Source organism: Bacillus sp. AFS023182 (assembly GCF_002560575.1).
GTDB classification, from domain to species: Bacteria; Bacillota; Bacilli; order Bacillales; family Bacillaceae_G; genus Bacillus_A; species Bacillus_A arachidis.
Window position 1 is genome coordinate 1 of record NZ_NTRO01000019.1, and the last position, 86,415, is coordinate 86,415.

Annotated in this window: 77 protein-coding genes and 3 pseudogenes; all 80 read right to left on the reverse strand. The window is 35.4% G+C overall.

All coding sequences use genetic code 11. The annotated features are described in order from the left end of the window. A pseudogene (locus CN288_RS08610) lies at positions 1-116 on the reverse strand (macrolide ABC transporter ATP-binding protein); the annotation flags it as partial. Further along, entirely contained in the window at positions 113-1,303 is a 1,191-nt protein-coding gene (locus tag CN288_RS08615) for an efflux RND transporter periplasmic adaptor subunit (RefSeq protein WP_098302124.1), read from the reverse strand. The pseudogene CN288_RS08610 and the gene CN288_RS08615, both read right to left, overlap by 4 nt. Before the next feature lie 282 nt (positions 1,304-1,585). Then, a complete protein-coding gene (locus CN288_RS08620; protein ID WP_026591939.1) occupies positions 1,586-2,032 on the reverse strand; it encodes a hypothetical protein in 447 nt (148 codons plus the stop codon). A gap of 203 nt (positions 2,033-2,235) precedes the next feature. After that, positions 2,236-3,576, reverse strand: a complete 1,341-nt coding sequence (locus CN288_RS08625; protein ID WP_026591938.1) for an MFS transporter — start codon at positions 3,574-3,576, stop codon at positions 2,236-2,238. A gap of 19 nt (positions 3,577-3,595) precedes the next feature. After that, the gene (locus CN288_RS08630) at positions 3,596-4,630 is read right to left on the reverse strand and encodes an ABC transporter substrate-binding protein (RefSeq protein WP_026591937.1); all 1,035 of its coding nucleotides are present in this window, start codon (positions 4,628-4,630) and stop codon (positions 3,596-3,598) included. After that, the gene (locus CN288_RS08635) at positions 4,627-5,409 is read right to left on the reverse strand and encodes a DUF3919 family protein (protein ID WP_098302125.1); all 783 of its coding nucleotides are present in this window, start codon (positions 5,407-5,409) and stop codon (positions 4,627-4,629) included. Before CN288_RS08635 ends, CN288_RS08630 begins: the two co-directional genes overlap by 4 nt. 66 nt (positions 5,410-5,475) lie before the next feature. Then, positions 5,476-6,906 (reverse strand): HAMP domain-containing sensor histidine kinase, encoded by a 1,431-nt coding sequence (locus CN288_RS08640; RefSeq protein ID WP_098302126.1) that lies wholly within the window; start codon positions 6,904-6,906, stop codon positions 5,476-5,478. Positions 6,907-6,917: 11 nt separating this feature from the next. Continuing rightward, the gene (locus CN288_RS08645; protein ID WP_026591934.1) at positions 6,918-7,589 is read right to left on the reverse strand and encodes a response regulator transcription factor; all 672 of its coding nucleotides are present in this window, start codon (positions 7,587-7,589) and stop codon (positions 6,918-6,920) included. A gap of 106 nt (positions 7,590-7,695) precedes the next feature. Further along, complete coding sequence (galE, locus tag CN288_RS08650) at positions 7,696-8,688, reverse strand: UDP-glucose 4-epimerase GalE (protein ID WP_098302127.1); 993 nt, start codon at positions 8,686-8,688, stop codon at positions 7,696-7,698. Between the two features lie 99 nt (positions 8,689-8,787). Continuing rightward, positions 8,788-9,483 carry a CTP--phosphocholine cytidylyltransferase gene (locus CN288_RS08655; RefSeq protein ID WP_026591932.1) on the reverse strand — a complete coding sequence of 232 codons (696 nt, stop codon included), beginning with the start codon at positions 9,481-9,483 and terminating at the stop codon, positions 8,788-8,790. Continuing rightward, entirely contained in the window at positions 9,480-10,454 is a 975-nt protein-coding gene (locus CN288_RS08660; protein ID WP_026591931.1) for a DMT family transporter, read from the reverse strand. Before CN288_RS08660 ends, CN288_RS08655 begins: the two co-directional genes overlap by 4 nt. A 2-nt stretch (positions 10,455-10,456) precedes the next feature. After that, positions 10,457-12,331, reverse strand: a complete 1,875-nt coding sequence (locus CN288_RS08665) for a phosphocholine cytidylyltransferase/choline kinase family protein (protein ID WP_098302128.1) — start codon at positions 12,329-12,331, stop codon at positions 10,457-10,459. 175 nt (positions 12,332-12,506) lie between these two features. Further along, the gene (tagU, locus tag CN288_RS08670) at positions 12,507-13,415 is read right to left on the reverse strand and encodes a polyisoprenyl-teichoic acid--peptidoglycan teichoic acid transferase TagU (protein WP_026591929.1); all 909 of its coding nucleotides are present in this window, start codon (positions 13,413-13,415) and stop codon (positions 12,507-12,509) included. A 343-nt stretch (positions 13,416-13,758) separates the two neighbouring features. After that, positions 13,759-14,793 (reverse strand): UDP-glucose 4-epimerase GalE, encoded by a 1,035-nt coding sequence (gene galE, locus CN288_RS08675; protein WP_090694393.1) that lies wholly within the window; start codon positions 14,791-14,793, stop codon positions 13,759-13,761. A 157-nt stretch (positions 14,794-14,950) separates the two neighbouring features. Next, positions 14,951-15,278: pseudogene (locus tag CN288_RS08680) on the reverse strand (sortase domain-containing protein). A gap of 562 nt (positions 15,279-15,840) precedes the next feature. Next, positions 15,841-15,975 carry a hypothetical protein gene (locus tag CN288_RS29480; protein WP_255259958.1) on the reverse strand — a complete coding sequence of 45 codons (135 nt, stop codon included), beginning with the start codon at positions 15,973-15,975 and terminating at the stop codon, positions 15,841-15,843. 106 nt (positions 15,976-16,081) lie between these two features. Further along, complete coding sequence (locus CN288_RS08690) at positions 16,082-16,252, reverse strand: hypothetical protein (RefSeq protein ID WP_231503935.1); 171 nt, start codon at positions 16,250-16,252, stop codon at positions 16,082-16,084. 538 nt (positions 16,253-16,790) lie between these two features. After that, positions 16,791-17,225 carry a 3-hydroxyacyl-ACP dehydratase FabZ gene (gene fabZ / locus CN288_RS08695; RefSeq protein ID WP_026591926.1) on the reverse strand — a complete coding sequence of 145 codons (435 nt, stop codon included), beginning with the start codon at positions 17,223-17,225 and terminating at the stop codon, positions 16,791-16,793. Between the two features lie 661 nt (positions 17,226-17,886). Next, positions 17,887-18,009, reverse strand: coding sequence for a hypothetical protein (locus CN288_RS29485; RefSeq protein ID WP_255259959.1), 123 nt, complete (start codon positions 18,007-18,009; stop codon positions 17,887-17,889). 33 nt (positions 18,010-18,042) lie between these two features. Beyond that, a complete protein-coding gene (locus CN288_RS08700) occupies positions 18,043-18,255 on the reverse strand; it encodes a hypothetical protein (RefSeq protein ID WP_098302129.1) in 213 nt (70 codons plus the stop codon). Between the two features lie 406 nt (positions 18,256-18,661). Next, a complete protein-coding gene (locus CN288_RS08705) occupies positions 18,662-20,464 on the reverse strand; it encodes an ABC transporter ATP-binding protein (RefSeq protein WP_098302130.1) in 1,803 nt (600 codons plus the stop codon). Between the two features lie 2 nt (positions 20,465-20,466). Further along, positions 20,467-21,654, reverse strand: a complete 1,188-nt coding sequence (locus CN288_RS08710) for a nucleotidyltransferase domain-containing protein (protein WP_098302131.1) — start codon at positions 21,652-21,654, stop codon at positions 20,467-20,469. A 22-nt stretch (positions 21,655-21,676) separates the two neighbouring features. Beyond that, the gene (locus CN288_RS08715; protein WP_026591922.1) at positions 21,677-22,129 is read right to left on the reverse strand and encodes a lasso peptide biosynthesis B2 protein; all 453 of its coding nucleotides are present in this window, start codon (positions 22,127-22,129) and stop codon (positions 21,677-21,679) included. 45 nt (positions 22,130-22,174) lie between these two features. Then, positions 22,175-22,474, reverse strand: a complete 300-nt coding sequence (locus tag CN288_RS08720) for a lasso peptide biosynthesis PqqD family chaperone (RefSeq protein WP_090694384.1) — start codon at positions 22,472-22,474, stop codon at positions 22,175-22,177. Then, positions 22,474-23,403, reverse strand: coding sequence for an aldolase (locus CN288_RS08725; protein ID WP_098302132.1), 930 nt, complete (start codon positions 23,401-23,403; stop codon positions 22,474-22,476). The genes CN288_RS08720 and CN288_RS08725 overlap by 1 nt, the downstream gene beginning before the upstream one ends. A gap of 107 nt (positions 23,404-23,510) precedes the next feature. Then, entirely contained in the window at positions 23,511-23,642 is a 132-nt protein-coding gene (locus CN288_RS28225; protein WP_026591919.1) for a paeninodin family lasso peptide, read from the reverse strand. Positions 23,643-23,656: 14 nt separating this feature from the next. After that, on the reverse strand, positions 23,657-25,594 hold the full coding sequence (locus CN288_RS08730) for a lasso peptide isopeptide bond-forming cyclase (RefSeq protein ID WP_098302133.1): 1,938 nt from the start codon (positions 25,592-25,594) through the stop codon (positions 23,657-23,659). Between the two features lie 893 nt (positions 25,595-26,487). Then, on the reverse strand, positions 26,488-27,657 hold the full coding sequence (locus tag CN288_RS08735) for a DegT/DnrJ/EryC1/StrS family aminotransferase (protein ID WP_098302134.1): 1,170 nt from the start codon (positions 27,655-27,657) through the stop codon (positions 26,488-26,490). A 13-nt stretch (positions 27,658-27,670) separates the two neighbouring features. Next, complete coding sequence (locus CN288_RS08740) at positions 27,671-28,306, reverse strand: acetyltransferase (protein WP_098302135.1); 636 nt, start codon at positions 28,304-28,306, stop codon at positions 27,671-27,673. A 13-nt stretch (positions 28,307-28,319) separates the two neighbouring features. Then, positions 28,320-28,916 (reverse strand): sugar transferase, encoded by a 597-nt coding sequence (locus CN288_RS08745; protein ID WP_026591915.1) that lies wholly within the window; start codon positions 28,914-28,916, stop codon positions 28,320-28,322. A gap of 262 nt (positions 28,917-29,178) precedes the next feature. Further along, entirely contained in the window at positions 29,179-31,599 is a 2,421-nt protein-coding gene (locus CN288_RS08750; RefSeq protein ID WP_098302136.1) for a right-handed parallel beta-helix repeat-containing protein, read from the reverse strand. Positions 31,600-31,761: 162 nt separating this feature from the next. Then, entirely contained in the window at positions 31,762-33,309 is a 1,548-nt protein-coding gene (locus tag CN288_RS08755) for a lipopolysaccharide biosynthesis protein (protein WP_090694358.1), read from the reverse strand. 1 nt (position 33,310) lies between these two features. Further along, on the reverse strand, positions 33,311-34,192 hold the full coding sequence (locus tag CN288_RS08760; protein WP_026591912.1) for a glycosyltransferase family 2 protein: 882 nt from the start codon (positions 34,190-34,192) through the stop codon (positions 33,311-33,313). A 203-nt stretch (positions 34,193-34,395) separates the two neighbouring features. Continuing rightward, positions 34,396-35,577, reverse strand: a complete 1,182-nt coding sequence (locus CN288_RS08765) for a glycoside hydrolase family 88 protein (RefSeq protein WP_098302137.1) — start codon at positions 35,575-35,577, stop codon at positions 34,396-34,398. Positions 35,578-35,763: 186 nt separating this feature from the next. Then, positions 35,764-35,880: pseudogene (locus CN288_RS30205) on the reverse strand (acyltransferase); the annotation flags it as partial. A gap of 62 nt (positions 35,881-35,942) precedes the next feature. Continuing rightward, on the reverse strand, positions 35,943-36,176 hold the full coding sequence (locus CN288_RS29495; RefSeq protein WP_255259961.1) for a hypothetical protein: 234 nt from the start codon (positions 36,174-36,176) through the stop codon (positions 35,943-35,945). Positions 36,177-36,224: 48 nt separating this feature from the next. Beyond that, positions 36,225-37,418 carry a glycosyltransferase gene (locus tag CN288_RS08775; RefSeq protein ID WP_098302138.1) on the reverse strand — a complete coding sequence of 398 codons (1,194 nt, stop codon included), beginning with the start codon at positions 37,416-37,418 and terminating at the stop codon, positions 36,225-36,227. 12 nt (positions 37,419-37,430) lie between these two features. After that, positions 37,431-38,621, reverse strand: coding sequence for a glycosyltransferase (locus CN288_RS08780; protein WP_026591909.1), 1,191 nt, complete (start codon positions 38,619-38,621; stop codon positions 37,431-37,433). A gap of 14 nt (positions 38,622-38,635) precedes the next feature. Continuing rightward, on the reverse strand, positions 38,636-39,796 hold the full coding sequence (locus CN288_RS08785) for a polysaccharide pyruvyl transferase family protein (RefSeq protein ID WP_090694352.1): 1,161 nt from the start codon (positions 39,794-39,796) through the stop codon (positions 38,636-38,638). Between the two features lie 18 nt (positions 39,797-39,814). Then, positions 39,815-40,846 (reverse strand): glycosyltransferase, encoded by a 1,032-nt coding sequence (locus CN288_RS08790; protein ID WP_090694348.1) that lies wholly within the window; start codon positions 40,844-40,846, stop codon positions 39,815-39,817. A gap of 240 nt (positions 40,847-41,086) precedes the next feature. Continuing rightward, positions 41,087-42,289, reverse strand: coding sequence for a glycosyltransferase (locus tag CN288_RS08800; RefSeq protein WP_026591906.1), 1,203 nt, complete (start codon positions 42,287-42,289; stop codon positions 41,087-41,089). 85 nt (positions 42,290-42,374) lie between these two features. Next, on the reverse strand, positions 42,375-42,992 hold the full coding sequence (locus CN288_RS08805; protein ID WP_090694346.1) for an acyltransferase: 618 nt from the start codon (positions 42,990-42,992) through the stop codon (positions 42,375-42,377). Further along, positions 42,985-43,752: a glycosyltransferase family 32 protein gene (locus tag CN288_RS08810; protein WP_026591904.1), complete on the reverse strand. Its 768-nt coding sequence runs from the start codon at positions 43,750-43,752 to the stop codon at positions 42,985-42,987. Before CN288_RS08810 ends, CN288_RS08805 begins: the two co-directional genes overlap by 8 nt. Positions 43,753-43,812: 60 nt before the next feature. After that, positions 43,813-44,880: an EpsG family protein gene (locus tag CN288_RS08815; RefSeq protein WP_026591903.1), complete on the reverse strand. Its 1,068-nt coding sequence runs from the start codon at positions 44,878-44,880 to the stop codon at positions 43,813-43,815. Positions 44,881-45,031: 151 nt separating this feature from the next. Beyond that, entirely contained in the window at positions 45,032-45,934 is a 903-nt protein-coding gene (locus CN288_RS08820) for a glycosyltransferase family 2 protein (protein ID WP_026591902.1), read from the reverse strand. A gap of 27 nt (positions 45,935-45,961) precedes the next feature. Next, positions 45,962-47,074: a glycosyltransferase family 1 protein gene (locus CN288_RS08825; RefSeq protein ID WP_026591901.1), complete on the reverse strand. Its 1,113-nt coding sequence runs from the start codon at positions 47,072-47,074 to the stop codon at positions 45,962-45,964. Between the two features lie 11 nt (positions 47,075-47,085). After that, complete coding sequence (locus CN288_RS08830; protein WP_098302139.1) at positions 47,086-48,153, reverse strand: glycosyltransferase; 1,068 nt, start codon at positions 48,151-48,153, stop codon at positions 47,086-47,088. Next, positions 48,116-49,282, reverse strand: coding sequence for a glycosyltransferase family 4 protein (locus CN288_RS08835; protein ID WP_098302140.1), 1,167 nt, complete (start codon positions 49,280-49,282; stop codon positions 48,116-48,118). Before CN288_RS08835 ends, CN288_RS08830 begins: the two co-directional genes overlap by 38 nt. Positions 49,283-49,386: 104 nt before the next feature. Further along, positions 49,387-51,201, reverse strand: a complete 1,815-nt coding sequence (locus CN288_RS08840) for a polysaccharide biosynthesis protein (RefSeq protein ID WP_026591898.1) — start codon at positions 51,199-51,201, stop codon at positions 49,387-49,389. Between the two features lie 387 nt (positions 51,202-51,588). After that, positions 51,589-52,248, reverse strand: coding sequence for a CpsD/CapB family tyrosine-protein kinase (locus CN288_RS08845; protein ID WP_026591897.1), 660 nt, complete (start codon positions 52,246-52,248; stop codon positions 51,589-51,591). Next, positions 52,238-52,936 carry a YveK family protein gene (locus tag CN288_RS08850; RefSeq protein WP_098302141.1) on the reverse strand — a complete coding sequence of 233 codons (699 nt, stop codon included), beginning with the start codon at positions 52,934-52,936 and terminating at the stop codon, positions 52,238-52,240. Before CN288_RS08850 ends, CN288_RS08845 begins: the two co-directional genes overlap by 11 nt. Positions 52,937-53,628: 692 nt before the next feature. After that, positions 53,629-54,510 (reverse strand): UTP--glucose-1-phosphate uridylyltransferase GalU, encoded by an 882-nt coding sequence (gene galU, locus CN288_RS08855; protein WP_026591895.1) that lies wholly within the window; start codon positions 54,508-54,510, stop codon positions 53,629-53,631. A 98-nt stretch (positions 54,511-54,608) separates the two neighbouring features. Next, a complete protein-coding gene (gene tagH, locus CN288_RS08860) occupies positions 54,609-56,282 on the reverse strand; it encodes a teichoic acids export ABC transporter ATP-binding subunit TagH (protein ID WP_098302142.1) in 1,674 nt (557 codons plus the stop codon). Between the two features lie 14 nt (positions 56,283-56,296). Then, entirely contained in the window at positions 56,297-57,100 is an 804-nt protein-coding gene (locus tag CN288_RS08865) for an ABC transporter permease (RefSeq protein ID WP_098302143.1), read from the reverse strand. A gap of 2 nt (positions 57,101-57,102) precedes the next feature. Then, positions 57,103-58,302: a CDP-glycerol glycerophosphotransferase family protein gene (locus CN288_RS08870; RefSeq protein ID WP_098302144.1), complete on the reverse strand. Its 1,200-nt coding sequence runs from the start codon at positions 58,300-58,302 to the stop codon at positions 57,103-57,105. Positions 58,303-58,348: 46 nt separating this feature from the next. After that, the gene (locus tag CN288_RS08875; protein WP_098302145.1) at positions 58,349-59,356 is read right to left on the reverse strand and encodes an NAD(P)H-dependent glycerol-3-phosphate dehydrogenase; all 1,008 of its coding nucleotides are present in this window, start codon (positions 59,354-59,356) and stop codon (positions 58,349-58,351) included. A 237-nt stretch (positions 59,357-59,593) separates the two neighbouring features. After that, positions 59,594-63,076 (reverse strand): bifunctional glycosyltransferase/CDP-glycerol:glycerophosphate glycerophosphotransferase, encoded by a 3,483-nt coding sequence (locus CN288_RS08880; protein WP_098302146.1) that lies wholly within the window; start codon positions 63,074-63,076, stop codon positions 59,594-59,596. A 97-nt stretch (positions 63,077-63,173) separates the two neighbouring features. Beyond that, positions 63,174-64,343 (reverse strand): CDP-glycerol glycerophosphotransferase family protein, encoded by a 1,170-nt coding sequence (locus CN288_RS08885; protein ID WP_141527941.1) that lies wholly within the window; start codon positions 64,341-64,343, stop codon positions 63,174-63,176. A gap of 6 nt (positions 64,344-64,349) precedes the next feature. Beyond that, positions 64,350-64,745 (reverse strand): glycerol-3-phosphate cytidylyltransferase, encoded by a 396-nt coding sequence (gene tagD / locus CN288_RS08890; protein WP_098302147.1) that lies wholly within the window; start codon positions 64,743-64,745, stop codon positions 64,350-64,352. A 367-nt stretch (positions 64,746-65,112) separates the two neighbouring features. Further along, positions 65,113-66,114, reverse strand: a complete 1,002-nt coding sequence (locus CN288_RS08895) for a rod shape-determining protein (protein ID WP_026591886.1) — start codon at positions 66,112-66,114, stop codon at positions 65,113-65,115. A gap of 162 nt (positions 66,115-66,276) precedes the next feature. Then, positions 66,277-66,549 carry a sporulation transcriptional regulator SpoIIID gene (gene spoIIID, locus CN288_RS08900; protein WP_000544009.1) on the reverse strand — a complete coding sequence of 91 codons (273 nt, stop codon included), beginning with the start codon at positions 66,547-66,549 and terminating at the stop codon, positions 66,277-66,279. 328 nt (positions 66,550-66,877) lie between these two features. Next, the gene (locus CN288_RS08905) at positions 66,878-67,012 is read right to left on the reverse strand and encodes a hypothetical protein (RefSeq protein ID WP_026591884.1); all 135 of its coding nucleotides are present in this window, start codon (positions 67,010-67,012) and stop codon (positions 66,878-66,880) included. A gap of 141 nt (positions 67,013-67,153) precedes the next feature. Beyond that, a complete protein-coding gene (locus tag CN288_RS08910) occupies positions 67,154-68,167 on the reverse strand; it encodes a M23 family metallopeptidase (RefSeq protein ID WP_098302148.1) in 1,014 nt (337 codons plus the stop codon). A gap of 161 nt (positions 68,168-68,328) precedes the next feature. After that, positions 68,329-69,036, reverse strand: a complete 708-nt coding sequence (locus tag CN288_RS08915; RefSeq protein WP_098302149.1) for an ABC transporter permease — start codon at positions 69,034-69,036, stop codon at positions 68,329-68,331. Beyond that, a complete protein-coding gene (locus CN288_RS08920) occupies positions 69,036-69,878 on the reverse strand; it encodes an ABC transporter ATP-binding protein (protein ID WP_098302150.1) in 843 nt (280 codons plus the stop codon). Before CN288_RS08920 ends, CN288_RS08915 begins: the two co-directional genes overlap by 1 nt. 189 nt (positions 69,879-70,067) lie before the next feature. Continuing rightward, the gene (locus CN288_RS08925; RefSeq protein ID WP_098302151.1) at positions 70,068-71,075 is read right to left on the reverse strand and encodes a LytTR family transcriptional regulator DNA-binding domain-containing protein; all 1,008 of its coding nucleotides are present in this window, start codon (positions 71,073-71,075) and stop codon (positions 70,068-70,070) included. Positions 71,076-71,229: 154 nt separating this feature from the next. Then, positions 71,230-72,843, reverse strand: a complete 1,614-nt coding sequence (locus CN288_RS08930; protein ID WP_098302152.1) for a long-chain fatty acid--CoA ligase — start codon at positions 72,841-72,843, stop codon at positions 71,230-71,232. A gap of 711 nt (positions 72,844-73,554) precedes the next feature. Next, the gene (gene spoIID, locus CN288_RS08940) at positions 73,555-74,568 is read right to left on the reverse strand and encodes a stage II sporulation protein D (RefSeq protein WP_098302153.1); all 1,014 of its coding nucleotides are present in this window, start codon (positions 74,566-74,568) and stop codon (positions 73,555-73,557) included. 280 nt (positions 74,569-74,848) lie between these two features. Next, positions 74,849-76,153, reverse strand: coding sequence for a UDP-N-acetylglucosamine 1-carboxyvinyltransferase (murA, locus tag CN288_RS08945; RefSeq protein ID WP_026591877.1), 1,305 nt, complete (start codon positions 76,151-76,153; stop codon positions 74,849-74,851). A 35-nt stretch (positions 76,154-76,188) separates the two neighbouring features. Further along, on the reverse strand, positions 76,189-76,896 hold the full coding sequence (locus tag CN288_RS08950; RefSeq protein ID WP_026591876.1) for a YwmB family TATA-box binding protein: 708 nt from the start codon (positions 76,894-76,896) through the stop codon (positions 76,189-76,191). 52 nt (positions 76,897-76,948) lie between these two features. Beyond that, a complete protein-coding gene (locus CN288_RS08955; protein WP_026591875.1) occupies positions 76,949-77,185 on the reverse strand; it encodes a DUF1146 family protein in 237 nt (78 codons plus the stop codon). A 237-nt stretch (positions 77,186-77,422) separates the two neighbouring features. Then, the gene (gene nuoN / locus CN288_RS08960) at positions 77,423-78,937 is read right to left on the reverse strand and encodes an NADH-quinone oxidoreductase subunit NuoN (protein WP_026591874.1); all 1,515 of its coding nucleotides are present in this window, start codon (positions 78,935-78,937) and stop codon (positions 77,423-77,425) included. A gap of 7 nt (positions 78,938-78,944) precedes the next feature. Next, entirely contained in the window at positions 78,945-80,447 is a 1,503-nt protein-coding gene (locus CN288_RS08965; RefSeq protein ID WP_026591873.1) for an NADH-quinone oxidoreductase subunit M, read from the reverse strand. Then, the gene (gene nuoL / locus CN288_RS08970) at positions 80,444-82,303 is read right to left on the reverse strand and encodes an NADH-quinone oxidoreductase subunit L (protein WP_098302154.1); all 1,860 of its coding nucleotides are present in this window, start codon (positions 82,301-82,303) and stop codon (positions 80,444-80,446) included. The genes CN288_RS08965 and nuoL overlap by 4 nt, the downstream gene beginning before the upstream one ends. A gap of 27 nt (positions 82,304-82,330) precedes the next feature. Continuing rightward, entirely contained in the window at positions 82,331-82,645 is a 315-nt protein-coding gene (gene nuoK / locus CN288_RS08975; protein WP_026591871.1) for an NADH-quinone oxidoreductase subunit NuoK, read from the reverse strand. Further along, positions 82,638-83,162 carry an NADH-quinone oxidoreductase subunit J gene (locus CN288_RS08980; protein ID WP_026591870.1) on the reverse strand — a complete coding sequence of 175 codons (525 nt, stop codon included), beginning with the start codon at positions 83,160-83,162 and terminating at the stop codon, positions 82,638-82,640. Before CN288_RS08980 ends, nuoK begins: the two co-directional genes overlap by 8 nt. Beyond that, positions 83,159-83,578 carry an NADH-quinone oxidoreductase subunit NuoI gene (nuoI, locus tag CN288_RS08985; RefSeq protein ID WP_000677191.1) on the reverse strand — a complete coding sequence of 140 codons (420 nt, stop codon included), beginning with the start codon at positions 83,576-83,578 and terminating at the stop codon, positions 83,159-83,161. The genes CN288_RS08980 and nuoI overlap by 4 nt, the downstream gene beginning before the upstream one ends. A gap of 25 nt (positions 83,579-83,603) precedes the next feature. Next, positions 83,604-84,605, reverse strand: coding sequence for an NADH-quinone oxidoreductase subunit NuoH (gene nuoH / locus CN288_RS08990; RefSeq protein ID WP_098302155.1), 1,002 nt, complete (start codon positions 84,603-84,605; stop codon positions 83,604-83,606). Next, a complete protein-coding gene (nuoD, locus tag CN288_RS08995; RefSeq protein ID WP_026591868.1) occupies positions 84,605-85,705 on the reverse strand; it encodes an NADH-quinone oxidoreductase subunit NuoD in 1,101 nt (366 codons plus the stop codon). The genes nuoH and nuoD overlap by 1 nt, the downstream gene beginning before the upstream one ends. Positions 85,706-85,709: 4 nt before the next feature. Next, positions 85,710-86,415 (reverse strand): NADH-quinone oxidoreductase subunit C (locus tag CN288_RS09000; RefSeq protein WP_141527942.1); only part of this gene is annotated, 706 nt, incomplete at its 5' end.

Genomic DNA, 86,415 nt, shown 5'->3' on the forward strand with positions numbered 1-86,415 from the left:
GGTCCCATAATCGAAACAAACTCACCACTTTGAATCGTTAAACTAATACCATGCAAAATCGGTACTGCAAGTTTCCCTTGATAATATGTTTTATGAATATTGTTTAACGTAATCATTTTTCTTTCACTTCCATTCCGTCATACACATTGTCGGAAGGATTTTTAACCACCTTTTGCCCCACTGTTACGCCTTCAAGAACTTCTGTCCAGTCTCCGTCAGTAGAACCTTTTTTCACATTTTGTTTACGAAGCTTTCCTTTTTCTTCTACATAAACAAATGCATCATCGTCTTTTTCTACAATGCTCTTACTAGGAACCGCAATTATCTTCTTATTTTCTAAGCTTACTTGTAGCGATACATGATAACCTGGAGATAAACCTTCTTGCCCATCTAGACTTGCTTTATATGTATACTGAGACATATTTTGTGTGCCTTCACCGGCGCCAGCTGCTTGCGCCATCTCTGCACTTGTTGGGAATTCACTTACTTCTGTAATTTTCCCTGTCCATTTCTGCTTACTATTTGCTTTTGCAGTTGCAGTAAATGTTTGATCCTTTTGGATTTGTGATTTTTGAAGCTCAGTTAACGTTCCTTGAATTTGGAATGGGTCTTTAGATGCAATTTGTAAAAATGATTTTCCTTGTCCGCCCATCGCTTGCGCTGAGTTTTGTGCTGCATCTTTATCTAGCTTTTGGACAACGCCAGCAAAATTACTATAAATTGTGAGTTCACCTTGCTTTTTCTTTAACTCTTGTGATTGTAATTGTCCTTTTTCTTTCTCTAGATCACTTGTTTTTTGCTGTATTTCTAATTCACTTACTTGCTCTTCTAACTGATCTGTTACTTCTTTCCCCGCGCCACTATCTTTTGCCTTCTTAATATCTTTCTTTAATGAATCTATTTTCTTTTGTGCCTGATCGTAGCGCATAGTAGCCATTTTTTGCTCAAGCTCAGCTTGTTTCAGTTGTAAATTGATTTCTTCATTATCATAAGAGAATAATTTCGTGCCCTTTTCTACTTCCTGTCCTTCTTTTACTGCAATATCTTTTACTTTTCCTTTTGTCGGATCTGCGTAGAAGCTCTCAATATTTCCAGGTTTTACTTGTCCAGAAATCAACTTCGTATTGTTAAGTGAACGTTCTGTTACTTTCTCAAAGCTAACAGCATCTCCCTCAGCCGCGCCCTTTTTCTTTCCTTGCATAACAAAAATATTGACGGCTGCAACGACGACAATTAGTGCAATAACTCCGATGATAATCCATTTCTTCTTTTTATTTGGAGTACGAACGGTATTTGGTAACATATCCTCTCTCCTTTTATATCTTAATATAGTGGTTATTTAATTATGTAAAACTTTCAGAAAAAGATGGCGATATAAATCCAAGTAAAAATAGACAGAGAAAATAAGTGCAGGTCAATACGACTTACATATTGAAATATCAAAATGAATTTATATACTTTTACATTATTACGATTTCTTTACAAAGTTTTACATCAACACTTATATTGTAACAAAAATACAAATGTTTAGAAATATAACGATTTATCTTTTAAGAAAGTTTTAAGGAACCTAAAGAAAACCGCCTTACATCAGGCGGTTTGGACATTTTCTCCAAGAACTCGGTTTCTCTTCATCCAAGTCATACTCAAACGGAAGAGTTGTCACGTCTTTTCTCATCTCACGCGGAATATTCTTTTCTACCGTTTGAAACGCTTCATATTCATCTGTGCGCATCGCTCTTTGCACAATGCCTTCCGGGTTATCACCTTGCATGTCCAACATCCAGCCCGTTTCACTATTTAACTGTTTACGAAATTCATCTTTTTCCTCTTCATCTGGAAACATGCTTCCGTTCACTTCCAAATATGTTTCTACTTTCATCGGAAGCCACTCTACTTCATAATCTTCAACTAAACAAATCGCAATCCCGATCGGTGTACTACGAACGACAAAATCAAATGTACAATCTCGCTGTGTAACAGTTGCTGAACAAAATAAAAATTTCTCTACCTCTGATACAAAAATCCCCACATTTCAGCATCTCCTTTATACATAATAATTTGTCTTGCTAACTTCTAGTAAATTTTAACATTCGTTTTTGAAGATATTGTAAAATGGATGTTAATTTTCTATATATAATATAATTTCACTTTATATAAATCTTCACTGACAAGATGCACATAAAAAGAGCTGCCCAAAAGTAGTGCTTTTGGACAGCTTCCTTACATAAACGATTATGCAATTTTGCTCTCAGGGCCTTTTCTCTCATGACCAAATTGAACGATAAATAAGAATACAGTAGATAAAATACCACCCGCTAATAATAGAATGAAACAGCCGTCCCAACCAGAGCGATCAACGATAACACCGATCGCTGCGTTTGCAACAAGGCTTCCTCCTAAATAGCCGAACAGGCCACACATACCAACTGTTGTACCTACTGCGAATTTTGGTACTAATTCCATTGCACTTAAACCAATTAAAAATTGTGGTACGTAAATTAAACAACCAATAATCGAAACTGCCGCACTCACAACAAGTATATTCGATGCTTGCCAGTATACTAGCGTTCCGATAACAACACCAACCATACTAAATACACATAGTGGCATACGTTTTCCTTTAAATAGCTTATCACTTAACAGACCTACGATTAATGAACTGGGAATTGCCATTGCTTCAAAAATTGAATATGCTGCATGCGCTTCTGTTTTTGTAAATCCTTTAACCGTTGTTAAATAAATCGGTACCCAGTTAATAACACCGAAACGAATTAAATATACAAATGCGTTCGCAATACATAAATACCAAATAAATTTATTTTTCACTACATATTTCATCAAAATTTCTTTTGGTGACATTTTGTTGGCATTGTCTGCCTTCTCAAGACCTTCATAGTCATTACGATATTCTTCAATTGGTGGAAGACCGACAGATTCTGGTGTATCCTTCGCATTCACCCACATAAGAACTGAAATGACCATTGCAATGATCGCAGGGAAGATAAACACGCCGGCTTGCCAATGACTTTCACCGAAAATACCAATACCAATTCCAACAAGTGGTGCTACAAGCATCGCACCAACATTATGCGAAATATTCCAAAGTCCTGTTTTTGTACCGCGCTCTTTCTTCGAGAACCACTTTGTCATTACGGTACTACAAGGCGGTGCCCCCATCCCTTGAAAAATATTATTAAAAACTAATAATGTTAAAATCATTCCAAATGAAGATGCAAAACCAAAACAAATATTTATAATTGCCGATAAGAATAAACCAACCGCAATAAACCGCTGAGCATACGCTTTATCTGATAAATTTCCCATAAAGAACTTACTTAGTCCATACACAATCGCCGTAACGGAACCTAATAAACCATATTCCGTTGCACTAAAACCATATTCTTTCATTAAGTACGTACTAGATAACGTAAAGTTACTACGAACTAAATAATACGCTGCATACCCAACCGAAATTCCCAGTAACACGCGAATCCGTAGTAGTGTGTATACTTTGTCAATCATATTCGCTGGCAAACGCTCTATTGCTGGTGCAGGCTTAAGCCAATTAAACATATCATCTCTTCTCCTTTTCTCACTTTTGAGAGAGACGTTGTCTATTCCATATCTCGATTACTCTACCATCTGATACGTTTTTGCTCGTTCTTCTAACTGGCTGACCTTCTATTTCTTTCTGATTCTTCGCAAGCATCGTTGGTACGCCAAACGAAACCTTTTCTAAAATGTGCCCCGCTTCTTCTGATAAACAATAATCAATAAATAAATCCGCTATAATACCACTCGGTGCATGTCTCAGTTTAGAAATCGCATTGACAGATAACCCTGTTTGCTCAGGCACGTTACTTAAAATCGGAAAGCCTTGTTTTTGAAGCATCCGTTGATCTCCCATAAAATTAATTCCGATCATGTATTCACCACTTGCAACATATTCTACGGGCATGTAACCATTCACCGTTACCTCCGCTACCTGCCTCGCAAGCTCCTTTACATAATGATCAGCCTCTTCTTCACCAAATGTATCAACAAGTGATTGGAACAACGTATATGCTGTTCCTGAAACATTCGGATCAGGCATGATAATCTTTCCAGCATACGCAGGATGTAATAAATCTTTCCACTCTGACGGATAGGAAAGCCCCAGCGGCGCTATTTCCTTATTCCATCGCTCTTTATTAATCGCGATGGCAAGCTGCTCTACTTCATAGCCATGCCAAAAGCCATCCTGATCTTTAACGGCTTTTGAAATGCTACTTGCATGCTGACTTATAACAGGAATAGATAGATTTTTTTGCTTCATCATTTGATGCGCATCCAATGTACCGCCAATGATAATATCGGCTTTTGGATTTCCCGCTTCTTCTTCAACTCTTCTAAGAAGCTCCTCCGTAGAGAGGCGAATAAATTCATACGTACACCCGCGCGGTTTACAAAACGATGATAGAAGTGCTTCACCGACTTCTTCACGCGCTGCTACATACGCAACTAGATGGCGATCTTTTAAATTTGGAAGACCATTTTTACTATATTTGATAGAGGTAGTATCTCGAGAGCAACTAGACATCGCTCCTCCAATTACTAGCAAAAAGAAGAAAAAGGCTATCTTTCTCATGAAACATTCTCCTTTACAAATAGATTTGCTAGGGAGCCTTTCATATACATCACATTCCCATTATTATCGCCAAGGTATTGCACGACAAAGTAAGAAGGATATACAGAAATCGTTAATATATCCTCACGTTCATTCTTTACATGTTTACCATTTTGATAAGCAGTAATATAAGCGATTGGATTCTTCTGCGATTGCAGCAATTTCTGGATCTCTCCATAGTCCGTAATTTGCTTTGCTTGCCGAATCGAATCAAGTATTGGCGTAAGATTCGTAGTACGCACTACATCACCTTCTCGCAAGACAACCTCTTTTGCTGATGCAAAGAAATCGCTAATACGCTCTGGCGTATAATATAGGCCCAGCAAATATGTTTGGAATGCGGAAATCATAGGATCTGTCCCCTTCTTCCCATATACATTTGCCTCGTACTGGAACAAGTCACCTACTGCAAAAGTACGCCTATGTCCATTCAAGTACGTTACTTCTCCAGTAAATACTTGTTCGTGGATCTTCGCTTCGGTTTGCTTCATTCGAATTCGGTCAAAGAATGAAACAATCGCATGTAGACGAACTTCATCTGTTACAACTACTTCTCCCCACTTCTCATGTCTTACCTTCACTTCAGTAGGAAGAGATTCACTTGCTCTTTCTAAAACAGCCTGCTTGTCATCTAGGGTTGTAACGCGGTTATACAATTGCTTTTCTATAACATAAAACAAGATAAGAGCCGCAACCGTACAACAGACAAACAAGAGAATTTGAAATGATAGCCTTTTCATTTCTGCCTACCTCCACAATAAAAAAACGTTGTTTCGAAAATACCGCATAATTGTTTCATAAATGTATCATTTAATCGCTTTCAATTTTTTTATACCTTCCATGTACCTTGGTAATAACAATGTGATAACTACCAGCGTTCCCATTTCCTCACTACTTTCAATTCGCATACTTCCGCCCTGCTTGTTCATAATCTCCTGACAAATGAACAAACCATATCCATTTCCATAACTAGAGGAGAGTACTTTCCCTTTTGGAGAACGATTCCATTCTGCAAGTATCGCTTCATCTATACCAATTCCATCATCATGGATAAGAATTTTCGCTTCATGTTCATTTTTCGCGACATTTATCCTCATTTTCGTAGCATCACTATATTTAATCGCATTATCAAACACATTCAAGAAAATTTGCTTCGTCTTATCAAAATCTGCAACTACATTCACTTCAGATAATTCATTTATAACTTCTATTTCATATTGCTGAAGACGAGGCTTCACAATCGAAATTGCTTCTTCCGCAATTTGTTTTATATCTACAATCGTCGGAGAGACTTCAAACGTACTCGTCCCATACTTTGAAGATTGTAGCAACTCCTCAACGAGTGATAATAGACGCTGACTTTCAATCGAAACATAATGAAGGCTTTCTTCTACATCTCGCGCAGATTGCAATTTTGGAATTAAATCTACATATCCGATAATTGCAGTAAGCGGTGTTTTCAGCTCATGCGTAATTCGGTCTAAGAAATCCTTCTGCTTCTCTTTCTCTTCCTTTAGCTGCGTCATATGAAGTTCAATTGCATCAGCCATCGCATTGAAAGACGCTGATAACTGGGCAATTTCTACATATTCATTTAGCTCAATTTTACTTTTATAATCGCCATTTGCAAGCCGCTTTGCCATTTGTCTTAACTGATCAATTGGCTTATGAAGAGATTTCGCTAAACGAATCGCAAAGAAAATGCCGCCGGCTACTAAACAAATCGATGTAATGAGAAATGTCCAGCTCACATTCGTTAAAACTTCTTTCTCATCTTGTAATTCGTTAATAAAGCGAATTGCCCCAATAACATCGCTTCCATGATAAACGGGACTCGAAAATAAAAGAAGTGGTGCTGGGTCACCATTTTCAAATACATATGCCTTCTTTCCTCGTAACGACTGGTCAATATCTATATTCTTATGAAGCAAAGCTCCTTTCTCTGTATCCGCAACGACGTCTCCATTCTTCCCAATCATCTGCACACGGACATCCATCCGCTTTGCTAAATAAGAAGCAATCAAAAGCGAATTCGGCCCTAGCGTCTCCACTTCTTCTTCCTTCTCTAAATAGTTCATCGTGTAAATTTGCGCTTCTACACTTAATTTCTCTAAAGAACCTGCCGCATTATGATACATATTCTTTTCTAATGCAATGTAAACAACCGTATAAAGAAGAAACAAAATTGGAATCAATAACCCTACTATACCAATTACCATATTTCGTTTTAACGACATCTTATCACCTTTTAACAATCTAACTTATAGCCGACGCCATAAATCGTCTTAATATGTTCTCCGCTTGCTCCAAGCTTCTTCCGAAGGCGCTGCACCATAATATCAACTGCTCTCGTATTTCCGCTATACTCAAAGCCCCACACTTTCTCCAATAGCTCATCACGCATAAACACGCGATGCGGATGTGAAGCAAATAGCTGACATAAATTGAACTCACGATACGTTAAATCAATTTCTTCTCCATTGACATGTACTTTCCGTTCCTTCGGATAAATAACCAATTCACCAGCACGGATCATTTCATATCGTTGCAAAGTTTCTTTCTTCGTCGTGCGCCGTGCCATATTCTTTACCCGAAGAATCAGTTCTGCATAATTGAATGGCTTCGTTACATAATCATCAGCACCAAGCTGCAGTCCGAGCAGCTTATCATTCATCTGGCTCTTCGCCGTTAACATAAGTACTGGAATATCTCGGTCCTTCTCCCTAAAGAGCCGAAGCAGCTCATAACCATCCGTATCTGGAAGCATCACATCTAAAATCAATACATCGGGCTGCTCGTCCCATCTTTGCAAAGCCTCTTTTCCATCAGCTGCAGTTAGTACTTCATATCCTTCCATCTCTAGCTGCATACGAATTAAATTGCGAATGCTCGATTCATCATCGACTACGAGTATTTTCATGATTCTCCTCCTTTCGCAGTACATTTTAGTATAGCAAATATCCTATACAAAAAAAGAGTGCACTATCGAACATATGTTGAACGACAATACACTCTTTTTTATTATTTTACTTTGCATACCCACTCGGCTTACTTTGATGCCAATTCCACGCATGCTCAATAATTGTTTTCATATCTATATATTGCGGATTCCATCCTAATTTTTCCTTTGCTTTTTGAGAAGATGCAACAAGGCGTGCTGGGTCTCCAGCTCTTCTTGGCGCAACTTCCGCTGGAATTTCATGCTTTGTTACTTCGCGAACTGCTTCAACAATTTCTTTTACACTAAATCCGTTACCGTTCCCTAAGTTATAAAAGTCGCTGTCCCCGCCATTTTGTAAATCCTGAAGTCCAAGGAAATGAGCAGCTACTAAATCATCCACATGAATATAATCACGAATACATGTACCATCTGGTGTATTGTAATCATCACCAAACATCATGATTTTCTCACGTTGTCCTAAAGCAACTTGCAATACAAGCGGAATTAAATGCGTTTCAGGACGATGATCCTCACCAATCATACCACTTGGCGTTGCACCAGCTACATTAAAGTATCTAAAGACCTTATATTTCAAATGAGAAGCTTGGCTATACCAATGCAACATTTTTTCAATCGCTAATTTTGTTTCTCCATATGTGTTCGTAGGGTTTGTTGGTGTTTCTTCTGAAATTAACTCAACATCTACATCGCCATATGTTGCGGCAGTTGATGAGAAGATAAACTTATCAATCTTAAATTCTTCCATTACCTCTAGTAAACATAGTGCACCATATACGTTGTTATTATAATATTGTAGCGGCTTTTCCATACTTACACCGACTAAAGAATCCGCTGCAAAATGCATCACTGCGTCAATTGTTTCTTGCTTAAAAACGTCTCTTAAGAAATCTTTATCACGAAGATCACCCTTATAAAACTTCACGCCTTCTGTAATTGCATCTTCATGACCTGTTTGCAAGTTATCAATTACGATTACAGATTGTTCCTCATCAACTAACTTTTTCACCGCGTGAGAACCAATATAACCAGCTCCGCCACAAACTAAAATAGATACCATATTTTCCACCCAACTTTTCATTTTTTTAACTCTATAAATCTAGCTTAGCTACTCTTATTTTATATAGCAAGAAGAAATTCCAACTATTGTATACCACTACTATTTGGCTAAAACAGCGAGCTTTTCTTCTACCTTCTGTAAATCCTCTACAGAATCAATTTCAAAACTATCATTGCTATCGATTTCGTACAAATGAACATTTAAATCTTGAATGTTATCTTTTACAATATTGTCCCAGTACAGTTCACTGAAATTTTCCTGATCTACTGCTTCTTCTAGTTTTTTCACAATATGGACACCATCTTCTTTTGACCAATAGGAAATACCACATAAGATGTAATCATCATCACCGTCACCAATTTCAATATCATATACTTTACGATTTTCATCATACTTAATAATCCATTCATTACGGAAATCTTCTTTCTTCGCACTAAAATATAAAGATGACGCTGGGTTCTCTATAAAAATATTACGGTGTAAATAAACATCTGCATCCATTACATATGCCTCTTGTAAATATTCACGAACTACATACATTGTATAAATATTGTTATATACATCATACTTGTCATTGTGCACAAGCTTCACATTATACTTATGGGCAAGATAGTCGAATTTCTCTGCTAAGTAACCTGTAACGACAATAATTTCTTGGACGCCGATTTCTTGTAAGTATTCAATTTGACGCTCTAACATCGGCTTGCCGTTTACCTCTACTAATGATTTGGGAGTCGTTAACGTTAATGGGCGTAAACGTGTTCCCATACCTGCTGCTAATAAAATCGCTCTCACGTTACTTCACCTCTATATTTTTTCGCTTTCATAAATTCATTTATATCTGCAACCGTTAAAATTGCGCCTATAAGAATCGCAACACAACAAATAATTAACTTCCATGAAAAAGGTGACCCTAATACTAACATAGAAATGACAACCGCCCATGCAGAATACGTAATGTTAAGCGCCATTGCTTTTGTTGGTCCAATTTCATGAATTGCCTTATAGTAGAATACATAAGAAGCTGTTCCAACTAATGCAATCACAATGATTAAAATAAACTCACTGCTCATCACAACTTCTCTTGTTAAGAAATGTCCGCTCGCTACAGGTAAAATCACAAGTCCATATGTGACCGCTGAAACAAGCTGACGAATTTGCAAGGCCTCTTCAGGGGATACTTCTTCATCTTTCATACCGTACGCACAGATTACACACTCTAACCCCCAGCCAACGATACAAATCAGGACGAAAATAAATCCTAACATATAGTTTTCAGTCGCAAATCCGTCCCCTGTAAATCCAAGGATGATAATAAATGTAATACTAATAATAAGCCCAAACCAATTCCAGGGGCGAAGGCGATCCTTCAAAAACAAGAATGCAAAAAGTGCACCAACCGCTGGATATACCGCTGAAATCGCAGCTGTATAAGAAGCCCCGATATATTTTACAGCTAGTACATAAAACGTCATACCAACCGGCCCGCCCATAAGTGCTCCTAACATAACGAACCGTCCACTTCTCGTTTTCAGCTTAGAAAAAACCGTTCCCAGCTGCCCTTTTATCGCCATATATATCATCATCCATAACGCTGACATAAAGTCATGCAAAAATGTACTCACAAGCGGCGCAAGCAACACAACTTGTTCTGTTGCTAACATAAGTTGTGAAGATAAGATAATCCCAATCAATACCGTATCTACAGCCCAAGCAAAACCAGAAAAAACTCCATACAATATGCCTGTACTTTGCTTTTCTCTCATTTTCATACCTCACACGCTAACGCTAAAAAGAGCTGTAAGTTTTTCTTCGCACGATGATAGCGATCTATTCCATATGTTCCAAAATCACTGCCTGTACTTTCTTTAATCTTCGTCCAAATACTCCATAAGAAATCTTGGAAAATCTTATTCATCAATATTCTTTCTTTATAAGACTCTTCTACTGATCCATTAAAATAATAACTTAAAAACAATTCCTCATCCTCTAAAGAAAAATCACATTCTAAGCTATGTGCGGCGATATCCCACATCGGATCGTTCATGCCCCCATATTCCCAATCAATTAAATACACTTTGTCTTCGCCGCTCTTAACAAAGTTTTCAGGAACGGTATCATTATGACAAGGCGCGAGCGTAACATCCATCGCCTCATACATATCCTTTAATTGCATTATTTTGCTCTTCACTTCGACATAATCATCGAAGTTAGAACCGTTTACTTTATTTAATAACCCTTCATAATGCTCGACTTTTTCAAATACATTAAAAACGTTATTCATCACGATATCCGAACTGTGTAATTTCTTTAATATATTTGCTGTTAATATCATATTGTCACTGCGTTTTGCCGTTTTTGGATTTAATGTTTCTGCGTTTGGAATGAGTTTCGCTAACTTCACACCTGTTTCTGCATTAAAGTATAAAAGTTCCGCATCGACCCCTAAATCGCTTGCTAAATTAGCCGTTTCCATTTCATCACGGCGGCTAATCATGTCTTCCGTACCGCTTCCTGGAATACGTAATACATATTCCTTTCCGCCTGCCATTACTTTGAAATTCGTATTCGTCATACCACCAAATGACTGAATATTTGTAACTTGCTCTTCTGAAATAGAAAGCGCCTCTAAAACATATCTTTTAATTTGTCTTTCTTTAAACTCTGCTTCTTTCTTCACTAAACGAGGATATATTTTATTTTTCACAACTTCATACTGCTTCGTTGTATCAATCTCTGCCCATACAACATCCGATAACTTTGCATAACCGACGTCATACAACCTTGCCGCATCAAGAAGTAAATATTCATAGTTCACATATGGATTTTGATTATGACGGAATGTTGCTAACATGTTCATGAACACTTCATACGAGATTTTAGAAATCCCAACCATCTCACCATCAATACGATTTAACTGATGAATATCTTTTGAAATTTTATAAAGATAGCCATCCTGGAGTTCAACAAACGCTTCATCACCAGATCCACTCTCATTTGTAATCAACACACAGTCCGGTTCTGGATGATGTAACACTTTAATAAGAGCCTTCTCTTCGATTAAAATATCATCTTCAATTAATAAGAAATCATCTGTAATAAGCTCTTGAACCTCCGCTAGTGATGCCATTGATCCCGTCCACTTATACTTCGGATTTTCCACAAAATGCACATTATAACGGCCTGACCAACCTTCAAACTGCTCCTTCTTATAGCCAACTACCACTACAATCTTTTCAATCCCATTATTTTCAAGAATTTCTAAACTACGATCTAGCAACAGCTTTTCCCCAACCGTTAATAAACCAGATGGCTTCCCAAAATCATGGCGCTTCCCAGCCGCAAGAACAACAGCTTGCGTAACCTTCTTTCCCTCTTTATGATGAACTCTAATCTTCTTCCCTTGGTACGCCACTAACTCCTGGCGCATATATTCAAAGCCTTTCTTATACAAATAATAATTCATGTACTTTCCTAACTTCTCGCTATAAATATATTGATTTTTTGCCAAATCATTCATAATATAATTTACTTTACCAACAGATATATTGCAGTGCTCTGCAATTTTTTTTTGGTTCATCTGTGGATTTTGATTAATAACTTCTAATACATTTAATACTTGCTGTGTAGCGCCCCTCTCCATAACCCCATCCATCCATTCATTTTTTGAACACATCATACCATTTACGGATAATAATGTAAATATTTCGTAAATTTAATGTGTAGTTTGTAAATCCTATTTATTTTTACATAACGTCAAAAAAGCCTAATTTCCCATACATTTCACAGGATCATTAGGCTTCTTACTATACTCACTGCTATTTTGTTAACTCTAAATGAGCTTTTAATTTATTAGACAAATCTTGACGATCCTTCTCTGGTACAAAGTAATACCATATACCATCTTGCTTGTGACCATCACCAGGGATTTGAACTTCCTCTTTCTTATTTATCGCAGACTTATAATTACTTTGAAGATCCCACATTTGATCCTGGGTTAAATTTGTTTTTACGTTTTTCTCAACTGCTTCTAACATCGTACCAAGTTTTGTAATGGACGATATGTTAGCTCCTTTACTAATAACCGCTTCAAGCACTTGACGCTGACGCATTTGACGACCGAAATCACCGCGCGCATCCTGCTTACGCATACGTGTATACTTCAGGGCTTGTTCACCATTTAAATGAATGTTTCCTTTCTCAAATGACATCCCTTCAAGTGTGAACGCGATATCATTATACACATCAACTCCGCCAACAGCGTCTACAATATCACGGAACCCTTCCATATTTACTTCAATATAATAATCGATTGGAATATCTAAAAAGTTTTCAACCGTCTTCACAGACATATTAATTCCACCAAATGCATACGCATGGTTGATTTTATCCTTCTTCCCTTTACCAACAATCTCCGTATATGTATCACGAGGAATACTTGCGATTTTCATTGAACTATCTTTCGGATTTAGCGTTAATAACATAATCGAATCCGAACGCCCTTTATCTGCTCCGCGCTCATCTGCCCCTAATAATAAAATAGAAACAGGTTGTTTACTTCCTAACTTCACATCAGTAGATCGTTTCTCGGAATGATCACGTTCAAGCGGGGTATACACTTTATCGATTGTCCCCGAAACGGATGAGTACAGATAATACGCATAACCGCCTCCCGCAATGACAAGAACGCCAATAATACCAAGTATCCAAAATAGAATTTTCTTCATTGTGTAACCTTCTTTCTTGAATCAGCTTTATAGGTTTGTAAGGAATAAAGTACCAAGTCACATTATACATGTGAAGTTACCCATCAAATTATACTTTATTTCATAATTAAAACCCATATATTTTCTCATATAGCCTCTTATCTTTTTACTCCGTAATATAAATAAGGCCCCACTGCTCAAATAACGATGGGACTATATTCTATTTTCACTATAAACAAAAAAGAAACTTCTGCTCGAAGTTTCCGATATCACCCATATATATCTACTGAATATTTCACATCAAAAATTGCTTTCCTAACAGATAACGAAATAACTCTTTCTTTTCCCGTTTGAATTATATGCTCTATTTCACATATATAGACTGTACTTCTTGATAGCCATTTTTATTATTTGACTGCCATCTCCAAGAATCTACACACATTTCTTCAATCCCACGCTTTGCTTCCCATCCTAATTCTCGCTTCGCTTTAGATACATCTGCAAAACATACAGCAACGTCTCCAGGTCTGCGTTCTGCAATTTTATATGGAACCGCCTTTCCTGAAACTTTCTCGAATGCTTGCACCATCTCTAGCACACTATAACCAGTACCTGTACCAAGATTATACGCATCTACTCCTGTTGTATGCAGTACTTTTTCAAGAGCCTTCACATGCCCATTCGCAAGATCCACAACGTGAATATAATCACGGACACCTGTACCATCTTTTGTTGGATAGTCATTTCCAAATACACTTAATTCTTTTAACTTACCAACTGCTACTTGCGTTACATATGGCATTAAGTTATTGGGAATTCCATTTGGATCTTCCCCAATACGTCCACTTTCATGTGCACCAAATGGATTGAAATACCGAAGTAATGCCATACTCCACTCTGAATCAGCTACAACTACATCATGCATCATTTGTTCAATCATCAACTTTGTTTGACCGTATGGATTTGTTGCACTTAAAGGGAACTCTTCTGTAATTGGTGATGTCTCAGGAATACCATACACCGTTGCTGATGAACTAAAAATCATTTTCTTTACATTGTGCTTCTGCATAACATCACATAATACTAATGTACTTGTAATGTTGTTGTGATAATACTTAAGCGGAATTGCTACTGATTCACCCACCGCTTTGAAACCAGCGAAATGAATCACTGCCTCAATCGTATTTTCTTTAAAAATCATATCAATTGCTTCTCGATTCAAAAGGTCTTCTTTATAGAATTTAAATTGTTTTCCTGTTATTTCTTTTACTCGATTTAATGATTCTACTGAGCTATTAGAAAGATTATCAACTACTATAATTTCATAACCATGATTCAATAATTCCACACATGTATGACTACCAATATACCCTGCTCCACCTGTTACAAGTATGGCCATGATGAAAACCTCCTAAATTTATTTACTAGCTTTTCATTACATATTTTTATGAACGCTGAACAGGATCAGTTCCAAATGTATTTATCCATATATCTCCTGTTTTTGTATTACATTAAAAAAGTCCAATTGCACGAACGACAATTGGGCTTTCTTTAAGCTATAATTGTCTCTCTAAATCCGGCTTAGATACAAGCTTCGTATACACAATAAAACGATCCGACGCATCGCCAATATACTCAAATGGATAACATGTTGTTAACATCAACGTCTCATAATCAGTTGGCACGATAATCATCTCGTCATTCGATCCCGTAATTCTGAAATCTGTTATTTCATAAACAACCTCACCATACGATTTGCTTCGTTAACTCCCAACCGAAAAAGGCAACAATCCCAAGACCAAACAAAATAATAGAAACGGGAATCCTAATAGTTACCCATCTCCATTTTGACTTACGCTTATGTACTTTCTTTCGCTTTTCCATAGGGTGTATTATGCTTGTTCTACTTTACGAGCTAATCACTGCTGGAACTAGCGCAGCTGCACTTGAAAGAAGTTCACTCACTCGTGCAGCATCTGCCTTAATCTAAGCTTGCTCTTGATTAGTCAAGCTCGTCTTTTGTAAATATGCATATAAATAGTCCACGCGATCAAGGTTTAAAGTTTTCAATGAATTTACAAGCTTTTGTGAAGCTTCTTTTCTACTCGTTTCTGCATTTGCTGCCGTTGCAGCAAATGCGTTTAAACCAAGAGCAAGTGCAGCGACTAATGAACTTTTTTTATAACAATTTTGAAACTCATGGTTATTTCTCCTTTTTATAACAATTTAACAATTTAACTATTTAAATATATCACAAGCAATCCTTAGTAGGATAACTTAACCATAATTTTTTAAAATGGGCATCTTACATAAAATCTAAGAACTAAACATTTTTTGATATGAAAGTGGCTGATTCTCATAACCGTTTGGATGATTACTATACCATTTCCAAGCTGAATAAAGGGCTTCATCAATTGAATACCTTATACTTTGGTTTCCATCCTAATTATGTACATATCTTTTTACCAAATATAAAAAGTGAATGATCCGTATCTCTTATAAAATCATTAAATATCGCATTCATCGTTTCACCTGTTGTTTTCTCACACACTTGAATCAATTCATATTCTGAAGTTTCCACACCATAGCCTACATGATAAATTTCGTTTATTTTATATAGCCTTCTAATAAACCATGTAGTGCTAGCACATGTGCTTTCACTACATCCATGACATGGACATAATCACCTACCGCACTACCATCTTTGTACCATAGCCACCATCTATTATAAAACTCTCCTCTTGTTGTTTTACCATATGCAATAAAACATTCGGTACAATATGTGTTTCTGGACGATGCTCTTCACCTATGGTTCTATCTGTATGAGCGCCTATAGCATTGTGATAACAAAGAGACATATAACGTAAATCATATGCCTTATAAAAATCTTCTAAAGCCTATTCAATAATAAGGTTAGAATTCCCATGAAAAACAACTGGGAATGGGACATATGTGTTTCCTGCACTCGATCTTTATAAGGCATACCGTGAACTGATATAAATGATGAAAAAACAAAATGTATAATTGGATATCTGATCATCATTTTTAAAACTTGAAAAGTCGCTACAACATTACTTGTAACAGAATGACTTGACTAACACGATAAATCAAACTCGTTATGACAAAAACAAACTGCATGACAGCTTCAATACTATAATGCGAGAATATTGTCTCTAAATCAGCACTATTATGAAAGTTACCTTTTTTAAAAATAATGACCCTACCCTAAATTATAAAATTCATTTCTAATTATGCATCCGTTGCAAATTTAACATCTTAATAGTATGATAATAAAATTTTAATTGCACAAGTTATAAATAAACTCGCCCTTTTTTCATTAGAAAAGGAGACAAATGAGGATAGTCCTTTTCATTCATCTCCTAGAATAAAGAATATCTATTCTTTTTTATCACCAAGCGCGAATGTAACCTCAGCTTCACAAGCAATTTCACCATTTACAGTTGCAACTGCTTTCCCTTTTCCAATTGGTCCACGTACACGTGTCATTTCCACTTCTAAACGAAGTTGGTCACCCGGGCGTACTTGACGCTTGAAGCGGCAGTTGTCAATACCAGCAAAGAATGCGAGGCGCCCACGATTCTCCTCTTTTTTTAATACCGCAACAGCACCCACCTGCGCTAATGCTTCTACAATTAGCACACCTGGCATCACAGGATAATCTGGAAAGTGTCCATTAAAGTATTCCTCATTTGCCGTTACATTTTTAATTCCAACCGCACGCTTTCCTTCTTCTACTTCTAGAATTTGATCAACAAGTAAGAATGGATAACGATGTGGAATAATTTCTTTAATCTGCCCTATATCTAGCATATTACTCTCTCCTCATATATCAAATTGGTCATACCACCAACATACTGTCCTTATTATCCCATTCTCTATTGTTTTTGTCACGAAAAACAAGAAATGCTTTCTACCCAAAATATTTATTAGAACTATTCATACAAAAAAGATACACCCTTTTCCCTTCGCTAAAATCGGTATAACAAAATAATAGCAATTCACACGGAGGTTGGAAAAAGGGTGTATATCAAAGTTAGGGAAAGGCAATATACATTATTTGCCTTATGTGTCGTATTCATAGCTCATTATAAAGGACAAAAATAAGAAAGAAAAATTTAATATTTACTGATTTTTACCATTATGACCTTAATTTTCTACAAATTTCTACAAATTTCTTCATTTTTCTTATATTATCTTAAATGTTATATCTAGAAATTAAGATTCGCAATCTAGAACACTATACTTTATAAAAAATGCATCTTTATGGATTAGCCTTTAATACCAGTTCTATAAAATATTATCACAAAAGGCATATTTATTACATAAATATCCAATACTGCATATAAATTCTTTTAAATCTATTTAGCAATACATAAAAATAAAATATAATTAATAAGAAATTGTGGCTTTTTCTTGTTTATCTGTTAAATAAAAAAGAATTCCTTATGCCTTTGGGATTCTTTTTTATTTTTTACACATTACTCATATAGATAATTGTATAAGTATTAGTTACAAAATCAATAAATTGTATTACCGTTTTTAAGAGCTCTTGTGCTAATGAGATTACGCCATCTACAAATTTTAAGATCGCCATTTCTATTTCTAAAACATCCATTTTTTATTATATTTAAATACTATTAATATCCATCTTCATAGTAGCAATATTCATTATACTGTTCTTTGCTTGATTCTGATTTCCACTATTTTCATCATAATAATCTTTTGCCTCATTTAAAAAAGCATTCCAACCATTACGTTTAATCATAATTGCTGGAGAGCTTTTCTCACTCCAATATTGGTGTTTTTTCACATGATCTAGAGGTATATTTAATTCTTTCATTTAAACAGCTTATAATAAATATTCTTATGAAATTCTAACTATCCTTAAAAGAGAATTATATAGAAAAATCTCATTATCTAAAATGAAAATAGAAAAGACCCCTCGTCCTAAAAACAAGGGGTCTCGCTGCTTTTTGTTATATGGTATAAATAAAATCAGGTTCCATGTTCAATCATAACACGAATATTTATACATGTATATAGATGGTATATTAATAATTACAAAAAGTATTTTCACTTTTATACTGTACACATAATTAAATTGAGCTTATATTTCCATAAAAAGACTAGTACACAAATACCAATTATCCCCCAAATCATAAATAATCAAATTATGTTACCGATCCGAAAAAAGTAAAGACAGTGTATTCCTTAAGATTATAAAAAATAATTGTAACTGGCCATATTTAAATGTTTATCTTAGCCTGTTGACCAAGTAGGCTACTAAACAACCCACTTTTATCTTTTGCTAATTGAGTAAAACCGCCACTTTGAATAATTTTCCCTTGATCCATTACAATCACTTGATCAGCTTTACGTATAGTAGATAATCTGTGTGCAATGACAATAATTGTCATGCTTCCTTTCAATCTTTCCAATGCTTCTTGTATTTTCGCCTCATTTTCAGCATCCAACGCACTTGTTGCCTCATCTAATACTAAAATAGAAGGTTTCCGAAGTATCGCTCTCGCAAGAACAAGTCGTTGCCGTTCCCCTCCTGAGAGTTTAACCCCCCTATCGCCGATAAGTGTATCCAATCCCTGTGGAAGCCTACTGACAAACTCAGCAGAAGCGGAAAAATCCAATGCCTCCCAGATTTGCTCTTCACTCGCATCTGGCTCAACCATTCTCAAATTATCCCTTATACTAGCATTGAATAGAAATGGATCTTGAGAAACATAGCTAATTGATTTCCTCAATGACAATAGATTTTTACTCGTTAACGGTTTATTATCTATTAATAATTGACCGCTCTCTGGCTGAAGAAGCCCCATTACAATATCGATCAATGTACTTTTTCCAGCACCAGAACGCCCTGAGATGGCCGTCATACAATTGGATGGAATACTCAAATTGATATTTTCCAGGGCATATATAGAATCCTGTTTATTGTAACGGAAAGAGATATTGCGGCACTCAATAGATTGCTCTATCTGAATAGGCTTCAAAAAATTATAATTTTGTTCTACATCTTGCAATTCTATACTTTTCTTACATTCTTCCTGTAAGTCCAGCAAAGCTTTAAAAGCAGGCAGATTCGCTGCAATTTGCTCCATATTGGATTGTATACCTGAAAATCGCGGCCACAATCGAGAAAATATAAGAATAATTAATAATAATTGCTCAGTCTGTGTCCGGAACAACTTGACCGATAGCAGAATCAGGAGGGCTATGGAAATCGCTGATGCGATCTTATAAAAAAGCTGGGAATTATTTCTCACCTTAATATATGCAAGCTGTTCACGTTCCACATCTTCCGTCCAATTACGTAGCCACATATAACGAGATTGTTCTAGGAGGTTGCTCTTTATATCCTTAATCCCATTAAAATGATCCGTTATGCCTGCAAGATAGGCTTTTGAATTCTCTGAGGTCCGGCCACCTAACCGTTTCGATTTCTTAATAAATCTTCGGGAAAAAAAGGCAAGCACTACACCGCAACATAGTACAAAGAGTGTTATATCTGCGGATAACCAAAAAGCAAGGCCAATCTGTATGAATGTGAAAATCAACGAAGTAAGCAATTGTAAAAATAAGTTAGTACCTGCACTAACACGCCCTAATTCCGTCGTTAAAGAGTTAATAAGATCCGACTTTCTTTTTTTCACAAAAAAACTCCAATTGGCCTGCAACAATCCACGATACGTTTCCAGTCTCAAGTGATTAATAAAACGTATCTGAATTTTCGCATTGCGAATCGTTATATTACTTTGCAAAACAGCTTGTCCCACAACCAATACGATATAGATCCCTAATACAAGTGGTAACCCTAAAGTTGCCGGAAAATCACTTAAAAATCCCAAAGCTCCTGAAAGTGGGCTTGCTTTTTCGTTCATATTCGCAATCCCGCTAATACTTAGCATAGGGATTAATAATAAAATACCGATTCCTTCTACAAGACTGACAGATACCATTCCCAAGAGATTAATAATGAGAATGTTTCCAGTAAAAGAGTATAACTGCTTTGTAAAGTATAAAATATTTCTCATTTTTACATCTCCTTACGGTATCTCGTTTTCCTCCAAGCCCATAAAACTGGCCGCAAAGGAAAATACAAAACATGCAATTGTTTTGGTAGTGGTAAAGTTTCCACATCCTGAGGGTAAGGGTATAACCAGCTAAGATGAAACAGTAGCTTTTGAGAGCTTGTTTTTAACAAATATAAATATCGCTCATGATATTTTGAAACTTCTTCTGGAACGGGATCTGTATGCAAGTTAATCATATTTTCCAAGTAATATATAGCAAGCTGCGCTAACTGCGTTACCCTTCTCCCTGACATTAATACTTTTGCCTCTTCTTCTATTATAAGAGTATCTAAAAGCTCGGAAGATAAAATAAGCGCCTGACCTACTAACTGCTTGCATCCATATCTTTTCAACAGAACAGTAAGTTCTTTCCAATCTATTTCTTGCCTTACCATACGGTCAATGTCTGTTAACCATCGAAGCCTGGACCAACCATGCCTAGTCCCATGAGTCACAAGAAACATAAACAAATCCTCTCTACCTAGAAAATAGACAGGATAATTCGTAATAGGGCTCATTCTTTTTCGTCCCCACAACTCATCAAAGTTTTGTTCCTTTCCAGGGCCTGGTTGTAGACGCCAATGAATCTCCAATTTTACCTTACTCATTGGATGCATATAAGTTGTATGATGGCGTCTCCACTTCCATTCATTCATAACTGTTGGAAAATCTTCCTCTTTGACATAACCATTCTTTACAAGTATTTCATTTACTTTTTCAAGATCATCTATAGGAACAAGAGCGTCCAGATCCCCAGATGTTCTAAGAGAAATATCTCCATATAAATCTACCCCAAGAATAGGTCCTTTCAAAAATAGGAGCCGGAGCTGATTTTCGGCAAATAATTTGCTTATCTTTCCCATTTCTCCACTTAAATGAAGCATATGAAATGTATTCCTTTTAAAGTATGTACTTAACACTTGTACAACATGCGAAGGAATGAGTTGATTATCGATATTCTTCATTTTTGTATAAATGAAGGCATACATGCGATGATGCAGCGCCAATTTCAGAAATTTTTTCCAATCAATATCGATAAACCAATCTTTTGGGATTGTTTGTATCTCTTTATCTTCCTTCTTTATAATTTCAAGTAACAATTTTAGTTCTTTAGGCAAATGGCTCAAATCAAGATTACAACCGGTATCCATCTCATTCTCCTTCAAGATTTTTTTACCCTATCCTTTTTGCAAATTTACTAACAACAGTAAATCTCTTCATTTCTTCTACGCCAGTAATATAAAAGGGCCCGCTACGTAACCACGCATGGGCAATCATATTTCCTGTCTCATCTTTCGCGGTCCCCAAGTAAAGGGTGCTTTCAATTTGACGCTTCTCCAACATTTTCATTGCAGCGATAGCTTTAACAAGACATTGGCTTTCCCAAAATGTATAACGGCTCATCATATGCACTGCTTGAGAAATTTTCCTTAACGTAATCTTTTCCGACTCATCATAGCTTAAAGACGTTTCTGCCATATGAATTCCTAATATAGGAGCAGCTTTAGAAAACGGTATACTTTTAAGAATACGAGCCCAACCTAAATAAAAGAAAGCTTCTATAAGTAATAATTTTGTTCCCATATCGAACGATAAGAAAGCTTTTGCTTTATTTATGATATTCATCGATCCTACTCCTAATCTATTAAATCTGAAACATTCAGCTATAAATCAATTTTTATCCCCAACCAAGATTAATCCTTCTGCATACAAGTGATTCAAGAAAGAGAGTACTTGTTCCTGACATTCTGCCTCTTCAATCATATATCGGGACATTAATATATTGACCAATTGATTAACTGATATCAATTCATTTATTAACTCCCAAATTTCACCGCCTATCCCTCCTAAATTGTAGTATTTTCCATTATGGATGCTCATCATCACTTTTTCTCCATCCATATCACTCACTACATTTTCTTGCCCCTGTACGATAAAACTATTTAATGAAATTTTTTTGTTAGTAATCATTATTTTTCCTCCTCTTTTAAAGACTCTAGGACTGTGGATACTAAATCATGCGCCGTAAACTTTGAAATAGGGCGCCTTAATTGAAACATCTCCACCTTATTTACAATATTTGTAGAGTTCATAAAATGCCATTCCATCATCTCCAATCGTGGGATTAATGAATTTCGATATGTATGGCGTAGCAATGTACGTAACCTTTCTAGTCCTTCAATACGCTGAATTTCAACATTCTCATTTTCCGTTTTCACCAATTCAAATACACCCGCTAGCGGTAACGGCTCATTGAAAAAGCTTGACGACACTGGTACAGCATATTTGGTCTCTCTTTCAAATAAAGGCTGATAATGCGTTGTTTCCATTCCAAATTGATCAAGACTTTCTTTCCATAACTTTTGTTGTGGATAAGAGGGTGTAACAAAAGGAATATTATCCTCAGAAAGAGATACCGCAATTACATCATCACTTAAAAGTTGATATCCCTTGCTCAAGAGAGCTGATGCAAGAGTTGACTTTCCAGCTCCCGATCTTCCTACAAAAGCATATACCTTCCCATTGATGGCTATTGCACTTCCATGCAAGGGAAGTATTTTTCTTTGCATCAATAATGCGCCCATGCAAGTTCCAAGAATATAAAGCCTAATCTTATCTTGGTCAGATCCTTCCATAGGTGAAACGATAATTTTTTCTCCATTTTGAATACAAAACGTGGCTGTTTCGGGGATTTGAAACATAACTAATTCTTCTTCGACTACGAATGCTGACTTTTTGGAGGATAACTCCTTCCATAACTTGGACAAATCTGCAGTTTCGATTCTGACGTCTACTTCATTTTCATAATTGTTTAATTGAGGCAATTCCGGCAGAGGAATCTCACTTAATAGGGTTAATCCGAAGGCTTTGTAAACCACTTTCTTTACAGTATGTATCATCTTTCTCACTCCACCTAGTTGAAAAATTGATTAGAAAAAACCCTTATACCGTTGTTAAACTATATAAGGGCTGTAAAGCATATAAATCTCATTTAAATATTAGTGCATTAGCTGTGGCTAAGTGTGCCTTGCTCATCCTCATCTTCAAACACTTGGTCAACAATTCGTTTTCCAGGTCCAGCCATTGTCATGTTGATATCAAGCACTTCTAATACTGGTGATTGCCATTCTTGTTTCATAGTTTCACCTCCCTTCAAATAAATTTCTTGATAAATCGATAAACGATAAGACTGCGCATTAAAATTCTAAAATCAGGATCAAACACGTTTTCTGGCTGTGGTTCTCCTTGAATTTTCAAAATCGCACTCTTAATGATTTCCATATTAAAAAAGTTAGAAGCTACAGGATCTGTGCTAAGCTGTTTTAGTTCCTTGATAAACATTTTCCATGAAGGAATCATGCGATGAATCACATCGGCAGCCTGTATCCCTCGCACACGTTGATTCAACCTTACTTTGTCAGGAAGCAATCCCTTTGTAGATCTTCGGATAAGTGCCCGATTTAAGCCATTTTGAACAAATTGTTCGAGTGGTAGAGATAAACAAAATCGAATTACTCGTAAGTCATTCGTCGGATCATGCCCCTGCAAGCCATAGCGCAAGGAAAGTTTTGTACCACTTGTACCAGTGGTATTCCATAAATTTAACTGCTCAAAATGTTTCTGCCTTATTTCATATATGTTAGGTATAGAAGCCCCCGTTACTTTAACACCATGTTCCTCCAGTTTGTTGAATACATCAGTACGTTTTGCAAGTTCTGGATTGACTAACGTCGGCAACTCATATTGCTGTTGTGGAGAGAACATGTTATTTATAGATGGATATGCCTTCTGTCCTACGACTTTCAGTATTCGTGACTTTTTGACTCCAATACTTTTACCGTATAAGTCGATTTCATGATAAAGTTGGAACCATTTGAACTTTTTAAGTAAAACTGCATAATAATCTAGAGCTGGTCCCCAAGAGATGGTAAAATTCCCCCTCGCTCCATTTAAGAGCACTCCAACTCCTTGTTGCTGGGCTTTTTCATAAATTCCCTTTACCCAAATAGAATTTTCAAAGAATTTATAGGGCATTTCCATAATATCAAGCCAATCATCAATTTCAGAGAATGAATTTCTCCCTGGGAAATTCAAATAATGATCCGTAATATTCCCTACATGCTGTACTGTAGATTGGATAAACGGCTTCTCATCTGCAACCATATGACTACGAGTCCAATCAATAAATCCTTCTGCAGGTACAGAGCTGTATGTATATAATTTTTTATTTTCCTTTTGCAAGGCTCTTGCAGCAAAGCTAGCAACAGCACCTGAATCTAATCCTCCACTTAAATGGGAACCAACATTACGGTGCGTACGCAATCTTGATGTCACTGCACTTTCAAATACGTCCCGAAATGCCTCTTCATACTCTTGATTTGATTTGAGATGCAACTTCTCTCCTACAAATAACACGTCATATTTCGAAATACTAACTTTTCCATCGACTACAGAAATAGTATGAGAAGGAGGTACTTGTTCTATATTTTTATGGACTGTAGAAAAAGCATCTATCGTATCAAGCATATTAGGTATCGCTAAATATTCAGCTAACCACTGCTCATTTAAATCCTTCCCGACGTAAGGTAAGGAAAATAGTGGTCCTATGCTGGTACAAAAGGCAAATCGATTTTGATTACGGAAGAAGTAAAATGTTCTGCTTCCCGAAAAATCACGCGCACCGAAAAGTAAGCGTTTTCTTTCATCCCAAATCATAAAAGCAAAATCGCCAATCAAATATTTCGGCGCATTTTCCCCCCACTTTTGATAAGCCAATAAAATCAGCTTACTGTCAGGCATCTCCCTTCTAAGTGCCTGTTCCACTTGTAATCTATCAAATAATTCATCGCGATTATCAATAATAGCATCAGCCGTTATGACCAATTGCTTTTCATAATCATAATAAGGTAATTGTTCGTTGATAGATTGGGGTGTTATCCATTTCATATGGGCACCCAAAAAAATATTTTCCTTGTGCCACGTATTGGTACTATCGGCTGGATAACGAGATAAAGCTGACATGATTCCATTGCTATGCTCAAACGGTATGGGTTCCCTATTTAAATGATAAATTCCAGCTATTGCGCTCATTTCTTTCCTCCCGCTACGAAACAAGTAAGGGCAAACCCGATAAATAAGATAATTACCTGATATATCAATAAAACGTTATTTATATACCAGAAAAATCCTTTCTCAAACTACCGTGTTTCCGCATAACAGATTTTAAAGTTGAAATTTTCAGGCTATCTACCTTATAAATAAACCCTCGCCTTCTAATTTTGATATTCAAAAAAAGAACAAGGGTATAATTTTCTTATTTTCGCTAAAAAGTATTATGTATTTGTTTGTTGATTCAAATAAAAATAGATAAATTTAATATATCAATAAAGTATTTATATTCTTTATAAAGAATATAAACCCAGGTTATCATTTCACTATTGTATTGTCAAGTATCTATATACTCCAAATATTAAATGTTAACCCCTCTTTTTTGGATAATTAAAAAATGAATAATAAAATTATATCTTGCAAATAAATGGATTTATCTCCATATTTTTTCATTTTTTTGATATTAACATAATTTTTGTGCTATGATATTTTATATAGTTTAGTATAAACATGCTAATTAAAAAACATATTTTATATTCCTCTGCTGCTTTAATAGAAGCAGCCATGTTATTCAACATAGCTGTTTCTTTATAATTGAACAAAAGGCAAGTAACTTTTTATAGTTATACCATTTTTACTAAGGAGGTCATATAATATGCGTTCACCATTGATAATGCTAACCAAAAACATAATTCGTATTTACCACAAAATTATGTACGCTTACTATTTCGCTCTCTATAGGGATTGCCTTGACTTTCATTCAAAAGAGGTTTATTTCCACAAAATGAAATTTCACAAAAACCGAACTAAATTAGATATTGAATCCTCCTAGTCCATTAACCTATATCCTATTAAAATTCTCTTATTGTTTCTTTTTATATACCAACATTTATTGTCAACGCATTTTTGATACATGTAATAACTCTTGTCTGATCTTTTTCTGTCATACCTGATCCAGATGGAAGACAGAATCCAGTTTCAAATAATTTTCTAGCAATATCTTCGCAATCACTATGAGGGTAATAAGTTGTTCCCTTAAATAGGGGTTGCATGTGAAGAGGCTTCCAAACAGGGCGTGCCTCAATATTTTCATTTTCCAGGTGTTTCAGTAATTCCTGAATCGATACTCCTGTTTTTTCTTCATCTATAGTAAGAACTGTAAGCCATCGATTTGAATAAGTATCCTCTAACTCAGGCATAAACTGTACACCTGGAATATGAGATAATTCTTGATAGTATCTATCAAATATTTTTCTTCTTGCCTGTACCCTATCTTGGAGGATTTGCAACTGTGCTCTACCTATACCTGCCAAAACATTACTCATTCGATAGTTATATCCTATTACACTGTGTTGATAATGTGGAGCAGGATCTCTTGCCTGAGTAGCTAAAAACCTTGCTTTTCTTAATGCCTCAACATCATTAGATACAAGCATTCCTCCACCTGAGGTTGTAATGATTTTATTTCCGTTAAACGAATAAATCCCAAACTTCCCAAATGTTCCACTCGCCTTACCTTTGTAGTAAGAGCCAAGTGATTCTGCTGCGTCCTCAATTATTGGAACTTCATATTTATTACATAATGAGAGAATTTCATCCATTTTAGCACTTTGTCCATATAGATTTACAACAATTACCGCTTTTGGGAGCATTCCCCTTTCATTTGCATCATGCAATGCACATTCTAAAGCTTGTGGTGACATATTCCATGTTTCAGGCTCTGAATCAATAAACACCGGTGTAGCACCTAAATATAAAATTGGATTTGCACTTGCTATAAAAGTAAGACTTGAACAAAATATCGTATCACCATCTTCTACATCCAATAAACGCAGCGCTAAATGAATAGCAGAGGTTCCTGAACTAACTGCAGCTGCATCACGAACTCCCACGTGAGATGAAAGCTCGCTTTCAAATGCATCCACATTTGGACCAAGTGGAGCGATCCAATTCATATCAAATGCTTCTTTTATATATTTTTGTTCATTACCGCTCATATGTGGGGCGGAGAGATAGATTCTTGTTTTTTCCTGTGAATATACCACTTTAAACACCATCCTACAGTTCTTTTTTTATTACTCTAGCTGGAACGCCCACTGCTGTACAATTTGCTGCAATATCACAGGTTACTGTTGCCCCGGCACCGATAATGGACCAGTCACCAATTGTAATATTGGGAATTACATTAGCTCCTACTCCTATATGTACTCCTGTTCCTACAGTAACAGATCCCGTAAGCACAGCATTGGGGGAAATATGTGCAAAATCTTTTACCCTATTATCATGTTCAATAATAGCGCCTGAATTGACAATAACGTGATTCCCAATTTCAACATCTGCATTAACAATTGCACCTGGCATAATAACCGTACCAGCTCCAATCTTTGCACTTAAACTAACGATAGCTTGCTTATGTATAAGCGTCACATAACGATGACTGGGAATCTCTAACTGCTCCATAATTCGTTTTCGTGTTCTGTTATTTCCTATAGCTACCACGAACCTTACATCTGTATGTTCATTCATTAATTTTCTAGCTGCAGAAATAGGTCCAAAATATACGCCATCCTCAACTCTTAATTGTTCATACATATCATCTAATCGACCAATAATTTCATAATTCCCATATGATGATAGTATAATATCTTGGATAACCTTACTATGACCACCTGCCCCAATCATGATTATTTGCATTCATTTCACCTCCTCAAAAGTCCTTAGTACCAGTAAATTTCTCAATAGTTACATGCCCAACTTGGTTAATGCCTTCCGATTTAGATACCTTCTTCACCGTCAATAACAAAATTTTCATATCAAGAAAAAAAGTACGATTTTTCACATACCACACATCAAAATCGAATTTTTCTTCCCATGAAATTGCGTTTCTTCCATTCACTTGAGCCCACCCTGTAATTCCTGGTCTTACATTGTGCCGCCTAGCCTGTTCTTCTGTATATAGCTCCAAATATTCCATCAATAATGGTCTAGGACCCACCAAACTTAAATCCCCTTTTATAACATTAACTAACTGTGGCAACTCATCCAAACTATATTTTCTAAGAAATTTACCGAACTTAGTAAGTCTTACATTATCAGGCAGCATATTCCCCTCGCTATCTGTCTCATCAGTCATAGTTCTAAACTTATACAGAAAAAAAGGCTTACCATGTAATCCTGGACGTTGTTGCTTAAATAGGATAGGGGAACCTAGCTTAACTCTAACTAAAACTGCTACTATTATAATAAGAAATGAAAACAACATCGATAATGACAAAGAAACGAATAAATCAAAAAGCCTTTTCATAAGTAATTATACTCCTATCGAAAATTTTTTGAGGCGCTTCCTACAGAACGAGGCTATAACCTTCCAACTACCTTTAGGGGATTCTTCTAATTCAACCATACTCTTGTATAAAATGAAATCAATTCGCAACTTACATTCTGCTATGAACTTCATTCAGTATGTTATAAATACATTTCCCCGTTCCCTGAAGATCAGACGCCTAAACTCAATAATAAAATCGCTATATTTTTATACAAATATAGCGGTTTTTTTCTTTCCATATTCAGTTGATGATAGTATTATCTATCAATCTAGTGGCCGTGCTTATATCACTAGATACATTATTGAATACACATTTGACTACAGTCATCGCCTTTTCCCTAGTTAACCAATGTAAACTAAGAAGAGTGTCTTCTAAATAGCTGTGCGTAATGATAGAAACAGCAGGATTATCAGTCTTCCTAATAACAGAATTTAGAAATGTGTTACAACTATGAACAATATTCCCTTCGAAGTTTATACCAACATTTTGAAACAAACAATTATCCGCATTAATTTTTCGCGTATATTGGGCATTATTGGAACCAAAAGATATATCCCCACCTATTCTGCTTGTTTTTGCTCTTATAAATTTACCGTTACTAAGGTTACAACATTCCAAATCTGCGGCCCCTTCTATTAAAATGAGACCTTCTATAGCAATAGGGCGACCACCATAATTAGCAGGTGGCTTAATATTAACATCATAATTCTTGACGGTAATATTCTTAATGACTCCACCTGTCAAAAGCACTGAAAAGTTTTGTGTTACCGCATTATCACTTCGCCACTCTCTTTCAACTGTGATGTCCGAAATATAGCATCTGCCATAATCATACCTGCTTATATTAAATCCGACTTTTCCAGCGTCAGTTATCACCACTGGTGGCCCATTCAATGTTTCAGATACTCGAAAACTTGTTGCCGTTACGTTAATCGTATAGTAGAGTTTATCCACACTAATTCCAGTAGGCACTTTGCCAACCCATTGTTCAAAACATATTTTCGCACCATTCCCCATTCCATGTGGAGTACTATAGGAAAACATTCCATTGGCGACATTTACAGTAGGGCTGCCAAAATATCCATAGATGCTTGAACCGTAAAATAAACCATTTTTTATCTGGCAATTTTGAATGACGGCTCCTCGGATATCCTGCAGTTTGATATTACCGTTATTACATATAGCTCCATTGACAAAATTATCCCCTTTCACAACGAGTTCACATCCAATGAAAGTGTTGTGAATGTATTTGACATACCAGTTATTCTGATAAGAACTAATTCCCCCTATGTTATATCCTTCAAATATATTATTTTCCAAAACTATATGAATGCCGTCTGCATTTACAAAATGTCCACGAGCATTATTAGAAATATAGTTATTATAAATATAAATTCTAGTATTCAATTCAAACCCCGATTGATTCAGTTCAGGTCGCCATGTCGGTATGTTACTTTCAGACCACATGGATTCGATATCTATTCCGAACATCGGGGCAACGCCATCGGTTGTAATGCCGTCATCAGCTTTACCAATTGAATAAATTTTATTTTCAAAAATATAAGTGTCATTTGAACCACCGAGAGTAATCCCTTGCCTTCTGCAGTTATGAATATCACAGTTATGAATGTAAATATGCGAACCCATCTGTTCCTGTGTATAATCAGCTGGATTAATCTTATATTCTAACCAGCCTGTTGAAATGGCATCCCCTGTACAATTGCTTATTTCTACACAATCTATCTCCACAAAGTTTGAGCCCCTTATTTCTATTCCTTGTCCCCACTCATGAGTGTAATTCTGGCTGTCCACTTTTGCATTTATTTTTGCAATTTGGGCATCGCTTAAAGGTGAAGACGTAATATCAATAACAAAAATCATTTTATTAGCATCTTCTATTGGAGCGAACCAACCTCTCCCAGTCGAAGATGCAGGAGCAAATTGACCGTTTGTTCTAGAACCGACTAGCGTGCCAATTGCAACAGTATCTTTATATTGATAAAAACTGTATGCTGTGGTGTTTATTCCAGAGATAGACCATAGCCTAAAAGCTTTAAGGAGCCCAGGATTCTCATATCTGTCCACTATTTCACTACGGATAAAATTGGGATTATTATTCAATGAACCGTCAGTATTCACTCCTCCTCTTACAAATTTCACACCTATTTCGTAAATATGTGTTTTTTTATCTCCGACTATTTTCCCACCAGAAATTTTCACATTTTTAACTCCCTTAATATCAAATACTCGATACCAGGGTGACGAATTAGTTTCCAGTTGTAAGACACACTCTCCCGACATTTCAAAATGTAAACCGCTTGGTATGGCAATACACGAGAATGATGTATTGTCAATTTTCAACTTATATATGCCGCTCGGTAGTATAACATGATTGTATCCTTGGGACTTAGCCCAAACCAAAGCATCATTTATCCCCTTTGTAGTGGCAACAGAATTGGTACCATCGTTTTTAATATTCCATCTTACCAATTCTAATATATATGAATTTGAAACGTCCTCTGCATTTGAAACTGGTACCTTTTTTGGAGACCAGTGTGCTTTTGGGCCATCATAAGTTAATACATCACCATGAGTAGGAGATGCTGTTGTTACATCTACATCATTAAGGTCCCCAAGATTCGCATTTAAGTTTACGTCCATATTCCCACTTCCTTTTTTCTATATATTATGCTTCTATAGCTTAAATAGATTGGGTATATGAACTCTAACAATAAAAAGGATCCTTTCATTCCATAGCTTATAGCTCTTGAATTTTCCCCTTAAAACACGTGTTAATAGCATATAATAACACTTTGATTCGAATTAGGAGGGAATCCCCTTATTTAACTTAAATTTTTTTAATAACTTTTGTGAAATCCCTCTAATAATCCCAAATAAATATTTAAATTCCGTTGTTTTATGAAAAATCAATATATAAATCACATTAGGAACTATGATACATATGATTCCCTTTAACAATAACTCCAAGAAATTGCTTGATAACGTGAAATTGCTCGCAAAACTTGTAATAAAATACGTTCCTATACCTATTGCTGCGTAGTAGGCGTATTTTAAGAAATAATCCATTACAGGCCTATTAAATACATTTTTGTATACTAAATAAGGGGTAAGCCAGAAAGGAACAGTAATCACACTTACAAGGGTACCAAGAAATACACCCATTATCCCCAGATATTTAACTAGTACGATAGAAAAAGCTAGGTTGACAGCAGCTTGAAACAAAGGTGCATATCTATCCTCATGAAAAACACCCGCTGTAGTTTTCACAGTTGTTATGGAGTTCCTCATGCCTCTTTCATAAAAAATAATTACTAATACAAACAACACACTTTTACTCATAAGATACTCTGATCCAATCCATAAAGTGATAAAGGGCTCCATTATAATACATAATAATATAGAGAAGAATGAGTATAACCAAAAATTCAAAAGCATATAGACCTTATACACACTATAAACCTTCTCTATACTTTCTTTTGCTACTAAATTCCCTACACTATGGTATGTATTATTAAAAATTTGATAAGTAAAATTCCTACAAATGTCTATTAACATACTGTAGTTAGAATACAGTCCAACTGCTGCTACACTAATAAATGAAGATATGATAATGTTATCGGTACCTAATACTAAGTAATTTCCTATGTTTTGCAACACAATTGCTTTCACATTCTTAACAATTTTATCTTTAGTTTCAGCATCTAATACACCCGAAACTTTATCTTTTAAAAACGGGTACATCCTGTTGACTATGATTGCCAAAGCAATGCTAGTAGTAACTGTTATCATACTGTCGATAACTAAATATAAAATATAATTTTTTGTAAAGTGAAGTATTCCAATTTTGAGACAAGCAGATACAATTGAAGATATGGAATATATTCCTGTTACAATATAGCCCTTCTGAGAAACACTTAAAAACGAATTCTTATGCATGTACAGATAAGGAGCAACTGTATTGAATAAAAATATAAGGTAAATCCAATGAATATTTTCAACATTCGAATCTTTAATAAAGTATCCAAGAAACGGCATTAAGGACAAACCGAGTAACAAGACAATCAAGGCAATTACCATATATGCTTTCCGATACAATCTCATAAGTATGTTGATTTTTTCTTGATCATTTTCTGCGACCGGCTTATAAAGACTGTACATTATACTAGCACCTATTCCTGCCTCCGCTAACGAAAGCATAGAAAGTATATTAGTAAGAAATCCATTTATACCTAGATATTCAATGCCCAGATTATTGATAAATACGGTTCTTGAAATAAAGCTTAAAGATGTGACAATGATTTGATTTCCGATTCCAGCAGATATATTAATTAGGGAATTTTTTACTCTCATATTAAAACCTTCTTGATATAGATTTTTTACATGTAGCCAACAAGATAGCTGATATTAAAGTAAACGAATGAATCCCCAAATGCTCTGCAGCTTTCTTTACATTTAAATTAGACTTAACAAAATCATAATATAAATTATAATAGGATAATTTCCCTTTCAGGCCACACTTATAAAATTCAATTTGCTGATTTATGTAATATGCGGTACCTTTCGGACTTTTAGCAAATATATCCCTCATATTTTTTGTTAAACCATCTTCTAAATAATTACATATATATATTGTCTTATTAAACCATCTTATTTTATAACCTTCATAAGCCATCCGATTCCATACCGTAGCCTCTGTCATAAATTTTTCCCCTTCAAACTCATGAAACTTGTATTTCCTTAGTATATCGGTATAAAAGGCTTCAGCTTTATCTCCTGTTATATTGTATTTATTCCGTTCAAGTGAAGTTGCATCAACATATTCACCTTTAAACGTTGTTCCTAAAAAATCCTTACTGCTCCCTCCCCTATTACCAGAAACACCACAAAATAATTTTTTATCCTCCAAACTATTTTCCCATTCTACTATACTTTCTAATGCATCCTCCGTAACATGATCATCGGAATCTACGATAAAAAACATTTCTCCTTCAGCCAAATCAACACCCTTGTTAATTGCTCTATGTTTTCCTCCATTTTCAACTTTATAGTATCGTATGGAAAATGAATTTTCTTCTAATTTCCACACTTTAAATAATTCCTCTGTATTATCACTTGATCCATCATCAATGACTAACCATTCAAAATTTCTATACGTTTGCTCCTGTAATGATCTGTATAATTTCTCTATAATATATCCTCTGTTATACGTTGGGGTGAATACTGTTATTCTCATTTATAATCATCCTTTGTATGAACCTTGCTTACTTCTCATATAATCTATTACTTTCACCTTTTTATTTCATTTTCCCATAAAAAAAGCACCACAGATTTTACTCTACTGGCGGGAAATCATGTCTTACTTCATTCAACCAAAATTATTAACTTCCTAACATATCCATCTAATTTATAAAAACCTATCTTATACATTATTTATACTTAATTTTTATTTAAATATAAATTAATGCTCCTCATACAAAATCCTTGGGTAAAAGGCAGAATATTAAACAATGTAGAATATACTCCTATATCCTTTGTATCTCCTTGGGAAAATTCAACTGCTCCATCTTTTCTTGTAACTTGCATTAAATAATGCATAGCTCTCTCTACACTATCCATGCATTCACTTGAAATTTCATCTATCTTTGAAGCATTTAACATAAACCATCCAAGTGTAGCTGTAGCAGAAGAATCAGGCCTACTCTCATTTCTAGTTACAGTCCAATTCCAACTTCCATTATCTTGTTGAAAACTCATTGCAGTTTTCGCAAACCTTTTAACACTCTCCTCAAGTGATAATTTATATTTACTATCTTGGGGCAATTCATTCCAAGCATCTATAAGACCAATAGCAAACCAACCAAGACCTCTTCCCCATCCATATAATCCAAGAGGGACTTTATTCTCTATCTTGTAGACATGACATGGTAGCGAATGTTTATGTAACATTCCGTACTTTTCATACTCCCTAATTTGTTTCACTGCTAAATCTATACATTCTTCCTCGTTATATCTAGTACCATAACAAACTAAAAAGGGGCATATAAATCCTATAGTATCTACATATCTGTAGCTCTTCATAAACTTCCTATATTCTACTGTGCCGTCTTCACCTATATGATCTTTAATCATTTCCCATGTATAATCTAATGCCTTTTTATATTTGTTTATGTCGATATGATCCAACTTCATAATAGCGTAAGCGAGTATAGCTCCATCTATATGCTTAGGTTTTTCTAGCCATTGACCACTACTATCAAATTTTGAATTCAAAAATTTTTCAATCTCATATTTCATTTCCTTATCATCATTATGTCTTAAATACTCAGATAAACCTAATACTAATGATGCTTCTTGCCAATGTTGTATCGTACTTTTCGTATAATTTCCTTTCAGCATATCTAATACAACTAATCTTGTATTGTCTGTTACTTTTATTTTTGGTGTGTTTAGTAACCACTTAGACCCTTTTTTCGTTATAGTGTTATTCCATATGGATTTATCCTCATATCTCCCCATATGAATTCTCAGTACCCAATCTTTTATTACAGGTACTACATCTATGGTAATAATCATTAGAATAATAAAAACTACAATGCAACTCAAAATTTGAAATATCATCTTTATATTGCCCTTTCAATGTAAAAATAATTTAAATACTTATTTAACATATCCAACAGTACTACCTAATGCTTCTGACATTTTGGTACACATATCTAGCGTGATATTCTCACCTATTGTCCAGCTTTTATCATAACGATGTGCTGTCTCTAGATTTAATTTGTGCCTATTGATATAATCTTTTGTTTTCCCTATAATTTCCGCTGGATTTCCCCCAACAATGTACCCTTCTGGAACTGATTTTGTTACTACACTTCCCACAGCCACAATAGCATTTTTCCCTATTGTAATCCCAGGCATAATTAAGGCCCTTGCTCTTACAAATACATTGTCTTCTATTTTTATTTTCGCTATTTTTGTATAATCTAAATATCGTTTCGTACTGGCGTCATGTGCAAGGAGATATACTTGGGGGCAAATGTAACATTATCACCTATTTCTATTAGCCAACAATGAGCATAGTCAATTGTACTTCCAGCTAATCCACTACAATTTTTCCCTATCTTCATAACTCTTTGCACACACGCTTCTATTGTTAAATCTTCAAGGGATACAATTCCTAATTTCACCATTGAGGATTTTTTTACCCGACTTAACATAATGACCTCCAATGGATGTATTATTTAACTTATTTTTAAATGCTATATTTAACCATTTATTAAGTTATACAAATGATCCACTTCATCTTCTGTCCCCAATTCTTCTTTCTTGAGATTATCGATAAACTTACTTCTTAACTTTTCTTCTTTTATTAATAACTCAAGATGATTTGCCACTGACATAGGGGTCATCTCTGCAATTACTCCATTGATATTATTTCTTATATGATTATTAGCTGTCTCAAAATTAGTAATTAATATTGGCTTTGCCAGTATTTTTGCCTCATCTATAGAAATAGATTTACCTTCATATCTAGATGTTTGCATATATATATCTGCTTGTTTTATGTATGGATATGGATTTTCTTTTACACCTAATAATTTTACTCTTTTCTCCAGTTTTTCTTCCTTTATAATTCTTTTAAGTTCTTCTCTTACGTTGCCTTCTCCAATCAAATACCATGTAAGGTCGTACCCTTTTTTTATGAGTATATTAAATGCTTCTAAAGAGATATCTAATCCCTTTTCTTTAGCCAATCTTCCTACCGAAATTAATGATATACTTCTATCGTTCTCTTCTTTAAAATCAACTTTCTCTAATGACATTTTCCTTATCATTCTGGAAGAAACTATATTATGTATACACCCAATTTTTTTTTCATGTTCAGGAAAATTCTCTTTTAAAATATTTACTAGCTCTTCTGATACAGTCACTATATGATCCAGTTTACCAAAATAAAATTTTTCTTTGCTATAATCAATCCCTAATTTGTTATAATCCGTGTGTATCCATCCAATCTTTTTTTTTGCTTTTACCTTGTCTACACAGAAATATATAGGGTTTTTTTCCTGGAATCCTATAGCTACATCGTATTCCTCATTGATTTTACCTATCGAGTTTGACATATATTTCCATATTTTTTGTTCAATTATAGCCCCATTTGTTTCTGTCTTAGCCAGATAACCTAATACCCCTCTAGAAAATATCGTTTTAAAATCTCCTATTTTTATTAATTCTGTAAAAGACTTTTTTATGGGCATATCAAAATATTTATATTTTATCGGTTCTGGTAATACAGTGACTTCTTTTGGTAACTTATTTATAAATATTCCTTCATGCTTAAATAAAAATAAATCTACTTTGTATTTAGAATAATCTATAACTTCCAATAAAGAAATTAGGGCTTTTTCAGCCCCACCACAATTTAGATTATTCATTATAAATAATATATTTTTTTTCATGAACTTCACCCATTATAGAATTTCATATAACTTATATATTTCTTCTTCCGTTCCTAATTTCTCTTTCGAAAGGTTACTTACTAATGTTTTCTTTAGTTTTATATCTTTTATAAGTCTCTCAATTCCTTCTGCAATAGCCTCTGGTTTCATGTCTACAATTAATCCATTTATCTCGTTGTCAATTTGATCTTTCGCAGTACTAAAATCAGTAACAAGTATAGGCTTATTCAATATTTTTGCCTCATCAATTGCTATAGATTTCCCTTCAAATTTAGATGTCTGTGCATAAATATCTGCTTGTTTTATATACGGGTAAGGATTAGATTTTAACCCTAACAATTTGAAATTATTTTCTAATTTATTTGCTTTTATCAAATTAGTCAGTTGTTCTCTTTCTTCCCCCTCACCTATAATATTCCACTTTATTTTGTATCCTTTATCTATTAATTTCTTACAGGATTCTATAGCCATTTCAAAGCCTTTTTGATAGTGCAACCTACCTATCGAAAGGATAATAATTTCATTATCTTGCTTAACATAAACATCCTTATTTTCTTGATTAGCCATTTTATGTATCATTGTCGGTGATACAATATTGTAAATAACACTTATTTCATCTTTTTGATTAGGAAATCTATTTTTTAGAATGTTGGCACACTCTTCCGATACTGTAACTATATTGTTTAGCTTTTTGAAGTACAAAACATCAAAGTTCGAATCCATTCCTAATTTATTATAATCAATGTGTACCCATCCTATTTTTTTATGTGCTTTCACCTTATCTACACAAAAATATGTAGCGGTTTTTTCTAAGAACCCTATAGTAGCATCATACTGTTTCTCAATTTCATTTAAAGACTTAGCAATATATTTCCAGCTGCATTGTTCCTTTATCGATGTATTTTTTCCTATTCTATTCTTCATAGTGAACATACATCTATTATATGCTAGTGATATTTCTCCTTTTAATAAAAATGCTTTGACCGATTTAAACAAAGGTAAAGTAAACGTCTTATATGCTTCTGGTATAGGCAAAATTTGTACATCTTTTGGTACAAATTCCATAAATATACCTTCATGGTTAAACAAAAATAAATCCACATTATATAACTGATAATCTATTTGGGATAGTAAATTTACCAGACTTTTTTCTCCACCACCAGCAGATAGACTAGGCATAACAAATAATAAATTTTTTTTCATAATATAACCTCGATTTACTTAGCTAATTCTTGTAAGTATTCTACCGCTTTATATGACATTCTTTTAATATTAGGCATAGTTTGCTCTAGTTTTCGTTTTAATTGATCTTCTTCTCTTACCATCTCATCGAATTTAGCTTTTAATTTATTACTATTAGATATTTCTTCTATATTTAAGACTAATTTCTCTTCTCCAAATAAGTCTTTAGCTATTCCCTTCGATTTTATACTGTATCCCAATACCATAGTTGGAACACAGTTTGAGTAAGCCGCTATCGTGGCATGTGTTCTAGCTCCTATAAAGAATCGCATCCTAGCTATATAGCCTTTATATTGTATTGCATTTAAATTGTTTGGTAATATAATTACCCTACCTGTATTTTTAAATTCCTCATAATATGTATGCAGAACCTCATAATCATTATTCCCATCCTGCATAACATGCGGTGTGAGGGCAATTGTTGAATCTGTAGTATCTAGTATATGATTAATTAAATCTCTTACCGCAACTTGTGAATCCTTATTTCTATTCCATACAAGTGGACTAAAATTAAGACCTATTGTATTTTCCTCTTGCCATCCTTTAGGTAATTCCAACTCTTCTTTCTCCATGGTAAATGCAGGATCTGCACACAATTTAACATTATTCAGTCCCTTGTTTTTCAACATATTATAGGTAAGAGTTTCACGAGCTAATATTAAATCAAACTGTTTTAAGTCACCTAACTTTCTCTCCGACATATCCTCTTCACCTATAGAACATCCCCATAACACTAACTTCTTTCCTGCTGCTTTTACTTTTTTATCTATTTCATACAATGCAGGCTGCTCCCCGTAACAATAATTATCTCCGCCTATAGATAAGCATACATCCATATTCTTTATATGTTTAATTATATTATCTTCCATTTTAGCTATTGCATAAGATTCATCATTAAACATTTTTACTTTAAGTAAAGCCATCCACCAATCATATGAGTACTTTGCTATACTCTTAGTAGAACCATCATATATTCCATCTAACTTTGTTATAATCCTATCTGTTTCAGGCTTACTTGATATCAAATATATCTTTGCTTCATCTACCTCTTCTTTTATGATATTAGTAGAGGAACGAACAATAGCCTCACACCCTCTATTCAGACTTCCGCCATGGGCAAACATCATGATTTTCATACTTAAACTCCCTCACTATTATTTATTTCTAAATCTACTGTAGGCTGTGACGCAATATAACCCAACCGTTGATTGTCTCTTTATTAAATTTATTATTAGCCGCTCATATCTTCCTAGCTTGCTATAAATTTCACTATAATATATAGGTAGTGCCTCTCTCACATGTTTATTTCGTATCATACTTTTTACGTATTTATACCGCTTACTGAAACTTACATCTTTAGACGGTGTAAAATAAACGTGTATATAGGACATTACACTATTAATAAACTTTATTGATTTTAATTGATCTATTTTTACTTTATTAAATTTATCAGTATATATTTTAGGCAATTCCATAGTATATACTTCTACAGCCCTCTGAAAGTAATCTCTTTTCGATATATTTCTAGTAGCACTACCAGCTACTTCCCTATAATGATAACCTGCATAATTGATATATTTCATACGGGTTGCAACACTAAAGAATTCAACGTTAAACATTCCATCTTCCCCCAATGCAATTCCATTTGGAAATTTAACGTCATTTTCCTTGATTACATTATTTCGATAAATCTTATTTACAACGGTATTCAAGTTATCTGCCTTCAGAAAATAAGGTAATAATTCTCGATCTATATAATCCCTTTTGAGAACAGTATCTATAGGAAATGGATATTTTGTAGTTACCTTATGCCCTTCTGTTTCACTCTCGAAATTTGATATAACTACATCACAATTACTTTCTTTTACCGAATTATATAACACCCTATACATATCTCTTTTTACAGAATCATCAGCATCAACAAATCCAACATATTCCCCAACCGCTAAATGTAAGCCCCTATTTCTAGCAACACTTACACCTTGATTTCTTTGATTGATAAGTATAATCCGGTCATCTAATTCCTTATACTTCTCAATTATTTCTCTGCTGTTATCTGTTGAACCATCATTAATAAATATAAACTCACACTCTTGAAGTGTTTGATTTAAAAGTGACTCTATGCACTGAGTGATATATTTTTCTACGTTATAAACTGGTATTATTACACTTACTTTTTGGCTCATGCCTAATCACACCTTTATGGGAAATCTCTTACGCCACTATCATAAATACACCTCTATTATTATCCCCTATACTTGATGTATGAATTGGTTAGGCGCTTATAAAGTGGAACTTTAATCATTGAGGATTTTCTTCATCCCCCAATGATTATTAGTTGAACCAATCGGGTTTTTACGGGCCGTTGATCTCCCACCTAACTTCTTTGTTTTTGCCGAATTTTGAGGTGGGGGTCTTACTGCCCGTTAATGCGGGATAATTTTATATAACTTATTTAATTCAGCGTTATTACTATAATCTCGATCTCGCAAATTATTGATTAATGTTTTCCTTAGCTCATCATCTCTATATAAATTTTCGATACCTTCGACTAACCCCTCTACACTTGAATCACATATAACGCCTTCAATTCCATCATCCAATTGACTGGCCGCAGTAGGATAATTAGTTATCAATATAGGCTTTTCAAGGATTTTAGCTTCCGTAACCGTAACTGCCTTTCCCTCATATCTGGACGGTTGAACGTATAAATCACATAACTTCATATACGGATATGGATTAGTTTGTTTGCCTAATAGTATAAAACTGTCTTCTAACTGTTGTTCCATTATCAGTTCTTTAAGGATAGATTCATCCGATCCGTATCCTATCACATACCATTTTATATTGTTTAATCCTTTATTATGTAATGCTTTAAGAGCTTGTATAGCAACATCAAACCCTTTCGCATATGACAACCTTCCAACCGATAAAATATTAAAGGTATCGTTATTTTTTTTATTAAAATTCACAGTGCTTTCAGCCATATTTCGAATAAATTGGGGTGAAGTAATATTTTCTATTTGTACAATTTTATTTTTTAGCGATGGATATACAGTTAAAAACGTCTTTGTACATTCGTCTGATATAGATGCTATGTAATCAAATTTATTCCACATAGAAAAATCAATTTTATTATCAATTTCTAGTGTGCTATAATCTGTATGAATCCAAGCAACCTTCCTATCAGCGCTGACATTATCAGCTAAAACATCGTGTGGCCATGCGTAACTAATCGCAACGTCATATTTTTTTTTCTGTTTAGGCAAAAAATATGCTGCATATTTTGACACAAGTTGCATCTGAATATATCCCGAACCTTCCTTTAACTGTCTCTTTTTTGATATTCTGCCTGCCATATACTTACTGATTATTCTTGTGATTACTGCCCCAAAATATCCTCCACGTATACATTGCACAATTGACTTCCTAAAGACGGTATATCCACCTATCTGTGGTAGTACGTTAACTTTATTAGGTACTAGATTTAAGAACTCTCCGCTATGATTAAAAATCAATAAATCTATGTTGTATGTATCATAGTCGAAGCTTTCCAACATATTAATTAGACTTCTCTCTATTCCACCTATCTCCATATCATAGATAGAGATTAAAACATTTTTTTTCATACGCTTCCTCACATTCATGTTTTGTTTTGATGTAAGTAAATGAAAGCAATCGTAGTATGTGAATTCATATGGAATAAACTTTTCATTAGCTGCTTAAACTAGTGCGATCAATACAGATATTCTCTCTTTTATTCACAAATAGCGTATTAGAAGGAATACGCCCTTTTACAACGCTTCCGGCAGCTATTACGGTATTATCGCCTATAACAGTATCCTTCAATATAACTACATTAGAACCAATCCAAACATTCTTCCCTATCTTTACTTCACCTTTTACCAGATGACCATCTGTAGGGTCTTTATAATTATGATCGTGGTCATTAATGCACACATTGGGTCCTATCTTTGTACCTCTTCCAATCGATATTCTATTTACACAGTTGATATTACAGTTATCATTAATAAACACTTTTTCTTCTATATCTAATACTCCGTCAAAATCCAGTCTCATGCTGGCATTCTTTCTTACAAATACAAACTTTCCAATATTAACTTTTGAACGCTTATTAAAGATCTCAATCTTGCTATTTGCTTGGAGAAAAAAGATTGAACACTTTATATTACGAAAATATATTACCTTATAGAAGGCACCTCTTAATGCACCAATTACATGTGAAATATTCATTAGTACAGTAAAGTACAGCCCTCTATTACGGCTTTCTGCAACTATTGTTTGAATAATTTTCTTGAATACATTAATCATGTGTATTCTCCTTAAAACCTTTTTTTCCTATTATGTACTTTCTTAGCCTAGCAATATTATTTCCACCTATTATTTTCGCTAAGATCAATTTTATATTACCCTTGATTCTTACTTTGGGCGGCAACCAACTTTTATAAAAATGATGCATTGCATATGTATTTTCAGTTATAAATTTTCTGCAATTGATATAATCATATGGAGAAAAATAAGTTTGTGGATAAAAGGCCCCCATACCGCTTATTTCTTGATATTCTCCATTTAATTTTAACCCTGCATTTTTTAGTATATTCGTTACAATAGCCACATTGGTTAATTCATCATGTTTTCCATCTTCTTTGATGAACTCTTTCCCTTCATATGAATCCAAAAATGTTTTAATTAACTTATTTCCTTTCATAGCCCCTATAGTACTTGTAGCTATATAATTTTCTTGTTCAAATCCCCAAAATGAATCATGATGAAGCATATTATCAAAAGGTTTAAATACCTCTACATCAGTATCTAAATAAATACCTCCAAACTTATAAAGAACATATACTCTTACATAATCACTTACAAATGCAAATTTTTTCGCATCATAGGCTTCTTTGACATATAGGTTACATTCTATGTCAAAATTTTTTTCATTCCACTCAATAATTTCATATTCTGGGAGGTTCCTCTTCCAGCTATCTATGCATTTTTGTACGATCTCAGGTTTCTCTCCACCACCAAACCAACAATAATGTATGATTGATGGAATTTTCCTCACGTTCTCCAATTGATACACTCTCCCCGATATGCTTAAATTTATACTTAAAAGTAGGGGTTACTTAAAAATCTATAAAGATATATATTTACTTGTATAAATGATACCTAAACTTATTACATTCTCATAAAAATAATAAATGAGATAACATAATAAAAGGCCGTAATATACAAACTTCCTATCCTTTTTAGAAAATAATACAACAATCCATGAAATTAAAATTAATTGATATAAACTGAAATAAATGGTAAATCTTGCAAATATCCAATTTTGCGTTGAAATAATCATAAACACTAAACCAATTAAAGACATGTTTACAATGTAATCACTTTTCGGAAAGACTTCTCTTAATTTTTCTCTGCCAAGATATGCAATAACTATTGGCACAGCACTAACTGCAACACGTAATACATTTGCTCCTCCCTCTGCAAAGTTCTTATAGTGTCCATACTGAGTTGATTCTAATGCCGAAAACAAAGCGGATGAGAATTGGTTAAAACCAATTACTATAATGACCGAAAAGAACAGCAATACATACGTATCCCAAGCCCAAGCCTTTCTCCTAACCAAAAAATAAATTGGGATTAAGATAAGCGCTGACTTATGAATCATAGCTGCTAAAAGTACAATTAAAATATATTTTTTCCAATTTCCATTAAAAATATATTTCGTGGCCAGAAAGACAATGGATGCTGCTAAAAATTGTCTGATTCCATTCATGGATACCAAATACATTCCACCTGTAATATATACAAATAAAGCTAATTCAAACATTCGGGAGTATTTATAAAGAGTTATTACAATTAATACATTTGTTACTAAAGCGACAAAAAATATCATGATCTGCGGATCTTTTGAGAAATGTTGCAGAAACATCTGTAAAATATCAAATCCAAAATCCCCTGAAAAATCAATATTGCTCCAACTGAATTCATTGTGGGCATAGGAATACATGTAAAAATAAGTATCACCAATATTATTTCTAAGTCCCGATACAATAACAAGAGATGCCATTGCCAAGAAACTAAGCATCTTATTTGGTTGAACCGGAACGATCCCGTTGCTCATGCTCTTTGCAGAATACCTTGCAAAAAAAGATAAAATGTAAACTACAAAAAGGTTTATCCATAATATAGTCATTCCATAACTCCTTCCACACAGCAAACAAGCAAGTAACTTAGACAAGCAAAGACACTGAAAAAATAGATATATTTATACATAAATATATCAACAGATTCATCAGCCAATGATTGCAACCTTAAACAGCAATTACCCGCACGTCTTTACCTTCTTAATGACGCTTCGAAATGGTTTTATTACTCGTATTCTGTATATAAAGATAGAGAAGAATCCCGAAAGGTATCGCCAAGAGAGTCGTGCCCTTACATGGTGATTCTTTAAGAAAAGCATAATTTCTAATCATTAGATTACTCGATACATAATGTATGGATTCTCGAAATCTCTCCTTAAAAGAAGGAGCATACTTCATAGCAACCTTCCTAAAGAATAAAAACCCACGCGGATTTTTCTTATATTGTTTAATCATGTTCATGCTTGAACCATCATCTAAATATTCCACATGGCATAAGACTTCGTTCATAATAAGTAAAGGACATTGTTGATCAATTAAAATATACTTATAACTGAGCGGACAGTACTTTTCTCCTGAAAATATAGGATATGGCAAAGATTTTTTTGTCAATTCCGAACGATAAACTAGTTTCTTATCGCCTCTAACCCCATGAAGACCATACAAACCTGATAGTGTGGAAGCCTGAATATTAGATGGCATTTTTGTTCCAATGATCTCCCCATTCTGTTTCGCATCCAAACCGACTATTCCAGCAAACTTCTTACTTCCATGTGTCTTCCAAAATGAAGCAATCTTTTCAACTGCATCTTCAGCCATATAATCATCCGAGTCTATACAAACATTTAGCTCTGTATCAATTAATTCATAAGCGGTATTGTGTGCTCCGTGCATACCTTGATTTTCTTGGTAATGATAACGAATGGGAACGACATCTTCTGCAATCCAAGTATCTATAAGTTCCTTTGTGTTATCAGTAGAGCCATCATCAATAATTAACCAAATAAAATCTTTACATTTTTGTCTCTTTAAACTTTCGTAACATAAATGAAGGGTATATGCACGATTATATGTAGGCGTAAAAATGGTTAAGAGTTGTGTCATTGCAAGCCCTCCTGCATCAAATTTTTATTATTTATAGGCATGTGCATAATAGTAATCTGTCAGCCAATTTGCCATAGTAGCCGTATCATAGCCCTTATTTTGCATGACATTTGTTGTATCCTCATGCTCTAATGATGAGGAAAGAATTGAATCTGCCCATAATTCCGTTGAACTCTTTAAGCTCATGAATTTCATTCGACCAGTCAAGTTAGATTCACTAGTAATTGCATCAGACACCACACAATTTAAACCAGCAGCCTGTGCTTCCACTAGTACAACTGGCAAGCCTTCAAAAAGCGATGGAAATAGAAAAACATCAAATCCTTGCATCAATTGCGGGATATCAGTTCTAGTTCCTAGAAATCTGACTTTAGAAGACAATCCTAAGTCAGCGACTTTTTTTTCAATGCTTGCACGTAGAGTACCCTCTCCTATGAGAACCAGTATGGATTCCGGGTTCTTTTTATGTACAGCATGGAAAATATCTATTAAAAATTCATGATTTTTTTGCTTATTGAATCTTCCTACATGCCCGATAACTAACGTATTATCGTTTGCTCCAATTTCTTCTCTTACCTTATTTCTGTTACTTTCGTTATATTTAAATTCTGCAGCATTCACTGCGTTATTTAGAACTTTTACTTCATTAGAGTTTGCTCTTTTCTTCCCAAACAACCATTCCCCTGCTTTTTTTGAACATGCAAAATATGCAGTCGGATTTTCTTTCATTGTGAATCGTGCATATAATCGAAAAGGAAGTTTTATGTCGATACCTAAATCACTCAAATGACTGTGAGCAATACGGCACGGAACACCTGCATTTTTTGCTGCTCTTAATACAAAACTACTGTTCTCATTGATATGGGAATGCACTACTTTATACTCAGGATTAGTAGCAAAGAACTCATTGAGCAATTTAAAGTAACGTCGATAATTTCCAGGACGTATCTGTGGCATTCGATAAATTTTTCCACCAAGCTCCTCAATTTCATCATCATAATGTCCCTTATCTGTTCTATGTACCATAAAATCAAATTGAATCTTACTGCGATCTATTCTTCGATAATAATTCATCAACATAGTTTCAAGCCCGCCACGATTCATGACGGTAACTACTTGAAGTATACGAATAGGTTTCAAGAGTACCACCCCTATCTAATCATCTTTCTGAGTGAATCTATTGCCACTAACATGAAATAATATCCTGCAGTAAATCTGTATTTTACACAAAAGTAAAACGCCTTCCAAACAATCGGAAAGTAATTCATTTCTAATTGTTTAAAAGAACGTTTTATACGATTATCATTCAGTATTTTACTTAATATATTAAATTTCGTTAATGGAGATACACGATTACTTTTACTGATTGTATTCAGACCAAGTCCGAGCGTATTAAGACAAATACGATTATTTAAAGCTAATTGGAAATTCCCTGATAGCCCCTTATCTTTTAAAAATCTCTCGATGATGTCATACAGGTTAAACCATTGGTTCATCAATTCCGATTTGTAATTAGATGTCACCGAAGCCGCATTTGTTTTCCAATAATGATAAAATGGCTCGTTTAAGAAAACAAAATGATCTATATAATAAAACACCTGTATATTAAATAATGAATCTTCATTTGTACCAATATAACTCAAATCCACAAACTGAATAGCATTTTCTTTAATAACCGCAGAACGATAAAGCTTTGACCAAACAGTGCCCCACGCATCTAAGAATTCTGGATTTCCCATTTCTTCATTTATAGGACCGATTAAACGTCTCATTACATTTGCTTTAATTTCTTCGCCTTCATAACAAATTTTTTCAGGAAGATCAAATTTCTTCTCTTTTGAATGACTTCCAAATTCACGAGTATATGTGCACATAGCAACGTCTGCTTTACCTTGAACTGCTTCCTTATACAAGGTTTCATACATTTCCACGTCTATCCAATCATCCGGATCAACAAACCCAATATATTCCCCGCTCGCAGTTTGTATACCTGCATTTCTTGCTGAAGAAACACCACCATTTTCTTTTTCAATCACTATAATCCTTTTATCTTTCTTTGCATACTCATTAAGTATATTTGCACTCTTATCTGTTGAGCCATCGTTTACCACGATGATTTCGATATCTTCAAGTGTTTGTGATATTAAGCTGTTTAAACATCTTCCTAATAAATTTTCAACATTATAGACAGGAACTATTATACTTACTTTCGGCTTCATCCGTTTCCTCCAGAATATATTTCCCATAAATAGAACTCAATTCCGATTTAACTTGAATAATCGAATATTTATGTACTTTCCGCTTACTTTCAATACCCATTTTTACAAGTAATTCCTTTGACTTGCTCATCTCTACTACTTTTAAAGCAAACACTTGAGCATCTTGATTGGAAATGATATGACCATTTACTTCATCTTCTACAAGCTCCAAATGTCCCCTATTCTCACTTGCAATTATTGGCAACCCACAAGCCATTGCCTCCATAATATTAACCGGTAAACCTTCGCGAAGACTCGATGCAACCGCAATATCGCAGGCTGGCAAAAATTTCGGGATATCATTTCGATAACCAAGAAAGTCCACCATTTCATATACGCCAATTTGTTTGGCCAAGTCCTTACAATCCTCTAGTAAGGGACCGTTTCCAGCTAATAGGAGCTTTGCGTTTGGGACAATATCTTTTATTAAAGCCAATGACCGAATCAAAAATTGTTGATTTTTATTTTTATTAAACTCAGCCGCATAGAACATTAAGAAATCATTAGGTTTATATCCCATCTCACTCCTTATACAAAGCTTTTGAATCTCATCAACTGGTTTAAAGTATTCTGTATCTACTCCCACTCCGTGAACCTGTTCAATTTTAACTGCTTTGAAACGCCGCTGAACAGCCAGATTATAATCCTCTTGATTTATTGTTATCAGGCAGTCTGTGTAATTTGCCATTATTTTTTCAATGGGATAATATAATAACCAATTTATAAGCGGGGCACCTTTACAAAAATGGAACCCGTGAGCAGTATATAAAACCTTCGTGCCATATTTCCTAGCATTTCTTGCCGCTAAACGTGTAATCACGCCCCCCATTGGTGTATGGCAATGAATAATTTTGTATCCATTTTCATCAATAATAGCTTTCAATTCTTTATAGGCCTTAATATTTTTGAACTGCAAAGGTGATCTTTGGATAGAAATTTCATACTTCTTATCCACGTAGGGAAGTTCCATGTTGCCAGCAGCAGCAACATGAACTTCCCACCCTTGTTCTTTAAACCATTTCATATACGGCAAGTGAAAAGCTTTAAAATGAAAATCAACTGTTGCACAGAATAATACTTTATTTCTCACATATATCACCCTACACTCGTTATAATCTGTCTAACCAACTTGCACATACTTCATTTTTTTAAATAATAAAATACGTATCTACGCACACGTACTCAAATTGACATTCATACTATATTTTGCAGAACTATACGACTATTTGCCAATTTCAATAGCTCTTCTCTTAATTCTGATTTTTCAATATTATGATATGTTTGAATAATTTCTTCAATTTCTTTTATGTAAAGATCAGACCTTTTACCTATATAAATTTTAGGATGAATTTGTTGCTCATGTACTTCCTCTTTTTTCAACAATTCTTCAAAAAGCTTCTCTCCAGGTCTCATTCCAGTGAACTTTATTTGTATCTCATCTAATGAATGTCCTGATAATGTAATTAAGTTTTTCGCAAGATCCACTATTTTGACAGGATCACCCATATCCAAAATGAATATCTCCCCACCTTTAGCTAATGCCCCGGCTTGTATTACAAGTTTAGATGCCTCTGGAATTGTCATAAAGTAACGAATCATTTTTGGATCAGTGACAGTCACTGGTCCTCCTTGCTTAATTTGCTTTTTGAACAGTGGTATAACACTACCACGGCTCCCCAATACATTTCCAAATCGTACAGCCACAAATTTCGTACTACTTGTTTTATCTAAGTTTTGGATTACCATTTCAGCAAGCCTTTTTGTCGCTCCCATTACACTCGTAGGATTCACAGCTTTATCTGTAGAAATCATTACAAACGTCTCAACGCCATGCCAACTTGCTGCTTTTGCTACGTTTGTTGTCCCGATCAAATTATTTTTTACCGCTTCTTCAGGATTACGTTCCATTAAGGGTACATGCTTATGTGCAGCAGCGTGATAAACAACTTGAGGATGATATTGACTCATGACTGACATCATTTTCATATCATCCTGTACATCAGCAATTTCTGTAGTAAAGATAATATCGGTGTCACTGTATAGCTCTTTTAATTCCATTTCAATAGAATAGATACTATTTTCCCCATGGCCTAATAAAACCAATTGTTTTGGATTAAATTTTGCGATTTGACGACAAATTTCAGATCCAATTGAACCACCGGCACCAGTTACCAAAATAACTTTATCAGTAATGAAACCTGAAATACTTTCAATATCTAATTCAACAGGTTCACGCCCTAATAAATCTTCTACCTGAACATCACGAAATTCATTTACTGAAACCTTCCCAGTCATTAAATCCTCTAACCTTGGGAGAATTTGTGTTTTTATTTTTGTCTTGGAACATTCTTGGAAAATCGTATTTAATGCTTTCTTGCTAAGCGACGGAATTGCTATTATGATATTATCAATATCTAATTGCTGAACAGCAGATTCAATATGTTTAACCCCTCCGATTACTGGTACCCCAAGAATATCCAATCCATGTTTCTTTATATTGTCATCGATGAAGGCAACAGGCAGTAATTCTGTTTCATTATTATTCAAAAGCTGTCGTACAACCATTGCTCCCGCAGAACCTGCCCCAATAATCATTGTTCTTTTTTTGTCGTCACCCTTTTTAATATATGCATCTCTAAATATTCGCCATAGAAAGCGTGATCCTCCAATCAGTAAAACATGAATCATCCACGTTACAACAAGCAGACGGAAATAAATATCATGGAGCAATATCTGTTGTACTACTGCTGTTGTGATAACAGAAAGTGTAACTGCTTTCAAAACAATGAATAGTTCGCCTATACTTGCATACTCCCATGCTTTTTTATATAACTTATAAATAAAAGAAAAAACATGATGGCTAAGAAGCAAGGTCAGTGCACTTACTACAATAGGCAATGTTATGACATGGAAATCAGCACTTACTAAAAAGCGACTAAAGAAAATCGTGGTTAATACAATTAAGGAATCTATTAAAATTAATAGAAACAACCTTTGATGATACGTCATAATAAGCCCCTCTCTCAATTTTTTGCAACTGATATTTTTATTTATATATACCCAACTAAAGATTTAATGAAGGAAATAAATGAATAACTAATACAAAGTTCCTGTCTACAAGATCCTTCAAAAAGACTTTCTAGACAGAAACTTCAAATAAATACGGGCATTTAACCCTCCCTCACATCACGCTCTTGACGACTAACGTCTAAGGTCTTTTAACCCACAGCATAATCGAGTGCCTCCATTGATAGCGGTAAGGAGACATCACCGTACCCTATACTTTTTTTTATAGGTGACCTTTCATTCTCTACCGAAGAATGTCCTTCCTCCTTACCCCATGGACTAAAAAGTACTGTACGAGCATCTCCCGCATAACTGATTTGAATAAATCTCTTATACCTTTTTATTCAAAATAGCTCCTAGAAACCTACTGTTGCTTAAACCTAACACTCTTTCTGCTTCAACTACTGCTTCACTAGCAGTTTTATTGCAATTTAATACCAACAATACACCATCACACTGACTAGCTAGTATACTCGTGTCTGTTACTTCCAGAAGAGGTGAAGAATCAAATAAAATAACGTCATATTGTTCGATTACTTTGTTAATTAAATCTTGCATGGATGGTAAGCTAAGCAGCTCAGCCGGATTATTAACTTCAGAACCACTTGTTAAAACATGCACATTTTTGATTTTCGTCTGAATTACCGCCTTCTCTAGCGTTGCTTTCCCCTCTAGAACATTTGTTAATCCCGATCTATTTTCTATTCCAAAAATTTTATGTAATTCTGAAGTTCTTAAATCCGCATCAATGACTAAGACCTTTTCATCCTGCTGGGCCATAGAAACCGCCAAATTTGCCACAGTAATGGTTTTCCCTTCCCCATATCCAGGAGAAGTAATTATTATAGTTCTTTTTTTATCTGCTTCAGATACAAACTGAAGATTAGTACGAATTGTTCGATATTCCTCAGCAACCTTCGAATTCGGAGCTGTATGCGCAATCAAATTACTATTATCAAGAGGACGACTTTGTTTTTTATTAAGAATCAAATGTTTTTCCTCCTACCATTACACTTTCTTTCTTACTGTTTTGATCTACTATGTTATTTTTTTTCATTTGGGAAACACTTCCCAAAATAGGGATCGGTAGTAACTTCTCAATATCACGTTCGGATTTAATTGTTTCATCAAGGGAATCTAATAAGAAAACGATCCCTATACTCAATATAAATGCGACAGCCATGGCCAGCTCTATCGTACCTGCATGATTTAAATTTATTGGTGAAGGGTTTCCTTTTTCGTTCGCTTCTGTTAAGACACGAACACCTCCAAAATTCATAACAGATTTTACTTCTTCTTTATAAACATTTGCTGTAACATTAGCAATTTGAGCAGCCTGTACTGGATTAGTATCTACAGCTGTTATAGTGATAACCTGCGATTCTTCTACCTTTCCAACATTTATCTGCCCGCTTAATGCGCCTGCTGATTTTTTCAAATTTAGTTGCTGAACTACTTTTTCTAAAACAACAGGTTCTTTAATCATCACTTTAAGTGTACTCATTGTTTCAGCATTTGCCGGAATAAGGATCCTTGCGGAAGACGAATATAAAGGCGTTTTCATAAAAAAACTGTATATCCCACCAACGAATCCGGCCAATAGTGTGATTACTGCGATAATCCAAAATCTTCTTTTTATAACATTAAACAAACTTTTTAAATTTATTTCCTTCTCCATACTTCCCCTCCACTATTATTTAATTAAAAATGAAGTTAAATATATATTGAACAACATCATTTATTTTACATCTGAATATATTTACAAATCGCCATCCAAATATACATATTTTCAATTATTTAAAAATGTACAAAATCACTTCTAATTTTTATTACAATGACTGACCCTAAAGCATGAATAACTCCTCAAAAATTCCTTCGTATTGTTACATTATTTCATGTCACAATACGAAGGAATTAGTGTTAGTATCATCCACATAGAACATTGCACAGTCTTTTAAACAAATCCTTACTCTATAAGGTTTTAACAATATACCTATGTATATTTACTTTTCATAGTCAGGGAAAATGAATCAAAATTGTACATATTTATCCCAGCGTTAACACGTATATTTAAATTAATATTTATATATATTCAATGTAATTTAATGCAAGATAAGAAAATTGAACTTTTTAAGTATAGATTTAATTAATAAAAACAAACGTTTTGTTTTGTTAATCATAATATACTCATGTATTATTCATTTTAGTTCTTGATAATACCCTCGTCAATATAAATTTATACGTCCACTTCACTCTCTCCCCAGAATATTACATTCAATTATCTTCATATAAATTCACACACAATCTCATAAATAATTGTTTCAAGGAAGTAAAGATCATATAGTCATATGCATATTACCCAATTAAAAATTAGTTACAAACCTTTTCGTTTTCTACTAACTTCTTCATATGATCTAATAGCTCTTTCTTTAGCTCTTCATGTTGCAGTGCCATTTCAATAGTTGTTTGAATGAAACCAAGCTTTTCTCCAACATCATAGCGTTTTCCTTCAAAATCATATGCGAATACACGTTGAATTTCATTTAAACGTTGAATCGCATCTGTTAATTGAATTTCTCCACCAGCTCCTGTTTGTTGATCTTCTAAGAACGTAAAGATTTCTGGTGTTAACACATAACGTCCCATAATTGCTAAATTAGATGGCGCTGTTCCTTTAGCAGGTTTTTCAACAAACTTACTCACTTGATAACTTCTATCCTTTTGCTCTAACGGATCAATAATACCATAGCGATGTGTTTCATTCTCTGGAACAGCTTGAACACCAATTACTGATGATTGTGTATTCTCATATTGATTCATTAATTGGCGTAAACACGGCGTATCCGCTTGAACAATATCATCACCAAGTAGTACCGCAAACGGCTCATTTCCAATAAATTTACGAGCACACCAAACAGCATGCCCTAGACCTTTCGGCTCTTTTTGGCGGATATAATGAATATTGATTTTTGAAGACTCTTGTACTTTTTCAAGAATTTCATATTTCCCTTTTGAAAGTAAGTTTTGTTCTAACTCAAAAGAATGATCGAAATGGTCTTCAATTGCACGTTTTCCTTTTCCCGTTACAATAATGATATCTTCAATGCCAGACTCAATTGCCTCTTCCACAATATATTGAATTGTTGGTTTATCAACAATCGGTAACATTTCTTTCGGCATTGCTTTCGTTACTGGTAAGAATCGAGTTCCTAATCCTGCAGCTGGAATAATAGCTTTTCTTATTTTTTTCAATGGTAATCCTCCTAGTAATATATAAAACTTTATATTTATTTAATGATTAATAAATAAAACACCAACTATATCTTTATAACAAAATGAATACATTTATCTTATTTTAAAACGTCTGAAATCATTATTTGATCAATCGTTGGACCATTAGAAGTAAACTTAAAATCAAACTTATTAGATCGATATATTAATAATGAGTTATCCTCATCTTTTAATTGTGCATCACCTAATTGTTCTATTAGTTTAGATGTCAATATGGTTGCATTCTTAAGGTTGATCTGCTTCACAATTGATTGATTATTATATAAAATATCAACATTTTTATATTGCGTTAATGTCCCTTCTGGCAATGTTTGTTGATCCTGAGGAATACCTAACACACCAGTTACAACCTCTCTACTCTTACCCAAAAAAGTAAGGGATTGTTCTAGATCTTGAGGAGTCCCATCTAATTGCTTTAATTTATTCATAACACCCTCATAAGGTACAGCATGGTCAAATGGTATCGAACCTACTATCTCTTCACTAACCCAGCCTTCTCCACCATTGTCATAAACAAGCTTTAACCAATTGACTCCAGATTCTTCATCTTTTTTCTGATCCTTTACCACAAACGATGTTCCAAATGTCATAGTAGCAATTGCCTGTCCGTCTAGCGCTGGCGTACTTCTCACGCGAGCTTTTGCAGACTTTACATATCGAACATCTAAATCAGCTAATGGATTCCCCTCTTTTTTTACAGGCATTTCTTTACGAGTTGTTTTTTCCACCAGTTCTTTCGCTTGTAAAGAATGAAAGATATTATCCTTTTGCCAATATGTTAGTCCACCCACAGTGATAAGCAATATAAAACCAATTAAACTTGTAATATACTTACGATTTATTCGTTTCTTCTTATGATGCGAATGTTTTCCACGTAGTAGAGATACAGAATCCGTGACTTCTTTTGGGTCATCTTCCGGAGCATCATTTACCTTTTCTAGCCCTTTTCCTGCTTGCTTCTCCATTGCTTCTTTTTTGAACTTTTGTTGTTCTTCTTTACTCATTGCCTTAAATTCTTTTAAGAAACTTTCATACTTCGGCATTACTTCCTCAATAGGACCATAGTCTCTAATTTCACCGTATTCAAGCCATAGAGCCTTTGTACAAAATTTTTTCACTTGTCCTAAAGAATGGCTAACAAAAAATATTGTTTTTCCTTGTTCTTTAAATTCATTCATACGGTTTAAGCATTTATCAGCAAATGTTTGATCACCTACTGATAAAGCTTCATCAATTACGAGTACATCTGGATTAATACTAACTGAAATTGCAAACCCTAAACGTGATTTCATCCCACTAGAATATTTTTTTACTGGCATATCAATAAACTTACCTATATCAGCAAAATCAATAATTTCAGGTGTTAACTTTTCAATTTGTACTTTACTCATTCCCAACATTAAGCATTTAAGCTCAATGTTTTCTCTACCTGACAATTGATTATTAAGACCAGCTGCGATTGCAATAAGTGCAACTTTCCCTTTTATGTTGATACTTCCAGTTGTAGGCGGTGTAATTCCAGCAATCAAATTAGACATTGTAGACTTTCCTGAACCATTTACCCCAACAATACCAATAACATCGCCTTTTTGAGCCTCAAATTCTAAGTTTCTTAATGCATAAAAGTCTTCACCAAATCCTCCAGGATACAGAATATCCTTTAATTTCTCAGAGTTTTTGCTATGCATTTTATATTTTTTTGTTACATTATGAAACCTCACTGATTCATTCATTTTTACAACCCTCATCATAGATAATCTGCAAAGTGCTTTCTAAATTTCACATGTAGCGTTGCACCAATTAACAACGTAACAAGGACAAACGACCAAAAATATAATGCATAATTTAGATCTTGATAAAACCAGCTTGTTCCTAGTAAAGAAGCACGATATCCATCTACAATATAGCAAAATGGATTTAACTGCATAATTTTTTGAAGAAACGATGGTAATTTTTCAGGTGTCCATAATATAGGCGTTAAGTATAGCAACATTCGCATAATTGATTGAACAATCATTTGAACATCTCTCACAATTGTTGCTAGCGTTGACGTAATTAAGGAGAGTGAAAATATTAACATAAGGGTAGCGAACATGTAATAAACAAGCTGAATATAATGAATAGAAATACCTTGACCCGTTACTAAAAATAAAATTGTCACAATACCGATAAGTATCAAATGCTGATAAAGATTAGACATAATTACAAAGCTTGGGATAACACTCATTGGAAAACTCATCTTCGAAATCATATTTAACCTTGTATAAATAGACTTAGATGCTTGTAGCATTGCTGGTTGTACAAAAAACCATACAACAAGCCCTGCAGATAGCCAATAAACAAATGGTACTCCATCTACTCCTTGACCACCCCTAATCCCAAAGCCGAATACAAACCAATAAATACTCATCTGTATGAGAGGATTCAAAACTTCCCACACAAGTCCTAAATAATTATTATTATTTGTACTTTTTACTTGATAAATAGATAAACGTTGAATTAAATATAGACAGTTTACCTGTTCTTTTAATACCATAATCATTGAGTTCATCTTTACTGTGCCTCTCCGAAGAATATTTTCTCTACTACTCGTTTAGAAGCAAAACCATCTTCTAAATAACAATAATTATTATAGAAGGTATCATATTTCCCTGCAAATTCACCCAAACCTAGAGTTTTGAATCTTAATATTTCCTCAAGTACTTCTTCCGTATTCATCACAACTGGACCAGGAGCTTCCGTCTCTAGATCAAAATAAAAACCTCTTAACTTATCACGATAAGAATCAATATCATACGTATAGAAAATGATTGGTCGTTTCAAATTCGCATAATCAAAAAAGACTGAAGAGTAATCTGTAATTAACAAGTCAGATAGTAAATACAATTCATTTATATCGACATGCTTAGAGAAATCATATACAAACCCTTTATACGGTTCTAAATTAAACTGTTCTGCAACCAAGTAATGCATGCGTAACAAAATAATATAGTCTGAACCTAATCGTTTCTGCAAAAGATTTAAATCTAGTTGTAAATCTAATTTATATCGACCTTTACTATAAAACTGATCGTCTCGCCACGTTGGGGCATATAAAATAATTTTTTTATCTATAGGTAATTCATTCTTTTTCTTTAATGCATCGATTGCCTTAGAATTATTATTTACATATAAAAAATCATTACGAGGATATCCAGCTTCAACAACATTCTTTTGAAATTGAAAAGCCCTTTTAAATATCTCAGTTGAATATCCATTAGGGGAAAGTAAATAATCCCAGTTTTGCGCTTCACGATGAAAGTTGTCCTTATACTTTTCAGTTGTTGTACCTGGCATATGAACTTCTTTCATATCACCCGCTAGTTTCTTAAGAGGTGTACCGTGCCAAGTTTGTATATAAATAGTATGCCTTGGCTTAGGAAGCCAAAGTGGCATTCTACTATTTGTTACCCAATACCGCGCTCGTGCCAATAAAATAAACCAACGAATTGAAAATCTCCTTACATACGGAATATTTTCTTTATGAAATTGTGTTGTATGGTTTTTATTTACACTCCAAATCATTTCAAAACCCATATCATTGTGTAGCATATATTCATATATGGCCCGTGGATTACAGCTATATTGTTTTCCAGAATAACTTTCAAATAAAATTAGTTTCTTTTTTGGGGGCAAACAACTACAGATTAGAAATACTAGCTTACATAGTTTCTTTACAATACGATGATTTTTTATTCTTCTTATAAAGCTCATGTTATTTACACACCTTCTAATTCAGTCACTTTATGCTTATGATACATTAATGTGAAACCTCACCTTTTCCCGTTCTTCCCATTAATGCATCTACTTCTTCTTTTGCATTTTTCCCATTGAATAAAACATTATATATCGCATTCGTAATTGGCATTTCAATATTCATTTTTTCAGCTAGGTGATATGCTGCCTCAGCTGTACGAACACCTTCTACCACCATACCCATATTCTCTAATACTTCTTCTAAATTATGACCCTTACCAAGTAAATTTCCAGCTCGCCAATTTCGGCTATGAACACTTGTACAAGTCACAATTAAATCACCGACACCTGTTAATCCCGCAAAAGTAAGTGGATTTGCTCCCATCTCACACCCTAATCGTGTAATTTCCGTTAGCCCCCTGGAAATTAACGCTGCCTTCGCATTATCTCCATAACCAAGGCCATCTGAAATTCCTGCACCAAGAGCAATAATATTTTTAAGTGCTCCGCCTAATTCCACACCGAGTACATCCCGATTTGTGTAAACCCGGAAATTTGTATTCATAAATAATTTCTGTGTTTTCTCCGCAGCCTGTAGATGATAAGATGCAGCGGTTACAGTAGTAGGATGACGAAGACTAACCTCTTCTGCATGACTTGGGCCTGAAAGAACAACAACACTTTCTATTAACTCTTTCGGCATCTCTTCTTCAATCATTTCTGAGATACGTTTAAATGATCCCGGTTCAATTCCTTTACTCGCATGGATAATTGCTATCGGTTGCTTTAAGACGTTCTTTAATTGTTGCACTACACTACGAATTGCTTTCGTTGGGACAACTAATAGTACCGTATCTATCCCATCCATTACTTCCTCTAGAGACTCGTATCCTTTTATTGTTTTAGAAAGTTGAATCCCCGGTAAATATGCTTCATTCGTATGCTTCTCATTAATTTCATGTATTTGTTCCGCTTTATTTCCCCAAATCCGTACTTCATGTCCGTTATCTGCAAGAACCATAGATAACGCTGTTCCCCAACTTCCTGCACCTATGACTGCAATCTGTTTCAAAATAATCCCCCTCTTATCACCTTAAAAACGTTAGAAACATCACTATTTACGTAAGAAGCTAAGTGATATAGATATAATTCACTTAGCTTCTTTGAGTTTTTCGGCTTAAAATATAATAAATATACAAGTTATAATGGTAGTCTTATTTTTCATCAACTAAAACCAGGAATTAATTTTTTAGTTCATTTTCTAAAGAAGCTTTTTCCTGTAGTTCAGATCTAGCATCCGGATAATTATTTACAGCAATTGGTTAACAATCTGTTCGGATGCTCTTCCATCATCAAATTGATTGTACTTCTCTTGAAAACGGAATATTCTCTCTTGGTACTTTTCTGAGAATGTAGCAATATCTTGAATTTCTTTTACAAGCGTCTCTGTGTCTTCGATAAGTGGGCCTGGTGCCTCTTCTTCAAAGTCAACATACATACCTCGTAATTTATTTTTGTAGTTATCATAATCATACGTGTAAAACAGCATCGGTTTATTTAATAATGAGTAATCAAACATAACTGATGAATAATCAGTAATCAAAATATCAGCGATTAAATACATGTCTCGAATATCACCATAATGACTATAATCGTACGCAAAACCTTCGTACTCACTTAATGAAAATCCTTTTTTCGAGAAATGATGTAGCTTAACAATAAATATATACTCATCACCAAGATGTTGTTTCAATTGCCCCAGGTTTATTGGCATTCTAAATTTACCTTTTGTTCTCCATGTTGGAACGTAAACAATAACTTTCTTATCTAAAGGTATACCCATTCTTTCTTTGATCTTATTAATACTCTCTTTATTATTATCTCTAAATAACTTATCATTTCGTGGATAACCAACTTTTAAGAACTTATTGTTAAAATCGTACGCACTTTTGGCAATCTCAGAAACATAATCACTCGGAACTGATAAATAATCCCAACGATGACATCTTCTTAAAAACTTCTCTTTCTGGGTCTCACTAACAACCTCTCCAGGCGCATCTAGACCTAGAGTCTTTAATGGCGTTCCGTGCATCGTCTGAATTTCAATTACATTTTTACGTTTTTCATAAAAATCAGGGAAGTTTACATTATTTACAAAATATTTAGCTGTTGCCAAATAATAATAATACTTTAACGAATTAATTCTAACTGTTTCTGCATTTCCTGGTACGTTTGTATGATGATCCCTTAAAAACCAAACTGTTTTGTAGTCTTTTTTATATTCATCAATATACTCATACACTGCTCTTGGATTACATTCGAAATTTTTTCCCCAATAAGATTCAAATACTACAGATTTCTTTTTCAGAGGTAATAATCTCATTAAAGGATATAACACTTTTCTGATAACCTCTTGTCTTCTTGGGCCTCTTTCAATCCATTTCCACTCAGGTTCCACTCTCAATCTTAAAAGATTATTCTTTTTTGAACGGTAAATTACATACTTATAATCTTGAAAAATGGTTCGAACACTATCCATATTTTCTTTTTTAAATTCTATTCCATTTTCTAAATTCTTTGCCCCAGTTGTCTTTAACCTTAACTGCCAACGTCCACTTTCAAACATAGATACTTTGTCTTTATATAATGGAAAATCAAAATATAAACGTGTATGCCCCTTATTAATTTCAGACTTACTCATCTTCACATCTATCTTTTGGTGTCCATTTATTTTTTCAATCATTAAACTGTGTTCAATGTTCTTTCTGTCAATGCCGAGATAAAAATTATTTGCAACTTTAACACTCAGTTCCGCTCTATTATCAACAATTTTTAACGTTTCTACTTTAGGAGAGAATTTATCCACTCTAACTAGCAAGTTCCCTGCTGGACTATGATCAATTTCTATTTCATTTACACCAATACTACTAATTTCATTGAATTGAATCGACATAAGAGTTAAAGGATTTTTCTTCCCATTTTCAACAATATGACCAAACCATTCTCCACGATCTTTTACCTTACTTAACTTAGATACCTCTACAATTGCCTTAAATGCATTCGTATCATCCATTTTTTGTAAAGGTTTTACAATAGACTTTCCTAGCTCATAATTAATCAGTAATAACTTTGAATTTTCAAATAAGGATGAAGTATTTCCTTCAAATATTAAATGCTTCTTATTCCTATATATTTTTTTAACTGTCGATGTTGTTTGATTCACTTCTAAGCGAATATCCCATGCAGCATTATACTTTGGATAAATAATATTCTCAGCAAAAACCCTGTACTTAGGCTTTGTTTTCAAACCAGCAGCTGGCTGTCCCAATCTAACCGTTCTCTCAATCCCATCATTTTTAATAGAATAAAAAATATAATATTTATCATTTTTTAACTCATAGGATTTTAAAATGTCAGCAAAATTAATTTTAATTTCAAACCCTGACCAGTTATAGTTAAAAGCTCTTCTCAGAGGAATCTTCGAACTTATTGCGATACCTCTTTTAGCTGTAATATCTGTTCTTTTGTGGATTGTTACATCCTCCACTGGAATCCTAATTGAACCTTTTTCATCACTTATGAAAACGTTAATTTCAGCGTCAGATTTGCTTTTTACATTTAAATTTTTGATATAAGCATACCCTTTAATTTCTAAACAATTTTCGTTCCAGCTTACACTTTCCACTCTTTTAATTGCTTCAAATTCTTCTTCTAATGCCCTTAATTCCATTGGTAATTTTTCTATATAAGGATAATCAGCAACGTAAACGTTACCCTTTTTAATTGGTTTAGAATTCTTCAATTCAGTTTTTTGAAACTCTAATAACTGTAATAATTCCTGTTTCTCATTGTTTTTCACTAGCTGATACTTTAATCGATCAATAACTTTTAATTTTTTAAACACAGGCATATCTACATTTTCCAAATACTCCGATACACTTTTAAAATACGTGTTTATATACTCATCATCAGCTTTATCAAGTTGATTAAGGTATACCAGTAAGTCAATACTAAGATATTTAAAGTCTTTTTCCTCTTTTACTAGCCCACCAATATTATTTTCACTAAAATGTTGATCTACCATTCCTAAAGCCTTCAAGCGATCTGTTAAATTGTTGATATCTGTTCTTTGCTGTGTAATAGATTGGTCACCAGCATCCCGCGCTCTCCACTTATATACAATACTTGTTAACACATCCACACTTCTTGCTTTAAAGTGAGCTGGAATCGTTACTGGAATATCCTCATACAGCATTCCTTCTGGAAATTGGAATTTATGCTCTTCCCAGAAACTAACTTTATAGATTTTATTCCATGCTGTTGTATCATAAAGTAATTCTGGCGATTCCGTGATATGTGTCTTTAGCTTATTTTCACTAAATACTTTTTTGTGTAATACAGATGGAAACTCTTTTGTAGAGTTAAATCTCACAACATTTCCTATAATAAAATCTGAACCCGTTTGTAAAATTGTGTTCATCATAACCTTATATGAGCCATTAGGAATAATATCATCTGAATCAACGAATGTCACATAATCTCCTGTAATAAATTCATAACCAAAGTTTCTTGCTTTCCCTAGGCCGCCATTAGGCTTTTTATATGCATGAAAGTTTGTGTACTTATTAGCATACTGAAACATAATATCAGAGCTATTATCTTGAGAACCATCATCAACCATAATTACTTCATAATTGTTATACTCTTGCTCCAATAGTGAATCAAGACACTCTTCTAAATAACCCTCTACATTGTAGATAGGTACTACTATACTTAATTTAGGTAAACCCATTAAATTATCTCCCTCTATAAATATTAATATATCGAAAGCCTCTGCAATCGAGCAAATATCAGAAGGTCTAATACATTAACCTTCTGATATTTTTCAATCATATTTCACGACTAAATAAATAGTTAACCAATTTCTCACTTGAATTCCCTTGAGAATATTTATTCCACTTCACATCAAAGTCTTTTAAGACTTCCATATTAAATGCATTTCTTTTAATCACTTGAATTAATTCAGTCGTATTGTACACAATTGGTCCTGGAACGGTAGTTGTGTAGTCTCCGATAACCCCTCGTCTTTTTGTATACTTCTTCAAATCATATGGAAAAAATACCATTGGTTTATTTAAGTGACAGAATTCAAAAGGAACGGATGAATAATCCGTTACCAAAATATCTGTTACTAAAAATAAATCATTTATATTGGGGTACATAGAATAATCATATAAAAAACCTTTATACTTATCCTTATAATTCAATCCGTTTCTTACCGCTGGATGAAGCTTGATTAAAACGATATACTCATTTTTTAATGCTTCATACATAGCTTCCATATCCAAATGTAAATCAAAATCTACCAATTCTTTATCTCTAAAAGTTGGAGCATATAAAATGACCTTCTTACTTTTTAAATCTGGATTTATTAATAGAACATTGTCTTTAATTTCCCTCTTACGCTGTTCATAAAAAAATAAATCGGTTCTCGGAATACCTGTTTTTAATATCCTATCGTCTGATAACCCAAAAGCACCCTTATAAATGCTAGCAAGAGCATCTGAACCAACAACAATCTTATGGAAATTTTTATAGACATCAAGAAATCGCTTTTGCGCTCGTAGGCTCCTTTTATTAAAAGAAGGTGCCAACAATCCAAATTTTTTTATAGCACCTGCTGCGTGCCAAATTTGAATACATTGCACCCCCTTTTTAAATTTAACTTTCGCCAATGATCCGAAATAATTATCAATAATAACATATTGGGAAGTAGACAAATGATAGATTGATTTAATTGTATGAAGGATATTTTTCGTTTCAAATTTAAAAGACTTCACATTTGAATAGCTATCCACTTCATATTTACATGTAGGTTTATATAAGAAAATTACTTCACAATCAATTTCTTGCCGTTTTATTTCATCATAAATAAAAATGAGATTCTCACCATAAGACATAATAAAAGTTACTTTCTTTTTAATTGGAAACACTTTCATCAGATTATGTAAAATTGCAACTAAGATGAGGTAGATTTCTACTATTATTTCTCTAATCATTTATTCTTATCTAGCAACTTGCACTAGTTCCTTTTTAATTTTTGTAGTAGAAATTCCAGCTGTACGTGGTAAATATATAACCTCACAGTATGCCGCCAAAAAATCGAATTCCCCTTCCCAATCATCACCCATAACAAAAATATCTACATCATGATTAACCACATCTTTTGTTTTCTGCTCCCAATTATGTTCAGGAATTACTTCATCCACATAACGAATCGCTTCTAAAATCATTTTACGATTCTCGTAGCTATGATAAGATTTCTTACTCTTTAATTTATTAAACTCATCTGAAGAAACTGCTACGATTAAATAATCCCCTAAATCTTTCGCTCTCTTCAATAAATTAATGTGTCCCCAGTGCAATAAATCAAACGTGCCGTAGGTAATTACCTTTTTCATAACCCTGCCCCCTGCGAATTATCATTATCATTTCATAATTTTTTAGTTTATAAATATATTTAAATTAGAGCTTTTCCTATACAAGTGAATCGTGAGGGAAACTCGCATCCAATGTAAAAATTATGTAATCCTAAGATATTTTTACATAATTTTTACATTGAGTTCACACGAAATTCACAAAGGTGATTATAACATATTTTTTATTTACAAACTATGACAACCAGATGAAGATTATTGTCATATTAAACAAAAGAATGCGCTTTCTTGTCGTTTTTTGTAATGTTCATTTGCTTTTAAAAAAATAACAAAAAAAGGTGCGAAGAAAATATTCCCTTCGCACCTTTTCTAAATTATAAACTTTCCAGCCTTATCGCAACGCACGACGTGGTAATTTATCAATATTCTCTAACATGATACCTGTACCAACAGCAACACAGTGCATTGGGTTTTCAGCGATTAATACTGGTACTTTTAATTCTTCTGCTAGAAGCATGTCAATACCGTGTAATAATGCGCCACCGCCTGTTAAAATAACACCGCGGTCAATGATATCCGCAGATAGTTCTGGCGGAGTACGTTCCAATACGCCTTTTGCAGCTTGTACAATGACAGCTGCATTTTCTTTTAATGCTTCTGTAATCTCTTCTGAACATACTGTAATTGTACGTGGTAAGCCCGTTACCATGTCACGTCCGCGAATTTCAAGTTCTTCACTACGTGCACCTGGGAATACTGTACCGACTTTAATTTTAATATCTTCTGATGTACGCTCCCCAATTAATAGCTTATACTTACGTTTAATATAATTTAAGATTTCCATATCAAACTTGTCGCCAGCCATTTTGATAGAGGAGGAGGTAACAATATCACCCATTGAAAGTACAGCGATATCTGTTGTACCTCCGCCAATATCAACAACCATATTTCCGCTCGGTTGGAAGATTTCCATACCAGCACCAACAGCAGCTACTTTTGGTTCTTCTTCTAGGAATACTGTTTTACCACCTGAACGTTCAGCAGCTTCACGAATTGCTTTTTGTTCTACAGATGTGATGTTTGTTGGACAACAAATTAAAATGCGAGGTTTTGAAAAGAAGCTCTTCACGTCCAATTTGTTAATGAAATACTTTAACATTGCTTCTGTAATTTCGAAATCTGCAATTACACCATCTTTAAGCGGACGAATCGCTATAATATTACCAGGTGTACGCCCTACCATACTTCTTGCGTCTTCACCTACCGCTAATACTTTTCCAGTATTACGATCAATTGCTACAACAGACGGTTCGTTTAAAACGATCCCTTTACCCTTTACATGAATTAATACGTTAGCCGTGCCTAAGTCAATTCCGATATCTCTCGCAAACATTCCTGCTTCTTCCTCCTTGATATTCAAAATCAGGTTGTACCCGAATTCTTTTACACCTAATTTCAAATTTTATCATAGTTTTAACGGAAACGTAATATTTGAAAAGATAATTCTTCTGAAAAATGTTCCGTTATTCTCAGGGGAATGTTTGCATATGATACTTTATTGTCGCACAGGCTTTTCTACATCTTCTTTTCTGTACTTCTGTTTCGTCGCTTCTCCGCCTCTTAAATGACGAATCGACTTATGATAATCAAGAATTTCTTTCACTTCATTTGCGAGCTCTGCATTAATTTCTGGTAAACGTTCTGTCAAATCTTTATGGACTGTACTCTTTGATACCCCAAACTCCTTTGCGATTACACGCACTGTCTTTCTTGTCTCCACGATATACTTACCAATCTTGATAGTTCTCTCTTTGATGTAATCGTGCACACCACTCGCCTCCCTAAATTGGATGTGAGAAGTGTGAAATGAGACTCGCTGCATATGACTAAGAAGTAAATTCGAGTGCTGTTTGTAAGCGTTAAACATTCTGGATTTTATAATGAAATGATTCACGATTTCTCACCTCAAACACTCTCTTTGCATTGGTTTATAACATTGTATTGCTCGCACTACTGATATATGCTACAAGTTCGGTATTTTTGCGGACTAAGTTAAGAAAAATTACAATTTTGTGTGAGAAATACGTTAACAATGACAATTTTCACTTGATAAATTTCTATACAAAACAAAAAAATGACGCCTCTTGTCAAAGGCGTCATTCTTCACGATCACATTCTTCCTCTAATAATTGATGGCGGGGAACTTCTTTCTTACTCGCAATGTAATAATATAAAGTAAATAAAATGAACACTAAAATAAGAGCAATCGACAGCACAAATAAAAATGACATAGAATCCCCTCCTTTTCTTAATATATATTCGAGAATTCCGTCAAATTTCCTTGTTATTGCGATTTTCTTCCTTTAAACTAATTATTTTTATATAAAAATAAAAAAATCAACTCCCTAGTGAGAGCTGATTTTTTCGTTTGACTATTCTTGTGTAGAAGAAGAATCGCTAGATGATTCCGTAGAACCATTTGTTGATTTTTCCTCTTTTTTCCCTTTTTCATCAGCTGAACTATTTGTTGTTTTCTCTTCTTTTTGTGACTTTTCATCAGCTGAACCACTTGTTGATTTCTCTTCTTTTTGTGACTTTTCGTCAGCTTTGCCGCTTGTTGATTTTTCTTCTTTTTGTGACTTTTCATCAGCTGAACCGCTTGTTGATTTTTCTTCTTTTTGCGATTTTTCATCAGCTTTGCCGCTTGTTGATTTTTCTTCTTTTTGCGATTTTTCATCAGCAGAACCATTTGTTGCTTTCGCTGAACCTGCTTCTGCTTTTACATCTGTCGCAAGTTTGTTTAGGTAACGCTCTGGATTTACAGCTACATTCTCTTTACGTACTTCAAAGTGTACATGAGAACCTGCTTCTTTATTCATTGCGCTTAGACCGGATTTTCCTAACACTTCACCTTGTGCAATTGTTGCACCTTTTTCTACTTTTACACTGCCTAAGCTTTGATAAGATGTTGTAAGACCATTTCCGTTATCAACTGTTACGACATAACCAAGAAGCGAATCTTTTTCCGCCTTTACTACTTTACCGCTTAAAGCAGCTGTAACATCGAATTCTTTCCCATTTTTCGCAGCAATATCGATGCCTTTATTAGGAGAATATGTGTTGTTATAAAAGACAAGTGCTTGTTCTTGCTCCTCCTCTGCTGCTCCATCCTCATAAAACTTCTTCTTCACAACAACATCTACATTCGTTGCAGCTGGCATTTTCACAACTTCTGAAAATTTTGTTACTGGTACTGCTGGATTTTCCGTTTGACCATACGGCGCACTTTGCTCTTTATTAGGTTCTTTCTTTGGATTTGCTGCCTGGAACCATAGAGCGACTGTCAAGATTACCGCTGCACATGCAATATAGATTGCCGGAAATACCCACCGTTTTTGAAATAAATGAACTACCTTTTGCGACTTTTTATTATTCCTTCCTCGCATTCTATCATCACCTCAGCAATCATTTTGAACAATATTCGTTTATCCTATACAAGCTATAACCAATTACTTTTCGACAAAATTTGTAAGAATATGTATAAGAATTACAAAATTTCCGAGGAAATGATAGAAAAAAGAAAAAACTGAGCGGATTGGCTCAGTTTTTAGTCTAGTTGTTTCTTTTTGTAGACAATAAAACATGCAAGTAAAGAAATTACAAACCAAACGAGCACATTCAATAAATCTCCGCTAATGCTGCTAAACCCATTGCCCTTTACTACACTTTTAATTGCCTTATCAATATGAAATGTCGGAAAGTACCCAATCACTGTTTTTATTGCTTTATTTTCAACAAGTGGTTCAAATTGCACAGCTAAATAAAGAGTCATCAAAATCGGCATTCCGATCAGTGATGTTTGTGGTACAGATGAAGCAATTAGTCCAATCATTGTACCAATTATAATAAATAACATTGTTCCGCATAGAAATAGCAAACCGAGTAATGGAAGATTTCCATCTAGCTGATCTAGAATGAATAAGTTGGCGATGCAAATCACAATCGTAATACATGCGGTTAATATACTTTTTCCAATCAGTACTTCAGCTGAAGAAGCCGGTGATAACATTAATACACGTAATGTATGTTTCTCTTTCTCTTCTGCAATAACCATAGATTGAGCAAACCCTGCAACAAATAGAAACGTCATGAGTGTAATGGTCCCTAAACCTGCTCCACTCGCGTTACCAAACCGGCTAAATATGAAAGCAAATATAATTGGCATTGCCGCCATTAACAATACTTGTGAATTTGCCTTAAAATCCTGTACCTCTTTTCGAAAAATAGCTGATACACGTCTTATTGAAAACGTCATTATAATCCCCTCCCAGTTACTTCAATAAAGATATCCCCTAAAGTCGGTTCATGCGAATGAATTGATAAAAGCTCACCTTGTTTCATCCATTCCGAAATACGTTTTGCCCCTAATTCATCTTTTTGCACTGTTTCTTTTTTCTTATTTGTTAAAACCACTTCGATTTTGTCTTTCGCATATTGAAGCCTTAAGTTCTCCGGTGTATCAAGTGCTACAATTTCCCCGCCGCATAAGAATGCAATGCGGTCACAAAGCGTCTCTGCTTCATCCATGTTGTGAGTCGTTAAGAAAATAGTTGTTCCTTCTCTATTTAAGTCTTTTAAGATGTTATGAATATTTTGGACATTTACTGGATCAAGTGCTGATGTTGGTTCATCCAAGAAGAGAATATCCGGTTTATGCAGGATTGCTCGTGCTAGCGTAACGCGCTGCTTCATCCCTTTTGATAATTTTTTAACTGGTGTTTTTTTATCTTCTAATAAATTCACTTGGGATAGTACTTCATCGATTCGTCCTTTTGGACAATCATATAAGTCGCAAAATAATAGTAAGTTATCATAAATGCTAAGTCTTTCATATAAACCGCTGTTATCTGTCAAAATACCGATTTGTTTATAATCAATGCTGCCTGATCCGGCAATATCCTTCCCTAGTACTCTCACTGTTCCAATACTATGAAGTAATTGAGAAGTTAAAATTTTCACCGTTGTTGTTTTTCCTGATCCACTCGGTCCAAGAAACCCGAATATTTCTCCTCGCTTCACTTCAATATTCACATTTCGAAGTGCTGTTTTCCCGTCAAAGGATTTCATTACATCCTTCATTTCAATTGCCAATGTCATTTCGTCATCCCCTTTATTTTTCTTTTATAGTTGAAATTCGCTTCAGTGGCTTGTTTGCCGCCTCCGCTTTTTAGTTTCGCTGCTTGTGACTTAATCTTATGAAAAACAAAGGGATTACGCATTAAAACATCGATAAAAGGAGTATTTTCACCGGCGAATGAATCCTATTTTTATCTTACTGGAGCATAATTACAGTCCAATTACACCTTTTAATTCATCCATTCGACCCTTCGAAAGTGGAATTGAGCTTTTTCGTTCATCATCCAAAATTAAGCTAAAGCTATTACGAGTCCAAGTGATTACTTCTCGTACACGCTGTAAATTAACAAGGTAAGAACGATGACATCTGAAGAATCCGAAACCTTTTAATCTTTCTTCTAACTCACTTAATGTTAACGCGCATACAAAGTCTCCTTCGCGGACATGAATATGCGTTGTTCCATTTTGTGTTTCAATAAAATGAATTTCCATTGGATCAAGCAAAATGATTTTATCGCTCACTTTCGCTGGAATTCTCTCGAGCTTCATTTGCGGAACCATTTGAACGATGTTTTCTAGATCTATCTCTTCCTCTTCTTCCTGCTCGATTTCTACTTTTTTAACGCCATCTAGATTTAATATATACACATCTTCTGTTAAAGAAAGTGCATCCGACAAAAAGGATGATGTAATAAAGATGGCCTTCCCTTGTTCTCTCATCTTCATAATTGCTTTTCGAATGATAATTGTACTTTCTATATCTACATTTTGTTCGGGTTCTTCCAAAATAATTAAATCCGGATTATGAATCATGACCCGGCCAATATGAAGACGCCGTTTTTCAGAAAATGATAGTTTTTCGATTTTGATGTTCATTTTATCTAGTAAACCAACATACTGAACAACTTCTTCTATGTTAATATTCGAGTTATACAATCCGGATAAAAAGGCGAAGTATTCTCTCACTTTTAACCGATCGTATGCTTCATCTTTTAAAAAGCAAAAACCAATGCGTGAGTAGAATTGCTTTTGAATCGGTTTCCCTTCAAATAAAACACTTCCAGTCGATGCCTCTTCTTCACCGATTATAATGCGGTGTAAAATCTTCGCCGTATGATTGTTACATTGCAGCACAACACATTGCCCTTTTTTAATTTCAAGCTGAATCGCCTGCAATTGATTCGTCTTACCCAATTGTTTTAACTCCAATAACGCCATGGTTTCTCCTCCAGGTGAGTTTTTTACCTTATTATACCAAACAATTAATGGAAAATTATGATATTTATTCCGCATATAAAAAGAAGCTAATTTAAATTAGCTTCTTTTTGTCGAAACGCTAATATATTCGAAAGCGAGTGAAACAAAACAATTATTACTGCTTCACCAAATAACTCTTCAGCTGATCACGAAGCGCTCTTTTCAAGAATTTCCCGACGGATGTTTTCGGAATTTCCTCGACAAATAAGATGTCGTCCGGCATCCACCATTTCGGGAATTGTTCTTCTAATAATGCATAAAGCTCTTCTTGTTCTACTGTTTGTTCTTCTTTTAAGACAACGCAGGCAACAGGGCGTTCTTGCCATTTTTCATGCGGAACAGCAACGACAGATGCCTCTAGCACTTTATCATGTGCCATTAAAGCGTTTTCTAAGTCCACGGAGGAAATCCATTCACCGCCGCTTTTAATTAAGTCTTTTGTACGGTCGGCAATTTTAATAAACCCTTCTGGATCAACAGTTACAATATCTCCTGTATGTAGCCAGCCATCCTTCATAGAATCTTCTGTGCGTTCATCTTTATAATAACTACCGGCAATCCATGGTCCGCGTAGGCAAAGCTCTCCCATTTCTTCACCGTCCCATTTGATTTCCCCATCTTGACCAATTACCTTCATTTCAAGTCCTGGGATTAAGTAACCTTGGCGGGAGCGTAACTCATAATATTCCTCTTTCGGTAAATCGCGCTGATATGATTTTGGACAGTTAATCACAACAGCTGGGCTTGTTTCAGTCATCCCATATATTTGCCTAAAAGCAATTCCATAGTTCTCCTCATACGTGCGAATCATACTTCCTGGCGCTGCTGATCCACCTGACCATATTGTACGAATACTACTAATATCATACGGGTGCTTTTCAAGCTCTTGTAACAGGCCAATCCAGATTGTTGGTACACCGGCAGCAATCGTCACCTTCTCACGTTCAATAAGCTGTGCCAAAATTTCCGGTGTAAAGTGTGGCCCTGGTAAGACGAGCTTTGTACCGAACCATGTACCTGCAAATGGAAGTCCCCATGCATTCACATGAAACATTGGAACAACAGGCATACAAGTATCTACTTCTGAAATGTTACCGCCGTCCACAAGGCCGAGTGTATAGCTATGGAGTGCGATGCTACGGTGTGTATATACAACGCCTTTCGGTTTTCCTGTCGTTGCAGAAGTGTAGCACATACCTGCAGGCTCTTTTTCATCTAAATCTGTTATAAATGGGAATGTTTCGTCGCCTTCTTTAAGTAGTTTGTCATAATGATATGCTGGTGATAGTGTTGTGTGAGGTAGTTCGTGATCATCTGTCATAATAATAAATGCTTTCACATGAGGAATTTCTTGTTGAATACTTTCGAGTACAGGAACCATATCTTCATCAACAAGAATGATTTTGTCTTCAGCATGGTTAATGATATAAGAAATGTGATCTGCAGAGAGACGTAAGTTAATCGTATGTAATACCGCTCCAAGTCCTGGGATCGCAAAGTACGCTTCCAAATGTCGGTGATGATTCCAAGCAATTGTTCCGACTTTATCTCCTTTATCAATTCCCATTTTGCTTAGGATATTAGCAAGCCGCCTTGTCCGCTTCGCAATCTCTCCGTATGTTAATGTTTGAATACGAGATGCAGTGCGTGAGACGACTTCCTTTTTTGAAAAATATTTCTCAGCTCTCTCCATCATCGCTGGAATGAGGAGTGGTACATCCATCATCATGTTTCATGCCCCCTGTTATTATATTTAATCACCCAACTGTATTATAACACGAAGGAACATAACGAAAGGAAGCAACATTTCTTTCATTTTCTACAAAAAATGACATCCCATTAAAGCTGTATTAAAACATCCATTCTACTTTATAGAACATATCCACAAGTGATATTTTATTATATGAATGATTTTTTCGACCTCTAATTCGGCATGCAAAATTGCATGCCAAAACGTATTGATATAATTATAAACGCTTACTATAATGAAGACATCAAGATTTGAAACATCTTAATATTCGAACTAAGAGGAGGATTAATATTATGGAAATCGCAATGGCTGTATTGAAATTTATTGGTAGCATAATCCCATTAGTACAAGACCTTTTAAAATCAGTAATGTAAACTTATTATCCTGCAATTATCTTTAATTACTATCATACAAATGATCTGTATATCAAAGAATATTTGATTTACAGATCATTTGTGTGATCCAAATTCACGGGAGAAAAAGAGTCCGAAAGGCACAAAAAGACGCTTCTTCTTTCTCATCTTATTCATTTATAAATAACGACTCTTGATGTTTTAACAGATACACATAGAAAAGCAAAAGATTCCTGCTCATTATATAAAAATGTATAGATTGCAAGAAATAACACGCTCCTCTTTCAATAAGGACAAAAAGCCCATCTATTATGATGGACTTCGTATTACTTCTCAATTAATTTTTCGCCATTAACTTTCCTTCATACTCATTCATCGTTTTAATTTCGATCCCTTTATAATAATGAGTAACAATATCTGTATACCCTTTTCCCGCTTTCGCCATTCCATTGGCACCATACTGACTCATGCCAACGCCATGACCATATCCTTTCGTTGTGACGACAATGTTATTTCCTTCTTGTTTCCACGTAAAGTCCGAAGAACGTAAATCTAACTTTTCTCGCACTTCTTTTCCTGTTAATGTCTTACCTTGAAATTCTACATCCTTTACACGCTTTCCTTTTGTACGCTCTTTAATATTGCCAACTTTCCCGCTTTCCAGTACCTTTACACCAAGACGCTTTTGAAAATCAGCTACGGTAAAAATTTGCTCACTCGCAAATTTCGGAGAAACTTGGTCCCAAGGACTGTCTACGCTTTTCAAATACGGTAAGTCCTTGCCAAAATAGTCTGCAGCATTTTCTGTATAACCATTGCTTGTTGAGAAGAAGGACGCTGTAATGGGACTACCGTCATACGTTAAAACTTGTCCGGCTGTTTTAGACACAGCTTCCTCAATCTTCTTCAAGTTTTTCTCATAGTCTCTGCCCCATGTCTTCTTTAATTCTTCTTTACTTTTGTACACTTGATCTCCCACCGTATCGGTCACATCCGCGTTATTTTTCTTACTTCCGCTTAGCATACGCTGTACAATAAATGTCCTTGCCGCCAATGCCTGTGCTTTTAATGCCTCCATTTCAAAGCTAGCATTCATCTCAGAGGCTACTACACCTGTCACATATTCTTCCATCGGCACTGTCTCTACTTTCTTTTGTGCATTACGATACACAGTCACTTTGACAGCGGTATCTACCTGTTTAGGAGCTGGCACACTTTGCATGGCTGGAGGATTTTTGGGCGGCTGACTTGTCTTTTCTTTCGTAAATGGAATGACAAGCACGGTCGGTACAATAATGACGAGCGCTACTAAGAGCGCCATTGTAATGAAAAGTGGCTTTGAAATTTTCATCTTTTTCCCCCGCTATGAAATTAGACTCATTTCATTCTTATGGAGCATGGCGAGTTTTTAGAACATACCGGGAGAAACTTCTTCTATTAGGAGGCTTCCTCATTAAACAAACGAATTTTCTAAATATTTTTAATGAGACGTGCATAAGTTGGGCTTTTCTTGACTATAACTGTAATGAATACTCCCCCACTTAACTTCGTTTGAAGTAGGGATACTCTTTCGATAAAATTTGATAGAAAAAAAATCGCCCCTATGTCAAAAGACATAGAGACGATTTTAATTAAGCGTGAAGATCAGAAATTTGTTGTTCTTTCACTTCTTCTACTTTTTCGTTTACACGTTCAATTGTTGCACCTAATGCAGCTAACTTCTTATGGAAGTTTACATATCCACGATCAAGGTGTTTTAATTCTGTTACACGAGTGTAACCCTCTGATACTAAACCAGCTAGAATTAATGCTGCTGCTGCACGTAAGTCAGTTGCTGACACTTCTGCACCTTGCAAGTTGTTAGGTCCGTTCATAATAACAGAGCGACCTTCAATTTTAATATCAGCATTCATACGACGGAACTCTTCCACATGCATGAAGCGGTTTTCAAATACCGTTTCTGTAATCATGCTTGTTCCATCAGCATGTAATAATAATGCCATCATTTGTGATTGCATGTCTGTTGGGAAACCTGGATGAGGCATTGTTTTAATGTCAACAGCTTTTAATTTATCTGGGCCGATAACACGTACACCTTCATTTTCCTCAATAACCTTAACACCCATCTCTTCCATTTTCGCTGTAACTGAACGTAAATGTTCTGGTACAGCATTTTCAATTAAGATGTCTCCACCAGTAATTGCTGCTGCAACCATAAATGTTCCCGCTTCAATACGGTCAGGAATAATAGAATGATGTGCACCATATAATTTATCTACACCTTCAATACGAATCGTTCCAGTTCCAGCTCCGCGTACTTTCGCTCCCATTGCATTTAAGAAGTTAGCTAAGTCAACGATTTCTGGTTCTTTCGCTGCGTTTTCAAGGATTGTTGTCCCTTTTGCTAATGTAGCAGCAGACATAATGTTTTCTGTTGCACCTACGCTTGGGAAGTCTAAGTAAATTTTCGCGCCTTCTAATTGTCCATCTACATAAGCTTCAACAAATCCATTACCAACTTTTACTTTTGCTCCCATTGCTTCGAAGCCTTTTAAATGTTGGTCAATTGGACGTGAACCAATTGCACATCCACCAGGAAGTGCAATACGAGCACGACCATTACGTGCTAATAATGGTCCCATTACTTGAACTGACGCACGCATTTTACGTACATATTCAAATGGCGCTTCAATATTTAATTCCTTTGAAGCATCGATTGTTACTTGATTATTTTCAAATACGACTTCAGCATTTAAATGACGTAATACCTCATTAATTGTGTATACATCAGACAAAACTGGTACTTCAGATAGTACATTCTTTCCATCACTCGCTAATAGGGCTGCAGCGATTATAGGTAATACAGCATTTTTCGCGCCCTCAACACGCACTGTGCCGTTCAACCGCTTTCCGCCACGGACGATGATTTTTTCCAATTTATTCCCCTCCGTGTCCTTTTTTCAATATCTATTCAATACTCAGAAGTTATGATCGGTGTGCCAACCACAATTGTATCTTTGTTGTCTGTAGAACGTATTGCTATTTGCACATTGATTTTCTCTCTATTTGTTGAAAGAGCGTCATTCCACTTTTTATTATATGCCGAGACTGACACAAATGCTCTTTCTTCTATCTTTTCGATCGCTCTTGCTGAAAGATCTTTCAAAACCTGATTGGTTTTATTTTGCAAAACACCTTCAATCTTATCATTCAGTACACCTTGAACACAAGTGTAAATTGTGGGTTTTGTACTAAAAATTTTATCCATTTTTCGAATATTTTCAGGGTCCCATCTTGACCCACTCACTTCAAAGATAATGAAAGTGTTTTCTTTAGTATTTTCCTTACTCCAAGTTACTACTATTCGTTCTTCATGAGAAGAGAACTTTTTGTATGCTGTTGCTTTATATCCGTCATGAGATGGTTCCAATTCCCATTTTTGAATATTCGCTTTTTCTTTCACTTCATTTAACAACTTTTGAAACGTATGTATGTTAGAAATGGTTTTGGTTTCTCGTGCTAACCATGACCACCGCTCTACCTCTGCTCCATTTTTTTCAAGAGCTGCGATCATACTCTCCATCTTCTCTTCGTCACTTACGGGTTTTATCTGTTTATACCCGACCAAGAATACGACAATACTTACGACAACAATAAGAATTGTTTTCAAGCTTTTCAAGGTTCATCCCCTCCTATCCCCATTGTTAACGGAGATATGAGGTTCTATACAATTACTTTACTAAATACGTTAAACTCTTCGAATACCCTAAATAATCAAGAAAAAAGTTGCTGACAGATGTACCGATTGCAATCGTAACAAGAATAAGCAAAATCCTCGTCTGCATTACCTTTCCAGATTTCATCAGGCGTTCGATATGGATACCTTGTAAGGCCCACCATGTAATGGTAATAAACAATAAATGCGAAACAATCGCAATCAGTGCTTGTTGCCCTAAAAGCTGCGCCAAAAAAATCGACTCCTTTTGTTTGGCTTGCCATCACTTAGGATGCAAAACGATCCCATACAAATGGAAACCACACTTTTTCACGCTCAAATAGGTAGTATAAAGTTTTCTCTCCGAAATTGCTAGAGAAGAACTACCTATTAGAATTTACTTTACCTACGCATCACATTCGTGAAAGATAAAAGCTTCTTGCTCCACAATAAAAAGCGTAGAGCGGTAACTCTACACTTTTTATTGTCACTATTGTACCACGTTCCCCGTAAAGAAGAAATCTTTCATGAGTGGAAAATATTCATAAAAGAAATTGTAGCCAATCGTCGGTAGAATCCCGAGTAATACGATTGAAATTGCACAAAAACTAATGACGACCTTCAAATTGATCGGTAGGTTTACCTGCTTTTCTTCACTGCTCTTTCGAAAGAACATTTGCTGCAAAATACGGAAGTAATATACAAATGAGATAACCGTTGTGCCCATCATGACTGATGCTAGTACGTAATGAGCTGGACTAGCTGTAAAGGCGCTTAAGAAAATATTAATCTTTCCGATAAAGCCCGCTGTTCCTGGAATTCCTGCCAAAGACAGAATAAAAATAGTCATCGCTACAGAAACAAACGGAGAACGTTTGTATAAACCTGCGAAAATTGTTAAATTTCCCTTTCCACTTTGTAAGATTAACCCATGGATGACTGCAAAAGCTCCTATATTCATTAACACGTATGCCAACATATAAAACCACATACTATCCATTGTAAATGGCGATAACGCTACAAGCGGAACAAGTAAATATCCAGCATGCGCTATGCCAGAATAGGCAAATAACCGTTTTACATTGTATTGCTTTAGCGCCACGATATTACCGATAATCATTGTAATAATAGCGAGCACGGCGATATATACGCTCATATTACCGAATATGGATTGCTCACTTCCATGAACCGGTATGCCACCGAATACCATGAAAAACAATCTTATCATCATAATAAAGCCGGCGATTTTAGAGATTGTCCCAAGGAAAGCTGTAACAGGTGCTGCGGCCCCTTCATATACATCCGGTGCCCACATATAAAACGGTACTGTCGCAATTTTAAAGGATAACCCAACAAACAGAAGCAAAAAAGCAAGCGATAGCAAAAGTCCAATACTTCCATCTACACCTTGCATGAGAACTTCCTGCATACCCAGAATATTAGTCGATCCCGTAATACCATATAAATAGCTCATTCCAAAGAGAGTGATAGCCGTGGCAATTCCGCCATTAATGACATATTTCATTGCTGCTTCATTCGAAGCACGATTTTTCTTTCGAATCCCTACTAAAATGTACGAAGACAATGACAACAACTCTAGACCAATAAAGAGCGTAATAAAATCAACGCTAGATGCCATGAACATCGCCCCGAGAACTGCCATTAAAAATAAGTAATAGTATTCTCCCTTATCTTGAATCGGCTCTTTTTTATCATCACTCATCGCCACAAACAAGATGAGAATCGCTCCAATTAATAGTAATGTTTTAAAACCTTTTGAAAACCCATCTAGTACAAACGAACCACTTAAAATGTCTCCAGCCGGTTCACTATACAATGTAATTAACGCTATTAGTGATAGCACCGCTGATACAATCGCTCCAATCCCTAAATACTTACGATCAAACTTTAGAAATAAATCAAAAAGCGAGAGAAGGATGGCCGCCCCAAGAATGATGAATTCCGGTACCATTAAATGCCAAGATAAACCAAGTAATGTATTCATATCCATCCTATCTCACCCCCAATATTTTCACAGTGTATTGCAGCGGCGTTCCTAACAGTTCTGGCATAACACCAATTGCGATAATACAAGTGAGTAATAACACAAGCGGAATGTATTCCCAGCCGCGAACATCCGGCCGCGCTTCCAATTCCTTCTTTCCAAATGTCACTTGAAGCGTAGCCCTTAAGACATATACCGCTGTTAAAATAATGCCGAGCGCACCAATTGCTGCGATTACCTGCTTCCCCTGAAATAATCCGAGGAACGCAAGAAACTCACCAACAAACCCAGACATTCCTGGGAGGCCAAGCGAAGCCATACTTCCTGCTAATAAAAAACCACTTAGCACCGGAACTTGTTTTGCGAGTCCACCAAGCTTCGTAATATCAGAAGTATCAAAGCGCCGTTCAATCATACCGAGTAAGCAAAATAGTAACGCTGCAATTAAACCGTGAGATATAACTTGAAATAGCGCTCCCTTCATGCCAGCTGCATTCAGTGCCCCAATCCCCATTAACACAATTCCCATATGCGAAATACTGGAGTAGGCAAGTACCTTTCGAAAATCGGTTTGAATCATCGCTAGAAAAGCACCGTACAGCAAGTTGATTACTCCTAAAATCGCTATAAGCATCGCAAAGTCATGAAACTGCTCCGGGAATAGCCCTTTCCCAAAACGAATGATACCGTATGCTCCGATCTTGAGCAGAACACCCGCGTGGAGCATCACCACTGCAGGATGGGCTTCTACATGCACATTCACCATCCAGCGATGCAAAGGAAAGACCGGCAGTTTAATGGCAAAGGCAATCATAAGTGCAATAAATAAACCGAGCTGCAATGAATTTGAAATATCGCCTAGGAGCGTCGTTTCCGCTCCAGTCAAAATATCTTTTAACTCTGTAATATTTGTTGTACCTGTTTTTGCAAAGAGGATAGAGAAAACAATGAGTAAAATTGCTGATCCAATTCCGTTATAAATCAAATAACTATAGGAAGCTTTTTCACTGTTCAATTTCCCCCACTTTCCGATAAGCAAAAACATCGGTGGTAGTGTGAGTTCAAAGAAGACAAAGAAGAGAAGTAAATTTTCGGCTGCAAAGACACCAAGCATCCCAATTTCAAGTGTTAGTAGGAGCATGTAAAAACCTTTTATATTTTTTTGAATGGAAAAGGCAGCTATCGCCGCAAGTGTTGCTAAAAGTGCTGTAAGTATCATCATCACAAGCGAAAAACCATCGATACCAAGTTCATAGTAAATAGAAAACAACTTTTCATCTACTTGCGAAAAGCTTCCAAATTGAATCCATTTCACCTTTTCAGCAAAAATCGTTAAGCTCTTTCCGGAAGCGTATGTACTAGCTAAAACAATCGCGATGCCAAGCGGAAGAATTGTTCCGAACAAACCGAGGCCTCGCATTGCACGCACTTCCGTTTTCGGCGTTAATGTAAGTAAGAGAATCCCTAGAAGCGGAGAAAAAATAAAAAACGATAATAATAATGCATTCATTGCCAATACCCCCCTGTATATAACAGAATGACAACTAATGCCGCTAAAGAAACAGCCATAACGGTTCCGTATACTTGTACGTTTCCATTTTGAAGTTTAGAACCCACGTTGCTCGTTCCTTTCACAATACGCCCAATTAACTGAGCGATCCCTTCCACAATATATACTTCACATAAGCGAAGCACATAAGCGATTCCTTTAACGAGCGGGAGCACAGTTACGTTATATATTTCATCTACATAATATTTTTCCTTTAAGAGACTATATAGCACGGTTTCTTTTCCGCCAGCCCAGTCTCGAGAGATGGATCGTTTCCCATAGATGAGATATGCCAAGAGAATGCCAGCAAGCGAAACGAGTGTCGCAACAATCATAATCCACACCGGGCCATGGCTTTGCTCTACTTGAAACGGAATATCCTTCGTAAGCCAGTCACCAAGGAATGTTCCAAACCATGGCGTATTGATGTAACCTGCCAAAACTGCGAGAACACCAAGGACAATCATTGGAAATGTCATAACGCGCGGAGATTCACGCACATCTTCTTTCTTCGCCTCTCCTGTAAAGACAAGAAAGTATAACCGAAACATGTAAAACGCCGTTAGGAAGGCCGCCAGAACCGCAAGGACAAACAACACATAATTGCCGTGCACCCACGTCGCTACCAAAATTTCATCCTTACTAAAAAAACCTGAGAGGAGCGGGACACCACTAATTGCTAGCGTGCCGATTAAGAAGAGTAGCCCCGTCACTTTCATTTTTTTCTGTAATCCGCCCATTTCATTAATGTTTTGCGTATGCACCGCATGAATCACGCTTCCTGCCGCTAAAAAAAGTAACGCTTTAAAGAAAGCATGTGTCGTTAAATGAAAGACCCCGGCCACATACCCTGCCGAGCCAAGCGCGAGCATCATATAGCCCAGCTGGCTGACTGTTGAATATGCGAGGACTCTTTTTATATCCGTTTGTACGAGGCCGATGGACGCGGCAAAGATTGCGGTAAAGGCACCGACAACCGCGACTGTTTGCATCGCTACAGGACTTGCAGAAAATAGCGGAAACATCGTTGCCACTAAGTACACACCTGCCGCGACCATCGTCGCCGCGTGAATGAGTGCTGATACTGGTGTTGGTCCTTCCATCGCATCCGGAAGCCACGTATGAAGCGGAAACTGACCTGATTTCCCCATGGCACCGATAAAAATTAAAATTGCCGTGAGCGTAATCATGGTAGGTGATACGTCTCCCATTTTCATTGCTTTAAAGATAGCGTCGTACTCAAAACTACCAGCTTGCCAGAAAAGTAAAATCATCCCGATAAATAAGCCTACATCCCCAATACGCGTCATAATAAACGCCTTCTTCGCCGCCAACTTTGCTTCTTCTTTAAAGAAATAGAACCCAATTAATAAAAACGAGCCAAGTCCAACTAATTCCCAAAATATATAGAGCTGCAATAAATTCGTCGAGATGACAAGCCCAAGCATCGCAAATGTAAAGAGCCCTAAATATGCATAAAAGATAGGTAACCTCTCATTATCATGCATATACCCTTTCGAATACACATGCACGAGGAAGCTAACGAGCGTTACAATAAAAAGCATCAAAGCATTTAATGCGTTAATCTCAAAGCCAAATGAAAGATCCACATCACCAATTCGGAGCCATAACCACTGATGTTTTACTGTTTCTGATGAAAACCGTTCTATTAATACAGTCGCCGCACCCACAAAGGAAAGAAATGTGAGAAAGATACCAAGCCAGCTGCTTCCTTCTCTCAATTTCCCCCCAAATATAATGAGCAAAAAAAACGAGGCAAGCGGGAAAAGCGGTATGAGCCATGCATAATCGATCATTGTTTCCTTCCCCCTTTTTGGTCACAATTAACCTTTAAGCGAATCCATTTCATCTACGTTAACGGTTGCATGCTTACGATATAACGCAATTAATATCGCAAGTCCGACTGCTGCTTCCGCTGCCGCAACGGACATCGTAAACAGTGAAAAAATTTGTCCTGTTAAGTTCGGAAAAAAGCCTAATTTACTAAAAGCGACTAGGTTTAAGTTCGCCGCATTTAACATCAGTTCAATACAAATTAAGACAATGACCGTATTCCGCTTTGTTAAAGCCCCGAATAAGCCGATGCAAAACAGAATAATAGCAAGAGCTAAGTAGGCGGCAACTGGAACACTACTCATTGGAATCCCCCTCTTTCTCATCCTTCTTCGCAAGTACAATTGCCCCAACAAGCGCAACAAGCAAAATAACCGACGTTAATTCAAATGGAATAACATATTTCGAATACAAAAGTGTACCAATTTGAAGTGTATTTTGTTCATGAAGCGGTAAACTTCCTTGTACATTTCGATTTGTAAAATCTATATTATTAACAGCAAAGTACATTACCGCGCCAAACGCTACTACTGCGAGGAAGATAAGCAACTTACGAAAACTAAAACTAGATTCACTTTCAGCGTCATGCTTCGTTAGCATAATACCGAAAATCATAATAATCGTAATTGCTCCGGAATAAATTAAAATTTGTGTGACCCCAACAAACTCCGCTGATAATAGAAAATACAATCCCGCAATGCTAAGAAACGTAAACACAAGGGCGAGCATCATATGCATGACTTTCGTTAAGTTCAGCATAAGGATACCACCGATAATCGCCGTTAAGGACAATATAAAAAACGCTATCAAATCGCCGCTCATGCTTTATTCTCCTTTCTGACGTTCTCATCATTTTCATCGAGCCACTGCAAATTTTTAAACAAATCATCACGCGAATACTCCGCTAACTCGAAATTGTTTGTCATAACAATGGCCTCAGTTGGGCAAACCTCTGTACATAAATCGCAAAGAATACAAATTTCAAAGTTAATATCATACGTATCAATGATTTTCCCTTTTTTCGTAGGGTCTGGATGCTTCTTCCCTGTTAGTTGAATACAATCAGTTGGACAAATGTTAGAACATTGGTTACAAACAATGCATTTTTCTGGATAGAATTTTTGAATCCCTCGGAAGCGATCTGGTAGTGGTAATGGTTGATTGGGATAATCGTACGTTACTTTTTTCTTACTTAAGTTGCTAAGCGTATATTTTAAACCTTTAAATAGCCCTTTCATATCTTACTGGCACCTCCCTCATAGATTAGAAGAATAACTCCTTAATCAATGCCGTTAAGAAAATATTTGCAAGTGCGATTGGCAATAATACTTTCCAGCCAAACTCCATCAATTGATCACCCCTGATACGCGGAAACGTAACGCGGAACCAAATAAGCAAGAAAACTACCGCGCTAAACTTTAAAGCAAACCATACAGCACCAGGAATAAAACCAAGAAACGGAATTGGCTGCCATCCTCCTAAAAACAGCACCGTTATAAGCGAAGCCATTCCAAAGAAGTACACGTACTCAGAGAGCATAAAGAATGCCCAGCGAAACCCTGAATACTCGGTATGATATCCAGAGATAAGTTCTGATTCCGCCTCTGGTAAGTCAAACGGTGTCCGGTTGAGCTCTGCAACTGCTGCAATTAAGAAAATTACAAAACCGATCGGCTGCGCAAAAATGTACCAAACTTTCTCCTGCCCCGCTACGATTTCATTTAAATTGAGACTGCCAGCTAATAAGACAACGCCAATCACGCTCATTACAAGCGGAATCTCATAGGAAATCATCTGCGCCGCCGCACGCATCCCGCCTAAAAGTGAATATTTATTGTTTGATGCCCATCCTCCGGTCACAACACCAATCGTTGTAATCCCTGATACAGCAATATAGTAAAGAAGCCCTACTCCGATATCTGCAAACTGAAATTTATCTGTAAACGGAATGACTGCAAGCACCATAAAAGCTGGTGCGAATGCAATAACAGGTGCCAATATAAACAGCGGCTTATCTGCAGCTTTCGGAATGCTATCTTCTTTTAATAAAAGCTTTAAAACATCAGCAACTGTTTGCAATAAACCAAATCTGCCGCCGACCTGATTCGGTCCTATCCGTCCTTGCATAAATCCCATTACTTTTCGCTCTGCTAAAATCCCATATGTAACAAATCCAAGGACAGCAAATAATAAAAGCACCGCTAATCCGAAAAAAATGAAAAAATTCGTCCAACTTGCCGATGACTCTAAGAGGCGCTCTATCATCACCCATCAACCTCCCCAAGTACAATATCAACGCCGCCTAAAATGGTAATTAAGTTCGCGATATTTTCACCCTTCAAAAGCTTCGGTAAAATTTGGAGGTTATAGAAAGATGGCCTGCGGAACTTTAAGCGATACGGCTCTTTCTTCCCTTCGCTAGCAATATAACAGCCTATCTCTCCGCGCGGCGACTCAATGCGGACAAATGCCTCACCCTTGGGCACCTTAATAATTTTCGGCACTTTCGCCAACACCGGCCCTTCTGACGGGAATTGCCGGGCCGCCTGCTCAATAATTTTGAGGGATTCCTCAATTTCCTCCATCCGGCAAACATAACGATCCCAAGCATCCCCCACGTTTCCTACCGGAACATCAAAATCAAAACGGTCATAAATAGAGTACGGTTCATCCTTGCGAAGATCCCACTTTACACCTGTGCATCGTAAATTTGCTCCGCTAAGTGAATAAGAAAGTGCATCTTCCGCGCTATATATTCCAACGCCCTTCACACGTTTTAAGAAAATTTCATTTCCGCTCACAAGATCATGATAACCCTTCAATTGCTCTCTCATATACGGAACAAACTCGCGAACTTTTTCAATCCAGCCATCTGGGGCATCCCACTTTACACCGCCTACCCTCATATAATTGAACGTTAACCGCGCACCACAGAGCTCATTTAAGAGATTAATAATCATCTCTCGCTCCCGGAATGCATATAGAAACGGGCTAACCGCTCCAATATCAAGAAGATTCGTTCCCCACCAAACGAGATGGCTCGCAACGCGACCAAGCTCCATCGCAAGTACTCGCAAATATTCGGCCCGCTCTGGAATCTCAAGCCCCATCATTGTCTCAACAGCGTGACAGATCACATAGTTATTCGTCATCGCCGATAAATAGTCCATTCGATCTGTATAAGGGATAATTTGTGTATACTGCAAGTTCTCTGCGATTTTCTCTGTTCCGCGGTGTAAATAACCAATGACAGGTGTAGCTTCCTTTATAATTTCCCCATCAATTTTAATAACAAGCCTAAATACACCGTGTGTACTCGGGTGCTGCGGCCCTACATTTAAAAGCATTTCTTCTGTACGGATCATATTGCTACACCTCCACATCGAGTGGTTCATAATCTTTTCGAAGCGGATGACCAGCCCAATCTTCTGGCATTAAAATACGCGTTAAATTCGGATGCCCTTCAAACGTAACACCAAGCAAGTCATATGCTTCTCGCTCTGGCCAGTCTGCCCCGCTCCATAGCGGCGCAATCGATGCTACTCGCGGCGACTCCCTGTCCATCTTCACCTTCACTGCGACAGATTGTTTCTTTCTATATGAAAATAAGTGAACATACACTTCCATATGTGTAACAAAATCCGTAGCATGTAACTCCGACATATAATCAAAGGCAAGTCCTTCATGGCCTCGCAATAATTCCATTACTTCGTAGTACCTTTCCAGCTTAACAACAAGTGTTGGTACATCCTTCGAAAGTTTATTAATATAATAATCTTCTAATGAATTTCCATCCATTTTCTCCTTAATAATCTCTACATAAGCATCCAGATATGGCTGATTCGGAGATGGTTCCTCTTGCTTCATCTCTTCTTCTCTCTTGCCCACAGCGCCTTTTGCCTTAGCAGCAGCCGCTGCCTTTGCTTTTGCCGCTGCAATCGCCTTTGCCTTTTCATCATTAGACGTTGTTCCTTCCTTGGATACCTTCTGTTTCGCTAGCGCTGCCGCTTTTGCTTTTGCTGCTGCTACCGCCTTTGCCTTCGCTTTTTCCTTTTCTTCTTCTGATGGGGATTCA

Bases quoted from the DNA above. Each gene is read 5' to 3' on its own strand.
- CN288_RS08790 (WP_090694348.1), bottom strand. From the start codon at position 40,846: ATGAGCCAAAAAGTAAGTGTAATAATACCAGTTTATAACGTAGAAAAA.
- CN288_RS08765 (WP_098302137.1), bottom strand. From the start codon at position 35,577: ATGATATTTCAAATTTTGAGTTGCATTGTAGTTTTTATTATTCTAATG.
- nuoN (WP_026591874.1), bottom strand. From the start codon at position 78,937: ATGAATACATTACTTGGTTTATCTTGGCATTTAATGGTACCGGAATTC.
- CN288_RS08815 (WP_026591903.1), bottom strand. From the start codon at position 44,880: ATGACTATATTATGGATAAACCTTTTTGTAGTTTACATTTTATCTTTT.
- CN288_RS08645 (WP_026591934.1), bottom strand. From the start codon at position 7,589: ATGAAAATACTCGTAGTCGATGATGAATCGAGCATTCGCAATTTAATT.
- CN288_RS08925 (WP_098302151.1), bottom strand. From the start codon at position 71,075: ATGGCGTTATTGGAGTTAAAACAATTGGGTAAGACGAATCAATTGCAG.
- CN288_RS08880 (WP_098302146.1), bottom strand. From the start codon at position 63,076: ATGGGTTTACCTAAATTAAGTATAGTAGTACCTATCTACAATGTAGAG.
- CN288_RS08755 (WP_090694358.1), bottom strand. From the start codon at position 33,309: ATGAGAGTAAAAAATTCCCTAATTAATATATCTGCTGGAATCGGAAAT.
- CN288_RS08690 (WP_231503935.1), bottom strand. From the start codon at position 16,252: ATGTCTCTTTGTTATCACAATGCTATAGGCGCTCATACAGATAGAACC.
- CN288_RS08840 (WP_026591898.1), bottom strand. From the start codon at position 51,201: ATGACGTATCATCAAAGGTTGTTTCTATTAATTTTAATAGATTCCTTA.
- CN288_RS08750 (WP_098302136.1), bottom strand. From the start codon at position 31,599: ATGGACGTAAACTTAAATGCGAATCTTGGGGACCTTAATGATGTAGAT.
- CN288_RS08760 (WP_026591912.1), bottom strand. From the start codon at position 34,192: ATGAGAATAACAGTATTCACCCCAACGTATAACAGAGGATATATTATA.
- fabZ (WP_026591926.1), bottom strand. From the start codon at position 17,225: ATGCTAGATATAGGGCAGATTAAAGAAATTATTCCACATCGTTATCCA.
- CN288_RS08710 (WP_098302131.1), bottom strand. From the start codon at position 21,654: ATGGATACCGGTTGTAATCTTGATTTGAGCCATTTGCCTAAAGAACTA.
- CN288_RS08910 (WP_098302148.1), bottom strand. From the start codon at position 68,167: ATGCGAGGAAGGAATAATAAAAAGTCGCAAAAGGTAGTTCATTTATTT.
- galE (WP_090694393.1), bottom strand. From the start codon at position 14,793: ATGGCCATACTTGTAACAGGTGGAGCAGGGTATATTGGTAGTCATACA.
- CN288_RS08905 (WP_026591884.1), bottom strand. From the start codon at position 67,012: ATGTCATTTTTATTTGTGCTGTCGATTGCTCTTATTTTAGTGTTCATT.
- CN288_RS08980 (WP_026591870.1), bottom strand. From the start codon at position 83,162: ATGAGCGGCGATTTGATAGCGTTTTTTATATTGTCCTTAACGGCGATT.
- CN288_RS08660 (WP_026591931.1), bottom strand. From the start codon at position 10,454: ATGAGAGAAAAGCAAAGTACAGGCATATTGTATGGAGTTTTTTCTGGT.
- CN288_RS29495 (WP_255259961.1), bottom strand. From the start codon at position 36,176: ATGTTAAGTCGGGTAAAAAAATCCTCAATGGTGAAATTAGGAATTGTA.
- CN288_RS08830 (WP_098302139.1), bottom strand. From the start codon at position 48,153: ATGAAGCCGAAAGTAAGTATAATAGTTCCTGTCTATAATGTTGAAAAT.
- CN288_RS08720 (WP_090694384.1), bottom strand. From the start codon at position 22,474: ATGATTACTAACAAAAAAATTTCATTAAATAGTTTTATCGTACAGGGG.
- galE (WP_098302127.1), bottom strand. From the start codon at position 8,688: ATGGTATCTATTTTAGTTTGTGGCGGAGCTGGTTATATTGGTTCTCAC.
- CN288_RS08895 (WP_026591886.1), bottom strand. From the start codon at position 66,114: ATGTTTGCGAGAGATATCGGAATTGACTTAGGCACGGCTAACGTATTA.
- CN288_RS08870 (WP_098302144.1), bottom strand. From the start codon at position 58,302: ATGAGCTTTATAAGAAGAATAAAAAATCATCGTATTGTAAAGAAACTA.
- CN288_RS08725 (WP_098302132.1), bottom strand. From the start codon at position 23,403: ATGATACATACTGTAAAGAAAGTGGTTTACAAAGCCTTCGGATTAACC.
- CN288_RS29485 (WP_255259959.1), bottom strand. From the start codon at position 18,009: ATGGCGATCTTAAAATTTGTAGATGGCGTAATCTCATTAGCACAAGAG.
- CN288_RS08965 (WP_026591873.1), bottom strand. From the start codon at position 80,447: ATGAATGCATTATTATTATCGTTTTTTATTTTTTCTCCGCTTCTAGGG.
- CN288_RS08920 (WP_098302150.1), bottom strand. From the start codon at position 69,878: ATGACATTGGCAATTGAAATGAAGGATGTAATGAAATCCTTTGACGGG.
- CN288_RS08850 (WP_098302141.1), bottom strand. From the start codon at position 52,936: ATGGAGAAGGAAATAAATTTAAAAAGTTTGTTTAATGTTATAAAAAGA.
- CN288_RS08630 (WP_026591937.1), bottom strand. From the start codon at position 4,630: ATGAGAAAGATAGCCTTTTTCTTCTTTTTGCTAGTAATTGGAGGAGCG.
- CN288_RS08785 (WP_090694352.1), bottom strand. From the start codon at position 39,796: ATGAAAATCATGATGTTTGCCCATGGCGGAAGTCTGAATAGAGGGTGT.
- CN288_RS08775 (WP_098302138.1), bottom strand. From the start codon at position 37,418: ATGAAAAAAAATATATTATTTATAATGAATAATCTAAATTGTGGTGGG.
- CN288_RS08820 (WP_026591902.1), bottom strand. From the start codon at position 45,934: ATGACACAACTCTTAACCATTTTTACGCCTACATATAATCGTGCATAT.
- tagU (WP_026591929.1), bottom strand. From the start codon at position 13,415: ATGAAGAAAATTCTATTTTGGATACTTGGTATTATTGGCGTTCTTGTC.
- CN288_RS08915 (WP_098302149.1), bottom strand. From the start codon at position 69,036: ATGACGTTTTCAATAAGACGTGTATCAGCTATTTTTCGAAAAGAGGTA.
- CN288_RS08740 (WP_098302135.1), bottom strand. From the start codon at position 28,306: ATGCAAATAATCATGATTGGGGCAGGTGGTCATAGTAAGGTTATCCAA.
- CN288_RS08780 (WP_026591909.1), bottom strand. From the start codon at position 38,621: ATGAAAAAAAATTTATTATTTGTTATGCCTAGTCTATCTGCTGGTGGT.
- CN288_RS08715 (WP_026591922.1), bottom strand. From the start codon at position 22,129: ATGAATATCATAAATAAAGCAAAAGCTTTCTTATCGTTCGATATGGGA.
- spoIID (WP_098302153.1), bottom strand. From the start codon at position 74,568: ATGAAAATTTCAAAGCCACTTTTCATTACAATGGCGCTCTTAGTAGCG.
- CN288_RS08730 (WP_098302133.1), bottom strand. From the start codon at position 25,594: ATGAGCGCAATAGCTGGAATTTATCATTTAAATAGGGAACCCATACCG.
- CN288_RS08635 (WP_098302125.1), bottom strand. From the start codon at position 5,409: ATGAAAAGGCTATCATTTCAAATTCTCTTGTTTGTCTGTTGTACGGTT.
- CN288_RS08665 (WP_098302128.1), bottom strand. From the start codon at position 12,331: ATGGAGAGGGGCGCTACACAGCAAGTATTAAATGTATTAGAAGTTATT.
- CN288_RS08865 (WP_098302143.1), bottom strand. From the start codon at position 57,100: ATGAACTCAATGATTATGGTATTAAAAGAACAGGTAAACTGTCTATAT.
- CN288_RS08805 (WP_090694346.1), bottom strand. From the start codon at position 42,992: ATGATTAATGTATTCAAGAAAATTATTCAAACAATAGTTGCAGAAAGC.
- nuoK (WP_026591871.1), bottom strand. From the start codon at position 82,645: ATGAGTAGTGTTCCAGTTGCCGCCTACTTAGCTCTTGCTATTATTCTG.
- CN288_RS08640 (WP_098302126.1), bottom strand. From the start codon at position 6,906: ATGTCGTTAAAACGAAATATGGTAATTGGTATAGTAGGGTTATTGATT.
- CN288_RS08800 (WP_026591906.1), bottom strand. From the start codon at position 42,289: ATGAAAAAAAATGTTTTAATCTCTATCTATGATATGGAGATAGGTGGA.
- CN288_RS08745 (WP_026591915.1), bottom strand. From the start codon at position 28,916: ATGAAAAGGCTTTTTGATTTATTCGTTTCTTTGTCATTATCGATGTTG.
- CN288_RS08700 (WP_098302129.1), bottom strand. From the start codon at position 18,255: ATGAAAGAATTAAATATACCTCTAGATCATGTGAAAAAACACCAATAT.
- tagD (WP_098302147.1), bottom strand. From the start codon at position 64,745: ATGAAAAAGGTAATTACCTACGGCACGTTTGATTTATTGCACTGGGGA.
- CN288_RS08615 (WP_098302124.1), bottom strand. From the start codon at position 1,303: ATGTTACCAAATACCGTTCGTACTCCAAATAAAAAGAAGAAATGGATT.
- CN288_RS08625 (WP_026591938.1), bottom strand. From the start codon at position 3,576: ATGTTTAATTGGCTTAAGCCTGCACCAGCAATAGAGCGTTTGCCAGCG.
- CN288_RS08930 (WP_098302152.1), bottom strand. From the start codon at position 72,843: ATGATGATGGATGTACCACTCCTCATTCCAGCGATGATGGAGAGAGCT.
- CN288_RS28225 (WP_026591919.1), bottom strand. From the start codon at position 23,642: ATGAAACAAGAATGGCAATCACCAGTATTAGAAGTGCTTGATATCAAC.
- CN288_RS08885 (WP_141527941.1), bottom strand. From the start codon at position 64,343: ATGATTAGAGAAATAATAGTAGAAATCTACCTCATCTTAGTTGCAATT.
- nuoD (WP_026591868.1), bottom strand. From the start codon at position 85,705: ATGATCCGTACAGAAGAAATGCTTTTAAATGTAGGGCCGCAGCACCCG.
- nuoI (WP_000677191.1), bottom strand. From the start codon at position 83,578: ATGAAAGGGCTATTTAAAGGTTTAAAATATACGCTTAGCAACTTAAGT.
- nuoH (WP_098302155.1), bottom strand. From the start codon at position 84,605: ATGATAGAGCGCCTCTTAGAGTCATCGGCAAGTTGGACGAATTTTTTC.
- CN288_RS08705 (WP_098302130.1), bottom strand. From the start codon at position 20,464: ATGAGAAATATTTTATACTTTACAAAGCAGTTATACTCTTTTACTGGA.
- nuoL (WP_098302154.1), bottom strand. From the start codon at position 82,303: ATGATCGATTATGCATGGCTCATACCGCTTTTCCCGCTTGCCTCGTTT.
- tagH (WP_098302142.1), bottom strand. From the start codon at position 56,282: ATGAATGAATCAGTGAGGTTTCATAATGTAACAAAAAAATATAAAATG.